This window comes from Enterobacter sp. DTU_2021_1002640_1_SI_PRY_ASU_LCPMC_013, from assembly GCF_032389435.1.
Classification (GTDB): Bacteria; Pseudomonadota; Gammaproteobacteria; order Enterobacterales; family Enterobacteriaceae; genus Enterobacter; species Enterobacter hormaechei_C.
On record NZ_CP135594.1, the window covers coordinates 630,350 to 745,692 of the forward strand.

Genomic DNA, 115,343 nt, shown 5'->3' on the forward strand with positions numbered 1-115,343 from the left:
CCTGCCGCTGAAAATCGGCGTCCGGCTGCCAACCGGCGTACATGGGAAATTTCCCCATTGGAACGGCCACCGGGGCGCTGGCGGGTTCGTCAAAAAACTGATTATCCAGCATGACATCGCTCGCCGGACGCGACAGCTTCGCTTCAATTTCCAGAAGCTGCGCCAGACGTTCCGGCGTGACCGCATAAAACGCCGGGGCGTTGTCGGCAAATACCGCGAGCGTGCCGCCTTCGGCGTGCGTCAACACACCGCGAGGATCGCGCATAAAGGCATCAATGCCAGCAATGCTGGTAGTCAGGATTCTGGAGGACATAACACTTTCTCAACTGATTACTACGGACGTGATTGAGGGTTATGGTAGCACAGAGAGAGGGGGAGGAAAGGAGAGGATTTCCCCGGCGGCGTTACGCTTACCGGGGCTAAAATCACAGGCGGCAGTTTACGCGATGATGTTCAGCGTCACGTCGATATTGCCGCGCGTCGCGTTAGAGTACGGACAGACGATATGCGCTGCATCCACCAGTTTTTTGGCTTCCGCTGCGTCCATCCCTTCAACGTGGATGTTCAGCTTCGCTTCGATACCAAAACCGGTTGGCAGCGGGCCAATCCCCACTTCGCCTTCAATAAAGGCGTCTTTTGGCAGAGCGAATTTGTCGCGTGCCGCAACGAACTTCATTGCGCCCAGGAAGCAGGCGGAGTAGCCCGCAGCGAACAGCTGTTCAGGGTTGGTTACTTCACCCCCCATGCCGCCCATCTCTTTTGGCACACCCAGTTTGACATCCAGAACGCCATCGGAAGACGTTGCGCGGCCATCACGGCCTCCGGTTGCTTTGGCTTTGGCAGTGTAGACAACTTTTTCTAAAGACATGGCAGGTTCCTCATCTTACGTTTATATGCACTATTAAATAGCGCGCGATGTATTAAGTTAGAATCAGACGCGTAAAGTATAGCCTTACGCGCGATGAAGCTGTTGGCGCAAAAGTTCGAGCTGTTGCTTGAGCGCCAGCATGGTGTCGGTATCACACTGCGCTGCACAGCCCACGGCGTGGGGTATCGTCACGGCCTGCTGTTGCAGCGCCCGACCCGCGTCGCTCAGGGTGACGGCGACCTGACGCTCATCCTGACGGGAACGCTGGCGGAAGATTAATCCTGCGCTTTCCAGGCGTTTCAGCAGGGGAGTCAGCGTGGCGGAATCCAGGAACAGCCGCTCGCCAATGTCTGACACCGTAATATCATCCTGCTCCCACAGCACCAGCATCACCAGGTATTGCGGGTAGGTCAGGTTAAGCGGCGCCAGCAGTTGCCGGTACAGCTTGTTAAGCGCCAGATTTGCCGAATAGAGGGCAAAACAGAGCTGGTTATCCAGCAGAAGCGCGTTGGTGGTGTCTTTCATTTTTGCGTCCATGAAATGAATATAGATAGCGTGCGATACAATTGCAAGCGATTTTATTATACGCGTGGACGTTTGCGGTAAAGCCATAAGCCGGGGATCGACAGGCCGATGGAGAGCGCGCCCACAATCGACGAGGCTTTAAGGAAGTTGCTCAGAAGCAGGATCATCTGCGGTTCGCTGTAGCCAAAGTGGCTGATTTTGACGGCGGAGATCATCGCCGTATAGGCTGAAATGCCCGGGAACATAGGAATGACTGCCGCCACGGTGAACACTTTCGGGTGCGCCAGATACCAGCGGGACCACTGAATACCGATGCTGCCGACCAGCATGGAGGCGATAAACGTCGACCATTCGATATTAAAGCCCGAGGTCATCATGATCATACGTGAGCCGTGGCCAATGGCACCCAGCAGCGCACACCAGGGTAATGCACGCTGTGGGACGTTAAACACCATCGCAAAGCCAACGGCGGGAAGGGCTGCCAGGAACATGTCCTGCGCCAGTGTGAGCAGAAAATCCATCACGCCCATCCGCGTAACCCCCAGAGTGTCATGGCCATTACCACCCCGATACAGGTCGCCAGCGTCAGCAGGCTGGCTATCGCCCAGCGCGCCAGACCGGTGTTGATGTGGCCTTTGAACATATCAGCGACGGCATTGATTAAGGGAAAACCCGGCACCAGCAGCAATACGCTGGCGGCCATCGCAACAGTAGGCGTGCTGGCGAAGTAAGGCTGGCGCAAAAGCAGGCCGGATACGGTTGTCGCCACGAACGCCGTGATGCAGAAGTTAATTTGCGGATGCAGTTGCCTGTGCGTCAACAACTGGCGGACATACATCGCGATGCTGCTGGCAAAGAAGGTCACGACAGCGCCGTCCCAGCCGCCCGCGTTGAGCTTGCAGAAGCAGGCGCAGGAGAGTCCCACCATCAGCACAACCAGCCAGCGTGGATACCGGAGAGGTTTGATCTGGTTGAAGCGTTTCTCTATCTCCCGCAGATCGAGCAGCTTGTGTTCAGCAAGGATCACGATGTGCTGCACTTCCGTCACGACGTGCATGTTAATGCCGCGGTCATGGTTTTTACGGGTGGAGGTCAGGCACTGACCGTCTTTAATGGTGGTCAGCACAATGGCATTTGACGAGATGGAGCTCTCAACGCTGTCCATCCCCAGCGCCAGCCCAAGGCGTGTGGAAAGTTCTTCCACGAGGGCGCTTTCTGCCCCGTGTTGTAATAGAAAAAGCCCGCACTGAATACATAGCCGCGTGGTAGCACGTTGCGTAGACCGATCTGCCTGCATGAAACGCCCTGAAGAGAAGAGAGATTGCTAACTTTTAACACAAAGGGCAGGGCCCTTTGCGCTGGGCCAGATCAACATTTGTGCAATCAGTCGCGTGAGCAGGGGGAGAAAACCGCACTTTCTATTTATTTAATGAATATAAAAATAGAGATTTATAAAGACAATATATTAAGTATTTCTAATTTCATATTTTCAATCTTTTCACGCAATCTTAATTAAAGTTTTGTGGTCTTTATGCGATATTAAGCCAGTATTGGGCGTTTCTTAACCCATGTGACATTTCTTCTGATTTGCGAGTATTAAGCCGTTTTGTACTGAGGGATGCAAGCGTGTTTAAACTCGTAGGGTTAGTTCGTTCTTAAATAATGAATTTATGACAGGGAGGGTCTATGTTGCCATTGAATGGTAAACACGGAGTGGTGATTAGTAGAGTGCCGGTCATGCAAAATGGGCTAGGTGGCGTCATGACGCGTCATTTTCCTGATTTTGAAATAACGTACTGCCGGTCGATGCAGGAGTTGACGCTACTACAATTGCGTCGCGCTGGGGTCGTTATTGCCGATATTTCAGGTGAGTATCGTAATCCTCGCGGCACGCTTGAGCAGTATTATGGATTAATGAATCAGTATCGGGACATTCACTGGATATTCCTTGTCTCGCGTCCCCTTTATCCACTTGCAGTAGAGCTTCTTATGCGTCCGGAAAGCACGCTGCTTTCGGATATGGAACCGATCGAAGGCGTTATTAACGCTATTCGCGCGGGCAGTGAACGTGCCGAGCGAATAAGCCAGACGTTATTAATACCGGAAACGTCCGATATTGAAGAAGAGAGTGAGCAAATGATTGCGCTCACCCACTCTGAACGCAAGGTGTTGCGTTTATTAGGTAAAGGTTGGGGAATCAACCAAATAGCCACGCTGCTGAATAAAAGTAATAAAACGATCAGTGCACAGAAAAACAGTGCAATGCGCCGCTTATCACTTCGCAGTAATGCCGATATGTACGCGTGGATAAGCAGTACCCAGGGAATGCGAGAACTCAGTTTAATGTCGGCTTATGGAGAGTTTGAGGAATGGAAAAGACCACTGCAACAAGACATATCGCCGTCATCGAAAGCTGCTCAATGAGCGCTGTAGGGCTGAAGCATCTCTTTGCGATGCCCGCCCTGAGCCATTACCAGGTGCACCTGTTTAGCAGATTCGCCAGCTTTAAAGCGGCGCTCTCGGATATCTCATTCTATGCGGTTATCTATTCACTGTCTGATGAGCGTGAAGAGCGGAGAAACTGTCTGGCCTGTTTACGGGATCTCACCTTCACCCACAGCGACGTCCAGCGTATCGTGCTGGCCTCTGACGAAATGGAGGCAAGGCTGGTCAGCCATCTTTCGCCTTCTCGCTTGCATGGGATAATCAGTAAATCGGTTCCGCTAAAGCAGCTAATGGAGGGGCTGGAGACATTACTCAGCGAAACGCATCAGGTGAATGACAACATGTACAATCACTGGTGTGTTAGCCAGAATCGTATGTTAAGCCCAACCGAAAGGGCAATACTGCGTTATATGCCATCGGGATTTTCAATCCCTGAAATTGCGGCGCAGCTTGAACGCAATATTAAAACCATCCGGGCGCATAAGTTTAACGCAATGGTAAAGCTGGGCGTCAATTCTGACGTGGGATTACTGGATGCGGCGGATATCCTGGCGCATCTCCCTGCCCGGGAAGTGCGTCGTTCAGCTCTCACCGTTCCTTCATTCTCTCAGCGTTAAGTGGTGCGCCAGAGTTCTTCTGGCGCAACGTTTAAATGCAGACATCGACCCATTTTGCTGCGGTCAGCTCCGCCATTCTGTCGGGCGATATACGCACCGCACTGTGGATGGCACCCGCTGCGGGTAACACTTCCGCGTACTGTTTTAATGTGATGTCACAGTAAACAGAGAGCGGATTTTCCAGTCCGAAAGGGCAGACGCCGCCAACAGGATGACCCGTCAGGGTGACTACCTCATCGCTGCTGAGCATGCGGGCTTTTGCGCCGAATGTCTCTTTAAGCTTTTTGTTATCCAGACGCGCATCACCTTTTGCAACCACCAGAATCACGTCATTTTTAATTTTCAGTGACAGCGTTTTGGCAATTTGGCCGGGTTCAACGTTGTGCGCGGCAGCAGCAAGGGCAACAGTCGCTGTGCTTTGGTTAAGCTCAATGATCTCTATATCCGGAGCGTGTTCGGCAAAAAACTGTTGTACAGACTGCAAACTCATTGATTCCTCCTGACAAATATCCTGCGTAATCTGTCATAAGAATTTAGTCGCTGTAAATATCCCTTAAGTAACAAATATCCGTCAGGGGCGATTTCTGGATCGCCTTCACATTCACAGAAACCGGTTACAGTAACCGGTTGCAGAGCGTGATGCAGAGATTAATACTAAGTGTGTAACTTCCCCTGTATCTAATAATAAGAGCTAATTATGAAACCATTCCGTTTGAGCAGTACCGCAGGTACACGATCCGGCAAGGTTGTGACGCTGATGTATGGAACAACGTGTGACGTGAGAGCGTCCAAAACGAACGTCTGACAGGAGATCTGCTATGTCTGCCAACCACGCTGCATTTAATCTGATTTTCCGCTTCGTTGAAAATTATGTCAGCCCTATTGCCGGGCGCATCTCTTCCCAGCGTCACGTTATGGCTATTCGTGACGGGTTTATCTCAGCGATGCCGTTTATGATTGTAGGCTCGTTTTTATTAGTGTTCGCTTACCCGCCTTTTTCGCCTGATACCACCTGGGGTTTTGCTCGCGCCTGGCTGGATATGGCGAAGCAGTTTGAAGGTCAAATTCTGACGCCGTTTGATATGACAATGGGGGTGATGTCCCTTTATATCTGTGCGGCTATTGCCTACAACCTGGGCAAACATTACGTTAAAACGCATCAGCTGGATCCGTTCATGTGCGCGATGCTGTCGCTGATGGCGTTCCTGCTGGTCGCCGCCCCTAAAACCAAAGGCGCTTTACCGGTGGATAGCCTGGGAGGGACCGGTATTTTCACCGCGATTCTGGTGGCGATCTATTGCGTTGAGATGATGCGTTTCCTGAAAGCACACAATATCGGGATCCGCCTGCCAGACCAGGTTCCACCGATGATCAAAAACTCGTTTGACTTGCTGATCCCGGTGCTGGTGGTGGTGCTCACGCTATACCCGCTGAGCCTGCTGATCCAGTCGCAGTTCGGTATGCTGATCCCACAGGCCATCATGTCGATATTCAAACCGCTGGTCTCTGCGGCTGACTCGCTCCCTGCGATCCTGCTGGCGGTGCTGATTGGCCACCTGCTGTGGTTTGCCGGGATCCACGGCGCGGCGATTGTCTCCGGGATGCTGCAAATGTTCTGGCTGACAAACCTGGGGGCGAACCAGACCGCGCTGGCGGCGAGCCAGCCTTTGCCACACATCTTTATGGAAGCCTTCTGGACGTTCTTTATCGTTATCGGCGGATCGGGGGCGACGATGGGGCTGGTGTTCTGCTATCTGCGTAGCCGCTCCGCGCACCTGCGCTCCATTGGACGTCTGAGCGTGGTACCAAGCATTTTCAATATCAATGAACCGGTGATTTTCGGTACGCCGATTGTGATGAACCCGGTGTTCTTTATTCCTTTCCTGCTGGCGCCGATGGTTAATGCCGTGCTGGCATGGGCAGCGATGAAGTTTGATCTGATTGGCCGCGTGATTTCCGTTGTGCCGTGGACGGCACCGGCTCCGGTTGGTGCCGCCTGGGCGCTGGGCTGGGATTTCCGTGCAGCCATTCTGGTGCTGGTTTTGGCCTGCGTTTCCGCCATTATCTATTTCCCGTTCTTCAAGGTGTACGAGAAACAGTTGCTTCAGCAGGAAGCGGAAGAAGCACAGCGTAATGGAGAAGAGGAAAATCAGCAGGTCGCTTAGGTAAAAGCAAAACGGCAACGCGAGTTGCCGTTTAATGACCACCAGAGCCGTATGTTCCCCCTCACCCCAGCCCTCTCCCTCAAGGGAGAGGGGGGCCGCCTGTGCAGGCATTAGCCCTGCGGGAGAGGGTAGGCCAGACTACTTAAGCGTGCAATCGCCGCACTGCTGGACATCCGGCAGACGGTAGCGCTGACAGCAGGTACGACGTACCAGAAGTCCCTCACGCGGAACCACGGTGCGGTAAAGAGGGTTGCCCCGTCCATCCGACAGCTGTCTGGCAAAGAAACAGCTCTGACGCAGTGCATCCACTTTCTCGTCGCCGAGCAGCGGCTTCATCTCCGTTAAATACCAGTGGATAAGATACCCGGTATTACTCCAGATCAGTTTGCCGTTAATCTCTCCCGTCGCTTCCAGCGCATCAATGACCGGAACCAGCGCTCTTGTAATCAGCCGTTCCATACGCACCTGCGCTGACAGGTGTCTCGCGCTCGGATCTTCGTGTACATCAATCCAGAAACAGGCAGCGCGCCCGGTTTCATGAAATTCAACGTGGAAATGCTCCGACGAGAGATCGAGCATCGTTTCCTGGGTCAACAGGGCCAGCATGACAGGCGGCACCATCAGCCCGATATACCACTGTGCCCAGAGGGATAACAGCGGTTTGTTTTCCCGCGTCAGGGTAGGTTGGTTACGATAAATATGGTCGGAATAGGTTGCCAGCAGTGACCGCAGCTCCGCAGGGCGTTGCCACTCAGTCAGCGTCAGAGCATGATGCGGCGGTGCTTCATCCAGTTTGATGAAATCCAGCAGATGGGCGCGCGTTACGGCAATTTTTTCCCGAATGGCATCCGCAAGCGTCGTTTCCCCGGCGGAGAGTGGAGCTCGCCAGAGCAGGGGCTCAACGATGTGTGCGGTACGAGTCGCCATAGTGTGGATTACAAATCTAAATGATAATGATTGCCAATCCTAACTATAGATAAAACCGAGCGCAAGCGTTTTATCCTGGCGCTGTGAAGGCGGTTTCAGGCGGTATGAAGCTCGTCGCTCAGCAGAATGCTGTTGCGTCCCATATGCTTGGCTTCATAGAGGGCTTTATCGGCTTTCGCCAGCGCGCCTTCAACGTCTTCACCCTCGAACATGGCGATGCCGATGCTGATGGTCACGTTAGTGGCGACGCTTTCGTTAAACATATGGGGGATTTTAAGATCGTAAACCTTCTGACGTATGCGTTCAGCCGTCTGTCGCGCTTGTTCCAGCGGGATGTTACTCAACAGCACCATAAATTCTTCCCCGCCAAACCGGGCGACAACATCGCGTGAGCGCACGGCGTCGCGTATCGCAGCCGAGACCCTGATCAAGGCCTGATCGCCCATCATATGGCCATAATGGTCGTTGTAGGCTTTGAAGTGGTCGATATCCATCAGCAGCACGAAGTGCTCGCCAGCGTCAGGCCTGGGAAGATTCTCCAGCCGGCTTTGCAGCCCGCGACGGTTATATAGGCCGGTGAGCGGGTCCATCATGCTGAGATCGGTCAGGGTTTCGCGCTCCTCCAGCAGTTCGGAAAGCAGCTCCTGGGCGAAACGGTCATTGCGCCGCTGAAGAACATGATGGATACCAATGGCGACCACCGGCAGCGCGAAAAAATAGGCCATTCTCAGCCAGTTTTCGGACGGACTAAGCCACAGGCAGGATATAAAAGCGGGAAATGAATGTAACGTAAAGGCTTTAATATTACTTGCGAACGCCAGAGACCCTATAAAAAGCACTGTTAATAGCGCCATCATTAAATAGGTCGCGTGATCGTGCGTGATTAACAGAAATTTAGAGACGATCTGCCAGGCCCATAAAAGACCAAAAATAGCTGAAACAACAGGGATATTTATTTTTCGCGTGCTGTTTTTCCAGTGCCAGATAAGTAAGCCTGTGCTGATAGTCAGTACGGCAAAGAGCGGGACTGATAACACACGCACGGAATAGAGAGGGTTTGTTACCGAGAACAATGCTGATGCGGCGTTCAGAAATAAAAACAAACGTAAAGATAGCTGATATTTCTTGTTGACTAAAGACAGCCAGGATTGTGATGTCATATGCGTGCGTTTTTATTAAAACTCAATTAAAACAATGAGCAAGGTGTTGTTGTGTAATATTGGGCGCTACAAAATTGAATTTTTATTATCAGAAAAACTTTATCGGAAGTTAACAGGTGGGCAATTTATCACCTTACACATTCTCTGTCATTATGGGAAAGCAATTGCTGGCGCAATTTCTTACGTCGCATGCTGACAAGTGATAATTACTATCATATGATACTGGTTATCATTATCAGTGCGAGAGGTGAAACCATGTTGAGCAAAGCGCTGGGAAGTGGGTGGGGAATATTACTGCCTGGTTCCATTATCGGTGGGCTAATGTTTGCCGATCTCCCCATTGATGTCTGGAAAGCAATGATTGTTTCAGGCTTGCTGGTGACATCCGCAATGATCTGGCACAAACAGTTACGGCATTACGTGCTGCTGCCATCATGCGTTGCGCTAATCAGTGGACTGCTGGTGATTCTGATGAGTTTGAAATAAAAGGGAAAAACAGGAGGCACTGCTGAGGGGATGTAAGATAATTGGTGCGAGGGGGGGGACTTGAACCCCCACGTCCGTAAGGACACTAACACCTGAAGCTAGCGCGTCTACCAATTCCGCCACCTTCGCACAGTCATCTTACTGGTTTGATATCGCCTCGTTGGTGCGAGGGGGGGGACTCGAACCCCCACATCCTAAGGACACTAACACCTGAAGCTAGCGCGTCTACCAATTCCGCCACCTTCGCCCAGTGCGAGCAATATCAACGTGATTTATGGTGCGAGGGGGGGGACTTGAACCCCCACGTCCGTAAGGACACTAACACCTGAAGCTAGCGCGTCTACCAATTCCGCCACCTTCGCATACCATCGACACTGTAAAAGTATCGTAACCACGGAGGCGCATTCTAGATGTTTTCAGCTTTACGTCAACAGAAAATTGCGCACGTTGTTTTGATTGCTGCAAAAATGGGCGATGGCAGCGTCAGCCATCGCCGGACCGGAGGGTTACTTTTTTGCCTGGCGCGTCATCACGGTGCGATAGACCTTAAAGCGGCCCGTCTGGGCGATCACTTCGTGGAAGCCAAAGGTTTCATCCAGCACTTTCGGGTACGCGAGGAAGGCGTTCGCTACGATACGCAGCTCACCGCCGCTGTTGAGGTGTCGGGTTGCGCCACGGATCAGCGTTTGCGCCGCTTCAAGGCTGGTCTCCATTCCGTCGTGGAACGGCGGGTTAGAGATGATCATGTCAAAGCGACCGGTCACGTCGGAGAAGACGTTGCTGGCAAACACGTCACCTTCTATGCCATTCGCAGCAAGCGTGGCGCGGCTGGCTTCTACTGCCGGGGCGCTCACGTCACACAGGGTTAAACGCACTTTTGGTGAGTGGCTGGCGAGAACCGTTGACAGCACGCCCGCGCCACAGCCGACGTCCAGCACCTTGCCCTTGGTGTGAGGCGTCAGGGTGGACAGCAGCAGCTTGCTGCCCGTATCGAGCGCATCACGGCTGAACACGCCCGGCAGGGTTTTAATGGTCAGGCCGTCAAGCTGGTACTCGTCCCAGAAGGCGTCGGCATCGAAGGTGGTCTGTTTTTCCAGACGACCATGGTACAGGCCGCAGCGACGGGCGCTGTCTATTTTCGTCAGCGGCGCCCAGGCTTCGAGCATCTGCTCTGCGCTACGCACCCCGCTGCGGTTCTCACCGACAACAAAAATATCGCAGCCGACCGGCAGCAGAGAAAGCAGGTTCATCAGCTGGAACTGGGCTTCCGGCTTGTTTTTCGGCCAGTAGTAAATGAGCGTATCGCAGTCAGCAATATCGCTCTGCTCCGCCGCCAGGCTAAAGCGCGCGCGCTCGCCCATCTGGCGGCTCAGCACCTGCCAGTGGTGATAGTACTGGGTGTGGGCACGGCTCTCAGCACAGTCGAAACGCGCGGGCAGGTCATCCTGCAAATCTCCGGCAAACAGAATACGGCTTTCTTCGAAATCATCACTGTGACGCAGCAAGACTTCACTTGCCGGGGTAAATGCAGACATGAATTGTTCCTCAATAAACTCAGGCGGGGATTATAGTAGGTAGATGGCGCAGTTTCGACACATTTGCTATATTTGCGCGCCTGAGAGACAGGAGTTTTCGCTATGACATCCCGACGAGACTGGCAGTTGCAGCAGCTGGGCATTACCCAGTGGGCTTTGCGTCGCCCGACGGCGTTGCGGGGCGAAATAGCCATCTCCATCCCTGCGCATGTCCGCCTGGTGATGGTGGCAGAAGCGCCGCCTGCCCTGAACGAGCCCCTGATTGAGGATGTCCTTCGCACCCTGAAGGTGACCCGCGATCAGGTATTACAACTGGCGCCTGAAAGCGTCGCGATGCTTCCCCCTGACAGCCGCTGTAACAGCTGGCGAATCGGGGCGGTGGACGAGCTACCTCTTGAAGGAAGCCAGATCAGTTCGCCAGCGCTGGACGAACTGAAAGCCAACCCAAAAGCGCGTAGCGCGCTATGGCAACAAATTTGCGAATATGAACACGATTTCTTCCCTCACGACGGATGACCTGACCACCGCGTTCGCGATTGAAAACCGCGCCCATGCCTTTCCGTGGAGCGAAAAGACGTTTGCCAGCAATCAGGGCGAACGCTATTTAAATCTCCGCCTGGACGTTGACGGTGCGATGGCTGCGTTCGCCATCACGCAGGTCGTTCTGGACGAGGCGACGCTGTTTAATATTGCGGTCGATCCCGCTTACCAGCGCCGCGGGCTGGGCAGGGAACTGCTTGAGCACCTCATTCGTGAGCTGGAAACCCGTGACGTTTTCACCCTGTGGCTGGAGGTGCGCGCGTCCAATGTCGCCGCCATCGCGCTCTATGAAAGCTTAGGCTTCAACGAGGCGACTATCCGCCGTAACTACTACCCCACCGCAGAGGGACGTGAAGACGCCATTATCATGGCTCTGCCGATTGGATAACGAAAATAAGGTTGTAACGATGAAATGGGACTGGATTTTCTTTGATGCCGACGAAACGCTGTTTACGTTTGACTCGTTCGGCGGCCTACAGCGAATGTTTCTCGACTATAGCGTGACGTTCACCTCGGAAGATTTTCAGGACTATCAGGCGGTGAACAAACCGCTGTGGGTGGATTACCAGAACGGAGCCATCACCGCGTTACAGCTTCAGCATCAGCGTTTTGACGTGTGGGCTGAACGGTTAAACGTCAGTCCTGGGGCGCTGAACGAGGCCTTCCTGAATGCGATGGCGGATATCTGCGCGCCGCTGCCCGGCGCCGTTTCTCTGCTGGATTCGCTGAAAGGGAAGGTGAAGCTTGGGATCATTACCAACGGCTTTACCGCGCTTCAGCAGATCCGCCTTGAACGCACCGGCCTGCGCGATCATTTCGACGCGCTGGTGATCTCCGAAGAGGTGGGCGTACCGAAGCCGGATCCGCGTATTTTCGATTATGCGCTGGCGCAAGCGGGCAATCCTGACCGCGATCGCGTGCTGATGGTGGGGGATACGGCAGAATCTGATATTCTGGGAGGTATGAGATCGGGCCTGTCGACCGTCTGGCTGAATGCGCATGGTCGCACGCTGCCGGAAGGCATCGAGCCGACCTGGACCGTTACGTCATTGAACGAACTGGAGCAGCTCCTGTGTAAACAATGATTGCCTGCCCCCTGTTGATGGGTAAAATAGCCGCATTTTTCGTATTCCATGATGCGCGGCCTGCTGCCGCGCTTACCTAAGAAGAATTGATTATGACGTTGTCTCCTTATCTGCAAGAGGTGGCCAAACGCCGCACTTTTGCCATTATCTCGCACCCGGATGCCGGTAAAACGACCATCACCGAGAAGGTGTTGCTGTTCGGACAGGCGATCCAGACCGCGGGTACCGTTAAAGGCCGTGGCTCCAGCCAGCATGCTAAATCCGACTGGATGGAGATGGAAAAGCAGCGTGGTATTTCGATTACCACCTCCGTGATGCAGTTCCCGTATCACGGCTGCCTGGTGAACCTGCTGGACACCCCGGGCCACGAAGACTTCTCCGAAGATACCTACCGTACCCTGACGGCGGTGGACTGCTGCCTGATGGTGATCGACGCCGCGAAAGGTGTTGAAGATCGTACCCGCAAGCTGATGGAAGTCACCCGTCTGCGCGATACGCCGATCCTCACCTTTATGAACAAACTCGACCGTGACATCCGTGATCCGATGGAGCTGATGGATGAAGTGGAAAACGAGCTGAAGATTGCCTGCGCGCCAATCACCTGGCCGATTGGCTGCGGCAAGCTGTTCAAAGGGGTTTACCACCTCTATAAAGACGAAACCTACCTGTACCAGACCGGTAAGGGCCACACCATTCAGGAAGTCCGCATTGTGAAAGGTCTGGACAATCCCGAGCTGGACGCCGCTGTCGGTGAAGAGCTGGCCGCCCAGCTGCGCGATGAGCTGGAGCTGGTTAAAGGCGCGTCGCATGAGTTCGACAGAGAGCTGTTCCTGAGCGGTGAAATTACCCCGGTCTTCTTCGGTACCGCACTCGGCAACTTCGGCGTTGACCATATGCTCGACGGTCTGGTTGAGTGGGCCCCGCAGCCGATGCCGCGTAAAACCGACACCCGCGAAGTAGAAGCGAAGGAAGAGAAGTTCTCCGGCTTCGTCTTTAAAATTCAGGCCAACATGGATCCGAAACACCGTGACCGCGTCGCCTTTATGCGCGTGGTTTCCGGTAAGTACGAAAAGGGCATGAAGCTGCGTCAGGTCCGTATCGGTAAAGACGTGGTGATCTCCGACGCGCTGACCTTCATGGCGGGCGACCGTTCGCATGTAGAAGAAGCCTATCCGGGTGACATCATTGGTTTACACAACCACGGTACCATTCAGATTGGCGATACCTTCACGCAGGGCGAAATGATGAAGTTCACCGGTATCCCGAACTTCGCGCCAGAACTGTTCCGCCGCATTCGCCTGCGCGATCCGCTGAAGCAGAAGCAGCTGCTGAAAGGCCTGGTCCAGCTTTCCGAAGAGGGCGCGGTACAGGTGTTCCGCCCAATCGCCAACAACGATCTGATCGTGGGCGCGGTGGGTGTGCTCCAGTTCGACGTGGTGGTTGCCCGTCTTAAGAGCGAGTACAACGTGGAAGCGATTTACGAATCGGTGAACGTGGCGACGGCGCGCTGGGTTGAGTGTTCTGACGTGAAGAAATTCGAAGAATTTAAACGTAAGAACGAAGTTCAGCTGGCGCTGGACGGTGGCGATAACCTGACCTATATCGCCCCAACCATGGTAAACCTGAACCTGACGCAGGAACGTTATCCTGATGTTCAGTTCCGCAAAACGCGCGAGCATTAATTTCCTCTCAGGGCACGGCAGCCGCCGTGCTCTTCTTTAATTCCTGTGTTATTAAACCCTTGCGGAATGTTCTTAATTCACCGCAATTTTTTGCTATTCGTTCGTTTTTTCCCCAATTCTGAATGCACCCCTCTGATTGTGATCTATATTTAACTCAGTGTTTAGCACCGGGCGTGGATGAATTAACTGTTCAATGCATGTCCATTGGTTCTCCATTTTGCCCCGGTGTTAATTCGCAATATATAAAACCAAGATTAGGGAAGTATGTCGCCCAAATAATGGGCAAAACACAGGAATAAATCGATGAATATGACAAGACTGAAGATTTCTAAAACTCTGCTGGCTGTAACATTGGGTAGTGTCCTGGTAAGCGGTTCTGCTCTGGCGGAAACCAGCACCATGGATAAAGCGCAAAATTCCGCCAATACCGCAGGGGAAAAAATCGATAGCTCTATGAATAAAGTCGGTAATTTCATGGATGACAGCTCAATCACAGCAAAAGTGAAAGCCGCACTGGTGGATCACGAATCCATCAAGAGCACCGATATTTCTGTTAAAACCGACAACAAGGTTGTCACCCTGAGCGGTTTCGTTGAAAGCCAGACCCAGGCTGAAGAAGCCGTTAAAGTGGCAAAAGGCGTTGAGGGCGTAAGCTCCGTCAGCGACAAACTGCACGTACGTGACAGCAAAGAATCGTCGGTGAAGGGCTATGCCGGAGATGCAGCAACTACCAGCGAAATCAAAGCTAAACTGTTAGCTGACGACATCGTGCCATCCCGTATGGTGAAAGTTGAAACCACCGATGGTGTGGTCCAGCTGTCCGGTACGGTTGAGAATCAGGCACAAAGCGATCGTGCCGAGTCAATTGCGAAAGCTATTGATGGTGTGAAAAGCGTCAAAAACGATCTGAAAACGAAGTAAAGCAGTACCATTCGCCCGTCAGGCTGAAAACCGCGGGCGAAATAAAAACGATTCTGGAAAAGCCGGTGAGTGACCTGAGCGCTCACGTTTAGCGGCCGACATTAACTATGGTAAAGGAGAGGCTTATGTTTCGTTGGGGCATTATATTTCTGGTTATCGCGTTAATTGCCGCCGCATTGGGCTTTGGTGGACTGGCGGGTACCGCGGCATGGGCAGCGAAAATTGTCTTCGTCGTCGGTATTATTCTGTTCCTGGTCAGCCTGTTTACGGGTCGACGTCGCCCGTAGCAAACGCAATATTTACTAAACAAACTCAAGCCAGTCCTCGTGACTGGCTTTTTCTCGTTTGAGAACCACCGGGGAAGTGCGTTACTGTGTCTCATCAAAATAATGAAAACAGGAAGGCAGAGGTGGGGCAACGAATTCCCGTTACGCTCGGCAATATTGCGCCGCTGACGTTAAAACCGTTTCATGCAGGCCAGCTTGCGCTGGTCTGTGAAGGGGGAGGGCAGCGCGGTATTTTCACCGCTGGCGTGCTCGACGAATTTATGCGCGCGCAATTCAACCCGTTCGATCTCTATTTCGGTACCTCTGCCGGGGCGCAGAACCTCTCCGCCTATGTCTGCAACCAGCCCGGCTATGCGCGCAAAGTGATTATGCGCTACACCACCTCCAAAGAATTCTTCAATCCGGTACGCTTCGTACGCGGCGGGAACCTGATCGATCTCGACTGGTTACTGGATGCCACCTCCAGCCAGATGCCGCTGGCCATGGATACCGCGTCACGACTGTTCGATTCCGGCAAAGAGTTCTGGATGTGCGCCAGCCGTGGCGATGACTATTCGCCGGGTTACTTTTCGCCGCAGAAAGAGAACTGGCTGGATATCATCCGCGCGTCCAGCGCGATCCCGGGATTCTACCGCACCGGCGCCCTGCTGGAGGGGATAAGCTATCTTGATGGCGGTATCAGCGACGCGGTGCCGGTACAGGAGGCGGCGCGGCGCGGGGCAAAAACCATTGTGGTGATCCGCACGGTGCCTTCGCAGATGTATTACACCCCACAGTGGTTTAAGCGGATGGAACGCTGGCTGGGCGACAGCAGCCTGCAACCGCTGGTGAATATCGCGAAGCAGCATGAAACCACCTACGGCGCGATGCAGCGTTTTATTGAAAAACCACCGGGCAAGCTGCGCATCTTTGAAATTTATCCGCCTAAGCCGCTGTTGAGCATGGCGCTGGGCAGTCGGCTGCCTGCGTTGCGTATGGATTACAAAACGGGGCGGCTGTGCGGGCGTTACTTCCTGGCGACCGTCGGGAAAATGCTGGCGGAGCAACCGCCTCTTCATCGGCATAAAAGCATCATTTTGCCGCCTGCCGTTGTGGCCAATGACGCGGTGGCGATGCCGCTGGTGGACGCGCCGCAGGCCAACGATGGCTTACTCGATAACGAGGATCTGGCGTGACGCACTGCTTTATCGATACCCATTGCCACTTTGATTTCCCGCCGTTTAGCGGGGAGGAAACATCAAGTATTGCGCGAGCGGCTGAGGCCGGTGTGAGAGCCATTATTGTGCCCGCTATTGAAGCGGCGAGATTCGACAAAGTTCTGGCGCTTGCCCGGGGGCACGATGCGCTGTATGCCGCGTTGGGTCTGCATCCGATCGTTATTGAGCACCATCTTGATGACCATCTCGACAGGCTGGATGCCACGCTGCAAAATGCGGATACGAAGCTGGTTGCCATCGGTGAGATCGGCCTCGATCTCTATCGTGAAGATCCGCAGTTTGAGCGCCAGCAGACGATCCTGGATGCGCAGCTCCGGCTCGCAAAGCGCCACGATCTGCCGGTGATCCTCCACTCCAGACGTACCCATGACAAACTGGCGATGCACCTGAAGCGTATCGACGTGCCGCGCAGGGGCGTGGTCCATGGTTTCGCTGGAAGCCTTCAGCAGGCGCAGCGTTTTATCGAGCTGGGCTATAAGATTGGCGTCGGTGGCACCATTACCTATCCGCGTGCCAGCAAAACCCGTGATGTGATGGCGCAGCTCCCGCTGACCTCGCTCCTGCTGGAAACGGATGCGCCTGACATGCCGCTGAATGGTTTTCAGGGCCAGCCCAACCGCCCGGAGCAGGCGGCGCGCGTTTTTGATGTGCTGTGTGAGCTGCGTCAGGAGCCTGAAGATGTGATTGCCAGCGCGCTGCTGGAAAACACCCGCGCGGTCTTCGGCATCACGCTATAAATAAAGGGCCGGGCGGATCACCGTGATCTGCTGCCGTTCCAGGGCCTGCGCCAGCGGCTCGATGTCCTCCGGCGTGGCGCTCCGCCATCGCGCCGCCTCCCCGTAAACCCCATGAGCATGAAACGCGTTGATCCGCACCGGAACGTTCCCCAACGCGTGGATAAAAGCGGTCAGCGATGGCAGATGGTGCAGATAATCACACCGATCGGGGATCACCAGCAGGCGTAGCTCCGTCAGGCGATGACGATCTGCCAGCCAGCGGATGCTCTGCTTGATCTGCGTGTTTTCGCGCCCGGTCAGAAAACGGTGATGTTCATTGCCCCAGGCTTTCAGATCCACCATCGCGCCGTCAAACACCGGCAACAGCTTTTGCCAGCCGGTTTCGCTTAACAGGCCGTTGCTGTCCACCAGGCACGTCAGATGGCGCAGGGACGGATCGGCTTTGATCGCGGTGAACAGCGCAACCAAAAACGGCAGCTGCGTGGTGGCCTCACCCCCGCTGACGGTCACGCCCTCAATAAACGGCGCGGACGTGCGAACCCGGGAGAGGATCTCCTCGACGCTATAGCGCTGCGCCATCGGCGTCGCCTGCTGCTGACACAGGTGCAGACAGGTGTCGCACTGCTGACAGTGACTCTCCTGCCACCAGACGCGCCCGGCCTGAATTGCCAGCGCATCATGAGGACAGTGGGGAACACAGTCGCCGCAGTCGTTGCAGCGCCCTATCGTCCACGGGTTGTGGCAGGTTTTGCAGCGCAGGTTACAGCCCTGGAGGAACAACGCCAGGCGGCTGCCCGGCCCGTCCACGCAGGAGAAGGGTATGACCTGACTAACTAAAGCGCATCTGCTGTTCATGGCTTATTACGCGCGGCTGACGTTCCAGAATACGGGTATTGCGCGCGGCCTCCTCGCCGAGCCAGGTGGTGTTGGTGCGCGAGCCGGCCTCCCGGTATTTCTCCAGATCGGAGAGCCGCACCATATAGCCAGTGACGCGCACCAGATCGTTTCCGGCTACATTCGCGGTGAACTCACGCATACCGGCGTTGAACGCCCCCAGGCACAGCTGCACCACAGCCTGAGGATTGCGTTTAACCGTTTCCTCCAGGGTGAGTATATCGCTGATCCCCGAATGATAGTGTTTATGGTGCGGCGCCACGGCCAGCAGGTGGCTGACTGGGTCCGGTTCGTCGCCGTACGGCAGACGCGCGCCCGGCGTGGTGCCAGAATCGGAACTGATCCCAGACTGGGCATGCAGCATCGCGCGGTGCTGCCAGCCGTGTTTCACCGGCGTGTTTTCAACAAACGCCGCAAGCTGTTCACTGATGCGGTAGCCCAGCGCATTGGCCTGTTCGTTCTTACCGTAACGTCCCGTAATGCCTGCTTTCTCGCACAGCACATTCACCGCTTCGGCCAGACCGTACATGCCAAACATCGGCACAAAGCGATCGGCATCAATCAGCCCCTCTTTCACCAGGAAGCTATTCTCAAAGAAGCCGGATTGTTCATATAAAAAATCGCAGCGCGCATTGATGATCGCGATTTGTTGCTGGCAGTAGTGGGGAAGGGTACGGGTGAAAAAGTCTTCCGGTGAGCGGCTGTGTTCCGCGATCGCTTTCAGGTTAAGGCGCACCAGCGTGCTGCCGCCGCCCGCCAGCGGCAGGGAGTTGTAACAGCTCACCACGCCATAGCGACCTTTTGTGAAAATTTTATCATTCACCGGGCCATTAGAAATATGCGGTTTACTACATTCACAAATGTTTTTCGCCACGCTCAGCAGCAGATCGCCGGGGGTTACATCCGGGTCGTAGATAAAGGTCAGGTTCGGCGCAACCTGCTTCAGTTCTGCATCCGCGCGAAGGATGGCTCGGGTGACAGGTGTATCCGCCGGGCCGATATTGGCATGCATAAACGCATCGGGCAGGGTTCTGTCCAGGTAACGCCAGAAACGTTTTATTCGGCTATCGATTTCATCCTGTGTTAGAATTTTAACATAGGGGCTGAGTATCTCATCGAGCTGGCCCAGATAGACCGGCATCGATGTGACGGACGGAACATGGTGATAAAGGATAGTGAGCAGCGAGAGGGCATCATCCAGATCTTTCGCCCCTTCCAGCTCCAGCCATTCTGAGCCGTTAGCCAGAAATCTAGCGTAGTCCGGCAGCACGTAGCGCGGTTTGTAAGGCGCATGGCCTTCGAACATGTCGCAGATGAATCCCTCGTCCAGCGCGGCGCGGGCCGCCTCTGGCAGAGCGGGATAGGGCAGATTGTTCTCCGCTTCCAGCGCCAGAAAATGACGTTTTTGTTCCGGGGTTAACACCGGACTGGTCACAATGTGCTGGCAACGTTGTTGCAGGGCGTCGGGCATGTTCACTTCCTTGGTTGTTCTGCGGATGGTGAACGAATTGTAGGAAGCCAGCCTGGTGGCGCTTTTGATCAGAACGGGGATATCGCCGATTTAGTCAGCAATTAACGCACTAAAATTTGAAGAAGATCTCATTACAGTAATGCAAATTTGCACACAGTTTTCATTAACTGTGATGAATGTCGAAGTGTGGATGCGGGTGAATGTTAGAATACTCACAGACCCGCAAGGTAAAATTTATACGGCACTGCCGTTGGAGAATGTTATGACCGATTTAACTGCAAGCAGCCTGCGCGCGTTGAAACTGATGGACCTGACCACCCTGAACGATGACGACACCAATGAAAAAGTCATCGCCCTGTGCCATCAGGCGAAAACGCCAGTGGGTAACACCGCCGCCGTCTGTATCTATCCGCGCTTCATCCCGATTGCCCGCAAAACGCTGAAAGAGCAGGGCACGCCGGACGTGCGCATTGCCACCGTAACTAACTTCCCGCACGGCAATGACGATATCGAGATCGCGCTGGCAGAAACCCGCGCGGCGATTGCGTACGGCGCAGACGAAGTTGACGTGGTATTCCCGTACCGCGCGCTGATCGCCGGCAACGAGCAGGTCGGTTTTGACCTGGTGAAAGCCTGTAAAGACGCGTGTGCGGCGGCAAACGTGCTGCTTAAAGTGATCATCGAAACCGGCGAGCTGAAAGAAGAGGCGTTGATTCGTAAGGCGTCTGAAATCTCCATCAAAGCGGGCGCGGATTTCATTAAAACCTCTACCGGTAAAGTGCCGGTCAACGCTACTCCGGAAAGCGCACGCATCATGATGGAAGTCATCCGTGATATGGGCGTGTCCAAAACCGTTGGCTTCAAACCGGCGGGCGGCGTGCGTACCGCGGAAGACGCGCAGCAGTTCCTGGCGATTGCCGACGAGCTGTTCGGCGCCGACTGGGCTGATTCCCGCCACTACCGCTTCGGCGCGTCCAGCCTGCTGGCCAGCTTGCTGAAAGCGCTGGGTCACGGTGACGGTAAGAGCGCAAGCAGCTACTAAGTTGAATTGCCGGGTGACGCTACGCTAACCCGGCCTACAGGATCGTAGGGCGGGTCAACATATCCGCCGCCATTCACCCGATTCCGCATGGAGGTTACCGTGTTTCTCGCACAAGAAATTATTCGTAAAAAACGTGATGGTCATGCATTAAGCGACGAAGAAATCCGCTTTTTTATCAACGGCATTCGTGATAACACCATCTCTGAAGGACAGATTGCGGCTCTGGCGATGACCATTTTCTTCCACGATATGTCGATGCCTGAGCGCGTGTCGCTGACCATGGCGATGCGAGATTCAGGAACCGTTCTGGACTGGAAAAGCCTCAACCTTAACGGCCCAATTGTGGACAAACACTCCACCGGCGGCGTGGGCGACGTGACCTCCCTGATGCTCGGCCCAATGGTGGCGGCCTGTGGCGGTTACATCCCGATGATTTCCGGGCGCGGCCTGGGTCATACCGGCGGTACGCTCGACAAACTGGAAGCCATTCCGGGCTTCGATATCTTCCCGGATGACAACCGCTTCCGCGACATTATTAAAGACGTTGGCGTGGCGATTATCGGCCAGACCAGCTCTCTTGCTCCGGCTGACAAGCGTTTCTACGCGACGCGTGACATTACCGCGACCGTAGACTCCATCCCGCTGATCACCGCCTCTATCCTTGCCAAAAAACTGGCGGAAGGTCTGGATGCGCTGGTGATGGATGTGAAAGTGGGCAGCGGCGCGTTTATGCCGACCTATGAACTCTCTGAGGCGCTGGCCGAAGCGATCGTTGGCGTCTCCAACGGCGCGGGCGTGCGCACCACTGCACTGCTGACGGACATGAACCAGGTGCTGGCCTCCAGCGCCGGTAACGCGGTTGAAGTCCGCGAGGCCGTGCAGTTCCTCACAGGCGAATACCGTAACCCGCGCCTGTTCGATGTCACCATGGCGCTGTGCGTTGAGATGTTAATCTCCGGCAAGCTGGCCAAAGACGACGCGGAAGCCCGCGCGAAGCTTCAGGCGGTGCTGGACAACGGCAAAGCGGCGGAGATCTTTGGTCGGATGGTGGCGGCGCAGAAAGGCCCGACCGACTTCGTGGAAAACTACGCGAAATACCTGCCCACCGCGATGCTCAGCAAGGCGGTCTATGCGGACAGCGAAGGCTTTGTCTCGGCTATGGATACCCGCGCGCTCGGCATGGCTGTCGTGTCTATGGGCGGCGGTCGTCGTCAGGCATCGGACACCATTGATTACAGCGTCGGCTTTACCGATATGGCCCGTCTGGGCGACAGCGTTGACGGCCAACGTCCGCTGGCGGTGATCCACGCGAAAGATGAAGCCAGCTGGCAGGACGCGGCGAAAGCGGTGAAGGCGGCAATATCTCTTGACGATAAAGCACCGGAAACCACACCGACGGTCTATCGTCGTATCACTGAATAGCGGTATACTGATCTGATCGCATTTTTATGAAGCACTAAGTACGGAGAACAATTATGAAACGTGCATTTATTATGGTGCTGGACTCATTCGGCATCGGCGCAACCGAAGATGCAGAACGATTTGGTGACGTGGGTTCCGATACCCTGGGTCACATCGCGGAAGCCTGTGCAAAAGGCGAAGCGGACAACGGTCGTAAGGGCCCTCTGAACCTGCCAAACCTGACCCGTCTGGGGCTGGTAAAAGCGCATGAAGGCTCTACCGGTAAGATCGCAGCCGGTATGGACGGTAACGCGGAAGTGGTGGGCGCCTACGCGTGGGCGCACGAGCTCTCTTCCGGGAAAGATACTCCGTCCGGTCACTGGGAAATCGCCGGCGTGCCGGTGCTGTTTGACTGGGGCTACTTCTCCGATCACGAGAACAGCTTCCCGCAGGAGCTGCTCGATAAGCTGGTGAAGCGCGCCAACCTGCCGGGCTACCTCGGCAACTGCCACTCTTCCGGTACCGTGATTCTGGATCAGCTCGGCGAAGAGCATATGAAAACCGGCAAGCCGATTTTCTATACCTCTGCTGACTCCGTGTTCCAGATCGCCTGCCATGAAGAGACGTTTGGCCTGGATAAACTGTACGAGCTGTGCGAGATCGCCCGTGAAGAGCTGACCGAAGGCGGCTACAACATTGGCCGCGTTATCGCGCGTCCGTTTATCGGCGACAAAGCGGGTAACTTCCAGCGTACCGGCAACCGTCACGATCTGGCCGTGGAGCCACCGGCGCCGACCGTGCTGCAAAAACTCGTCGACGAGAAAGACGGCCACGTGGTTTCCGTGGGTAAAATCGCGGACATTTACGCCAACTGCGGCATTACCAAAAAGGTCAAAGCGACCGGTCTGGATGCGCTGTTCGACGCCACCATCAAAGAGATGAAAGAAGCGGGCGATAAGACCATTGTCTTCACCAACTTCGTGGACTTCGACTCCTCCTGGGGCCACCGTCGCGACGTCGCCGGGTATGCTGCGGGTCTGGAGCTGTTTGACCGCCGTCTGCCAGAGCTGATGGAGCTGGTGGGGGAAGATGACATTCTGATCCTGACCGCTGACCATGGCTGTGACCCGACCTGGACCGGTACCGACCACACCCGTGAGCACATTCCGGTGCTGGTGTACGGCCCGAAAGTCAAACCGGGCTCGCTGGGTCACCGTGAGACCTTCGCGGACATCGGCCAGACGATTGCGAAATACTTTGGTACGTCTGACATGGAATATGGCAAGGCTATGTTCTAAACGGATTGGGTGCGGCCTGATGCCCTCACCCCGGCCCTCTCCCACCGGGAGAGGGAGAAACAGAATGTAGGCCGGGTAAGGCGTAGCCGCCACCCGGCAAAAACAACAATGTAAAAGGAACTGAAGATGGCAACTCCTCACATTAATGCAGAAATGGGTGATTTCGCTGACGTCGTATTGATGCCGGGCGACCCGCTGCGCGCGAAGCACATTGCAGAAACCTTCCTCGAAGACGTGCGTGAAGTGAACAACGTGCGCGGCATGCTGGGCTTCACCGGCACCTATAAAGGCCGCAAAATCTCCGTGATGGGTCACGGCATGGGTATCCCATCCTGCTCCATCTACACCAAAGAGCTGATCACCGATTTCGGCGTGAAGAAAATCATCCGTGTCGGCTCCTGCGGCGCAGTGCGCATGGACGTTAAGCTGCGTGACGTGGTGATCGGCATGGGCGCGTGCACCGACTCTAAAGTCAACCGCATTCGCTTTAAAGATCATGACTTTGCGGCCATCGCTGACTTTGACATGGTGCGTAACGCGGTTGACGCGGCAAAAGCGCTGGGCGTTGACGCGCGCGTGGGCAACCTGTTCTCTGCCGATCTGTTCTACTCGCCAGAAGGCGACATGTTCGACGTGATGGAAAAATACGGCATTCTGGGCGTGGAAATGGAAGCGGCCGGTATCTACGGCGTGGCGGCTGAATTCGGTGCGAAAGCGCTGACCATCTGCACCGTGTCTGACCACATCCGTACCCACGAGCAGACTACCGCTGCCGAGCGTCAGACCACCTTCAACGACATGATCAAAATCGCGCTGGAATCCGTTCTGCTCGGCGATAAAGAGTAATACCTGTTGTGCCGGGTGGCGGCTTCGCCTGACCCGGCCTGCGGTTTTCCAGGCCCGCTAAGCAGAGCGCCAGCGGGCTTTTTATTAGCGTACTGCCTGCGCAATCCACGCCGATAACTCCCGCAACTCTTGTTCCTGTTCCGGAAAATCAACACGTAACGCGTCACACTCCTGTTGCAGCATATCTGCCCGATAGAGACAGCCCTGCAAACGTGCAGCCAGCGCTTCTAACGGTGCCGGATTAAGACTATCCGTAAATACCTGGGTACGAGAGATATGGCCTTTCTCGACGTCAAAGTGCAGCTCAACGCCGCCCCAGGTAAATCGCTCATCCAGCAGGTGTGAAAACGCCGGTGCCTGACCGAAATTCCACTCCCAGCTGCTCTGGCGGGCGAAGGTTTCCGCGAAGTTTGGCAGATCCGGGGTTTTATCCGGAGAAATAACCTCGGCTTCTACGCGTTCACCGTAATGCCTGAAAAAGGCCTCGCGGATCGCATCGCAAATGCGTTCATGGGTAATCCCCGGCAGGAGCTCCACCAGATTCGCCACGCGACCGCGCACGGAGGTAATGCCTTTGGCCTGGAGCTTTTTCTTGTCCGGGTTCAGATAGTTTGCCAGACGGCTCAGATCGGCATTCAGCAATAATGTGCCGTGGTGGAATCCGCGATCCATCGTTTCGCGGTAGGCTGAGCCTGACACTTTCCGGTCGCCTTCAGGCGTTTTCACGACCAGATCGTTACGTCCCGAGGCTTCAGCCGTCACGCCGAGCGAATTGAGCGCGTTAAGCACAATGGAGGTCGAGATGGTTTTGTCGTACTCCGGCTTGCCCGCCATAAAGGTAAAGCAGGTGTTGCCCAGATCGTGAAACACCGCACCGCCGCCGCTGCTGCGGCGCGCCAGGCGGACGTTGTCCTCTTCCATACGGCGGGTGTTACACTCTTTCCACGGATTTTGCGCGCGACCAATAACGACCGTATCGGCGTTGCGCCAGAGAAACAGGACGCGCTGGGTGGCAGGCATCTGGCGGAAGATGCACTCTTCTACCGCCAGGTTAAACCAGGGATCGTAAGAGTCAGAGATTAGCAGGCGTAACGTCGACATGGCAGAGTTCCTTTTCCGAATCATCCGCCTACTTTATCACTATTCTTTCTTCTCGCTCTCTTCCTCTTCGGGAACCGACTTGCTGGCGGTTAACAGGAACGGCGACTGCTGCCAGCGGGTGCGCTTGCCCTGGAGCAACGTGCGCGCCAGTACCACGCCAATCGCCAGCGAGAGCAGCAGCATCAGGCGCAAAATATTGGTGGTGTTATCCACCTGTTTGGCTTCGGTTGGCAGGGTGTGGGTGTCGAGTGTCAGACGTAAATAGCCGAGCGGACCATTCTTGCCCTGAATGGGTTCGACGATTTGTTGGTTGAAATAACCACCGGCTTTTTTGCCATCCAGCGCCAGCCTGTCGCGCACGTCGACATGCTCACCCGCGCGGGCAATCAGGTCGCCCTGTTCATCGTACACGCCCGCATCCAGAATGCGGCTGTTTTCCGTAAGCTGGCGCAATACCTGGGCTATTCGCTTATCATCCGGCGTTTCGGTGCGCATAGACGGCGCAACGTTGAGCGTCACCTGGCGCGCCAGCGTCCGGGCCAGTTCCTCAAACTGCGGGTTACGCTGTCGTTGGTGATTCTGGCTAAACCAGGATGCCCCCTGCATCAGCGCCACTAATAGTGCGAGACAGATCAGGACAATCACGGCGCGATGAAGCCGGAATTTCAGTTTTGCGCGAGCCATATTCCACCTGCTTAAAATTTACGGCTTAATGTTGCCAGAAGTGATGGTTACAGGGTAGCCTCATGCGTTATTTTCCCTCTGGAACCTTCCGGCGCGAACGAAATTACAGGAGCTTCAATGCCGAACATTACCTGGTGCGACCTGCCAACGGATGTCTCTTTATGGCCAGGATTGCCGCTCTCTTTAAGTGGCGATGAGGTGATGCCTCTCGATTACCACGCTGGCCGTAGCGGCTGGCTGCTGTACGGACGCGGCCTGGATAAGCAACGCCTCACCCAGTATCAAACCAAACTGGGCGCAGCGATGGTCATCGTTGCGGCCTGGTGCGTGGAAGATTATCAGGTTATTCGCCTGGCGGGTTCCCTGACGCAGCGCGCCACGCGTCTGGCGCACGACGCCGGGCTGGACGTTGCCCCCCTCGGCAAAATTCCGCACCTGAAAACGCCCGGCCTGCTGGTAATGGACATGGACTCCACCGCCATTCAGATCGAATGTATTGACGAGATTGCTAAACTGGCGGGCAGCGGCGAGCTGGTGGCGGAAGTCACCGAGCGCGCGATGCGCGGCGAGCTGGATTTTACCGCCAGCCTGAGACAGCGCGTGGCGACCCTGAAGGGGGCCGATGCTAACATTTTGCGTCAGGTGCGCGACGAGCTGCCCCTGATGCCTGGGCTGACGCAGCTGGTGCTCAAGCTGGAGACGCTCGGCTGGAAAGTGGCGATTGCCTCCGGCGGGTTCACCTTCTTTGCCGACTACCTGCGTGACAAGCTGCGTCTGACCACCGTGGTGGCAAACGAGCTGGAGATCATGGACGGCAAACTCACCGGACAGGTCATCGGCGACATCGTGGATGCGCAGTACAAAGCCAATACGCTGACGCGTCTGGCGGAGAAATATGCCATTCCGGTCGAGCAGACCGTCGCCATCGGCGATGGCGCGAACGATCTGCCGATGATCAAAGTTGCCGGGCTGGGTATTGCCTACCATGCCAAGCCGAAAGTGAATGAAAAGACGGAAGTCACTATCCGTCATGCTGATCTGATGGGGGTGTTCTGTATTCTCTCCGGCAGCATTAATCAAAAATAGCGGCCTGCTTTTGTAGGCCGGGTAAGCGTCAGCGCCACCCGGCGCGCAGACCGCACAGAAATAACGAGGTAAACCGTGGCGAAAGCTCCAAAACGCGCATTTGTCTGTAATGAATGTGGTGCGGATTATCCGCGCTGGCAGGGGCAATGCAGCGCCTGTCATGCATGGAACACCATCACCGAAGTGCGTGGTGTGGCGGCTTCGCCGAGCGTGGCCCGCAATGAACGGCTGAGTGGCTATGCGGGCAATGCAGGCGTGTCGAAGGTACAAAAACTTTCGGATATCAGCCTGGAAGCACTGCCGCGCTTTTCCACCGGATTCAAAGAATTTGACCGCGTGCTCGGCGGTGGCGTAGTGCCGGGCAGCGCCATTCTGATCGGCGGTAACCCGGGCGCGGGTAAATCGACCCTGCTGCTGCAAACGCTCTGCAAGCTCGCCGAACAGATGAAAACCCTGTACGTCACGGGGGAAGAGTCACTCCAGCAGGTGGCGATGCGCGCGCACCGCCTCGGCCTGCCCACCGGCAATCTGAATATGCTGTCGGAAACCAGCATCGAGCAGATCTGCATGATCGCCGAAGAAGAGCAGCCGAAGCTGATGGTGATCGACTCCATTCAGGTGATGCATATGGCTGACATTCAGTCGTCACCGGGAAGCGTGGCGCAGGTGCGTGAAACCGCGGCCTACCTGACGCGCTTTGCCAAAACGCGCGGCGTGGCGATTGTGATGGTTGGTCATGTGACCAAAGACGGCTCGCTGGCGGGACCGAAAGTGCTTGAACACTGTATCGACTGCTCGGTGATGCTCGATGGCGATGCGGATTCCCGTTTTCGTACCCTGCGCAGCCATAAAAACCGCTTTGGCGCGGTGAATGAGCTGGGCGTGTTTGCCATGACCGAGCAGGGGCTGCGTGAAGTCAGCAACCCGTCGGCCATCTTTCTGAGCCGTGGCGACGAGATCACGTCCGGTAGTTCGGTGATGGTGCTGTGGGAAGGGACGCGTCCGCTGCTGGTTGAAATTCAGGCGCTGGTGGATCAATCGATGATGGGCAACCCGCGGCGCGTGGCGGTCGGTCTGGAACAGAACCGCCTGGCGATCCTGCTGGCGGTGCTGCACCGTCACGGCGGTCTGCAAATGGCGGATCAGGATGTGTTCGTCAACGTGGTTGGTGGGGTGAAGGTTACGGAAACCAGCGCGGACCTGGCGCTGCTGCTGGCAATGGTCTCCAGCCTGCGCGACAGACCGTTGCCGCAGGATCTGGTGGTATTTGGTGAGGTAGGGTTGGCCGGCGAGATCCGCCCGGTGCCGAGCGGTCAGGAGCGTATCTCCGAAGCGGCAAAACATGGCTTCCGCCGCGCGATTGTTCCGGCCGCCAACGTGCCGAAAAAAATTCCGGAAGGGATGCAGGTTTTTGGCGTTAAAAAACTTGCAGATGCGTTAAATGTCTTTGACGACTTATAATTACGTATTCGATTTTGCAGGAGGCACCGTAATTTATGTCATCATTTGACTACATCAAGACCGCAATCCGCCAGAAGGGCTGCACGCTGCAGCAGGTGGCGGACGCCAGCGGCATGACCAAAGGCTACCTGAGCCAGCTGCTGAACGCCAAAATCAAAAGCCCCAGCGCGCAGAAGCTCGAAGCACTGCACCGCTTTCTGGGGCTGGAATTCCCGCGTATGCAAAAGAACATCGGTGTGGTGTTCGGCAAGTTTTACCCGCTGCATACCGGGCATATCTATCTGATCCAGCGCGCCTGTAGCCAGGTGGACGAGCTGCACATCATCATGGGCTACGATGAAACCCGCGACCGTCAGCTGTTCGAAGACAGCGCCATGTCGCAGCAGCCCACTGTGTCAGACCGCCTGCGCTGGCTGCTTCAGACCTTTAAGTATCAGAAAAACATTCGTATTCATGCCTTTAACGAAGAGGGCATGGAGCCGTATCCGCACGGCTGGGACGTGTGGAGCAACGGCATCAAAGCGTTTATGGAAGAGAAGGGCATTGCGCCTAACTGGATCTACACTTCTGAAGAGTCCGACGCGCCGCAGTTCCGCGAGCATCTGGGCATCGAGACGGTGCTGATCGATCCTAAACGCACCTTCATGAACATCAGCGGGGCGCAGATCCGCGAGAACCCGTTCCGTTACTGGGACTACATCCCGACCGAGGTGAAGCCGTTCTTCGTGCGTACGGTGGCGATCCTCGGCGGCGAGTCGAGCGGGAAATCGACGCTGGTAAATAAGCTGGCTAACATCTTCAATACCACCAGTGCGTGGGAGTATGGTCGCGATTACGTCTTCTCACACCTTGGCGGCGACGAGATGGCGTTGCAGTATTCCGACTACGATAAAATCGCGCTCGGTCATGCCCAGTACATTGATTTTGCGGTGAAATACGCCAATAAAGTCGCCTTTATTGATACCGATTTCGTCACCACGCAGGCGTTCTGCAAAAAGTACGAAGGGCGCGAGCACCCGTTTGTGCAGGCGCTGATTGACGAATACCGCTTTGACCTGGTGATCCTGCTGGAAAACAACACCCCGTGGGTGGCCGACGGCATGCGCAGCCTGGGCAGCTCGGTGGACAGGCGGGAGTTCCAGACCATGCTGGTAGAGATGCTTAACGAGAACAACGTTGAGTTTGTCCATGTGGAAGAGTCGGACTACGACTCCCGCTTCCTGCGCTGCGTCGAGCTGGTGAAGGAGATGATGGGGGAGCAGGGGTAAAAAACTCACCCCTCACCCTAACCCTCTCCCTTTGGGAGAGGGCCGGGGTGAGGGAATCAGTCCACTCAATACTCAACCACCACCTTCCCACGCATATGCCCCTCCAGCACCTTGCGGTGCGCTTCGGTAATGCTTTCCACGCTTAGCCCGTGCAGCGTTTCGCTGAGCGAGCTTTCCACCATGCCGTTATCCACCAGCTTCGCCACCTCATCTAAAATCTCACCCTGACGCGCCATATCCGTGGTCTGGTACATGCTACGGGTGTACATAAATTCCCAGTGCAGGGCGGCAGATTTGGACTTCAGCTTGTCCTGGTTCAGCGGATGCGCGTTTTCAACGATGGAACAAATGTCTCCCTGAGGGGCAATCAGATCGCTGACCGCATCCCAGTGCCCGTCGGTATCGTTGAGGATAAAAATGTAATCCACAAAGGTGAGCCCCTGTTTCGCCAGTTCACCCTTCAGGTCGCGGTAATTTACGACAATGTCAGCCCCGCGATCGCGACACCACCGGGCGGAATCTTCTCGTGAAGCGGTTGCGACGATCTTCACCTTGCTGTTGTGCTTCGCAAACGGGATCGCCAGCGATCCGACTCCACCCGCGCCGCCAATTATCAGCAGCGTTTTATCTGCGTCGGCATCCTGAATCTTCAGCCGTTCAAACAGGCCTTCCCACGCGGTGAGCGCCGTCAGCGGCAATGCAGCCGCGGCGGCCCAGTCAAGGCTTGCAGGCTTGTGCCCGACAATGCGCGCATCGATCAGCTGGTGCGTGGTATTACTGCCCGGACGGGTGATATCCCCTGCGTACCACACTTCGTCACCCGGTTTGAATCCGGTGACGCCAGCCCCAACGGCTTGTACGATACCGCTGGCATCCCACCCGAGAATGCGCGGCTCCTTCAGTCCGCTTTTGGCAATGCCTGCATGTACCTTGGTGTCCACCGGGTTTACGGAGACGGCTTTTACCTCCACCAGCAGATCGTGTTCACCGGGCTGCGGCATCGGCGGAGTGATTTCAACGAAGGTGGACGGATTTTCCGGGTTAACGGCAATGGCTTTCACTGACATGGTGTGCTCCTCAATGGCATGCGTTTTGTTGAGGCTAGTTTATTAAGTGGTCAGCTGCATGATAAGATGGACAATCCAGAACTCAGCGTTCGTACAGGGTGAACAATCATGTTTAAACAGCTTCAGGATATGGCGCTGTTTGCGCTGGTGGCCGAGATGGGCAGCTTTACCGCGGCGGCGCAGAAGGCGGAACTGCCGAAATCCAGCGTCAGCCAGCGGATTAGCCAGCTGGAGCAGCAGGTGGGGATCCGTCTGTTGAATCGCACCACGCGCAGGATCAGCCTGACGTTTGCAGGCGAGCACTATCTGGTGCACTGTCGCGAGATGCTGGCGGCCAGCGAGCGCGCGGAGTATGCCATTCAGCGGCTGCGCGAAAACCCCAGCGGGCGGCTGCGGATCACCTGTCCGGCGGGAATTGGCGCAACGCTGCTGGCGCATATGAATGCCGAGTTCCAGCTTCGCTATCCGGACGTGTCGCTGGATGTGTCGATCTCAGACGACGTGGTGGATCTGGTCGAGTCTGGCTTTGACGTGGCGCTGCGCACCGGCAAACCGCAGGATTCTTCCCTGATTGGCCGGATGATTGGGCACTGCCCACGCTACATGCTGGCCTCGCCCCACTACCTGGCGCGTCGGGCGCCGTTAATCCATCCCCGACAGCTGGTGGAGCACCGCTGCATTACGCACCGGGCATGGTCGGAGTGGCTTCTGCGAAGCGAGAGTGAGGATTATCGGTATCTGCCGGATAACGCCCATATGACCGATAACCTGGTGTACGCCAGGGAATGCGCCATTGCCGGGGCAGGGATCACGCTGTTACCCGCATTCCTGCTGGAAGATAAGATCGAAAAGGGCGCGCTGGTGAAGGTGCTGCCGGCGTGGAGCGTTGAGGGAAACGATCTGTGGCTGGCCTACCCGAGCCGTAAGCTCAATTCGCCTGCGCTGATGAGCTATATCGACTTTGCGATGCAGTTTGATGAGGTGAAGCGGTATTACGTGGGCAAATAAAAAAGCCGGGTGGCGGCTTCGCCTTACCCGGCCTACACACTGTGCGGCCTGATGACCTCACCCTGGCCCTCTCCCACGGGGAGAGGGTACAAACATAAAAAACGGCAACCGAAGTTGCCGTTTTGCTTTTATTTCGCAATACGCTTGTACTTAATACGCTTCGGCTCCAGCGCGTCTGCGCCCAGCGTGCGTTTCTTGTACTCTTCGTATTCGGTGAAGTTACCTTCGAAGAACTCCACCTTACCTTCGTCCTGGTAGTCCAGGATGTGGGTTGCGATGCGGTCCAGGAACCAGCGGTCGTGCGAGATAACCATCGCGCAGCCCGGGAACTCCAGCAGGGCGTTTTCCAGCGCGCGCAGGGTTTCGATGTCCAGGTCGTTGGTAGGTTCATCAAGCAGCAGAACGTTGCCGCCAACCTGGAGCAGCTTCGCCAGGTGCAGACGACCGCGCTCACCGCCGGACAGCTCGCCCACGCGTTTGCCCTGGTCAGTGCCCTTAAAGTTAAAGCGGCCAACGTAAGCGCGGCTTGGCATCTCGGTGTTGCCGATACGCATGATATCCAGACCGCCGGAAACCTCTTCCCACACGGTTTTGCTGTTATCCATTGCGTCGCGGAATTGGTCCACGGAAGCCAGCTTCACGGTTTCACCCAGGGTGATAGAGCCGCTGTCAGGCTGTTCCTGACCGGACATCATGCGGAACAGGGTCGATTTACCTGCGCCGTTCGGACCGATGATGCCAACGATAGCGCCTTTCGGCACGGAGAAGGTCAGGTCGTCGATCAGCAGACGGTCGCCGTAGGACTTACGCAGGTTGGTCACTTCAACCACTTTATCCCCCAGACGTGCGCCAGGTGGAATAAACAGTTCGTTGGTTTCGTTACGTTTCTGGTATTCAGTGTTGTTCAGCTCTTCGAAGCGTGCCAGACGTGCTTTGCCCTTGGACTGACGGCCTTTCGCGCCCTGACGCACCCACTCCAGCTCTTTCTCGATAGACTTACGACGCGCCGCTTCCTGAGATGCTTCCTGCGCCAGACGCTGATCTTTCTGCTCCAGCCAGGAGGAGTAGTTGCCTTCCCACGGAATACCTTCGCCGCGGTCCAGCTCCAGGATCCAGCCCGCAACGTTGTCGAGGAAGTAACGGTCGTGGGTAATCGCCACCACGGTGCCTTCGAAGTCGTGCAGGAAGCGCTCCAGCCACGCCACGGATTCCGCATCCAGGTGGTTGGTAGGTTCGTCGAGCAGCAGCATGTCTGGTTTTTCCAGCAGCAGGCGGCACAGCGCCACGCGGCGGCGTTCACCACCGGACAGGTTAGCGATTTTCGCATCCCAGTCTGGCAGACGCAGGGCATCAGCCGCGCGCTCCAGCTGCACGTTCAGGTTGTGACCGTCGTGCGCCTGGATAATCTCTTCATATTTGCCCTGCTGAGCGGCCAGTTTGTCGAAGTCCGCATCCGGCTCGGCGTATTTGGCATACACTTCATCCAGACCTTTCAGGGCGTTAACCACCTCGGATACCGCTTCTTCAACGGATTCACGCACGGTGTGTTCCGGGTTCAGCTGGGGTTCCTGCGGCAGGTAGCCGATCTTAATGCCAGGCTGCGGACGGGCTTCACCTTCGATGTCTGTATCGATGCCGGCCATGATGCGCAGCAGGGTGGACTTACCGGCACCGTTGAGACCCAGAACACCGATTTTTGCGCCCGGGAAGAAGCTCAGCGAGATATTTTTAAGAATATGACGTTTCGGCGGGACAACTTTGCCGACACGATGCATGGTATAAACGAATTGAGCCACGTTGGACTTCGCCTCTTTTATCGTGATGAGAATGAATTTCAGCCTCGAAGTGTAGCCTTTTTCACGCCCTAATCCCAGCCAGGAACGTCGGGAGTGTTAAAACGCGCAAGAAAGGTAAAAAAGTGTCCATGACGTGGCGCGTTGTGGGATGCCTGGTTAGCATAAGTTGATGTAACTTTGACGTGGCAAGACGCTGCAACTGACGAAAAACAATGAGGAAGAGCTTGTGGAAAAAGCCAAACGGGTGGTCTGGCGTCTGCTGGCTGCCAGCGTATGCGTAATGGCGGTAAGCCAGGCGGTGCATGCCGATTCACTGGATGAACAACGTAACCGCTATGCCCAGATTAAACAGGCATGGGACAACAAGCAGATGGATACCGTGCAGGCGCTGATGCCGACGCTGAAGGATTATCCGCTGTATCCGTATCTTGAGTATCGTCAGATCACGGACGATCTCATGAATCAACCGACCGTCACCGTGAATAACTTCATTCAGGCGAACCCGACCCTGCCGCCTGCGCGCACCCTGAAGTCCCGGTTTGTGAACGAGCTGGCCCGTCGCGAAGACTGGCGCGGCCTGCTGGCTTTCAGCCCGGATAAACCGGGCGCGACGGAAGCGCAGTGTAATTACTATTATGCGAAATGGGCGACCGGTCAGCAGGAGGAAGCCTGGACCGGCGCGAAAGAGCTGTGGTTGACGGGCAAAAGCCAGCCAAACGCCTGTGACCCGCTGTTCAGCGCCTGGCGCGCCTCGGGCAAGCAGGATCCGCTCTCTTACCTGGAACGTATTCGCCTGGCGATGAAGGCCGGAAACACCCGGCTGGTCACCGTGCTGGCGGGCCAGATGCCCGCAGATTATCAGACCATTGCGTCTGCCGTTATCAGTCTGGCAAACGATCCCAATACCGTGCTGACGTTTGCGCGTACCACCGGCGCGACCGATTTTACCCGCCAGATGGCGGCGGTGGCCTTTGCCAGCGTGGCGCGTGATGATGTGGAAAACGCCCGGCTGATGATCCCGCAGCTGGTGCAGGCCCAGCAGCTTAATGACGATCAAACTCAGGAGCTGCGCGATATCGTGGCATGGCGACTGATGGGGACAGATGTCACCGACGAACAGGCGCGCTGGCGTGATGATGCGGTGATGCGTTCAAACTCTGTCTCGCTGGTGGAGCGTCGCGTGCGCATGGCGCTGGGAACGGGCGATCGTCGTGGCCTCAATACCTGGCTGGCGCGTCTGCCGATGGATGCCAAAGAGAAAGATGAATGGCGTTACTGGCAGGCGGACATGCTGCTGGAACGTGGTCGTGAAGATGAAGCCAAAGAGATCCTCCACTCCCTGATGCAGCAGCGTGGATTCTACCCGATGGCGGCGGCGCAGCGTCTGGGCGAGGAGTACACCCTGAAGATCGACAAAGCGCCAGCCAACGCGAACCCGGCGCTGACGCAGGGGCCGGAAATGGCGCGCGTGCGCGAGCTGATGTACTGGAATCTGGATAATACCGCGCGCAGCGAATGGGCGAATCTGGTCACCAGCCGTACCACCGATGAGAAAGCGCAGCTTGCCCGCTATGCATTTGATAATCGCTGGTGGGATCTGAGCGTGCAAGCGACGATCGCCGGCAAACTGTGGGATCATCTCGAAGAGCGTTTCCCGCTGGCTTATAAGGATCTGTTCGATCGCTACACCAGCGGCAAAGATATTCCGCAAAGCTACGCGATGGCCATTGCCCGTCAGGAGAGCGCCTGGAACCCGAAAGTGCGTTCTCCGGTGGGTGCCAGCGGCCTGATGCAGATTATGCCGGGTACCGCGACGCACACGGTGAAGATGTTTAATATTCCAGGCTACAGCAGCCCGTCCCAGCTGCTGGATCCGGAGACTAACATCAACATCGGTACCAGCTACTTGCAGTACGTCTATCAGCAGTTCGGTAATAACCGTATCTTCGCGTCAGCGGCGTACAACGCCGGGCCTGGCCGCGTGCGGACATGGCTTGGCAACAGCGCAGGGCGCATCGACGCCGTGGCGTTTGTCGAGAGCATTCCGTTCTCGGAAACGCGCGGCTATGTGAAGAATGTGCTGGCTTATGACGCCTACTATCGCTACTTCATGGGGCAGAAAGATACCCTGATGAGCGATGCCGAGTGGCAGAGACGTTACTGATCGGCGCGGGTTGTGTTATGCTGTACTCGCTAATGAGTACAAGAGGCAGCATAACATGACCCAGCATTCCCCGTATTCCTCGGCCATGGCCGAACAGCGTCATCAGGAGTGGCTTCGTTTTGTGGAGTTGCTCCGCCAGTCTTACGACAAAGATCTGCATTTACCGTTGCTACAGCTGATGCTGACGCCCGATGAACGCGAAGCGCTGGGCACGCGGGTACGCATTATTGAGGAACTGCTGCGCGGCGAAATGAGCCAGCGCGAGCTGAAAAACGAGCTGGGCGCGGGCATCGCGACCATCACCCGTGGTTCAAACAGCCTGAAGTCGGCGCCGGTTGAACTGCGTCAGTGGCTGGAAGCGGTATTGCTGAAAAACGCCGGATGACGGCTTCGCCTTATCCGGCCTGCAAACTTAACGATAAATCGCGTTATGGAACGGACTTAACGCCAGAATAACGGCCTGGTGGTAAACGCCTGAACGCGTAAGCTTGCCACCCGTAAAGACGCCAATCGCCCCCTCTTTACGACCAATTTCATCAATGCCGGTGTAGTGCGACATTACCGGCCCCAGCGCCTCACCCGCGCGGACTTTCTCCAGTATGACTTCCGGCAGCGGCAGCGTGGCTGAACGCGCTTCGCCGCGCTGCTCACGGCTTTCGATGACAACCCAGCTGAAGGTCGCCCCTTCGTCGATGCCTGCTTCAATCGCGACCCAGAAGTCAGCGTCTGGCGCGGCGGCTTTTGCATTCGCCACGCGATTTCGTGCGCCAGCGCGTGTTTCCTCGCTGCCAAACGGCTGTTCCGGCACACCGCTCTCGACGCCGACGGCGTCAATATGGCAGGATCCTTCGCCGAAGATCTCTTCAAATGCCCTTAGAATTGCCTGAATTTTGGCAGGATTGGTGGTAGCAGAGACAACATGGTGCATAATTAAGCTCGATTTAAAAAATTCATCGCAGTATAACGGAAAAAAAGCATGTTACAGGTATACCTTGTTCGCCACGGTGAAACGCAGTGGAACGCCGAGCGACGTATTCAAGGCCAGTCAGACAGTCCTCTCACCGACAAAGGTGTGCAGCAAGCGTGGCAGGTGGCGGAGCGCGCCAGAACGCTGGGTATCACTCACGTCATCTCCAGTGATTTAGGCCGCACGCAGCAGACGGCACGCATCATCGCCGATGCCTGTGGCTGCGATGTGACCCTCGAACCGCGTCTGCGCGAGCTGGATATGGGCGTGCTGGAAAAACGTCCTATCGATACGCTGACGGAAACCGAAGAAGGCTGGCGCCGCACGCTGGTGAACGGCACTGAAGATGGTCGCATCCCTGAAGGGGAATCCATGCAGGAGCTGAGCGTGCGCATGCATGCCGCGCTGGCCGAGTGCCTGAAACTCCCGGCAGGTAGCCGACCGCTGCTGGTAAGCCACGGTATCGCGCTGGGTTGCCTGGTGAGCACCATTCTGGGACTGCCGGCTTACGCCGAACGCCGTTTGCGTCTGCGCAACTGTTCCATTTCCCGTATCGACTATCAGGAAAGTGCCTGGCTGGCATCGGGGTGGGTAGTTGAGATGGCAGGGGACATTTCGCATCTTGATGCCCCTGCTCTGGACGAATTGCAGCGTTAACGACGTACCGGAATCAGGAATTCCATACGCAGATTGATAGGGCCTTCTTCCGGTTTAGCATCTTGCGCCGGATAGTAGCGCTCAATGTCCTGACCTTTACGGCGATTCAGATTCAGCATCGGCATGCAGGTCCCGTAAACGGTCAGGATGAACTCCTGAACGCCCGTTCCTAAACCTTCGTATGAGAACATCACATACTCGCCGCCTTCCACCACGACAGGCTTCGAGCCATGAATGTAACCGTTCGCCATGTCAGGCGTCAGCGCCGTGGTATAGAACACTTCCTGCTCGTCGTCTTTTTCCTGGCTGGGATGCGTTTCGTTCAGGCCATACAGAATCGGCGGGATCGCCGGAGCATAGCTTAAAAATTCGCGCCAGAACTGAACGCGCATCTGATGGCGGAACTCGGAGATCTGCTCCAGGGAACAGGAGTAGCTCTGCGTGGTGCCGACCAGGTGCGTTTCCGGCAGGGTGATAATTTCATATTTTGGCATCGCAAACTCGCCCAGACGCAGCGGCGGGCGCATACCAAAGGAGCTCCAGTCCGGCGAGCGGCGATAAAGCGCTGGCGTTAACGAGAACTGTTTTTTAAACGCGCGGGTAAAGGTTTGCTGTGAATCGAAGCGATATTGCAGGGCAATATCCAGGATTGGTCGCGCGGTCAGGCGCAACGCGACAGCAGACTTTGATAAACGACGTGCGCGAATATAGGCACCGATAGCATGACCGGTGACATCCTTGAACATCCTTTGCAGATGCCACTTGGAATAGCCTGCTTTTGCCGCCACATTATCCAGTGACAAAGGCTGGTCGAGATGACCTTCCAGCCAGGTGAGCAGGTCGCGAATAATTCCAGCCTGATCCATATACTATCCTCATCCTTAAAACTGCCGCAGGTGCCTGTTTACAGGTTAGCGGATAATAGCATTTTTTGACGTTTTAGCATTCAGTGTTTTTTTTGCGCATAAATGCTTTTTGTAGTGATTTATGTGCGGATATATTCTAATGCTGTGATCTTGCTACATTTTTATCTAACCTGTTGAATAATCGCTCAGCGTAATTTTTATGAATGGTAACAATATGAAATACAAGGTTTTAGTCTTTGCAGCACTGGCGCTGATGGCAGGGCGCGTGGCACAGGCGGAGCAAATTGGCTCCGTGGATACTGTGTTTAAAATGTTTGGGCCGGACCACAAAATTGTGGTGGAAGCCTTTGACGATCCGGACGTTAAAAACGTCACCTGCTATGTCAGCCGGGCAAAGACCGGCGGGATTAAAGGCGGCCTGGGGCTGGCTGAAGACACGTCTGACGCGGCCATCTCCTGCCAGCAGGTTGGCCCGGTGGAATTGAGTGACAAAATCAAAAACGGCAAAGCGCAGGGCGACGTCGTATTCCAGAAACGGACCTCGCTGGTGTTCAAAAAGCTACAGGTGGTCCGTTTTTATGACGCGAAGCGTAACACCCTGGCTTATCTGGCTTATTCCGACAAAGTCGTGGACGGCTCACCGAAAAACGCGATAAGCGCGGTACCGATTATGCCGTGGCATTGATAAAAAAAAACGGCGCAAATGCGCCGTTTTTTACTGCGTGACGGGAGAATTACTCCTGGAGGTCACCGCAGAAACGATAGCCTTCACCATGGATCGTGGCGATGATTTCCGGCGTATCCGGCGTAGATTCGAAGTGCTTACGAATACGACGGATGGTTACGTCAACGGTACGATCGTGTGGCTTCAACTCACGACCGGTCATTTTCTTCAGCAGTTCTGCACGGGACTGAATCTTGCCCGGGTTCTCGCAGAAGTGCAGCATCGCGCGGAATTCACTGCGCGGCAGTTTGTACTGCTCACCGTTCGGGCTAATCAGCGAACGGCTATTGATATCAAGTTCCCAGCCGTTGAATTTGTAGCTGTCGACGCTACGACGCTCTTCACTTACCGTACCCAGATTCATGGTGCGGGACAGCAGGTTGCGTGCACGAATGGTTAACTCGCGAGGGTTGAACGGCTTGGTGATGTAGTCATCCGCGCCGATTTCCAGACCAAGAATTTTATCAACCTCGTTGTCACGGCCCGTCAGGAACATCAACGCGACGTTCGCCTGTTCACGCAGTTCGCGCGCCAGAAGAAGCCCGTTTTTGCCCGGCAGGTTGATATCCATAATCACCAGGTTGATATCATTTTCAGAAAGGATCTGATGCATCTCTGCGCCATCGGTCGCTTCAAAGACATCGTAGCCTTCTGCTTCGAAAATGCTCTTTAACGTGTTGCGTGTTACCAACTCGTCTTCAACGATAAGAATGTGCGGGGTCTGCATGTTTGCTACCTAAATTGCCAACTAAATCGAAACAGGAAGTACAAAAGTCCCTGACCTGCCTGATGCATGTCGCAAATTAACATGATCGGCTTAACGTGACTAAAGTACGTAATTGCGTTCTTGATGCACTTTCCATCAACGTCAACAACATCATTAGCTTGGTCGTGGGTACTTTCCCTTTGGACCCGACAGTGTCAAAAACGGCTGTCATCCTAACCATTTTAACAGCAACATAACAGGCTAAGTGACACCGGACACCCAATAAAACTACGCTTCGTTGACATATATCAAGTTCAATTGTAGCACGTTAACAGTTTGATGAAATCATCGTAGCTGAATGCTAGCCTTTGTCACAATTTTTCAATAAACCAACTAGTTGCGGACATTGATTGATAAACGGTACGAATCCAATCAGAAAAGAGTATTCATATGGTCATTATCATTACAAAACATAAGGATAATGGACTTCTGTTAACATTCTAACTGATTGTTCAGCCACAAAATAGTTTAGCTTTTTTTAATTGTTATGAAACGCTATTTCGGTGATTTGTGTTGCAAAATTGTAAATTCGTGCTGCGTAATATGTTGAACTGAATCACATTTTTACCTGCTAACTGATTAAAAAGAGAGCGTAAATGCATCTGTCGATTGTGCTGGTGGCACCAGCAAGAGCTGAAAATATTGGCGCTGCGGCGCGTGCCATGAAGACTATGGGGTTTACCGATTTGCGTATTGTGGACAGCACGGCGCATCTGGAGCCTGCTGCGCGCTGGGTGGCGCACGGTTCGGGTGATATTCTCGATAATATAACCACTTACGCTACGCTCGCCGACGCACTCCACGATATTTCGTTTACCGTCGCGACGACCGCGCGCAGCCGGGCGAAGTTTCACTATTACGCCACGCCTGCTGAACTGGTGCCGATGCTGGAAGAGAAAAGCCAGTGGCTGGAGAAAGCCGCGCTGGTGTTTGGGCGAGAAGATTCCGGGCTGACTAACGAAGAGCTGGAGCTGGCTGACGTGCTGACGGGCGCGCCGATGGTGGCGGATTATCCGTCACTCAATCTGGGGCAGGCGGTGATGGTCTATTGCTATCAATTAGCATCCTTAATACAAATTTCTCAGCCACCGGTGACAGTTTCGGATGAAAACCAGCTGGCGGCACTGCGTGTTCGTGCAGATAACCTTCTTGAGCAATTGGGCGTCGCTGACGATCAAAAAATGGTGGACTGGTTACAGCAGCGCCTGGGGCGTCTTGAGCAGCGCGACACGGCAATGCTGCACCGATTGCTTCATGATATTGAAAAAAAATTAGCCGAGTAAAATAGTGTCATAGGTTTTTATTATGGCCGATCCTGCTGATGTCTGGGGTTGCATCTGGGGTATTCCGATGAAAATAAATCTGCCCGCAGCGGGACGTGAGAATATCCCGAATTGTGATCGAATTAAAAATTCATTGACTTAAGGGGCTCGATCCTTTAACCCTAAAAGAATAGAGCACAGACAGATAATAATGACAGAGTACACAACATCCATGAAACGCATCAGCATCACCACCATTACTACAACCATCATCATTACCACAGGTAACGATGCGGGCTGACGCGTACAGGAAAAACAGAAAAAAGCCCGCACCTGAACAGTGCGGGCTTTTTTTTCGGCTAAAGGAAATGAGGTAGAACCATGCGAGTGTTGAAGTTCGGCGGTACGTCAGTGGCAAATGCAGAACGTTTTCTGCGTGTTGCCGATATCCTGGAAAGCAACGCCAGGCAGGGGCAGGTTGCCACCGTGCTCTCTGCCCCGGCCAAAATCACGAACCACCTGGTGGCGATGATTGAAAAAACCATCGGTGGTCAGGATGCACTACCGAACATCAGCGACGCCGAGCGTATCTTTGCCGATCTGCTTCAGGGGCTGGCCGACGCCCAGCCTGGTTTCCCGCTGGCGCAGCTGAAAAGCACCGTTGAACTTGAATTTGCCCAGATTAAACACGTTCTTCACGGTATCAGCCTGCTTGGTCAGTGCCCGGACAGCATCAACGCGGCGCTGATTTGCCGGGGTGAAAAACTCTCTATCGCCATCATGGCAGGCGTGCTGGAAGCGCGCGGTCACCACGTGACGGTCATCGATCCGGTTGAAAAACTGCTGGCTGTGGGCCACTACCTTGAATCCACCGTCGACATTGCCGAGTCGACACGCCGTATTGCGGCGAGCAAAATCCCGTCTGACCATATGATCCTGATGGCAGGCTTTACCGCCGGTAACGAGAAGGGCGAACTGGTGGTGCTGGGGCGTAACGGCTCTGACTACTCCGCCGCCGTGCTGGCGGCCTGCTTACGCGCGGACTGCTGTGAGATCTGGACTGACGTCGACGGCGTTTATACCTGCGATCCGCGCCAGGTACCGGACGCCAGGCTGCTGAAGTCGATGTCGTACCAGGAAGCGATGGAGCTTTCCTACTTCGGCGCTAAAGTTCTTCACCCGCGTACCATCTCCCCGATTGCCCAGTTCCAAATCCCTTGCCTGATTAAGAATACCGGTAACCCTCAGGCGCCGGGCACGCTGATTGGCGCCAGCGCGGATGAAGATGACCTGCCGGTGAAAGGCATTTCTAACCTCAATAACATGGCGATGTTCAGCGTCTCCGGCCCGGGGATGAAGGGCATGGTCGGCATGGCGGCACGCGTCTTTGCCGCTATGTCCCGCAACGGGATCTCCGTGGTGCTGATCACGCAGTCTTCTTCCGAATACAGCATCAGCTTCTGCGTTCCGCAGGGTGATTGCCTGCGTGCCCGTCGCGCGCTGGAAGAAGAGTTCTATCTGGAGCTGAAAGAAGAGCTGCTGGAGCCGCTCTCGATTCAGGAGCGTCTGGCGATTATCTCTGTGGTCGGCGACGGCATGCGCACCCTGCGCGGTATCTCCGCCAAATTCTTTGCCGCGCTGGCGCGGGCCAATATCAATATCGTGGCGATTGCCCAGGGCTCATCAGAGCGTTCCATTTCCGTTGTCGTGGATAACGATGACGCCACTACCGGCGTGCGCGTGGTGCATCAGATGCTGTTCAACACCGACCAGGTGATTGAGCTGTTCCTGGTGGGCGTCGGTGGTGTCGGTGGCGCGCTGCTGGAGCAGGTGAAGCGCCAGCAGGAGTGGCTTAAGAAGAAGCATATCGATCTGCGCGTTTGCGGCATTGCGAACTCGAAAGCGTTGCTGACTAACGTCCACGGTCTGAATCTGGAAAACTGGCAGGCGGAGCTGGAAGAGGCGAAAGAGCCATTTAACCTGGGCCGCCTGATCCGCCTGGTGAAAGAATATCACCTGCTTAACCCGGTGATCGTTGACTGTACCTCCAGCCAGGCGGTGGCCGATCAGTACGCCGACTTCCTGCGCGAAGGGTTCCACGTGGTGACGCCAAACAAAAAGGCCAACACCTCGTCGATGGATTACTATCACCAGCTGCGGCTGGCGGCGAGTAAGTCGCGCCGTAAGTTTCTGTATGACACCAACGTGGGCGCGGGCCTGCCGGTCATCGAGAACCTGCAAAACCTGCTGAACGCGGGCGACGAACTACAGCGTTTCTCCGGCATCCTCTCCGGCTCCCTGTCATTTATCTTCGGCAAGCTGGACGAAGGGATGAGCTTGTCGGAAGCCACCCGCGCCGCGCGCGAGCTGGGCTACACCGAGCCGGATCCGCGCGACGACCTCTCCGGCATGGACGTGGCGCGTAAGCTGCTGATCCTGGCGCGCGAAACTGGCCGCGAGCTGGAGCTTTCGGATATCGTGATTGAGCCGGTGCTGCCAGCAGAATTTGATGACAGCGGTGACGTCAGCGCCTTTATGGCCAGGTTGCCGCAGCTTGACGACGCCTTTGCCGCACGCGTTGCGAAAGCCCGTGATGAAGGTAAGGTATTGCGCTATGTTGGCAACATTGAAGAAGACGGCGTCTGCCGGGTGAAGATTGCCGAAGTGGATGGCAACGATCCGCTGTACAAGGTGAAAAACGGCGAGAACGCCCTGGCGTTCTACAGCCATTATTATCAGCCACTGCCGCTGGTGCTTCGCGGCTATGGCGCAGGGAATGATGTGACGGCGGCAGGCGTGTTTGCCGATCTGCTGCGTACCCTGTCATGGAAGTTAGGAGTTTAAGATGATTAAAGTATATGCCCCGGCTTCCAGCGCCAATATGAGCGTCGGATTTGACGTGCTGGGCGCGGCGGTCACACCGGTGGACGGTTCGCTGCTGGGCGATACGGTTACGGTTGAGGCGGCAGAGCGCTTCAGCCTGAATAACATCGGCCGCTTCGCCAGTAAGCTGCCGTCTGAACCGCGCGAGAATATCGTTTATCAGTGCTGGGAACGCTTCTGTCAGGAGATCGGCAAAAACGTGCCGGTCGCCATGACGCTGGAAAAGAGCATGCCGATTGGTTCGGGGCTGGGCTCGAGCGCCTGCTCGGTGGTCGCCGCGCTGGTGGCGATGAATGAGCATTGCGGCAAGCCGCTGAACAACAGCCGTCTGCTGGCGCTGATGGGCGAGCTGGAAGGGCGCATCTCCGGCAGTATTCATTATGATAACGTGGCGCCGTGCTTCCTTGGCGGCATGCAGCTGATGATTGAAGAAAATGGCATCATCAGCCAGCAGGTGCCAGGGTTTGATGAGTGGCTGTGGGTGCTGGCCTATCCGGGCATTAAAGTGTCTACCGCCGAAGCGCGTGCGATCCTGCCAGCGCAGTATCGTCGTCAGGACTGTATCGCCCACGGGCGTCATCTGGCGGGCTTTATTCACGCCTGCTACACCCGTCAGCCGCAGCTGGCGGCGAAACTGATGAAAGACGTCATTGCCGAGCCGTATCGCACGAAGCTGCTGCCGGGCTTTAACGAAGCGCGACAGGCATCCATGGATATCGGCGCACAGGCGTGCGGCATCTCCGGCTCCGGCCCGACGCTGTTCGCCTTATGCGACAAGCCAGACACCGCGCAGCGCGTGGCGGACTGGCTCTCTAAACACTACCTGCAAAATCAGGAAGGCTTTGTTCATATTTGCCGTCTGGACACGGCTGGCGCACGAGTACTGGGATAACGAATGAAACTCTACAACCTTAAAGATCATAACGAGCAGGTCAGCTTCGCGCAGGCGGTAACGCAGGGGCTTGGCAAAAATCAGGGGCTGTTCTTCCCCCACGACCTGCCGGAATTTCAGCTGACCGAAATCGATGAGCTGCTGAAGCAGGACTTTGTCACCCGCAGCACCAAAATTCTGTCTGCCTTTATCGGCGACGAAATCCCGCAGGAGCTGCTCGAAGAACGCGTGCGTGCGGCGTTTGCTTTCCCGGCGCCGGTGAAGCAGGTGGAGCCTGACGTTGGTTGTCTGGAGCTGTTCCACGGTCCGACGCTGGCGTTCAAAGATTTCGGCGGTCGCTTTATGGCGCAGATGCTGACCCACATCAGCGGCGACAAACAGGTGACCATTCTTACCGCGACTTCAGGCGATACCGGAGCGGCGGTGGCCCATGCGTTCTACGGCCTGAAAAACGTCCGCGTGGTGATCCTTTATCCGAAAGGCAAAATCAGCCCGCTTCAGGAAAAACTGTTCTGCACCCTTGGGGGCAACATTGAAACCGTGGCGATCGACGGCGATTTCGATGCCTGTCAGGCGCTGGTGAAGCAGGCCTTCGATGACGAAGATCTGAAGGCGGCGCTGGGGCTGAACTCTGCCAACTCCATCAACATCAGCCGTCTGCTGGCGCAGATCTGCTACTACTTCGAAGCGGTGGCGCAGCTGCCGCAGGACGCGCGCAATCAGCTGGTGGTTTCCGTGCCAAGTGGGAACTTCGGCGACCTGACGGCAGGCCTGCTGGCGAAATCACTCGGCCTGCCGGTGAAGCGTTTTATCGCCGCCACCAACGCCAACGACACCGTACCGCGCTTCCTGAAGGACGGAAAATGGGCGCCGAACGCGACTCAGGCCACGCTCTCCAATGCGATGGATGTGTCACAGCCTAACAACTGGCCGCGTGTGGAAGAGCTGTTCCGCCGTAAGGTCTGGCGTCTGGGCGATCTGGGTTACGCAGCGGTGACGGACGAAACCACTAAAGCCACCATGCGCGAGCTGAAAGCGGTGGGCTATACCTCTGAGCCGCACGCGGCGATTGCCTATCGTGCCCTGCGCGATCAGCTTCAACCGGGTGAGTATGGCCTGTTCCTTGGCACCGCCCATCCGGCCAAGTTCAAAGAGAGCGTGGAAGCGATCCTGGGGGAAACGCTGCCGCTACCAAAAGAGCTGGCCGATCGCGCCGACCTGCCGCTGCTGTCTCATGAGCTGCCCGCAGACTTTGCCGCGCTGCGTAAGCTGATGATGACCCGAGCGTGATTGTGCTGCCCGGTGGCGGCTTCGCCTTACCGGGCCTACAACGGCGAACTCATCGTAGGCCGGGTAAGCGCAGCGCCACCCGGCTTTTTTGTGAAGAAATTAAGGAGAAAAACAGCAGGAAAAAAGCAGAAATTCCCAATAAATGCGGTCACTTAGCGTTTAGGATTGCAGAGAATAACATCCCCCGTCCCCATCACGTACTCTCCTTACATCGGCCCACGTTGGGCAAGAAGAATAAGGAGTCACCTATGTCTACACTGAAACCTGCACTTATCGCGCTTTCACTGATGCTGGTCGCTCCCATGGCGGTGCAGGCAGCTGAGATCACCCTCGTGCCAGCGGTAAAACTGCAAATTGGCGATCGGGATAATAACGGGCACTACTGGGATGGCGGCCGCTGGCGCGACCATGACTGGTGGAAAGCGCACTATGACTGGCGCGATAACCACTGGCGTCCGCACGATGAACATCGCGATCGTGACGATCATCACCGACATGACGATCGTCGCCCGGGCCCGGACCGGAAGCACCATTAACACAAACCCCGCCAGCTGGCGGGGTTGTCTTTTATTGCTCGTGACGCTTAAACACCAGCTCGTTTTTTCCTGACGATGCCTCGTCGAAGAAATACCCTTCACTGTTAAAGCCAGTGAGCTGCTCTGGCTTCGTCAGACGGTTTTGAATGATGAAGCGGCTCATCAGACCGCGCGCTTTTTTGGCGTAGAAGCTGATTACTTTAAATTTGCCGTTTTTCTCGTCGAGGAATACCGGCTTGATAATGTCCGCATCCAGCTTCTTCGGTTTCACCGATTTGAAGTACTCATCGGAGGCCAGGTTGATCACCACGTTGTCCCCCTGGGCTTGCAGCGCCGCGTTAAGCTTGTCGGTAATGACATCGCCCCAGAACTGGTACAGATCTTTACCTTTAGCGTTTTCCAGGCGGATACCCATCTCCAGACGATACGGCTGCATCAGATCCAGCGGTCGAAGCACCCCGTACAGGCCGGATAACATGCGCAGATGCTGCTGGGCAAAATCGAAATCGGCTTCGCTAAACGTTTCTGCTTGCAGGCCAGTGTAGACGTCACCTTTGAAGGCCAACAGCGCCTGGCGGGCGTTGGCGGGCGTGAAGTCAGGCTGCCACTCATGAAAACGGGTGGCGTTCAGGTCGGCGAGTTTATCGCTGATGCTCATCAGCGAGGCGATTTGCGGAGCCGAAAGCTTACGCGCCTCGTGGATCAGCTGTTGCGAGTAGTCCAGCAATTCCGGCTGGGTATAACGCTCAGTGGCGAGCGGGCTCTGGTAGTCGAGCGTTTTGGCAGGTGAAATCAGAATCAGCATATCCAGTCCTTGCAGGAAATTTAGAGCGACTTTAACAAAAAATCGCCCTGAATTGATCGATAGCTGTTATTGCCGCGGCAAATCATCCCAGGTGCCTGGGGCAATTTGTGACTCGATTTCGGGATAGCGTGAGGCGTCAAAGACGGGCTGTACGCCGAGCTTGCGCTGACGCAGATAATCGCGCGCGATCAGCGCCACAACCGGTGAAAGCAGCAAAATGGCCGTCAGGTTCGTGATGGCCATCAGCGCCATAATGACGTCCGCTATTTGCCAGATCATCGGCATGCTGAGCAGGCAACCTACAAACACCATCGCCAGCACGCCCGCGCGAAGGATGTTGCGGGCCAGACGCGAGTCAACTTTCAGGAAGATAAGGTTGTTTTCGGCATAGATATAGTTCACTGCAATGGAACTAAAGGCAAAAAGTCCCACGACAAGTGCGACAAGGTCCGCGCCCCAGCCGCCGACGAGGGAGACCAGCGCCTGTTGTACCCAATGAATGCCTGCCGTACTACCGGACGGTTGTTCAGCGGCACCGGCCAGCAGCATTATCATCGCGCTGGCGGAGCAGATAACAATGGTGTCTGTGAAGACGCCAATCATCTGTACAATGCCCTGCGCGGCGGGATGTGGGGGCCAGGATGCGGCCGCTGCGGCGGCATTCGGCGTGGAGCCCATTCCCGCTTCGTTGGAGAACATACCCCGCTGAAAACCCGCAGTGAGTGCCTGGCTAAGGGTGTAACCCAGCGCGCCGGAAGCCGCTTCGCGCCAGCCGAACGCGCTTTGGAAAATGGTGACGATGACGTTCGGCACCTCGTCGATATGTATCGCACATACCATCAGGCTGGTGGACACCCACAGCAGCGCCATCAGCGGAACCAGCCACTGCATCAGGCGGGCAACCCCTTTGAGCCCGGTCACAATGGTCAGCAGGGTGAGAAGGGCAAGCGCGCCGCCCGTCAGCCACTCGGGACAATTGAAGGCAAAGCGCAGCGCGTGGGCGACGGAATTTGCCTGAACGGTATTGAAAATAAGGCCATAGGCAATCAGCAAAAAGATTGAGAACAGAACGCCCATCCAGCGCATTCCCAGCCCGCGATCCATATACCAGGCGGGACCGCCGCGAAACTGACCTTTGCCGTCTTTTTCTTTGTAGAGTTGCGCAAGCGAGCATTCAGCAAAGGAGGTGGCCATACCGATAATCGCCGTCACCCACATCCAGAATACCGCGCCCGGACCGCCCGCGCCGATCGCCAGCGCGACACCGGCCAGGTTACCGCTGCCGACGCGTGCGGCCAGGCTGGTACAGAGCGCCTGAAACGAGGTCAGGCCGCCCGGCTGTGGGGTGACGCTGTTTTTCAGACTTCTGCCAAATTTGCGGATATAGCGAAACTGAATCAGACCGCTGCGCCACGTAAACCAGATACCTGCTCCTGAAAGCAGGTATATCATGATCGAACCCCAGAGGACTTCGTTGATAAAGAAAAAGAAATCAGGCACTAACGTCCCTCTTGTTGATGCCAAAGTGAATATGTAAGCGCTACCACTGATTGTGCATGCTGTTACTTAGCAGCCTGTTAATATTCTGAGTTTATCATACTCTGCCTAAGCGCACTGTCTGCGGTTGCGCTGCCTCTCACTCGTGTTATCATCAGGGCAGACCGGTTACATCCCCCTAACAAGTAAACCTGTCATTTTTCCGCTGCTGGCAAGCTGTCGGTAGTGTGAATTATCCAGGGCACGTTAAAAGAGAAACACTATCATGACGGATAAATTGACCTCCCTTCGTCAGTTCACCACTGTCGTCGCTGACACCGGAGATATCGCGGCAATGAAGCTGTACCAGCCGCAGGATGCCACAACCAACCCTTCTCTGATCCTTAACGCCGCGCAGATCCCTGAGTATCGCAAACTGATCGACGAGGCGGTGACCTGGGCAAAAGCACAGAGCAATGACCGCGCGCAGCAGGTTGTGGATGCCACTGACAAACTGGCAGTGAACATCGGTCTGGAAATCCTGAAGCTCGTTCCTGGCCGTATCTCTACCGAAGTTGATGCTCGCCTGTCCTACGACACCGACGCGTCTATCGCCAAAGCAAAACGCCTGATCAAACTGTACAACGATGCGGGCATCAGCAATGACCGTATCCTGATCAAACTGGCGTCTACCTGGCAGGGCATCCGCGCTGCTGAGCAGCTGGAAAAAGAAGGCATCAACTGTAACCTGACTCTGCTGTTCTCCTTCGCGCAGGCGCGTGCATGTGCCGAAGCTGGCGTATACCTGATTTCTCCGTTCGTGGGCCGTATTCTGGACTGGTACAAAGCCAACACCGACAAGAAAGAGTACGCGGCGTCTGAAGACCCAGGCGTGATTTCAGTGACTGAAATCTACGAATACTACAAACAGCACGGCTATGAGACCGTTGTTATGGGCGCAAGCTTCCGTAACGTCGGCGAAATCATCGAGCTGGCTGGCTGTGACCGCCTGACCATCGCTCCTGCGCTGCTGAAAGAGCTGGCAGAAAGCGAAGGTGCTATCGAGCGTAAACTGTCCTACACCGGCGAAGTGAAAGCACGCCCTGAGCGCATCACCGAGTCCGAGTTCCTGTGGCAGCACAACCAGGATCCAATGGCCGTAGATAAACTGGCGGACGGTATCCGTAAGTTTGCTATCGACCAGGAAAAACTGGAAAAAATGATCGGCGACCTGCTGTAATCATTCTGCGTGACCGGGTTCCCGGTCACGCGTCTTTCCCCCGCCTCTGTCTGAATTTTCTCTCTGCGTGTATCATTCCCTTTAATCAGTACTTTTTGAATGGAATGGATATGAATACCTTACGCATCGGCTTAGTGTCGATTTCTGACCGCGCCTCCAGCGGTGTTTATCAGGATAAAGGCATCCCTGCTCTGGAAGCGTGGCTGGGCAGCGCGCTCACTACCCCGTTTGAGATCCAGACTCGCCTGATCCCGGACGAGCAGCCGATCATCGAGCAAACCCTGTGTGAACTGGTGGATGAGATGAGCTGCCACCTGGTGCTGACGACGGGCGGAACCGGCCCCGCGCGCCGCGATGTAACGCCGGACGCGACGCTGGCTATCGCCGATCGTGAAATGCCGGGCTTCGGTGAGCAGATGCGCCAGATCAGTCTACACTTTGTCCCGACGGCCATTCTTTCCCGTCAGGTCGGGGTGATCCGCAAACAGGCGCTGATCCTGAACCTGCCGGGGCAGCCGAAGTCGATAAAAGAAACGCTGGAAGGGGTAAAAGCCGAGGACGGCAGCGTTATCGTCCACGGTATCTTTGCAAGTGTACCGTATTGTATACAACTGCTTGACGGTCCGTACGTGGAAACTGACGGCAATGTGGTAGCAGCATTTCGCCCTAAAAGCGCTCGCCGCGAAACAATCTCCTGAAATTCTTTAAAATGTGACATTAGCGCCAGCCGCGGTAGCGTGTAAATGGATTTACGATATAGTAATTTTTTCTTTACGATTGCTGTAAAAAATAATCCACAACACATGCACAATGGTTCGCTATGTCACATAACACCCGACCTCTGAATCGACAGGACTACAAAACCCTCACGCTCGCTGCCCTGGGCGGCGCGCTGGAGTTTTACGACTTCATCATCTTTGTCTTCTTCGCCGCCGTTGTGGGGGCGCTGTTTTTCCCGGCGGATATTCCGGAATGGCTGCGTCAGGTACAAACCTTCGGCATTTTCGCTGCCGGCTATCTGGCGCGCCCGCTGGGCGGCATTGTCATGGCGCACTTTGGCGATCTGGTTGGGCGCAAGAAGATGTTTACCCTCAGCATCCTGCTTATGGCCGTGCCGACGCTGGCGATTGGGCTTTTGCCTACCTATGAGTCGATGGGCATTATCGCCCCGTTATTGCTGCTGCTGATGCGTATTCTCCAGGGCGCGGCCATCGGCGGGGAAGTGCCGGGCGCCTGGGTGTTTGTCGCTGAGCACGTCCCGGTGCGCCGCGTCGGCATTGCGTGCGGAACGCTGACCGCAGGGCTGACGATCGGGATCCTGCTTGGCTCCGTGGTTGCAACCATCATCAATACCAGCATGACGCAACAGGCCGTTCACGACTGGGGCTGGCGTATACCGTTCCTGCTGGGCGGGGCGTTTGGGCTGGTGGCGATGTACCTGCGACGCTGGTTGCAGGAGACGCCAATATTTCTGGAAATGCAGCAGCGGAAGGCGCTGGCGCAAGAACTGCCGGTGAAAACCGTAGTAGTGCGACATAAAAAAGCGGTAGTGGTGTCGATGCTTCTGACCTGGCTGCTGTCTGCGGGGATCGTGGTGGTCATTTTGATGTCGCCGGTCTGGCTGCAAAAACAGTACGGTTTTGCGCCTGCCGTGACGTTACAGGCGAACAGTATCGCGACAATTATGCTCTGCTTTGGCTGTCTGGCCGCCGGGCTGGCGGCGGATCGTTTTGGCGCAAGCGCGACCTTTATTGTCGGCAGTCTGCTTCTGGCTGCGTCGAGTTGGGCATTTTATCATCTTGCGGGCACCCATCCTGAACAGCTGTTCCTGCTGTACGGTGTCGTCGGGCTGTGCGTGGGCGTCGTTGGCGCCGTACCGTACGTAATGGTCCGCGCCTTCCCGCCGGAGGTACGCTTCACTGGGATCTCTTTCTCTTATAATGTCTCGTATGCCATTTTCGGTGGGCTGACCCCGATTGTGGTGACGGTGTTGATGGGGGTGTCACCCCTTGCACCTGCGTGGTACGTGCTGGCGTTATCGCTGATGGGACTGGTTTTGGGGGTGTGGCTTCGCCAGTCAGAGGGACGTCGTGCCCGCGACGCGGGCACGACAGAGGGATCAGTGTTTTTCACCAATCGGTAGAATGGTGCGGTCGAACTGCTCGTTCAGCACTTCACCCATGGCCAGGTAGATTGCGCTTGCCCCGCAAACCAGACCTACCCAGCCGGCAACGTGAACGATGCCTTCGTTATCCGCCAGGTGACCGATGGCCAGCAGAGCGAACAGTACGGTCAGGCTCAGGAAGACGAATTGCAGTGCGCGGTTCGCCTTAAGGGTACCGAAGAACATGAACAGGGTGAACACGCCCCACAGTCCCAGGTACACGCCCAGGAAATGGGCGTTTGCCGCCTCTGCCAGGCCCATTTTAGGCATCAGCAGAATTGCGACCAGAGTCAGCCAGAAGGAACCGTAAGAGGTAAAGGCGGTTAAGCCGAAGGTGTTGCCTTTCTTATATTCCAGCAGGCCCGCAAAGATCTGTGCGATACCGCCGTAAAAAATGCCCATCGCCAGGATAATGCCGTCCATCGGGAACATCCCGATATTGTGCAGGTTCAGCAGAATGGTGGTCATGCCAAAACCCATCAGGCCCAGCGGAGCCGGATTAGCCAACTTAGTGTTGCCCATAAGTCCTCAAAAAAATCATCATTAATATGGTGAAATGGTTAAACCCGCGCCAGTTCTACCTGACGGGGCGCGGCATCATAATGGGCGGCATCGACGCCGTCTATGATCTCACCGGGGTGAAATTAAAAAATTTTTTATCCTTCCCCCTTGATGGATGCCGTTGTGACCCCATCTTGTAAGCAACCGCAGTGTGTGGACCTGAAAAAAATCAAATCTGGGCAGTTGAAAAAGCACGTTCTGCCCTTATTACAGGTACACAACCACATGTTGACTGAATTTTTAGTGGAGACGTTTAGATGGGTAAAATTATTGGTATCGACCTGGGTACTACCAACTCTTGTGTAGCGATTATGGATGGCACTACTGCACGTGTGCTGGAGAACGCCGAGGGCGATCGCACCACGCCTTCTATCATTGCTTATACCCAGGATGGTGAAACTCTGGTTGGTCAGCCGGCTAAACGTCAGGCCGTGACAAACCCGCAAAATACCCTGTTTGCGATCAAACGCCTGATTGGCCGCCGCTTCCAGGACGAAGAAGTTCAGCGTGACGTTTCCATCATGCCTTACAAAATCATCGCAGCCGATAACGGCGATGCATGGCTTGATGTGAAAGGCACCAAAACGGCACCTCCGCAGATCTCTGCTGAAGTGCTGAAGAAAATGAAGAAAACCGCGGAAGATTACCTGGGTGAACCGGTAACTGAAGCTGTTATCACCGTACCTGCTTACTTCAACGATGCTCAGCGTCAGGCAACCAAAGATGCTGGCCGTATCGCAGGTCTGGAAGTAAAACGTATCATCAACGAACCAACCGCAGCAGCACTGGCTTACGGTCTGGATAAAGAAGTTGGCAACCGTACTATCGCGGTTTACGACCTGGGTGGTGGTACCTTCGATATCTCTATTATCGAAATCGACGACGTTGACGGCGAAAAAACCTTCGAAGTTCTGGCAACCAATGGTGATACCCACCTGGGTGGTGAAGACTTCGATACCCGTCTGATCAACTACCTCGTTGACGAGTTCAAGAAAGATCAGGGCATTGACCTGCGTAACGACCCGCTGGCCATGCAGCGCCTGAAAGAAGCCGCTGAGAAAGCGAAGATCGAGCTGTCTTCCGCTCAGCAGACCGACGTGAACCTGCCGTACATCACCGCAGACGCGACCGGTCCAAAACACATGAACATCAAAGTGACCCGTGCGAAACTGGAAAGCCTGGTAGAAGACCTGGTGAACCGTTCTATCGAGCCACTGAAAGTTGCATTGCAGGACGCTGGCCTGTCCGTGTCTGATATTCAGGACGTTATCCTGGTAGGTGGTCAGACTCGTATGCCAATGGTTCAGAAGAAAGTGGCTGAATTCTTTGGTAAAGAGCCACGTAAAGACGTGAACCCGGACGAAGCGGTTGCTATCGGTGCTGCGGTTCAGGGTGGTGTTCTGACGGGTGAAGTAAAAGACGTACTGCTGCTGGACGTTACTCCGCTGTCTCTGGGTATCGAAACCATGGGTGGCGTGATGACTCCGCTCATCAACAAAAACACCACTATCCCGACGAAACACAGCCAGGTGTTCTCTACCGCTGAAGACAACCAGTCTGCGGTAACCATCCATGTGATTCAGGGTGAGCGTAAGCGCGCGGCGGATAACAAATCTCTGGGTCAGTTCAACCTGGACGGTATTAACCCGGCACCACGCGGCATGCCACAGATCGAAGTCACCTTCGACATCGATGCTGACGGTATCCTGCATGTGTCTGCGAAAGACAAAAATAGCGGTAAAGAGCAGAAGATTACCATCAAGGCATCTTCTGGCCTGAACGAAGCGGAAATCGAAAAAATGGTTCGTGATGCCGAAGCTAACGCGGAATCCGACCGTAAGTTCGAAGAGCTGGTTCAGACCCGTAACCAGGGTGACCATCTGCTGCACAGCACCCGTAAGCAGGTTGAAGAAGCGGGCGATAAACTGCCAGCGGAAGACAAAACTGCGATCGAAACTGCACTGAGCGCGCTGGAAACGTCTCTGAAAGGCGAAGACAAAGCGGACATCGAAGCGAAGATGCAGGAGCTGGCACAGGTTTCTCAGAAGCTGATGGAAATCGCTCAGCAGCAGCACGCACAGCAGCAGGCGGGCGCTGATGCTTCCCAGAACAACGCGAAAGACGACGATGTTGTCGACGCTGAGTTCGAAGAAGTGAAAGACAAAAAATAATCGCCCTGATGCAGGGTAAGTAATCGGCACGGGCGTAGGAGAATTCTCCACGCCCGTGCTCGCATGTTAAGGGGCTTAAAAAAACCAATGGCAAAGCAAGACTATTACGAGATTTTAGGCGTTCCGAAAACTGCGGAAGAGCGTGAAATCAAAAAGGCGTATAAGCGCCTGGCCATGAAATTCCACCCTGACCGTAATCAGGGTGACAAAGAGGCTGAAGCCAAATTTAAAGAGATTAAAGAAGCCTACGAAGTCCTGACCGATGCACAAAAACGTGCGGCCTATGATCAGTACGGTCACGCGGCCTTTGAACAGGGCGGCATGGGCGGCGGTGGATTTGGTGGCGGCGGCTTCGGCGGCGGCGCTGATTTCAGCGATATCTTTGGTGATGTATTTGGCGATATCTTCGGCGGCGGACGTGGTCGTCAGCGCGCGGCGCGCGGCGCAGACCTGCGCTACAACATGGAGCTGACGCTTGAAGAAGCGGTTCGCGGCGTCACCAAAGAGATCCGTATTCCGACGCTGGAAGAGTGTGACGTTTGCCACGGCAGCGGCGCGAAAGCGGGGACTCAGCCACAGACCTGCCCAACCTGTCACGGTTCCGGTCAGGTGCAGATGCGCCAGGGCTTCTTCGCGGTGCAGCAGGCCTGTCCGCACTGTCATGGTCGCGGTACGCTGATTAAAGATCCCTGCACCAAATGCCACGGTCACGGTCGCGTGGAGAAAACCAAAACGCTGTCCGTTAAGATTCCGGCAGGCGTGGATACGGGCGACCGCATCCGTCTGGCAGGTGAGGGTGAAGCCGGCGAGCACGGCGCACCGGCAGGCGATCTGTACGTTCAGGTTCAGGTGAAGCAGCACGCCATCTTCGAGCGTGAAGGTAACAACCTGTACTGTGAAGTGCCGATCAACTTTGCGATGGCGGCGCTGGGTGGCGAAATCGAAGTGCCGACGCTGGACGGTCGCGTTAACCTGAAAATCCCTGGCGAAACCCAGACCGGGAAGCTGTTCCGCATGCGCGGCAAAGGCGTTAAATCCGTTCGCGGTGGCGCGCAGGGTGACCTGTTATGCCGCGTGGTCGTGGAAACGCCGGTCGGCCTGAACGACAAGCAGAAACAGCTGCTGAAAGAGCTTCAGGAGAGTTTTGGTGGCCCGACGGGCGAGAAAAACAGTCCGCGCTCCAAAAGCTTCTTCGATGGCGTCAAAAAATTCTTCGACGATTTAACCCGCTAACCCGCCAGCTGGTTACTATCTTTTAAAGCCCGGAAGCGATTCCGGGCTTTTTGTTTATAGCGTTATTCCTCGGTTAAACTGAATCTATTACCAATATTAATCTGTTTTTACCGATCTGTTTGCGCTAATATTATGGTTTTACCGAGGTATTGTTGTAAAAGAGAGTTTAAACGTGAAATTACTACACCGTTTCTTTAGCAGTGAGGCATCCGGCGGCGTCATCCTGATTATGGCTGCTGCGGCCGCCATGCTGCTCGCCAATATGGGCATGACGCGCGATCTCTATCACGCATTTCTGGAAACGCCCGTCGAGCTGAAAGTCGGGGCGCTGGAAATTAACAAGAACATGCTGCTGTGGATCAACGATGCGCTGATGGCGGTGTTCTTCCTGCTGGTGGGTCTGGAGGTTAAACGTGAGCTGGTGATCGGTTCGCTTGCCAGCCGTCAGCGCGCGGCGTTTCCGGTGATCGCGGCGATTGGCGGGATGATCGTTCCGGCGTTGCTCTTTCTCGCGTTTGCGTGGCAGGATCCGGTTGCGCGTGACGGCTGGGCGATCCCGGCCGCAACGGATATCGCGTTTGCGCTCGGGGTCTTAGCCTTGCTCGGTAGCCGCGTCCCGGTAGCACTGAAAATTTTCCTGATGGCGCTGGCGATTATCGATGATCTGGGCGCTATCGTGATTATCGCGCTGTTCTACACCAGCGATCTGTCGGTTCTGTCGCTGAGCGTGGCGGCCGTGGCTATTGTGGTGCTGGCCTTGCTGAACGTCTTCAACGTCCGACGTACGGGTATTTATATTCTGGTGGGCATGGTGCTGTGGACGGCGGTGCTGAAGTCTGGCGTGCATGCCACGCTGGCGGGCGTCATCGTTGGCTTCTTTATTCCGCTGAAGGAGCAGGACGGCAAATCGCCAGCCAGACAGCTGGAGCATGTGCTTCATCCGTGGGTGGGCTTTATGATCCTGCCGCTGTTTGCGTTTGCCAACGCGGGAGTTTCCCTGGCCGGGGTTACCCTGGACGGACTCACCTCCGTGCTGCCGCTGGGTATCATCGCCGGTCTGTTTATCGGTAAGCCGCTGGGTATCAGCCTGTTCTGCTGGCTGGCGCTGAAGCTGAAGCTGGCGTCATTGCCAAACGGGACCACCTTTAGCCAGATTATGGCCGTCGGCGTGCTGTGCGGTATTGGATTCACCATGTCGATCTTTATCTCGACGCTGGCGTTTGGCGCAAACGCGCCTGAGCTTATCGTCTGGGCAAAACTCGGCATTCTCATCGGGTCATTACTGGCCGCAGTCATTGGTTATACCTTGTTGAAGGTGAAATTGTCCGGACAGGCTGTCCAGGCATAACGGAAAACCGGGAGGAGGGGGCTCCTTCTCCCGATACACACTCAGGGAGAGAACACGCGATGTCTCATTTGAATTACAACCATCTTTATTACTTCTGGCACGTTTATAAACAGGGCTCGGTCGTGGGGGCGGCAGAAGCGCTTTACCTGACGCCACAAACCATTACCGGGCAAATCAAAGCCCTGGAAGAGCGGTTACAGGGCAAGTTGTTCAAGCGCAAGGGCCGTGGGATTGAGCCCAGTGAGCTGGGCGAGCTGGTGTTCCGCTATGCGGATAAAATGTTCACCCTGAGCCAGGAGATGCTGGATATCGTCAACTACCGCAAAGAGTCTAACCTGCTTTTTGACGTGGGGGTGGCGGATGCGCTGTCCAAACGGCTGGTGAGTGGCGTGCTGGATGCGGCGGTGGTGGAAGATGAACAGATCCATTTACGCTGCTTTGAGTCCACTCACGAGATGCTGCTGGAACAGCTGAGCCAGCATAAGCTGGATATGATTATCTCGGACTGCCCAATCGACTCCACGCAGCAGGAAGGCTTGTTCTCGGTGAAAATTGGCGAATGCGGCGTCAGTTTCTGGTGCATCAATCCGCCGCCGGAAAAACCGTTTCCGGCCTGCCTGGAAGAGCGCCGCTTGCTGGTGCCGGGTCGGCGGTCCATGCTCGGACGTAAGCTGCTGAACTGGTTTAACTCGCAGGGGCTGAACGTAGAAATTCTCGGTGAGTTCGACGATGCGGCGCTGATGAAAGCCTTTGGCGAAGCGCATAACGCTATCTTCGTTGCTCCGACGCTGTACGCGCACGATCTCTATTCAGACGACAAAATAACCGAGATCGGCAGGGTGGATAACGTGATGGAAGAGTATCACGCCATATTCGCCGAAAGGATGATTCAGCACCCGGCGGTGCAGCGAATCTGCAATCGCGACTATTCGGCGCTTTTTACGCCGCCGGCAATCTGAAGACATAAAAAAACCCGCGTTAAGCGGGTTCTTTCAAACAAGCAACAACAAGTGGCGATTAAGCCAGTTTGTTGATCTGCGCGGTCAGGTTTGCTTTATGACGCGCTGCTTTGTTTTTGTGGATCAGACCTTTAGCAGCCTGACGATCCACGATTGGTTGCATTTCGTTAAATGCGTTCTGCGCTGCAGCTTTGTCGCCAGCTTCGATAGCTGCGTATACTTTCTTGATGAAAGTACGCATCATAGAGCGACGGCTTGCATTGTGCTTACGAGCCTTTTCAGACTGAACGGCACGTTTCTTAGCTGATTTGATATTAGCCAAGGTCCAACTCCCAAATATGATCTATGTGGACAATTCAAAGGCCGAGGAATATGCCCTCTATACCTTCTTTTGTCAATGGATTTGTGCAAATAAGCGCCGTTAATGTGGCGACGCTACGTTACGTAGTGATGGCGCAGGATTCTACCAGCTTGTCGTTCGTGAATACAGCTTTTCGGCGTAAAAATCGCAGTTCGCGGACAGATTTTTTTGCTGTGAAAGGTCAGCGTGATGAAATCATACGGCTTTCTGTTTAGCGTGAACAATCGCCGGTTAACCTTAACCGCTGTACAAGGTATACTTTGGCGATTTTCACTGTTTTGAGCCAGTCATGAAGCTGATACGCGGCATACATAATCTCAGTCAAGCCCCGCACGGGTGCGTGCTGACCATTGGTAATTTCGACGGCGTGCATCGTGGGCATCAGGCGCTGTTGCAGGGATTGCGTAAAGAAGGCGAGGCGCGAGGCCTGCCCGTCGTGGTGATGATTTTCGAGCCTCAGCCGCTGGAGCTGTTTGCAGGCGAGAAATCCCCCGCGCGGCTGACGCGTCTGCGTGAGAAGTTACGCTACCTGGCGGAGTCAGGGGTGGACTACGTCCTGTGCGTACGGTTCGACCGTCGTTTTGCCGCGCTGACCGCACAAAATTTTGTCAGCGACCTGTTGGTCAGGCAGCTTGGCGTGCAGTTTCTCGCCGTGGGCGATGATTTCCGCTTTGGCGCTGGTCGTCAGGGCGATTTCTTGTTATTACAGAAGGCTGGCCTGGAGTACGGGTTTGACGTCACCAGCACGATGACCTTCTGTGAGGGCGGCGTGCGCGTCAGCAGCACGGCGGTACGTCAGGCGCTGGCGAATGATGAACTGGACACGGCAGAAACGCTGCTGGGTCACCCGTTCACGATTTCAGGTCGCGTGGTCCATGGCGATGCGCTGGGCCGCACGATAGGTTTCCCGACGGCGAATATACCGCTGCGTCGTCAGGTCTCCCCGGTTAAAGGGGTCTATGCGGTGGAAGTGGCAGGACTGGGCGAGAAGCCTTTCTACGGCGTCGCCAACATTGGCACACGTCCAACGGTTGCCGGTGTGCGTCAACAGTTAGAAGTACACCTGCTGGACGTTGTAATGGACCTGTATGGTCGCCATATAGATGTAATACTGCGTAAAAAAATACGCAATGAACAGCGATTCGCTTCGCTGGATGAACTTAAGGCGCAAATCGCGCGAGATGAATTAACGGCCCGCGAGTTTTTTGGGCTTTAGAACCGGCTTAACTGCCTACGTGATAAATACGGAACCGAGAATCTGATGAGTGACTATAAATCAACCCTGAATTTGCCGGAAACAGGGTTCCCGATGCGCGGCGATCTCGCCAAGCGTGAACCGGGAATGCTGGCGCGTTGGACCGATGATGACCTGTACGGCATCATTCGTGCAGCCAAAAAAGGCAAAAAAACCTTCATTCTGCATGATGGCCCTCCATATGCGAATGGCAGCATTCATATTGGTCACTCTGTAAACAAGATTCTGAAAGACATTATCGTGAAGTCCAAAGGACTCGCGGGATATGACTCGCCTTACGTTCCGGGCTGGGACTGCCATGGTCTGCCGATCGAGCTGAAAGTTGAGCAAGAGTACGGTAAGCCGGGTGAGAAGTTCACCGCCGCAGAATTCCGCGCGAAATGCCGCGAATACGCTGCCACCCAGGTTGACGGTCAGCGCGCTGACTTCATCCGTCTGGGCGTGCTGGGTGACTGGTCGCATCCGTACCTGACCATGGACTTCAAAACCGAAGCCAACATCATCCGAGCGCTGGGTAAAATCATCGGCAACGGTCACCTGCACAAAGGCGCGAAGCCGGTGCACTGGTGCGTCGACTGCCGCTCTGCGCTGGCAGAAGCGGAAGTGGAGTATTACGACAAAACCTCGCCTTCTATCGACGTGGCCTTCGAAGCGGTCGATCAGGATGCGATCAAAGCTAAATTTGGTCTGCCTGGCGTAAGCGGCCCGATCTCTCTGGTGATCTGGACCACCACCCCGTGGACGCTGCCTGCTAACCGCGCGATCTCCCTCTCTGGCGAGTTTGAGTATGCGCTGGTGCAGATTGATGGCCGTGCGGTTATCCTGGCGAAAGACCTGGTCGAAAGCGTGCTGAAACGCGCGCACATCGCCGACTACACCGTGCTCGGTACCGTGAAAGGTGACGCGCTGGAGCTGATGCGCTTTAAACACCCGTTCCTGGACTTCGACGTTCCGGCGATCCTGGGCGATCACGTGACGCTGGAAGCGGGTACCGGTGCGGTGCATACCGCCGGTGGCCACGGTCCTGACGACTACAACATCAGCCTGAAATATGGTCTGGAAATCGCTAACCCGGTTGGTCCGGACGGCTCTTACCTGCCAGGCACGTACCCGGCGCTGGACGGCATCAACGTCTTTAAAGCTAACGACATCATCGTTGACATGCTGCGCACCAGCGGCGCGCTGCTGCACGTTGAGAAAATGCAGCACAGCTATCCGTGCTGCTGGCGTCACAAGACCCCGATCATCTTCCGTGCGACCCCGCAGTGGTTCATCAGCATGGATCAGAAAGGCCTGCGCGCCCAGTCTCTGAAAGAGATCAAAGGCGTGCAGTGGATCCCTGACTGGGGCCAGGCGCGTATCGAATCCATGGTGGCTAACCGTCCTGACTGGTGTATCTCCCGTCAGCGCACCTGGGGCGTGCCGATGTCTCTGTTCGTACATAAAGAGACGCAGGAGCTGCACCCGAACACGCTGGAACTTATGGAAGAAGTGGCGAAGCGCGTCGAAGTTGACGGCATTCAGGCGTGGTGGGATCTCGACGCCCGCGACATCCTGGGCGCTGACGCAGACAGCTACGAGAAAGTGCCGGATACCCTGGACGTGTGGTTCGACTCCGGGTCTACCCACTCCTCCGTGGTTGACGTGCGTCCGGAGTTTGCTGGTCACGCTGCCGATATGTATCTGGAAGGGTCTGACCAACACCGCGGCTGGTTCATGTCATCGCTGATGATCTCCACCGCCATGAAGGGTAAAGCACCTTACCGCCAGGTATTGACCCACGGCTTCACCGTGGATGGTCAGGGCCGTAAGATGTCCAAATCTATCGGTAACACCGTTTCTCCGCAGGACGTGATGAACAAACTGGGCGCGGACATTCTGCGTCTGTGGGTGGCCTCTACCGACTACACCGGCGAAATGGCGGTCTCTGATGAGATCCTGAAACGTGCTGCTGACAGCTATCGTCGTATTCGTAACACCGCGCGCTTCCTGCTGGCGAACCTGAACGGGTTCGATCCGGTGAAAGACATGGTGAAGCCGGAAGAGATGGTTGTGCTCGATCGCTGGGCGGTAGGCTGCGCGAAAGCGGCGCAGGAAGATATTCTTAAAGCCTATGAGTCTTACGACTTCCACGAAGTGGTGCAGCGCCTGATGCGCTTCTGCTCCATCGAGATGGGCTCGTTCTACCTCGACATCATCAAAGACCGCCAGTACACCGCGAAAGCGGACAGCGTGGCGCGTCGTAGCTGCCAGACTGCGCTGTTCCACATCGCAGAGGCGCTGGTACGCTGGATGGCGCCGATCATGTCCTTCACCGCGGATGAAATCTGGGGTTACCTGCCGGGCGAACGCAAGAAGTATGTCTTCACCGGCGAGTGGTACGAAGGTCTGTTCGACCTCTCCAGCACTGAAGCAATGAACGATGCCTACTGGGACGAGCTGCTGAAAGTGCGTGGCGAAGTGAATAAGGTTATCGAGCAGGCGCGCGCTGACAAGAAAGTCGGTGGTTCGCTGGAAGCGACCGTGACCCTGTACGCCGAACCGGAGCTGGCGGCCAAACTGACCGCGCTGGGCGATGAATTACGATTTGTCCTGTTGACCTCCGGTGCGAAAGTTGCGGATTATGCCGAAGCTACTGCTGATGCTCAGCAGAGTGAACTGCTCAAAGGACTGAAGGTCGCACTGAGCAAAGCCGACGGTGAAAAATGCCCGCGTTGCTGGCATTACACCACTGATGTCGGTCAGGTGGCGGAACACGCAGACATCTGCGGACGCTGTGTAAGCAACGTCGCCGGTGACGGCGAAAAACGTAAGTTTGCCTGATGAGTAAAACTCTCTGTTCAACAGGACTGCGCTGGCTGTGGCTGGTGGTGGTGGTGCTGATTATTGATTTGGGCAGCAAGTTCCTGATCCTCCAGAATTTCGCTCTGGGGGATACGGTCCCGCTGTTTCCGTCGCTTAACCTGCACTATGCCCGCAACTATGGTGCGGCGTTTAGTTTCCTTGCCGACAGCGGTGGCTGGCAGCGCTGGTTCTTCGCGGGTATCGCTATCGGTATCTGCGTCGTGCTGGCGGTGCTGATGTACCGCTCAAAGGCCACGCAAAAGCTGAATAACATCGCCTACGCGCTGATCATTGGCGGCGCGCTGGGTAACCTGTTTGACCGCCTGTGGCACGGCTTTGTGGTCGATATGATCGATTTCTACGTCGGCGACTGGCACTTCGCGACCTTTAACCTCGCCGATAGCGCAATATGCGTTGGTGCGGCGTTAATCGTGCTGGAAGGCTTCTTGCCTAAACCGGCCGCGAAAGAGCAGGTGTAACAAAACCAGCCGGGTGACGCGTAGCGATCCCGGCCTACCGAATATGCCGACACTTGTAGGCCGGGTAAGCGCAGCGCCACCCGGCGCACAGGCGAGACAACATTAAAGAGCAATGTGTATGTCTAAATCCGTACAGAGCAACAGCGCGGTTCTCGTTCATTTCACGCTGAAGCTGGATGACGGCTCCACGGCCGAATCCACCCGCAACAATGGCAAACCGGCGCTGTTTCGTCTGGGTGACACCTCCCTGTCTGAAGGCCTTGAGCAGCAGCTTCTGGGTCTGAAAGAGGGCGAGAAAAAAGCGTTTTCGCTGGAGCCGGATGCGGCATTTGGCGTGCCAAGCCCGGACCTGATCCAGTATTTCTCGCGTCGTGAGTTTATGGATGCGGGTGAACCAGAAATCGGGGCGATTATGCTCTTTACCGCTATGGACGGCAGCGAAATGCCTGGCGTGATCCGAGAAATCAACGGCGATTCTATCACCGTCGATTTCAACCATCCGCTTGCCGGGCGTACCGTTCATTTTGATGTCGAAGTGCTGGAGATCGATCCGGCACTGGAGGAGTAAAATGCAGATCCTGTTGGCTAACCCGCGCGGATTCTGCGCCGGTGTAGACCGCGCTATCAGCATTGTTGAAAACGCGCTGGAGATTTACGGCGCGCCGATTTACGTGCGTCACGAAGTGGTGCACAACCGTTACGTGGTCGACAGCCTGCGCGAGCGCGGTGCGATTTTTATCGAGCAGATCAGCGAAGTGCCGGACGGCGCAATCCTCATCTTCTCCGCGCACGGCGTCTCTCAGGCGGTACGCAACGAGGCGAAAAGCCGCGATCTGACCGTATTCGATGCCACCTGTCCGTTAGTGACAAAAGTGCATATGGAAGTGGCGCGCGCCAGCCGTCGTGGTGAAGAGTCAATTCTGATTGGTCACGCTGGTCACCCGGAAGTTGAAGGCACCATGGGCCAGTACAGCAACCCGGAAGGGGGCATGTATCTGGTTGAGTCACCGGAAGATGTCTTTACGCTGGACGTGAAAAACGAAGCCCGTCTGTCATTTATGACCCAGACGACGCTTTCCGTAGACGACACCTCAGACGTGATTGACGCCCTGCGCCAGCGCTTCCCGAAAATCGTCGGGCCGCGCAAAGATGATATCTGCTATGCAACCACCAACCGTCAGGAAGCCGTACGCGCCCTGGCTGAACAGGCGGATGTGGTGCTGGTGGTCGGCTCGAAAAACTCCTCTAACTCCAACCGACTGGCCGAACTGGCGCAGCGTATGGGGAAAGCAGCTTTTCTGATCGACGACGCAACGGACATTCAGGAAGCGTGGGTGAAAAACGCGGCCTGCGTCGGTGTTACCGCAGGCGCTTCAGCGCCGGATATCCTGGTGCAAAACGTCATTGCCCGCCTGCAAGAGCTGGGCGGTGGCGAAGCGGTGCCGCTGGAAGGCCGTGAAGAGAACATTGTCTTCGAAGTGCCGAAAGAGCTGCGAATCGACGCCCGCGAAGTGGAATAATGTCCTCTCAATCTTCAAAATGCCGGTGGCGAAAGCCTCCGGCATTTTTGTTTCTGGTTAACTGTGATTCACCATCAATATTGACGCTTTTATCACTAGGTTAATCGTTTAATCTGCCATCATGATATTGCTGTTCTCCTCGGGCCGGAGAGCGATATGAATTCAGACATCTTTTTGCCACCTCAGTTGACGTGGGCTACCGGCGCGCTAGCCGGCGGGCCGCTTATCCGCAAAACGACTCGTCTTGCGGATCTTCCTGGGATCTTCGCAGACGGCGAGGCGTGGAAGTGCGGCAATCCTCAAAAAAGTGTGTATGACGTAGACGTACTGGGCTCGCCCGTAGGGGAAGGGGCACTCTTCGTTGGGGTAACTCACCTGCGTGCGGGTAACGTGGGCGATGAGTTCTTTATGACTCGCGGTCATTTTCATCAGCGCCGCGAACAGGGGGAGGTCTATTTTGGCCTGCGCGGATGTGGCTTGTTGCTGCTGCAAACGGAGGCGGGCGACGCGCGGCTTGAGCAGGTGACGGCTGGCTCCGTGCATATTATTCCTCCTTTTACAGCGCATCGTTTGATTAACACTGGCAACGAGACGCTATCCTCCCTTGCCGTCTGGCCGAGCATTGCGGGACACGACTATGCGGCGCTGGCAGAGGGCTTCACCCTGCGGATCTTTGCCTCTGGGGAAGGTTACGAGGTGCGCCATGGCTAACTATGGCCTTGATATGACCATCACCCGTCAGCCGCTCGGTTTTTGCTACGGAGAGGATGTTACCGGGCCGATGCCGGAGATCAGAACGCTGGATCAGATCCGCCCGTCGCTGCGCAATCCGGACTGCGAAGGGCCTGAACAGGTGTATGCCATCGCGATGGACGTGGCGCGTCTGGCGGACAGGCCGGAGCTCGAAAAACGCATGCTGCTTTTTGGTGTGGTCACCTACGCGGCAGGCACGCTTGGCGATGAGCCGGTCCGCAGCCAGGGACATGTTCACCGTATTAGCCAGCACAGCGGATGGTCGCCCCCTGAGCTGTACGAAATCTGGCAGGGTAAAGCGATTATCTACATGCAGGAGTATGTGGACGACGATCCGGGACGTTGTTTTGCGGTACTCGCGGGGCCGGGTGAAAAGGTACTGGTCCCTCCCGGATGGGGCCATGCGACGATTTCGGCCTCGCCCAATGAGCCGCTGACGTTTGGTGCGTGGTGCGATCGGGAATATGGCTTTGAGTATGAGGCCGTTCGTGCGCGAAAAGGTCTGGCCTGGTATCCCTTAGTTCAGGGTAATCATATTGTCTGGCAGCATAACAGTCACTACAGACCAGGGCGCTTGCAGATGATTACGCCGAGAAGTTATCCGGAATTTGGCATTACTGATGCGCCTGTTTATCAGCAGTTTATTGATGACCCCGCACGGTTCCAGTTTATTTCGCGTCCGGATAAAGTCGCAGAACTGTGGAATAACTTCCATCCATAAAGAAGCCGGGGCATTGCCCCGGTTTTCTTATCCTGCAAACAAACCGGACGCCACGCCAAGCGCTGCCAGTATAAGCAGCAATATCATGGCTTTTACCGGCGACACGCCGCGTTTTGCCATCAGATACCAGGTCCCCAGCACCACCGCCAGCGGAAGCAGCTGCGGGAAAATACCGTCCAGCATCTGCTGAACGTGAATGTTAACCCCGTCCCGGGTGATGAACTCCAGCCCGGTGCCGAGCTTCACGTAGCTGGCCGCCACGCCGCCCATGACAAATACGCCCAGTAGCGAGAGCGCTTCCCGTAGCCGGGTAGATTTGCTGCTGACCAGCATCTCCACGGAGCCTGATCCCATCTGGTAGCCTTTCAGAAACAGGAACCAGGAGCCAGGGATAATGATGGCCAGCCAGGCAACGGTATAAAACAGTGGACCGAGGATATTTCCGCCTGCCGCCAGCGCCATCCCAATGCTAAGCAGGATCGGGATCAGCATGCCCGGGATCATCGAATCGCCGATCCCGGCAATTGGCCCCATCAGGCCTACCTTCAGGGTATTTATGGTTTCACCGTCAATCGGCTCGCCGTTGGCTTTTTTCTCCTCCAGCCCCAGCGCCATACCGTTAACGATCGCGCCAATCTGTGGCTCCGTGTTGTAGAACGACGCGTGACGGCGCAGCATCTCGGTACGTTGTACCGGGTCGGGATAGAGCTTTTTTGCGACCGGCAGCATGCTCAGGCAAAAGCCGAAGGATTCAAGGCGTTCAAAGCTCATTGAGGAGAGGTTGTGCATCATCCACGCTCGCCAGCAGCGGCGCAGATCCTTGCGGGTGAGTTTACGTTCTTCCATCAGAATTCATCCTCGTCGTCAGGGACAGGTGCTGAAGCCACGGCCTGCGGTGCCTCGGGTTTATAGTTGTAATGAATCAGTGCCAGCAGGGCGCCCACGATCACCAGCGCGACCATATTGAGATTCAGGAAAACGATGCAAACGAAGCCCACCAGAAAGTAGATGAGCATGGTATAGCTTTTGATGATCTGCTTAAGCAGGATGGCAATACCGACGGCGGGCAAGATGCCGCCCAGCACGTTCATGGTGGAGAGGACGATATGCGGCAGGCTGTCCATAAACCCGCTAATGTACTGTGCGCCAAAAAAGACGGCGATAAAGGTAGGCACAAAGCGCAGCACAAAGTTCATCGCCTGCGGCCAGATGGCGCTGTTAAGGTAGATCCCGCGCTCGTCGCCGTTCTCCAGCGCCACATCCGCACGATGGTTCCAGAAGGAGTTCAGCACCATCATCGCATTGAAGAGAATGGTTCCGGCGATCCCAATAGTCGCCGCCAGCGCGACGGCAACCTCAGGTCCTTTGCCGGAAAGTATTCCCAGCGCAATGGCCGGATAAGCCACAAAGTTTAAATCTGCTGGCATCGAGCCGCCGGGTGTCACCATTGCGATATACACCGCCTGCACCGCTACGCCAATCATAATCCCGGTTTTGATATCGCCCAGGATCAGGCCAACCAGCATCCCGGAAATGAGCGGTCGGGAGATGAGATACCAGCCGCCCGTCAACCCTAAAAGCCACGGACTACTGAGTGCGCCCAGATAACACAGCAGGCCAATTAAAGCCGCTTCGATAATCATGATCTGCTCCTTATTTCAGCTTTTGTCTGGCATCCTGCCAGGTATAAAAACTGGCATCAGGAACCAGGCGGAATTCAATCGCGTGTCCCTGCCCGGTCAGCCACTCGAACGCCGCCGCTTCATCCTGGGTTACCGATTGATTCGGGCCGATGGTGATCGTGTTAGCCCGGGCGCTCATCGGGCCGACGTTAATTTTTCCGTTGCTGTTTTTCAGGCTAATGCCCGCCTGCTCAATGCGCTGTAGCGTGAGTGGAGATTTGCCAATCACGAAATAGCGCTTTTCGCTGGCAATCACTTTTGGCAGTTTTTCGATCGCGGTTGCCGTATCGAACAGCCACACTTTAGTATCTGATACGGCTCCTTTCATGACCGACGATAACAGCGGATCGGCCGCAACGGCATCGTCAATGGCAACGATGCCGTCGCAGGGCAGCTCCCTGGCCCAGCGTGTAATGAGCTGCCCGTGGATCACGCGATCGTCAATGCGTACAAAAGAAATACTCATATGCGGCTCCTTAAAAATCGTCTGTCTGTGCAGTATCTGCCGGTTTCGCCTGTACCAGCGTCGGCAGAGTAATTTCGATAAGCTGCCCGGCAGCCTGATGAACATCGCGAGCCATCATCACCTCATCGGTTTGCAGCAGCATCGGGAAGTTGACTCCAGCCACCACGGCGACCGGCGGCTGCGTATGTGGGTTAAACGCGGCCTCACAGGCCACGTTCCACGGCGTGCCGCTTTGCATGTCGCACAGCACCAGCACGCCGTCAGCGTTGGCGCTTGCCGCTTCCAGCGTGGCGATGAAATCCTGCCGGAAGCCTTCTATTCCCGCCTGTTCGGTCAGACAAACGGTGTGTACGCCGGGGAGCTCGCCGTATACCATCCGGCCGCTCTCCAGCAGCGCGGCGGCTAACGGCCCATGAGTGGCGACAATAAAATGAATCATCGTTAGCTCCTTACCCAGGCTTTGATCGTCGCGAGGGGGTGTCCGGAAGCACGGGCTGACGGTGAAATGCGATAATCACCTACGCTTGCCGGAATGATGAAGGTTTCGGCGTAATGGACGGTAAACGGCTCAAATGCACCGGTTGGGCTGTCGACAATTGCTTCGTCGCCCTCTACCAGATTCAGCACGTTCACGCCGCCGCCGGTGTGGTGCAAAACGGGTTCGCTAAACCAGTGGCGGCGGGTTTCGATAAATTCACGCTCGTGCAGGCCAGTACGCTCTTCACGCCAGCCGTTTCCTTCCGCGACAGGTTCGAACTGATTCACCAGATGCTGATGAACCCACTGCGCGTCACGCTGCCAGTCGATCACCTTTTCACCGTGCTCCAGGTGTACCGGGCGCGGCAGCCCGTCCAGGCCCAGGCGGCCCCAGTCCCACAGTTTGAAGGTGAAAATATACGGCGTAGCGCTGATCTCCAGCACCATGGTTCCCGCGCCGGAGCAGTGCACCGTCCCAGCCGGGATCAGGAAATGATCGTGCTTTTTTGCCGGGATCTGATTAACGAAGCGGTCGTCATCAAACGGTTTTTCACCGCGACCCGCGCGCCTGAGATCGTCCATCATGGCCTCAGGGTCTGTGCCGGTTTTGGTCCCCAGATAGACGACGGCACCCGGCTCCGCTTCCAGAATGTAATAACTCTCATCCTGGGTATAGTGCATCCCAAACTGCTGCTGGATGTACTCGGTAATGGGGTGGACCTGGAAGCTCAGATTCTGGCCACCCATGGTGTCGAGGAAGTCAAAACGGATCGGGAATTCCGCGCCGAAACGTGCGTGAACTTTCTCGCCCAGCAGAGCACGGGGCTCAAGCAAAACCAGATCCTGAGAGGGGATCTCGATCCGCACTGCGCCAAAACGCAGTAACAGGCTGTTCTCCTCGGGCACGCAGTCAAAACACCACGCGTAATTGGGTGCAGAGGGATCGAGATCGAATTGCTGTTTCATCCACTGGCCGCCCCAGACGCCAGGATCGAAAAAGGGCGCCACGCGGAAAGGCTGGGTGGTAGTTTGCTTCAGCCCGGCTCGCAGGGCCTCGCCGCTGACCATCGCGGGCTGGTTCGTCTGGGTTGTATCCAGTAAAAAATCGGTGCGCCTGAGCAGCGGTGTTTTGTGGCGATCGAAGACGCGCCATTCGACAAAAAAGGCGCGCTTGTAGCGACGAAGCATATCTTCCTGCTGATTATCTGCGCCCCAGTTCCCAGTCTCACCCCGGCGCATACGCTGCTGGATCTCCCAGCGCGGCAGATCGGCATACACCAGCACATCACCCGGATGGACAAGCGTCGCACCGGGTCCGTAGATCACAATCAGCCCCCCGGAACACTGGCTCACCCGAACCTGCAACGCCTCCAGACGCGCGGGATCGAAAAACTCTCCAAGCTGGTGGCAGGAGAGAACGCCAAAGACGCGATCGTCTGTGAGGTTGCGTGCCAGCATCTCATGAATGGCACACTCATCCCGTCGCGCCTGTTCAGCATTGATCGCCAGCGTCGGGCGTAGACGCGGCAGCACGTTCTCTTCAAGCTCGGTCATGCGCACGCCCGGATAGCAGTCAATCACCAGCACCGTGCGGCTGCGCTGTTGGGTTTTTGACTCAAGAACGCGGGTTATTGCTTCCCAGCCTTGCCAGGCGCTGTCATCAAAACCCTGTATCGCCACCGTGGGGAATTTGTCGTAGGTTGTCATTGTATCCTCCGTAATCGTTATTTAAGGTTATTCGATTAACCGTATTTGAGAAGAGTGGTTAACGCGATTAACCCGCCATAAATGCGAATCGAATCCAGAACAACAGCGGTAATGTGAAGAGTCTCACAGGGAAAAATGCAAAAAACAGGTTATTCGATTAACCTGTAGTGATGATGAAGGAGACAACATGACGGGAATTACACTGGCCGATGTCGCGAAACGCGCCGGCGTGTCAACGGCGACGGTCTCGATGGTGCTCTGCAACAAAGGCCGCATTTCGCAAAGCACGCGCGGACGTGTGCTTAAGGCGCTGGATGAATCCGGCTATGTCTATAACCAGACGGCAGCCAATTTACGTAACCGCAGCAGTAACCAGGTCGGGCTGCTCTTGCACGATATCACCAACCCTTTTTACAGCGAGATGACGGCAGGGCTAAGTCATGAAATGGAGCGCCACGAGCTGATGCTTTTTCTGGCGAATAGCGAGGAATCGGCAGAGCGACAGCAAAAATTTGTTGATTCACTGATGCGTAATAACGTCGGCGGTATGGTGCTGTGTGCGGCTCGGGAAACGCCCCAGGCCTTTTTTGAGGGTCTGAAGCGGCGCAATATTCCGGCTATCATGGTTGTGCGACCGCTGAACGATCCGGATTTTGATTTTGTCGGAACGGATAACTTCTTAGGCACGCAGATGGCGACGGAGCATCTGCTCAGAATGGGCCATCGGCACATTGCGTTCATTGGAGGGAGCCAGAATTCGGGCTCTCGGGCGCAGCGTATCGGGGGCTTTACCAGCAAGCTGCTGGAGTACGGCGTGACGCCGAATCCTGCCTGGATCAGAACCTCTCACGCCAGCCAAAGCGACGGCGCGCGCGTGGCAGAGGCGTTACTTCTCGAGCATCCACACATCAGTGCGGCAATTTGCTATCAGGATGTTGTGGCGCTGGGGGTGATGCAAAGCTTACGCAAGATGGGCCGTGAGCCGGGACGTGATTTTGCGCTGGTCGGTTTCGATGATATTACCGAAGCGGCTCTGGTGCAGCCCGCATTGACCACCGTATCGGTGGCGGCGAAAGAGATTGGTCGTAAGGCAGGGGAGTTACTTTACAGCCGCATACAGGGCAACGACGAACCCGCCAAACGAATCATTCTGCCGCCTGCGCTGGTGGTGCGGGAATCATGCGGTTTTCGCTGACGATCATGTCTTTCACTGATATCTCACCCTGTTTATCATTAAATTCTAATTATCGGCGTTTTCTGTGGCAGCCTGTGCAAAGGCTGGTTAATCTGAAAACGATTTACATCATTTTAACGTAAGAGAATAACTATGCATGATGCACAGATCCGCGTCGCCATTGCGGGCGCGGGTGGACGTATGGGCCGTCAGCTGATTCAGGCGGCACTACAGATGGATGGCGTGGCGCTTGGCGCGGCGCTGGAGCGTGAAGGTTCATCGCTTTTGGGAGCCGATGCAGGCGAGCTGGCAGGCGCAGGTCAGACGGGCGTTACCGTGCAGAGCAGCCTTGAGGCGGTGAAAGAAGACTTTGACGTGTTTATCGATTTTACCCGCCCTGAAGGCACGTTGGCTCACCTGGCGTTTTGCCGTCAGCACGGTAAAGGGATGGTGATTGGCACCACCGGTTTTGACGAGGCCGGTAAGCAAGCCATTCAGGATGCGTCCACCGAGATTGCGATTGTCTTTGCGGCAAACTTTAGCGTGGGGGTAAACGTCATGCTGAAACTGCTGGAGAAGGCGGCGAAGGTGATGGGCGACTACACCGACATTGAAATCGTCGAAGCGCACCATCGCCACAAAGTCGATGCTCCGTCAGGCACGGCGCTGGCGATGGGCGAAGCGATTGCGTGTGCAATGGATAAAGATTTGAAAGACATCGCGGTCTATTCTCGCGAAGGCCACACTGGCGAGCGCGTGCCTGGCACCATTGGGTTTGCCACCGTTCGCGCAGGTGATATCGTCGGTGAACATACCGCTATGTTCGCCGATATTGGCGAAAGGATCGAAATCACTCATAAAGCATCCAGCCGCATGACATTTGCAAACGGGGCGGTACGTTCGGCATTGTGGCTGAAAGGTAAGCGTAATGGTCTTTTTGATATGCGAGATGTCCTCGAACTCAACAATTTGTAAGCATTATTACCCATCGTGATGTGGTTATTGCAGTCGTAATTACTTGATTGCATAGGGCAATATTTTATTGCCCTTTTATTTTGTCTGTTTGGGGTATTTATTGTGTCTAATTGATTTAAAGTAAGTGTTTTCTCGATAATTTCTGTTGCTGAACTGTAAATTTTGACCATTTGGTCCACTTTTTATTCCTGCAAGACGTTCCTTTCTATTAAACTGCATGCGCAAGCGGTTTCCACAGTGATTTAGTTGATCTTTTTGCCGCTTAATCTGATTTCAGGCCGCCAGGCTTGCAAAAGAATATACAAAACTCCCGTTTTAAGTTGACTTTTACATGGCAAATCCCCAGAATGCCGCCGTTTGCCAAAAATCCGCTGGCAACACATTTGCATTGATCCATGACATGGTTATGAATTAATATGCAAATAAAGTGAGTGAATATTCTCTGGAGGGTGTTTTGATTAAGTCAGCGCTATTGGTTCTGGAAGACGGAACCCAGTTTATCGGTCGGGCCATAGGGGCAACGGGTTCGGCGGTTGGGGAAGTCGTTTTCAATACTTCAATGACCGGTTATCAAGAAATCCTCACTGATCCTTCCTATTCTCGCCAAATCGTTACTCTTACTTATCCTCATATCGGCAATGTCGGCACCAATGCGGCTGACGAAGAATCCTCTCAGGTACATGCGCAAGGCCTGGTCATTCGCGACCTGCCGCTGATTGCCAGCAACTTCCGCAACACCGAAGACCTCTCTTCTTACCTGAAGCGCCACAACATTGTGGCGATTGCCGATATCGATACCCGTAAGCTGACGCGTCTGCTGCGCGAGAAGGGTGCACAAAACGGTTGTATCATCGCAGGGGATAACCTCGATGCGACGCTGGCGCTGGAAAAAGCGAAAGCCTTCCCGGGACTGAACGGTATGGACCTGGCGAAAGAAGTGACCACCGCTGAAGCCTACAGCTGGACGCAGGGAAGCTGGACGCTGGAAGGCGACCTGCCGGAAGCGAAACCGGAAAGCGAACTGCCGTTCCACGTGGTGGCCTATGATTTTGGCGCCAAGCGCAACATCCTGCGTATGCTGGTTGACCGTGGCTGCCGCCTGACGGTCGTCCCGGCACAAACGTCTGCGGAAGATGTTCTGAAGATGAACCCGGACGGCATCTTCCTCTCTAACGGTCCTGGCGACCCGGCGCCGTGCGACTACGCTATCGACGCCATCAAGTCCTTCCTTGAAACCGATATCCCGGTATTCGGCATCTGTCTCGGCCATCAGTTGCTGGCGCTGGCGAGCGGAGCGAACACCGTCAAGATGAAGTTTGGCCACCACGGTGGTAACCACCCGGTGAAAGATATCGACAACAACACGGTGATGATCACCGCGCAGAACCACGGCTTCGCTGTGGATGAAGCGACGATGCCGTCTAACCTGCGCGTGACGCATAAGTCACTGTTCGATGGTACCTTGCAGGGTATCCATCGCACCGATAAGCCTGCGTTCAGCTTCCAGGGCCACCCTGAAGCCAGCCCGGGCCCTCACGATGCCGCGCCGCTGTTCGATCACTTCATCGAACTTATCGAGCAATACCGTAAGACCGCTAAATAATCAGGAGCTGAGAAGACCATGCCAAAACGTACAGACATAAAAAGCATCCTGATCCTTGGCGCTGGCCCGATTGTCATCGGCCAGGCCTGCGAATTCGACTACTCCGGTGCGCAGGCGTGTAAAGCCCTGCGTGAAGAGGGTTACCGTGTCATCCTGGTAAACTCTAACCCGGCCACCATCATGACCGACCCGGAAATGGCGGATGCGACCTACATCGAGCCGATTCACTGGGAAGTGGTACGCAAAATTATCGAGAAAGAGCGTCCGGACGCGGTGCTGCCGACCATGGGCGGCCAGACGGCGCTGAACTGTGCGCTGGAGCTGGAGCGTCAGGGCGTGCTGGAAGAGTTCGGCGTGACCATGATCGGTGCGACCGCCGACGCGATTGATAAAGCAGAAGACCGTCGCCGCTTCGACGTGGCAATGAAAAAAATTGGCCTTGATACCGCACGTTCCGGTATCGCGCATAATATGGAAGAAGCGCTGGCCGTTGCGGCCGAAGTGGGTTATCCGTGCATCATCCGTCCTTCCTTCACCATGGGTGGCACCGGCGGCGGCATTGCCTACAACCGCGAAGAGTTTGAAGAAATTTGCGAGCGCGGCCTGGATCTCTCCCCAACCAAAGAGCTGCTGATTGATGAATCGCTGATTGGCTGGAAAGAGTATGAGATGGAAGTGGTGCGTGATAAAAATGACAACTGCATCATCGTCTGCTCCATCGAAAACTTCGACGCGATGGGGATCCACACCGGCGACTCCATCACCGTTGCGCCAGCTCAGACGCTGACCGACAAAGAGTACCAAATCATGCGTAACGCCTCGATGGCGGTACTGCGTGAAATCGGCGTAGAAACCGGCGGCTCTAACGTGCAGTTCTCGGTGAACCCGAAAACCGGCCGTCTGATTGTTATCGAAATGAACCCGCGCGTGTCCCGTTCCTCCGCACTGGCCTCCAAAGCCACCGGCTTCCCGATTGCGAAAGTGGCGGCGAAACTGGCGGTGGGTTACACCCTTGACGAGCTGATGAACGACATCACCGGTGGCCGCACGCCAGCGTCCTTCGAACCGTCCATCGACTACGTTGTGACTAAAATTCCACGCTTTAACTTCGAGAAATTCGTCGGTGCCAACGACCGTCTGACTACCCAGATGAAATCTGTTGGTGAAGTCATGGCGATTGGCCGCACGCAGCAGGAATCCCTGCAAAAAGCGCTGCGTGGCCTGGAAGTGGGCGCGACCGGCTTTGACCCGAAAGTCAGCCTGGACGATCCGGAAGCACTGACCAAAATCCGCCGCGAGCTGAAAGACGCGGGCGCAGAGCGTATCTGGTACATCGCCGATGCCTTCCGCGCGGGCCTGTCCGTCGACGGCGTATTTAACCTGACTAACATCGACCGTTGGTTCCTGGTGCAGATTGAAGAGCTGGTGCGTCTGGAAGAGCAGGTCGCTGAGCTGGGCATCACCGGACTGGACGCAGACTTCCTGCGCGTGCTGAAGCGTAAAGGCTTCGCCGATGCGCGTCTGGCCAAGCTGGCGGGCGTGCGTGAAGCGGAAATCCGCAAACTGCGCGACCAGTACGACCTGCACCCGGTCTACAAGCGCGTGGACACCTGTGCGGCTGAATTCTCGACCGATACCGCATACATGTACTCCACCTATGAAGAGGAGTGCGAAGCGAACCCGTCCGTCGACCGCGACAAGATTATGGTGCTGGGCGGCGGTCCAAACCGTATCGGCCAGGGCATCGAGTTTGACTACTGCTGCGTACACGCCTCACTGGCGCTGCGCGAAGACGGTTACGAGACCATTATGGTCAACTGTAACCCGGAAACCGTCTCGACCGACTACGACACCTCCGACCGCCTCTACTTCGAGCCGGTTACCCTGGAAGACGTGCTGGAAATCGTGCGCATCGAGAAGCCAAAAGGCGTGATCGTGCAGTACGGCGGCCAGACTCCGCTGAAGCTGGCGCGCGCGCTGGAAGCAGCAGGCGTGCCGGTTATCGGCACCAGCCCGGATGCGATTGACCGTGCGGAAGACCGCGAGCGTTTCCAGCAGGCGGTTGACCGTCTCAAGCTGAAACAGCCGGCGAACGCCACCGTGACCGCCATTGAGATGGCCGTTGAGAAAGCGAAAGAGATCGGCTACCCGCTGGTGGTGCGTCCATCCTACGTACTGGGCGGCCGCGCGATGGAAATCGTCTACGACGAAGCGGACCTGCGTCGCTACTTCCAGACGGCGGTGAGCGTTTCCAACGATGCGCCAGTGCTGCTCGACCGCTTCCTCGACGACGCGGTTGAAGTCGACGTGGATGCCGTCTGCGACGGCGAAAGGGTGCTGATTGGCGGCATCATGGAGCACATCGAGCAGGCGGGCGTGCACTCCGGTGACTCCGCCTGTTCTCTGCCAGCGTACACCCTGAGTCAGGAGATTCAGGACGTGATGCGCCAGCAGGTGCAGAAACTGGCCTTCGAGCTTCAGGTTCGCGGCCTGATGAACGTTCAGTTCGCGGTAAAAGACAACGAAGTCTATCTGATTGAAGTCAACCCGCGTGCGGCGCGTACCGTACCGTTCGTCTCCAAAGCGACCGGTATTCCGCTGGCGAAAGTGGCGGCGCGCGTGATGGCCGGCCAGACGCTGGCTCAGCAGGGCGTCACGAAAGAAATTATCCCGCCTTACTACTCGGTGAAAGAGGTGGTGCTGCCGTTCAACAAATTCCCGGGCGTTGACCCGCTGTTAGGGCCAGAGATGCGCTCTACCGGGGAAGTGATGGGCGTTGGCCGTACCTTCGCAGAAGCGTTTGCGAAAGCGCAGCTGGGCAGTAGCTCCACCATGAGAAAATCTGGCCGTGCGCTGCTCTCCGTTCGCGAAGGCGATAAAGAGCGCGTGGTTGACCTGGCCGCCAAGCTGCTGAAACAGGGCTTCGAGCTGGACGCCACTCACGGTACGGCGATTGTGTTGGGTGAAGCGGGTATCAACCCGCGTCTGGTGAACAAAGTGCATGAAGGTCGTCCGCACATTCAGGACCGCATTAAGAATGGCGAGTACACCTACATCATTAACACCACCGCAGGTCGCCAGGCGATTGAAGACTCCAAACTGATTCGCCGCAGCGCGCTCCAGTACAAAGTGCATTACGACACCACCCTGAACGGCGGTTTCGCGACGGCCATGGCGCTGAATGCGGATGCCACCGAGAAGGTGATTTCGGTGCAGGAAATGCACGCTCAGATTAGCAAGTAACACACATTGCCCGGTGCCATCCGGTTACCGGGCAATTTTCCCATCTTAAGAACCTTCTGGTTTTTCATCCGCTTTCAGTCAGTTAGCCTAAAATAGTTAGGTCGATAACGAAAATTCAACTGAGAGCAGGGGAATACACCATGCAAAATAAACTACTGATCGCTTCCGTTCTGGCTGCCACCGCAATGTTCACCGTGGCGGGCTGTTCGTCCAATCAGGCCGTAAAAACCACCGATGGCAAAACGATTGTTACTGACGGGAAACCGCAGGTGGATGACGATACCGGTCTGGTATCGTACAAAAACGCCGAAACCGGTCAAACTGAACAGATTAACCGTGACCAGGTTAAATCAATGGGCGAGCTGGATAACTAATTCAGATTTCTGACGTTAGCCCGTCAATAATATTCACTATTAGCCTGTTGAATTACTGTCTACACTCTTCTGGTAAAAGAAGGCGGTAAAACAACAGGCTACTCAATGATTCTGATAATTTATGCGCACCCCTATCCGCAGCACTCGCATGCGAATAAGCGGATGCTTGAGCAGGCAGGGACGCTCGAAAACGTAGAGATACGTTCCCTCTATCAACTCTATCCTGATTTTAATATCGATGTCGCCGCCGAACAGGAGGCGCTCTCCCGTGCCGATCTGATCGTCTGGCAGCATCCGATGCAGTGGTACAGCACGCCTCCGCTGCTGAAATTGTGGATCGACAAAGTTTTCTCCCACGGTTGGGCATATGGACACAACGGCAACGCGCTTCAGGGCAAAAGCCTGATGTGGGCTGTTACCACCGGAGGGGGGGAAAGCCACTTTGAGATTGGCGCCTTCCCCGGATTTGACGTGCTGGCGCAGCCGCTCCAGGCTACTGCCCTTTACTGCGGTCTGAACTGGCTTCCGCCTTTTGCGATGCACTGTACCTTTGTCTGCGACGATGAAACCTTGCAGGCGCAGGCTCGTCACTACAAACAACGTTTACTTGAGTGGCAGGAGACGCACAATGGATAGCCATACGCTGATACAGGCGCTGATTTACCTCGGCGCGGCGGCATTAATTGTGCCCGTGGCGGTTCGTCTGGGGCTGGGCTCGGTGCTCGGCTATCTGATTGCCGGGTGTGTGATTGGCCCCTGGGGCTTTCGGCTGGTGACGGATGCCGAGTCGATCCTGCATTTTGCGGAGATCGGCGTGGTGCTGATGCTGTTTGTGATTGGTCTGGAGCTGGATCCGCAGCGGCTGTGGAAACTGCGCGCCTCGGTGTTTGGCGGAGGCGCCCTGCAAATGCTGGCCTGCGGTCTGCTGTTGGGCGGGTTCTGCATTCTGCTGGGGATGGAGTGGAAAGTCGCAGAGCTGATCGGCATGACGCTGGCGCTCTCCTCGACGGCGATTGCCATGCAGGCAATGAACGAGCGTAACCTGACGGTGTCGCAAATGGGGCGCAGCACCTTCTCCGTACTGTTGTTCCAGGATATTGCCGCCATCCCGCTGGTGGCGATGATCCCGCTGCTGGCAGCCAGCGGCGCATCAACGACGCTGGGAGCATTTGCCTTATCAGCGCTGAAGGTTGCCGGTGCGCTGGCGCTGGTTGTTCTGCTTGGTCGCTACGTAACGCGTCCGCTGCTGCGCTTTGTTGCTCGCTCTGGCCTGCGCGAAGTATTCAGCGCCGTTGCGTTATTCCTGGTGTTTGGTTTTGGATTGCTGCTGGAAGAGGCCGGGCTGTCGATGGCAATGGGCGCCTTCCTCGCAGGGGTCTTACTGGCAAGCTCCGAATACCGTCACGCGCTGGAAAGCGATATCGAGCCGTTTAAAGGACTGCTGCTGGGGCTGTTTTTCATCGGCGTCGGGATGTCTATCGACTTCGGGACGCTGGTAACCCATCCGCTGCGCATCATCATTCTGCTGGTGGGTTTCCTGGTCATTAAAATGGCGATGCTGTGGCTGATTGCCCGCCCGTTAAATGTGCCAAAACCGCAGCGCCGCTGGTTTGCCGTGCTGCTGGGGCAGGGGAGTGAGTTTGCTTTCGTGGTCTTTGGCGCAGCGCAGATGGCAAATGTACTCGATCCTGAATGGGCAAAAGCGCTGACGCTGGCGGTCGCGCTGTCGATGGCCGCAACGCCAATCCTTCTGGTGCTGCTGACGCGTCTGGAGAAAACGGGAAGCGAACAGGAGCGAGAAGCCGATGAGATCGACGAGGAACAGCCGCGGGTCATCATCGCCGGATTTGGCCGCTTCGGGCAGATCGCCGGCCGTTTACTGCTCTCCAGCGGTGTCAAAATGGTCATTCTCGATCACGATCCTGATCATGTGGATACCCTGCGTAAATTCGATATGAAGGTCTTCTACGGCGATGCGACCCGCGTCGATCTGCTGGAATCCGCCGGGGCGGCGAAAGCCGAGGTGTTGATTAATGCCATTGACGATCCAGAGACCAGTATGCAGATGGTTGAGCTGGTTAAAGAGCATTTTCCGCATCTGACCATTATCTCCCGTGCGCGCGATGTGGATCATTACATCCAGCTGCGTCAGGCGGGTGTGGCAGCCCCTGAACGTGAAACCTTCGAAGGGGCGCTCAAATCTGGCCGCATGGCGCTGGAAAGTCTGGGGCTTGGCGCGTATGAGGCACGTGAGCGTGCAGATCTGTTCCGCCGTTTTAATCATGAGATGGTGGAAGAGATGGTGGCGATGGCGAGCAGTACGGCAACCGAACGCGCTGCGGTGTTTAAACGCACCAGCACCATGCTGACGGAGATCATCAACGAGGATCGTAATCATCTGTCGCTGGTTCAGCGCCACGGCTGGCAAGGAACGGAAGAGGGCAAGCATACTGGTGATCCTGCGGATGAACCGGAGAGTAAACCCTCTGCGTGAAGTGGAGTTGCCAGCAATATTAAAAAATTTCTAATTCTTTACCCTGCCGCCAGTCGACGAAAGATTAAGCTTTCCGTATAGTGGCGGCAATTTTTTGCATCCGGGAAATTTTCAATGATCAGTCTGATTGCAGCGCTGGCGGTAGACCGCGTTATCGGCATGGAAAACGCCATGCCGTGGAACCTGCCTGCCGATCTCGCATGGTTTAAACGTACTACGTTAAACAAGCCGGTAGTGATGGGCCGCCTGACCTGGGAGTCGATTGGTCGTCCACTGCCGGGTCGTAAGAATATTGTGATCAGTAGCCAGCCGGGCACTGACGATCGCGTTCAGTGGGTTAAGTCCGTTGATGAAGCAATTGCCGCCTGCGGCGATGCCGAAGAGATCATGGTGATCGGCGGGGGGCGTGTGTATGAGCAGTTCCTGCCTAAAGCGCAGAAACTGTATCTGACGCACATTGATGCGGAAGTGGAAGGGGATACCCATTTCCCGGATTACGATCCGGACGAGTGGGAGTCCGTATTCAGTGAGTTTCACGATGCGGATGCGCAGAACTCACACAGCTACTGCTTCGAAATTCTGGAACGTCGTTAACGGTTTTATCCTCTCCCCGAAGGGAGAGGATAAACATCTTCAGGAGGCGACTGCCTCACCCTCGCCTAAGTCCAGCTGTCGGTTGGATGGCTGCACAAAGTAGGTTTTATCTTCCCAGCGTAAGCAGGTTAAATCCCCGCCCCAGCAGCATCCGGTATCCAGCGCATAGATATTTTCCGGGGTGCCTTTTCCTTCCAGCGATGCCCAGTGCCCAAATACCACGCTGTATTCGTTTGTCACGGGGCCCGGAATCGCAAACCATGGCTTAAGCGGCGCAGGGGCATTTTCAGGCGTATCTTTGCAATACATATCCAGTTGCCCGTTCGGGAAGCAGTAGCGCATCCGCGTAAAAGCATTGGTGATAAAACGCAGTCGTGCCAGGCCGCTGAGGTCATCACTCCAGTTATTTGGCATGTCGCCGTACATCGCATCAAGGAAGAACGGGTAGGAGTCGCTCGCCAGCACCGCTTCGGCGTCGCGCGCGCAGGTTTTTGCCGTCTCAAGATCCCACTGAGGCGTGATGCCGGCATGCGCCATCACCAGTTTTTTCTCTTCGTCAATCTGTAGCAGCGGCTGGCGACGCAGCCAGTTGAGCAACTCATCGGCATCCGGTGCTTCCAGCAGGGGGGTAATGCGATCTTTCGGCTTATTACGGCTGATCCCGGCATATACGGCCAGCAGATGCAGATCGTGGTTGCCCAGCACCATGCGCACGCTGTCACCCAGCGATTTGACATAGCGGAGGACGTCCAGGGAACCGGGACCGCGCGCCACTAAGTCGCCCGTCAGCCAGAGCGTGTCCTGCCCGGGGGTGAAGTCGACCTGTTTTAATAATGCGATCAGTTCATCGTAGCAACCGTGAACGTCGCCAATCAGATATGTAGACATTAGATTAATGAATAAGTGTAGGTACGGCGAGACGGAATACGGGAATAGCAATGCGGAAAGCATTGCCGTCGGCATCGACCATTTCATAATGGCCTTGCATGGTACCCAGCGGCGTTTCAATGACCGCGCCGCTGGTGTACTGATACTCTTCGCCAGGGGCGATATGGGGTTGTTCACCGACCACGCCTTCGCCCTGGACTTCAATTTCACGGCCATTGCCGTTGGTGATAAGCCAGTAGCGCCCGAGCAGTTGCACAGGCATCCGCCCCAGATTGCGAATGGTTACGGTATAAGCAAAGACAAAACGTTCTTCATCCGGTGTGGATTGGGACTCAATGTAGACGCTTTGAACCTGAACACAGACGCGGGGCGAATCAATCATGGCTTAGCTCTCCTTCGGCGGCGCATTGTCGCTGATGTAATTAGCCAGCTTGCAGTACTGCTCTACGGAAATATTTTCCGCACGCATTGCCGGGTCGATGCCCAAATCAGCTAACACGTCAACGGTAAACAGATTGCCAAGGCTGTTACGAATCGTTTTACGGCGCTGGTTAAAGGCTTCTGTCGTGATACGGCTCAGCACGCGCAGGTCTTTGACCGGGTACGGCATCGTTTTATGTGGCACCAGGCGCACAACCGCAGAATCTACCTTTGGCGGTGGCGTGAATGCGGAAGGCGGTACTTCTAATACCGGGATCACGTTGCAGTAATATTGTGCCATCACGCTTAAACGACCATACGCTTTACTGTTCGGCCCTGCAACCAGACGGTTAACGACCTCTTTTTGCAACATGAAGTGCATGTCGGCAATGGCATCAGTATAGCTAAACAGATGGAACATCAGCGGGGTGGAGATGTTGTACGGCAGGTTACCGAACACGCGCAGCGGCTGTCCCATTTTTTCTGACAGTTCGCCAAAGTTCATGGTCATCGCATCCTGCTGATAAATCGTCAGCTTAGGCCCGAGGAACGGGTGCGTTTGCAGACGCGCGGCCAGATCGCGGTCGAGTTCGATTACGGTCAGTTCGTCGAGGCGTTCGCCTACCGGCTCGGTCAGCGCGGCAAGACCCGGGCCGATTTCGACCATGGCCTGACCTTTCTGCGGATTAATGGCAGAAACGATACTGTCGATCACAAACTGATCGTTGAGGAAGTTTTGCCCGAAGCGTTTACGGGCTAAGTGGCCCTGATGGACTCGATTAGTCATTGAGTATTAACAATCATTTTGATGGCGAGATTAAGCGCCGTAATAAAACTGCCGACATCCGCTTTTCCCTGGCCTGCCAGATCCAGCGCAGTACCGTGGTCAACGGACGTTCGAATAAAGGGTAAACCGAGGGTGATATTCACCCCGCGGCCAAAGCCCTGGTATTTTAGCACGGGCAGACCCTGATCGTGGTACATCGCGAGTACGGCGTCGGCATTATCCAGGTATTTGGGCTGGAAAAGGGTGTCGGCAGGCAGAGGCCCGCTGAGGTTCATCCCCTTCGCCCGCATCTCCTCAAGCACCGGAATGATGGTGTCGATCTCTTCGGTGCCCATATGTCCGCCCTCACCCGCGTGCGGATTCAGGCCGCAAACCAGCACATGCGGCTGCGGAATGCCGAATTTGGTTTGCAGATCGTGATGCAAAATGCCGATGATCTCACGCAGGAGTTCAGGCGTAATGGCATCCGGAATGGCTTTGATCGGCAGGTGCGTTGTTACCAGCGCAACGCGCATTGCTTCGGTTGCCAGCATCATCACCACTTTCGGGCTGTGCGAACGCTCTTCGAAAAATTCGGTATGCCCGGTAAACGGAATGCCCGCGTCATTGATCACGCCTTTATGCACCGGACCGGTGATCAGGGCGGCAAATTCGCCCTGAAGGCAACCGTCACAGGCGCGCGCCAGCGTCTCGACAACGTAGTGGCCGTTTTCGGTGTGTAACTCACCGGGGACAACAGGCGCACGGAGCGGAACAGAAAGCAGGGTGAGAGTACCAGCCTGCTGCGGTGCGGGCTGTTGGCCTTCAACGTAAGGGAGGAGCGTTAAAGGCAGACCGAGCAAAGCTGCCCGGTCTTGTAACAGTGTTGCATCTGCGCAGACAACCAACTCTACCGGCCAGCTGCGCTGGGCGAGCTGAACCACAAGGTCAGGCCCAATCCCGGCGGGTTCGCCGGGGGTGATCACAACACGATGCGGTTTCATCAGTTGCTCAACACTTTCACGTAAGCGCTGGCGCGTTGTTCCTGCATCCAGGTTGCGGCTTCTTCAGAGAACTTACGGTTAAACAGCATGCGATACGCGCGATCTTTCTGCGCCGCGTCGGTTTTATCCACGTTGCGCGTGTCCATCAGTTGGATCAGATGCCAGCCGAAGGAGGAGTGCACCGGCGCGCTCATCTGGCCTTTATTCAGCTTCATTAACGCATCGCGGAAAGCCGGATCGTAAATATCCGCTGCCGCCCAACCCAGGTCACCGCCCTGGTTTGCAGAGCCAGGATCCTGAGAGAACTCTTTTGCCGCTTTATCGAAGGTGGTTTTACCGCTCTTGATGTCTGCGGCGATCTGTTCCAGCTTCGCACGGGCCTGATCGTCAGTCATGATCGGAGACGGCTTAAGCAGGATATGACGCGCATGTACTTCGGTAACCGAAATGTTCTGGCTCTGGCCGCGCAGGTCGTTCACTTTCAGAATGTGGAAGCCCACACCGGAACGGATTGGACCGACGATGTCGCCTTTCTTCGCCGTGCTCAGCGCCTGGGCAAACAGGGATGGCAGCTCCTGAATACGGCCCCAGCCCATCTGGCCGCCTTTCAGCGCCTGCTGGTCAGCAGAGTACGTGATCGCCAGCTTGCCGAAGTCATCACCATTACGCGCCTGCTCAACGATAGCGCGCGCCTGGCTTTCCGCCTCAGCCGCCTGATCGGAAGTTGGGTTTTCCGGCAGTGGGATCAGGATGTGGCTCAGGTTAAGCTCAGTGCTGGCATCATTCTGATTCCCCACCTGTTTTGCCAGGGCATCCACTTCCTGAGGCAGGATGGTGACGCGGCGACGGACTTCATTGTTACGCACTTCTGAAATCAGCATCTCTTTACGGATCTGATTACGGTAGGTGGCATAGCTGATGCCGTCATAGGCCAGGCGGCTACGCATCTGATCCGGGGTAATGTTGTTCTGCTTTGCAATGTTGGCGATCGCCTGATCGAGCTGCTCGTCAGAGATCGTCACGCCCATTTTCTGGCCCATCTGAAGAACAATCTGATCCATGATCAGACGCTCCAGGATCTGGTGGCGCAGCGTAGCGTCATCCGGAAGCTGTTGACCTGCTTCGCCCGAGTTGAGCTTTACAGATTTCATCAAACCGTCAACGTCACTTTCAAGCACGACGCCGTTGTTAACCACAGCCGCGACTTTATCGACAACCTGTGGGGCCGCGAAGCTGGTATTCGCAACCATAGCGACACCGAGTAGCAGCGTTTTCCAGTTCTTCATACTTTTTCCATTTCAATTAACCGCAAAGCGGATTACGTTGTAAATCAAGCACATTACAATGAACTACGATACGGCAGAATGTTCGAGCGCAGCATCTGCTGCGTGCCCAGACCGTAGTTAGAACTCAGGCCGCGCAACTCGATATTAAAGCCGATCACGTTATCATATTTGCCCTGACTGTTTTGCGTATCCCAGCCGTTAAGTTTGCGTTCGTAACCGACACGTATTGCGTAACAGCAGGAGTTATATTGCAGACCCAGCATCTGGTCAGCAGGTTTTTGGGCATTCGTGTCATAGTAGTAGGCCCCGACGACTGACCAACGATCGGCGATCGGCCAGCTCGCGGCGGTACCCACCTGTGAAATACCGTCTTTGTATTGGTCTGTATTCGCATAGTTTGGCAGCGTCGCCTGGATATACTCCGGGCTGGCGTAACGGTACGTCAACTGCAACATGCGGTCTTCATCACGACGGTATTCGATGGCTGCGCTGCCCGTCGCGATATTGTCCAGTCGTGTATCGTACTGAACACCACCGCGCAGACCCCAACGATCCGTCATGCGCCAGTAGGTGTCGCCCGCCCATACCAGTGAGCCCGTTTTGTTGTCTTTCTCCCAGTTAATGTCGTCATCACCGGTACGAGACTCGGTGAAATAGTAGATTTGACCAACAGAAACGTTAAAACGTTCAACGGCAGCATCATCATATACGCGCGTTGTGACGCCAGTCGTTAACTGGTTAGCAGACGCAATACGGTCAAGCCCGCCGTAGGTACGGTCACGGAACAGGCCGCTGTAGTCTGATTGCAGGAAGGACGAGTCGTAGTTTTGAATTTTGCTCTGATCGCGATAAGGCACATACAGATACTGCATACGCGGCTCAAGCGTCTGGGTGTATCCATCGGCGAGAAGGCCCATATCACGTTCGAAGATCAGCTTCCCGTCCATTTTGAATTGCGGAAGCGTACGGTTTACCGACTCTTCAAGATCGGTGCCATAGCGTTTGTTATACCAGTCCAGATTTTTCTGCTGGTAGTGGGTGGCCATCAGCTTAGCTTCGGTATTCAGGCTCGCCCAGTCGTTTGACCACGGCAGATTGATCGTCGGCTCGATATGCAGACGCGTTGATTCCGGCATATCCGAGTTCGTATTGACGAAATGGACCGCCTGAGCGTAAACGCGCGTGTCGAAAGGACCCACATCGTTCTGGTACCAGTTCACGTCCAGCTGCGGCTCGGCACCATAGGTACTACGCGATTGCGTATCAAATACCTGGAACTGTTTGGTCGACACCGTCGCGTCAAAGTTCTCAATGGCGTAGCCCACGCTGAATTTCTGCGTGGCGTAACCGTCGGTACTGGAGCCGTATTTAGAATCAAAGTCGTTGAAGTAATACGGATCGCTGACTTTGGTGTAGTCGATGTTGAAGCGCCACACCTGATCCAATACCCCGGCGTGCTTCCAGTAGTACATCCAGCGGTGCTTATCACCTTCGCTCGGATGCTCGTCCTGGAACACCTTATCTGATGGCAGATAATCAAATTCCATCAGACCCGCGCCCGCCTTGGTCAGATAGCGGAATTCGTTCTCCCACATGATGTTACCGCGCTTATGGATATAGTGCGGCGTGATCGTGGCGTCCATGTTGGGCGCAATGTTCCAGTAGTACGGCAGGTAGAACTCAAAGTAGTTCGACGTGCTGTACTTGGCGTTCGGGATCAGGAAACCTGAACGACGTTTGTCACCCACAGGCAGTTGCAGGTAAGGGCTATAGAAAATGGGCACCGGGCCGAGTTTAAAACGGGCGTTCCAGATCTCTGCAACCTGTTCTTCACGGTCGTGGATCACTTCACTGCCCACAACGCTCCAGGTATTTGACCCTGGCAAACAGGAGGTAAACGTGCCGTTTTCGAGAATGGTGTAGCGGTTTTCGCCGCGCTGCTTCATCAGGTCCGCGGTACCGCGCCCCTGACGACCGACCATCTGGTAATCACCTTCCCAGACGTTGGTGTCTTTGGTATTCAGATTCGACCAGGCTTTCGGACCTTTCAGGATGACCTGATTGTCGTCATAGTGCACATTACCCAGCGCATCCACCGTACGGACAGGCGCCTGAGCACCTTCCGGTTGCTTCTGGTGCAATTGCACTTCGTCAGCAAGCAGGCGACTGTTTCCCTGGTTAATATCGACATTGCCCGTAAAGGTCGCATTGTCAGGATAATTACCTTTTGCGCTGTCGGCATTAATGGTGACGGGTAAGTCATTCGTATCGCCTTTCACCAGTGGGCGATTGTAACTTGGGACGCCAAGCATACACTGCGAGGCGAGATCGGCTGCGAGCCCCTGTTGGCTATACAGGGCGGTGCCAATCATTGTGGCCAGAAGGGTGGGGATACGTTTTTTCATACGTTGTATTTTATTGTTCCGTCATCAGTGGCTACGGCTTACAAACGCTCAGAGACTATCTTACTCATCAGCGCAGTACCAGCGTTAATCCTGCCCGTTTGCGCGCCAGAGTGTTAGGCTCGCTATCGAATGACGAGTATGATAATGCAAATTATAGGCGATGTCCCTCAATTGACCGTGGCGCGACCACTGTAATGATGGCGTTGCGTCGGCCAGGAACATGACCATTCGGGGAGTATATGCAGTATTGGGGTAAAATAATCGGCGTTGCGTTCGCAATTATTATGGGTGCCGGATTCTGGGGTGTCGTTCTTGGCCTCATTATCGGCCATATGTTTGATAAAGCACGCAGCCGCAAAATGGCCTGGTTTGCCAACCAGCGCGAGCGCCAGTCACTCTTTTTCTCCACCACCTTCGAGGTGATGGGGCACTTAACCAAATCAAAAGGACGCGTAACGGAAGCCGATATTCAGGTGGCCAGCGTCTTTATGGATCGCATGAATCTGCACGGCGAATCCCGCATCGCGGCGCAGAATGCGTTCCGGATTGGTAAATCAGATCACTACCCGCTGCGTGAAAAAATGCGGCAGTTCCGTAGCATCTGTTTCGGGCGTTTTGATTTAATTCGGATGTTTCTGGAAATTCAAATCCAGGCCGCCTTCGCGGATGGCTCTCTGCATCCGAATGAACGGGACGTCCTGTATGTGATTGCTGAAGAGTTGGGCATTTCCCGCATGCAGTTCGATCAGTTCCTGCGCATGATGCAGGGCGGCGCGCACTTTGGCGGCGGTTATCAGCAGCAATCGTCCGGCGGCGGCTGGCAGCAGGCGCAGCGTGGCCCTACGCTTGAAGATGCCTGTAACGTCCTCGGCGTGAAGCCGTCTGACGATGTCACGACCATCAAACGCGCCTATCGTAAGCTGATGAGCGAGCACCATCCGGATAAGCTGGTGGCGAAAGGCCTGCCGCCAGAGATGATAGAGATGGCGAAACAGAAAGCGCAGGAAATCCAGAAAGCCTACGAGCTAATTAAAGAGCAGAAAGGCTTTAAATAAAAAAATGGCCCGACAGTGTCGGGCCATTTTTTCAGAAGTCCACCGGGGCTTTGAACGTCATGGCGTTGCCGAAAGCAGGGTGGGTGATGGTGAGCGTCTGCGCATGCAGTTGCAGGCGCGGCGCTAACGCCAGCGCTTCCGGCGGCGCATAGAACCTGTCCCCCAGAATGGGGTGACCCATCGCAAGCATATGCACACGCAGCTGGTGGGAGCGCCCGGTAATCGGCTTTAGCAGGACGCGCGCGGTGTTATCCGGCGCGTACTCCAGCACTTCATACTCGGTTTGCGCGGCCTTGCCGGTTTCATAACACACCTTCTGCTTTGGCCGGTTCGGCCAGTCGCAAATCAGCGGTAAATCCACCAGCCCTTCCGCCTGCGCCGGATGGCCCCAGACGCGCGCGACATACTGTTTCTTCGGCTCGCGCTCGCGGAACTGACGCTTCAGCTCGCGTTCTGCCGCTTTGTTCAGAGCCACCACAATCACGCCGCTGGTCGCCATATCCAGACGATGGACAGACTCGGCCTGGGGATAATCACGCTGGATACGCGTCATCACGCTGTCTTTATGCTCTTCCAGGCGCCCCGGCACGGATAACAAGCCGCTCGGCTTGTTAACCACCATAATGTGCTCGTCCTGATACAGAATGACCAGCCACGGATCCATCGGGGGATTGTAGGGCTCCATTACCATCTTGCGCTCCGCTTACTGATGCGTCACAACGATAAGACGCAGGGCGTCGAGACGCCATCCCGCCTGATTCAGGCTTTCCAGCACCTGCTGGCGGTTGCTCTCAATGGCGGCCAGCTCATCGTCACGAATGTTAGGGTTCACTGCTTTCAACGCTTCCAGACGCGACAGCTCGGCAGAAAGCTTCTCATCGGCTTCGCTACGCGCCGCATCGATCAGCACTCTGGCCGCTTTTTCGGCCTGGGCTTCACCCAGTTGCAGAATGGCATGCACGTCCTGCTGCACCGCATTCACCAGCTTGCTGCCGGTATGGCGGTTCACCGCGCTCAGCTGACGGTTGAAGCTTTCAAACTCCACCTGGCCGGCCAGGTTCGTACCGTTTTTATCCAGCAGCAGACGCACCGGAGTTGGCGGCAGGAAGCGGTTAAGCTGAAGCTGTTTCGGCGCCTGCGCTTCCACAACGTAGATCAGCTCCACCAGCAGCGTGCCCACAGGCAAGGCTTTGTTCTTCAACAGGGAGATGGTGCTGCTGCCGGTATCGCCGGAGAGGATCAGATCCAGACCGTTGCGGATCAGCGGGTGCTCCCAGGTGATGAACTGTGCATCTTCGCGGGAAAGCGCCACATCACGCTCAAAGGTGATGGTGCAGCCGTCTTCCGGCAGGCCCGGGAAATCCGGCACCAGCATATGATCGGACGGGGTCAGCACGATCATGTTCTCGCCGCGATCGTCCTGGTTAATGCCGACGATGTCGAACAGGTTCATGGAGAAGCTGATCAGGCTGGTGTCATCGTCCTGTTCTTCGATACTTTCGGCCAGCTGCTGCGCTTTTTCACCGCCGTTGGAGTGGATCTCCAGCAGGCGATCGCGACCCTGCTCCAGCTGAGCTTTCAGCGCATCGTGCTTCTCTCGACAGGATTTGATCAGCTCATCAAAGCCCTCGGTGTTTTCCGGCGCCGCAAGGTAACCGATCAGATCGCTATGCACCTGGTCATAAATGGTGCGGCCGGTCGGGCAGGTATGTTCAAACGCATCCAGGCCTTCGTGGTACCAGCGAACCAGAACGGACTGGGCGGTTTTCTCCAGATACGGAACGTGGATCTGAATATCGTGCGCCTGACCGATACGATCCAGACGGCCGATACGCTGCTCCAGCAGATCCGGGTTAAACGGCAGATCGAACATCACCAGATTGCTGGCGAACTGGAAGTTACGGCCTTCAGAACCGATTTCGGAGCACAGCAGAACTTGCGCGCCGCTGTCCTCTTCACTAAACCACGCCGCAGCGCGGTCGCGCTCGATAATAGACATGCCTTCATGGAACACGGCGGCGCGAATACCTTCGCGCTCGCGCAGCACTTGTTCAAGTTGCAGGGCGGTGGCTGCCTTGGCGCAGATCACCAGCACCTTCCGGGAACGGTGCGCGGTCAGATAACCCATTAACCACTCCACGCGCGGATCGAAGTTCCACCAGGTGCCAGTGTCGCCTTCAAATTCCTGATAAATTTGCTCCGGGTAGAGCATATCGCGCGCGCGATCTTCCGCTGATTTACGGGTGCCCATAATGCCGGAGACTTTAATCGCCGTCTGGTACTGGGTCGGCAGCGGCAGTTTGATGGTGTGCAGCTCGCGTTTCGGGAAGCCTTTCACGCCGTTACGGGTGTTGCGGAACAGCACGCGGCTGGTGCCGTGACGGTCCATCAGCATGTCGATCAGCTCTTTACGCGCAGATCCCGCATTATCGCTGTCGCTGTTCGCGGCCTGAAGCAGCGGCTCAATATCCTGCTCGCCGATCAGATCGCTGAGAGTGTTAAGTTCATCATTAGAGAGACGATTACCGGCCAGCAGCAGCGCGACGGCGTCCGCCACCGGACGGTAGTTTTTCTGCTCTTCAACAAACTGCTCAAAATCGTGGAAACGGTTCGGATCGAGCAGGCGCAGACGGGCGAAGTGGCTCTCAAGACCCAGCTGCTCCGGGGTGGCGGTCAGAAGCAGAACGCCCGGTACGCGCTCGGCAAGCTGCTCAATCGCCATGTATTCACGGCTTGGCGCATCTTCGCTCCAGACGAGGTGGTGTGCTTCGTCGACGACCATCAGATCCCATTCAGCGTCGCACAGGTGCTCCAGGCGCTGCTTGCTGCGGCGTACGAAGTCCAGGGAGCAGATCACCAGCTGTTCGGTTTCAAACGGGTTGTCCGCGTCGTGCTGGGCTTCGGCATAGCGCTCGTCGTCGAACAGGGAGAAGCGCAGGTTAAAGCGGCGCAGCATCTCGACCAGCCACTGGTGTTGCAGCGTTTCCGGCACCACAATCAGCACGCGCTCGGCAGCGCCAGAGAGCAGCTGCTGGTGCAGGATCATGCCTGCTTCGATGGTTTTACCCAGGCCCACTTCGTCAGCCAGCAGCACGCGAGGCGCATGGCGACGGCCCACGTCATGGGCGATATTCAGCTGATGGGGAATAAGGCTGGTACGCTGGCCGCGCAGGCCGCTCCACGGCATGCGGTACTGTTCACTCTGGAACTTACGCGCGCGGTAGCGCAGGGAGAAGCGATCCATTCGGTCGATTTGCCCGGCAAACAGACGGTCCTGCGGCTTGCTGAAAACCAGTTTGCTGTCGAGCAGCACTTCACGCAGGATAACATTCGTCTCGTCGGTATCAAGACGCGTTCCAATGTAGGCGAGCAGTCCATTCTCTTCTTTTACGTCTTCAACCTTCAGCTGCCAGCCTTCGTGGCTGGTCACGGTGTCGCCCGGATTGAACATTACGCGGGTAACAGGGGAGTCATTGCGAGCGTACAGGCGGTTTTCACCGGTAGCAGGGAAAAGGAGGGTAACCATGCGCGCATCGACGGCAACGACGGTTCCTAATCCAAGTTCGCTTTCTGTATCGCTGATCCAGCGTTGACCAAGTGTAAAAGGCATAGTTGTTCGGCTCTAATCTTTAATTGCAGGCAATAGTTCGACCCCGTCAAAAAAGACGGTCATCGAAAAATGGGTCCGGGAATGGAAAGGGCGCTATGGTACTGGATGGCAACGGTTTCGTCACGCGTCAAAATAGCCCAAGTTGTCCTGTCACTAGTGTAGCAAAGTCGTCATTGATGAACGGTAAAATTCCCTCCGCAACCGGCTGAAGCTGGCGGGTCAGGTAGTGATCGTAATCAAGCGGAGACTGCTGGTAATCAACGGGTTCCGGGCCGTTAGTTGTCCAGACGTATTTGATCGTACCCCGGTTCTGATACTGCGGCGCACGGCCCCGGCGAACATTCTCTTCATCCGCCAGCCGCGCGGCGCGTACGTGGGGAGGAACGTTACGTTGATATTCGGCCAGCGGGCGGCGCAGGCGCTTGCGATACACCAGCTGGTCATCCAGTTCACCCGCCATCAGGCTGGCGATGGTGTCGCGTACGTAGTCCTGATAGGGCTCGTTGCGAAACACCCGCAGGTAGAGGGTTTGCTGGAACTGCTGCGCCAGCGGCGTCCAGTCGGTGCGCACCGTCTCCAGCCCTTTAAAGACCATCCGCTGCGTGTCACCTTCCTGAATCAGCCCGGCGTAGCGCTTCTTGCTGCCCTGGTCGGTTCCGCGAATGGTCGGCATTAAAAAGCGGGCAAAATGGGTTTCAAACTCCAGCTCTAACGCGCTGGTTAACCGCTCTTTTTGCAAATTTTCGCGCCACCAGTCGTTCACGTAGGCGACCAGTTCTTTGCCGATTTGCGCGGCGTCGTCTTCTGAATGGGCCGCTTTCAGCCAGACAAAGGTGGAGTCGGTATCGCCATAAATAACGTCATAGCCCCGGGATTCAATCAGCGCTTTGGTCTGGCGCATAATGTCGTGCCCGCGCATGGTGATGGAAGACGCCAGCCGGGGATCAAAGAAGCGGCAGGCGCTGGTACCCAGCACGCCGTAAAAGGCGTTCATAATGATTTTCAGCGCCTGTGAGAGCGGCTTGTTGCCGTGGCGTTTCGCCTCGTCGCGGCCGTGCCAGATGTTTCCCACAATTTCGGGCAGGCAGTGTTTTTTCCGCGAGAAGCGAGCTCCAAGATACCCTTCGGTGCTGTGCGCATCGTCTGGCTGGGCCATCCCCTCCACCAGCCCCACCGGATCAATCAGAAACGTGCGGATAATTGACGGGTACAGGCTTTTATAATCCAGCACCAGCACCGAGTCATACAGTCCGGGCCGTGAATCCATCACGTAACCGCCAGGGCTGGCCTGCGGCGGCACGTCGCCGAGATTAGGGGCGACATAGCCCGCCCGGTGCATCCGCGGGAAATAGAGGTGGCTGAAGGCCGCTACCGAGCCGCCGTGCCTGTCGACCGCGAGACCGTTCACCGTTGCGCGTTCCAGCAGGAACGGCATGATCTCGGTTTTGTGGAAAATCTGCGTCACCAGCTCGCAATCCTTCAGGTTATAGGTAGCGAGCGCCGGTTTATCCTCGTTAAAGCGCCGGTCGATCTCGTCCATTCGGTCCCAGGGATTGTCGATGGATTTACCTTCGCCGAGCAGTTCCTGGGCGACCGCTTCCAGCGAGAAGGAAGAGAAGTTCCAGAAGGCGGATTTCAGCGCCTCGATGCCGTCGATAATCAGGCGACCATTGGCCTGTGCAAAGAATACGCCGTTCTTAAAACCGTGCTCACGCCACTCCAGCTCACTGTTGCCGCGCCCCAGAATCAGCGGGATACGGTAACGCTCGGCATGTTTTTGCAGCACGCGCAGGTCAAACTGCACTACGTTCCAGCCGATCAGAACATCCGGATCGTGCTCGGCAAACCAGTGGTTAAGCTTCTCCAGCAGTTGCGGGCGGCTGTTGACGTACTCCAGATTAAAATCCAGCGCGGACGCATCGCCGTTCGGCGGCCCGAGCATATAGACAACCCGCTGCCCACAGCCTTCCAGGCCAATGCAGTACAGTTCGCCGTGGCGGGTGGTTTCGATATCCAGCGACACCCACTTTAGCGGCGGGCGATAGTGCGGATTAGGCTTCAGGCGCGCGTTAACGATCCTGCCGTTTTGCGCGGCGCCATCTACCCAGACGGGGGCGGTGATAAACCGCTCCATCAGAAAGCGTTCAGACGGGCGAATGTCGGCCTCGTAAAGCGTCACGCCCGCTTCACGGAGCAGTTTTTCATAGCGCATTAACTGGCGATGGGCGCGGCAGTAGAGGCCGTAAACCGGCTGGCGGTGGAAATCTTTCAGCTGAAGCGGCGTAAGGCGCCAGTTGTTTTCGCCGCGTAGCAGTTGTTTCACTTTCTCGACGTGAGCTTCAGGAATAAAGGCCACGGACTCCTGCGGCGGGAGCGTAACGTTTAGTGGGCCGTTGTCCGTTGCCAGCCAGAATTCAACCTCAGTACCCTGAGGGGTATCCCGCCAGTGTCTGGTCAGTAAAAAGCCTTCTTGCGCCTGCGTCACGGCGTTATCCCATAAAACAAAACCAGGCCTGATTATAGCCTGGTTTTGTTAGGTTTACTGATTTTTTATACAGTGTTTTTTCTATCAAGTTTCAAAAAATTCTAATTCCAACGTTTTTTCTTTCTGGAAAATGCAGTATCGCTGGTAGTTGTCAGAGAAGTCATTTTTATCATTATATAACCATGAGCAGTCATACTTATTTAAACCCTCAAGCATTTCAAGAAAAGCAATAAGGTCTTGTTTCTTTTCGAGGGTATTATTAATATCAGTCCAGGTAATGATAACTCTTGTTTGTTGGTTATCAGGGTTGTAATCATAGCTGTAAACGCTATTATTCGAAATAAAGGGTAATTTTTTTAAAGTTGCAGGAGTGTATAGCCAAAAAGAGAAGGTATTATCTTGGGTGTAATTATGATGGCCTGTGGTCAGAATAAACCATGCGTAACTTACGAAAGCAGGGAATAACAATGCGAGCAGTAATAAAAAGAGTTGTTTTTTCACAGGTTCTATCCTGAATAAGGCTGATGCGGGTTTAACAGGAAGAATATTGGACGCTCAAATGGGTCATCTGAGTAATTAAATTCACTTACAGAGGAGAATGAGCTATATAACTCATGATTTATACGTGTAGATTCCTTAAAGAAGTTTTTAACAGGTTGGTCTTTGAAATTGTTTATAAAGAAATTATGATATTCCTGAGTAAGCGGCTTAATATAGCTTAGCCATGAAGGGAATTCTTTTTTTATCGGATAACCATATTTCATTGGTGGTTCTGTTGGGAACAACAAAGGTGAAAATTGGGTATTTTTGTAGTGTCCGAGGGGAGCATACGAATCCCATACCTGAAGCGCTGTTTCATAAGAAACTGGTTCGGCTAACCATAAAGGATCGGGACCCTTTCCAAATACACGGTAGAATCCTACTAAATCTGAAATTAGATCCTCCGCACTATATCCACTATCTGTATACCAGTTGAAGAGAATCGAATTCTGCCATGCTTCGAATCTTTTAGCAGTACTGTACATAATTGTGAGTGCTACTCGTGCTTTTACCCGTGGCGATAAACATGCTTTTACCATAACTTGTGTGCTTACGCCTGTTCGTAAAGAAATTTTCCTATCTAAAATCTTCACGTTTTTTCCCATTTCTTGGTGATATGAAACGGGATAGTACCATTCATCAAATTCTTCGAAGTATTCAGCGAATGTTTCATTGTCTAATTTAGTTTTCAAAGCTCTGGCGTCATTCCCCTGAGCGTGACCCAGATCAATCCAGCCTAATTTTTTTGTGTATATTAGTCCATGTTTACTGGTTGTTGCAAAAAGACCATCGGTAATATCATTTCTAGTGCTCATGCTCACCTCCATTTGTATGTTTTTTATAACAAAGAGAGGTGTGTAAAACAAATATGTTATTTTTATTCGTTAGGATAACGTATTCTTTATATATATAAAGGCATCTGCGTAGCAGATGCCTTTGAATCTTTACTGCCCGTAGTAGGCTTTCGCACCATGCTTACGCAGGTAATGCTTATCCAGCAGGGTTTGCTGCATATCCGGCAGCTGCGGTGCCAGCTGGCGGCAGAAGATCCCCATATAGGCGACTTCCTCCAGCACGATCGCGTTGTGCACCGCGTCCTCCGCGTTTTTACCCCAGGCAAACGGGCCGTGGGAGTGCACCAGCACGCCGGGCATTTGCGCCGCGTCGATTCCCTGTTTTTCGAAGGTTTCGACAATCACGTTCCCCGTTTCCCATTCGTACTCACCGCCGATCTCCGCATCGGTCATCAGACGCGTGCAGGGAATGGTGCCGTAAAAGTAGTCCGCGTGGGTGGTGCCGGTGGCCGGAATAGGCTGGCCCGCCTGCGCCCAGATGGTCGCGTGACGCGAATGGGTATGCACAATCCCGCCGATGGTCGGGAAGGCCTGATACAGCAGGCGATGAGTGGGCGTATCGGAGGAGGGCTTTTTATTGCCTTGAACCACTACACCCGTTTCGATGCTGACCACCACCATATCTTCTGCGGTCATCACCGTGTAATCCACGCCGGAAGGCTTGATCACGAACACGCCTTTTTCCCGGTCAACGGCGCTGACGTTGCCCCATGTCAGGGTCACGAGGTTATGTTTTGGCAGCGCCAGGTTGGCTTCGAGTACCTGACGTTTGAGATCTTCTAACATTGTCGTCTCCTGCCGGATGGCGCTGCGCTTATCCGGCCTACAGAACCGTAGGCCCGGTAAACGAAGTGCCACCGGGCATTCAGGGCTTAACGTTTTGAACCGTAATAGACTTCGTTCCAGCGCAGCGCGTCTTTAAAGGCTGGCAGACGGGTGTCGTTATCAATCACGGTCAGTTCGATGTCGTGCAGCTCGGCAAACTGACGCATATCGTTCAGGTCAAGCGCGTGGCTGAATACGGTGTGGTGCGCGCCGCCGGCCAGGATCCAGGCTTCCGACGCGGTAGGCAGGTCAGGCTGTGCTTTCCACAGGGCGTTGGCGACCGGCAGTTTCGGCAGAGAGTGTGGCGTTTCAACCGCATCGACGCAGTTCACCAGCAGGCGGAAACGATCGCCCAGATCGATCAGGCTGGCGTTGATGGCCGGGCCGGTACGGGTGTTGAAGATCAGACGAGCCGGATCGGCTTTACCGCCAATGCCGAGGTACTGCACGTCCAGGATCGGCTTCTCTTCCACCGCGATAGAAGGGCACACTTCCAGCATGTGCGAGCCGAGCACCAGGTCGTTGCCGTTCTCGAAGTGGTAGGTGTAGTCCTCCATAAAGGAGGTGCCGCCCTGTAGACCGGTCGACATCACCTTCATGATGCGAAGCAGAGCGGCAGTTTTCCAGTCGCCTTCGCCCGCAAAGCCGTAGCCCTGCTGCATCAGACGTTGTACCGCCAGACCCGGGAGCTGTTTCAGGCCGTGGAGATCTTCAAAGGTGGTGGTGAAGGCATGGAAGCCGCCCTGTTCCAGAAAACGCTTCATGCCCAGCTCAATACGTGCGGCATCCAGCACGTTCTGGCGCTTGTCACCGTTGACCTGTGCCGCAGGCGTCAGGCGATAGCTGCTTTCGTACTCGTCCACCAGCGCGTTAACGTCGCCATCGCTGATGTCATTCACCACCTGCACCAGGTCGCCCACCGCCCAGGTGTTGACGGAGAAGCCAAATTTAATCTGCGCGGCCACTTTATCACCGTCGGTGACCGCCACTTCGCGCATGTTGTCGCCGAAACGCACCACTTTCAGGTGGCGGGTATCCTGCTTAGATACCGCCTGACGCATCCAGGAGCCAATGCGTTTTTGTGCCTGACCGTCCTGCCAGTGCCCGGTCACTACGGCATGCTGTTGACGCATGCGCGCGCCGATGAAGCCGAACTCGCGGCCGCCGTGCGCGGTCTGGTTCAGGTTCATGAAGTCCATGTCGATGCTGTCCCACGGCAGGGAGGCGTTGAACTGCGTGTGGAATTGCAGCAGCGGTTTGTTGAGGATAGTCAGGCCGTTGATCCACATTTTGGCTGGCGAGAAGGTGTGCAGCCACACCACCAGGCCAGCGCATTTGTCATCGTAATTGGCATCGCGGCAAATGTTGGTGATTTCGTCCGGGGTGGTACCCAGCGGCTTCAGCACCAGTTTGCACGGCAGTTTGGCTTCCGCGTTCAGCGCATTCACAACGTGCTCCGCGTGTTTCGTCACCTGCTGCAACGCTTCCGGTCCGTACAAATGCTGGCTGCCAATCACAAACCACACTTCATAATTATTAAAAATGGTCATTATCGTGTCCTTAATGTGTCAGGGTTGCCGTAGTATCCGCGGTGCTTTTGGCCGGGGCGGCGACAGGGAGATAGTGAAGTTCGGCGCTTTTTGCCCATTGCTGGTAGCGCTGATAAAGCTGTTCAAAGCGTTGTGCCTGCTGAGTCTGCGGCTGGAGCGTACTTTCGACGGCGCTCGCCATATGCTGTTGCGCGGTCGGGATATCCGCATGTACGCCTGCGGCCACGGCAGCGAAAATCGCGGCGCCCAGCGCACAGCACTGATCGGAGGCCACAATTTGCAGCGGCCGGTTCAGCACGTCGCAGCAGGCCTGCATAATCACCGGGTTTTTACGGGCGATGCCGCCCAGCGCCATCACGTTGTTCACGTCAATGCCCTGCCCGGTGAAGCACTCCATAATGGCGCGCGCGCCGAACGCGGTGGCGGCGATCAGGCCGCCAAACAGCGCGGGCGCGTCGGTCGCGAGGTTGAGATCGGTAATCACTCCTTTCAGACGCTGGTTGGCAAACGGCGTACGACGGCCGTTGAACCAGTCCAGCACCACCGGCAGGTGGTCGAGGGACGGATTTTTTGCCCAGGCTTCGGTGAGCTGCGGCAGGAGCTGTTTTTTGCTGTCGGCAATCTGCGTTTTCAGTTCAGGATGCGCGGCTGCCAACCGATCCAGCGGCCAGCCGAGCACGCGACCAAACCAGGCGTAGATGTCACCGAAGGCGGACTGGCCCGCTTCAAGGCCGATAAAATCGGGTACCACGCTGCCGTCAACCTGACCGCAGATGCCTTTCACCGCGCGGTCGCCGACGCTGGCTTTATCTGCCGTCAGAATGTCACAGGTGGAGGTGCCGATAACTTTCACCAGCGTGTTGGGCTGCGCACCCGCGCCCACGGCACCCATATGGCAGTCAAACGCGCCGCCGGAAATGGTCACGTTTTGCGGCAGACCGAGGCGTTTCGCCCACTCTTCGCAGAGCGTGCCGACCGGAATATCGGCGGTGAAGGTGTCGGTAAACAGCGGGTATGTCAGGTTTTTGTTGATGATCGGGTCGAGTTCATCGAAGAACGCTGCCGGAGGCAGCCCCCCCCAGCTTTCATGCCACAGCGATTTATGCCCGGCGCTGCAACGGCCGCGGCGGATATCCTGCGGGCGAGTGGTGCCGGAGAGCAGGGCGGGAACCCAGTCGCATAGCTCAATCCATGATGCCGCTGCCTGTGCGACCGACGCGTCCGCGCGGGTAACGTGCAGGATCTTGGCCCAGAACCACTCGCTGGAGTAAATTCCGCCGATATACCGTGAGTAGTCAGTTTTGCCCGGCTGATGGCATAAGCGGGTGATGGCTTCCGCCTCTTCCACGGCGGTATGGTCTTTCCACAGCACAAACATGGCGTTCGGGTTGTCAGCAAACTCCGGTCGCAGCGCCAGTACGCGGCCTTCGGCATCGACAGGGGCAGGCGTTGAGCCGGTGCTGTCGACGCCAATCCCCACGACATCGGCCCGCTGGGCGTCCGTCAACTCCGCCAGCACGGTTTTGATCGCCGCTTCCATTGATTCAATGTAATCACGCGGGTGGTGGCGGAACTGGTTGTTCGGCGCGTCGCAGTAGCGCCCCTCTTGCCAGCGCGGATACCACTCAACGCTGGTTGCTATCTCCAGGCCAGTCGTACAGTCCACTGCCAGCGCGCGAACTGAGTCGCTGCCAAAATCGAGGCCAATTGCAATTGCCATGGTGTTGCTCCATCCAAAAAACAGGTATGGAAGAACATTAGAGACTGGGGACAAAAATCGTCAGGCAGGATCCGCTAATCTTATGGACTAAATTGCTGTAGCCACGCAAAGTGTGACGCCGTGCAAATATTCGATGTGGACATTTCTGCCGCACTTATAGACACTTTTGTTACTGCTTATCTGCCCGTACTGGCGGAGAAATCAGGGGAAAAGGCTGAAACATGGCGGACGTAAAAGAGGCGTGATGCTTTTTGGATCTTTTCGCGGGCCATTTTATACTGCTTTTATCGATATGGACAATTGGTTTCCTTCAGGACCCTTGGGAGAACTGAATCTATGGCCGAACCGCAAAACGATCCCTTACTGCCGGGCTACTCATTTAACGCCCATCTGGTGGCGGGGCTGACGCCAATTGAGGCCGAGGGATATCTCGATTTTTACGTCGATCGCCCTCTTGGCATGAAGGGATATATCCTCAACCTGACCGTACGCGGAGAAGGGGTCGTCAAAAACGGGGATCAGCAGTTTATCTGCCGCCCCGGTGATATGCTGCTGTTCCCGCCGGGGGAGATCCACCACTACGGGCGCCATCCGGATGCCAAAGAGTGGTATCACCAGTGGGTCTATTTCCGTCCGCGCGCCTACTGGCAGGAGTGGCTCTCGTGGCCGGCCATTTTCGCCCATACCGGTTTATATCGCCCGGATGAGGCGCATCTGTCGCAGTTCCGTGAGCTGTTCGCACAGATTATTGAGGCAGGGCAGGCGGGAGGGCGCTACGCCGAACTGCTGGCCATCAACCTGCTTGAACAGGTGCTGCTGCGCCGCATGGAGGCCATCAACGAGTCGCTTAATCCGCCGCTGGACAACCGCGTCCGCGACGCCTGCCAGTACATCAGCGACCACCTTGCCGACAGCCAGTTTGATATTGCCAGCGTCGCCCAGCATGTGTGTCTGTCGCCGTCACGGCTCTCTCATCTGTTCCGCCAGCAGCTTGGCGTGAGTGTACTCAGCTGGCGTGAGGATCAGCGCATCAGCCAGGCGAAACTGCTGCTCAGCACCACCCGAATGCCTATCGCCACCGTCGGGCGTAATGTCGGCTTTGAAGATCAGCTCTATTTCTCTCGCGTGTTTAAGAAGTGCACCGGTGCCAGCCCGAGCGAATTCCGTGCGGGATGTGAATAATCGGTAAACATTCAGGTGAACTTCAGGCGCATCTTGTAAACTATTCAGACAATTGATGCCTTGACGCGGTGCAGGGCGCTAAGCAGAATCGCTGATTCGTTTTCTGACCGGAATAGTTATGCAGGCATTGCTGGAACATTTTATTACCCAGTCCGTTATGTATTCGCTCATCGCCGTGGCGCTGGTGGCGTTTCTGGAGTCGCTGGCGCTGGTCGGGCTGATCCTGCCCGGCACCGTGATGATGGCGGGGCTTGGGGCGCTTATCGGCAGCGGCGAGGTCAATTTCTGGCAGGCGTGGATGGCCGGTATCATCGGTTGTTTGCTGGGGGACTGGATCTCCTTCTGGCTGGGCTGGCGCTTTAAGAAGCCGCTGCACCGCTGGTCGTTCATGAAAAAAAACAAAACGCTGCTGGATAAAACCGAGCACGCGCTGCACCAGCACAGCATGTTCACCATCCTCGTGGGGCGCTTCGTTGGCCCAACGCGCCCGCTGGTGCCGATGGTGGCCGGGATGCTGGATCTGCCCGTCGCGAAGTTTGTGGTGCCGAACATCATCGGCTGCGTCTTCTGGCCGCCGTTCTACTTCCTGCCGGGGATCCTGGCGGGTGCGGCCATCGATATTCCTGATGGTATGCAAAGCGGTGAGTTCAAGTGGCTGCTGCTGGGAACGGCGGTCCTGCTGTGGCTGGCGGTCTGGCTCTGCTGGCGCCTGTGGCGCAGCGCGAAAGCCAGTGTTGATCGCCTGACGCGCTATCTTCCGTGCTCTCGTCTTTTGTGGCTGGCCCCGCTGACGCTGGGAGTGGCCGTGGTGGCGCTGATCGCGCTGATCCGCCACCCGCTGATGCCGGTGTACGGCGAGATCCTGTTGAAGGTGGTGAGCCGTTAAGGTGTTTTCCCTCTGCCTGTGGGCTAAGGGTTCCCCACAAAATAATGCCTGCACAGACGGCCCCCTCTCCCTTGAGGGAGAGGGCCGGGGTGAGGGGGAACATACAGCTCTGGTGGTCATTCCGTTCACTTTATGTTCCTTGCTACTCTGTCACGACATGGTAGGTGAACGTGCCAGGGTGGCTCAGTCGCCGCCACCCTGGCGACCCGGGCTTCCGGCGGGAAATCGCCGCTTCGCGGTGCCTTCGGCTTATTCCTTCCGGCTTATCGGGGACGGGCGGAGGTAACATCCCTGTAAAGCCCGCCCTCTCGGCGCATCCCTGCGCCTCGCCCCGGCCTACAGGAAACGCCTCAGCGATTTACAGCCGGACCAAGGCATCGCTGAAAGCCCTCAGTTATTCTGAAGGCAACGTTATCGCTTTTGCTTTCAAATTACTGGGGATCCCTCTCCCTGTGGGAGAGGACCAGGGTGAGGGCATCAGACCTCACGAATACCTAAAAGTGAAGACGCCCCCGCCTTACCACTCAGAAGTTCTTCTGTTTCCCCATCCCACAAAATACGTCCCTCCGCGATCACTACCGATCGCGGCGCGATGCGTGCGGCATCTTCGATGCTATGCGAAACCATCAGCATCGTCAGTTGCTCGCGCTCGCAAACCTCCTCAACCAGCGAGAGCATCTCCTGACGCAGGGCCGGGTCGAGCGCCGAAAAGGGTTCGTCGAGCAGCAGCAGCGGCTGCTTGCGCACCAGACAGCGTGCCAGCGCCACGCGCTGGCGCTGGCCGCCGGAAAGCTCACCCGGTAGTCTGTTGATAAACGCAGCCAGGCCCATTTGTTCGGCGATCGCCTCCAGCGTCTGACGCTGCGCAACACTGAGTTTTAACCCCGGATCCATACCCAGCGCGATGTTCTGCCACACCGTAAGATGATTGAACAGATTGTTTTCCTGGAACAGCATCGACACCGGGCGCTTAGCCGGCGGAGCGTAGGTATACTCGCCATTATCAATGACGATCGACCCGCTGGCAGGCTGCAAAAAACCGGCAATCAGATTGAGCAGGGTACTTTTTCCGGCCCCGCTGGGGCCAAGTACTGCGATTCGCTCTCCCTGACGAACGGAGAGGGTAAAACGCATTGGCAGGTGCTCATAAAGCCAGGTTACATCAGTCAGTTTTAACATCACGCCCCGGAAGTTTTTCGATAACGGTAAATAACGCAAAGCACAGCAGCAACAGGAGCAGCGCCGTGACGGCGCCGTCCTGGCTACGATAGGAGCCAATTTGCTGATAAAGCCAGAACGGCAGCGTGCGGAAATCCTCGTTGCCAAAGAGGGCCACAACGCCAAAATCGCCAATCGACAGCACGCAGGCAAACGCCAGCGCCTGAGCCAGCGGACGCTTTAGCGCGCGCAGTTCGACCACCTTCAGACGCTGCCAGCCCTGCATGCCCAGCGACTGACACAGCAAACTGTAGCGGCTGTTGACGTCGCGCATCGGGTTTTCCAGCACCTTGAGCGCGTAAGGGATAGCCATCAGCGCGTTGGTAAAAATGACGATGCCGTCGGCGCTTTCCGGCAGGCCGATGGTGCTGTTGAACAGTAAAAAGAATCCGGTCGCCAGCACAATGCCCGGCATCGCCAGGATCAGCATACCCGTCAGCTCCAGCGCGTGTCCGGCTTTACGGGCATGACGCGCGTACAGCTCGCGGCTGCTCCAGAGCAGCATCATGGTCAGGATCACGCACAGCAGCCCGGCTGCCAGCGCAATGCGCAATGAGGTCCACGTCGCCTGCCACAGGACAGGCTGTTGCAGTACCGACAACACATTGCGATTCAGACCATCAACGATAACGGCCAGCAGCGGGGGCAGCAGAAGCAGGAGTGCCAGCGCGATCAGCATAAAATCCGCGACGCGGCTGTGCAGGCTGTCCTGCGGATCGCGCCAGCCTGTCAAGTGATTGCTGCCTGTGGGGATCGCTTTACTCAGCCGCTGGCTGAGTAACACCAGCGCCAGGCAGCAGACCATCTGCACCATCGCCAGCAGTGCGGCGCGGCCCGGATCGTAGTCGTAACTTAAGGCCTGATAGATCGCCAGCTCAATGGTGGTGGCCTGCGGCCCGCCGCCGAGAGAAAGCACGGTCGCGAAGCTGGCGAAGCAGAGCATAAAGATTAGCGCGGCCACCGGGGCAATCTGGCGTCGCAGCCACGGCCATTCGACAAAGCGGAAGAACGACCAGCCACGCATGCCAAGCTGGGCGGCAATCTGGCGCTGCTCACCGGGAATGTTTTCCAGCGCCTGTAAAAAGAGGCGCGTCGCCATCGGCATATTGAAGAAGATATGCGCCAGCAGAATGCCTTTCAGGCCGTAAGGGGAAAAGGTCCATTCCAGACCAAGCAGGTTGAAGAGGGATGCCAGCCAGCCCTGCCGACCGTAGACGCTCAGAATACCGAACACCGCCACCAGCACGGGCAGGATCAGCGTCATCGCGCACAGCCGCAGCAGGGCAAGCCTGCCGGGGAAACGTCTGCGATAGAGGGCGCGTGCAAGGAAAATGGCCGGGATCGTCGACAGCAGCGCGGAGAGAAACGCCTGCCAGAAGGAGAAACGGATGACGTGCCAGAGATAGCTGTCGTGCCAGAGGGCGAGCAGATCGCTCTCTGGCGCGTTAAACCACAGCGCAAGGAATGCACCCAGGCTGACGACCACCATCAGTATGGCGGCGAGCAGCCCGGGAACTAACCAGCCGGGGATCAGCGGCTGACGGCGCGTTGCCATTCACTAATCCATGCGGCGCGCTGGGCGGCAACCTGCTGCGGCGTAAATTCCAGTGAGGTTTGCGGCTTGTTTAGCTGCTCAAAGCCTGCCGGCAGCGCAACGTCAGTGACCGGGTACATCCAGTTTCCTGTCGGAATAGCATTCTGGAATGCCGGGGAGACCATAAATTTCAGGAATTTTTCGGCAAGCTCGGGCTGTTTGCTCGCGGCGGTGCGGGCGGCCACTTCCACCTGCAAATAATGCCCTTCAGCAAAGTTCGCGGCGGCGTAGTTATCCTTCTTCTCGGCGATAATGTGGTAGGCCGGAGAGGTAGTGTAGCTCAGCACCAGATCGCTTTCGCCTTTCAGGAATAGGCCGTAGGCTTCGCTCCAGCCTTTGGTGACGGTAACGGTTTTCGCGGCCAGCTTCTGCCACGCTTCCGGCGTTTTATCCCCGTAGACTTTCTGCATCCACAATAGCAGCCCCAGACCCGGCGTGCTGGTACGCGGATCTTCATAAATTACGCGCCATTTCTGGTCACTTTCGACCAGCTCTTTCAGGCTTTTGGGCGGATTCTTCAGCTTGTTTTTATCGTAGACAAACGCAAAGTAGCCGTAATCAAAGGGAACGAAGGTGTCGTTTTTCCAGCCGCCCGGTACGTTGACGGCATCTGACGCCACACCGCTTTTGGCGAACAGTCTGGTTTGGGTGGCGGCTTCCAGCAGGTTGTTATCCAGCCCGAGCACCACGTCGGCTTTGCTGTTTTTGCCTTCCATGCGCAGCCGGTTAAGCAGAGAGACACCATCTTCCAGCGCCACGAATTTCAGCTCGCAGTTGCAGTCGGCTTCAAAGGCTTTTTTAACCACCGGGCCGGGGCCCCAGTCGGCGGAGAAGGAGTCGTAGGTGTAGACCGTCAGAACAGGCTTTGCAAAAACAGGCAGCGCAAACAGCGCCAGCAGAGGAAGAACGTTTTTTAACACTTTGCACCTCAGGGTTGAGTGGCAAAGGATTTTGAGAGACAGCCTCAAATCCCTTCGCCGGCGTTATCCGGATCAGGTTCGACGGGTATTATCTCAGCGCACATCTGTGATGCAGCACCCCGTTGAGAACGGCGCTATTGTAATGATTTGGTGAATATTACGAAAGCGTTATGGCTCCGGCGGCGCAAACCAGGCGGATTTAAAATCAAACCAGCCCAGGGTATTCATCCGAAGGCCGCGCATGCTGCGCTGTCCCTGGATCATCAGCCAGTGGTGGATCAGCGGCACGATCGCCTGTTCGGCAAGTAAAGCCTGGCACCACGTGGCTAAATTCATCTCGCCCGCGCGCCACAAGGCGGCGTCCTGCTGCCAGTCTCGATCGATGCAGTGCTGGATCAGCGGGACTTCATACAGGTGCGAGAAGAGCGAGAAATCGAGCGGCAGGGTGAAATTGGCGCTGTTCAGCCAGATATCGCTGGTGATATCTCCCTGGTGCCATTCGTCATAGTCAACTTCTTTGACCTCCAGCGTTACCCCTTCGGCCGCCAGCAGTCGGGTCATGATTCTGGCAATAAAGCGATGCTCCACATGCTCGCGATAGTAGGTCAGGGTGATGGACTCCAGCCCTGCGGGCTTTTCGCTACGCGCTGGACGCGCGTGGTGCCAGCGTGGAAGCAGGCCGTACGCCGGGAACCACCATGCCTGGTACTGAACGTCGGCATGATAAATCAGATTCGCAGGGGCCAGAATGTGGCTGATCCACTCACGCACCTCGTGATTTGCGCCGCGATGGGTGCGGCGGTCAAACAGCAGATAATAACAGCCCTCTTCAAGGCGGCTTTCGACGGCCTTTTCACCCGTTGTCGGCCCTTCCAGCGTCAGCCCGGCGCTCAGCTCTTCATTGAGGTCCGGCAACACCCAGACGTTCACTTCGTCGATAAGCGCCCGGTAGCCAAAATAGTCATCAAACGCGCGGATCTTCAGTTGGTTATTGTTATTACGCGAGACAGAGTAGGGGCCCGTACCAATCGGCTGGCTGGAAAAATTGTTCAGTGATCGCCACTCGGCAGGCAGGATCATTGATGGCACGTAGCCCAGAAGCCACGGAAGCCATTTGTCCGGCTGCGAAAGCTCAATATCCAGCGTCCAGGCCGTTGGGGAGTGGATCCGCGTGATATGCGAATAGAGCGGCAGCGTGCGGGCGCGCTCTAAAGAGGCGATAACGTCGCGCATCTCCAGCTCGCGTCCATGGTGGAAATGAATGCCGGGGCGTAGAAAGAAGCGCCAGTGCAGCGGAGACACCTGTTGCCAGTGATGGGCAATATCCGCTTCCAGTTCCCCGTTTTCCTCATTTATCCGCGTCAGACCGCTGAATATCTGCCGGGCCATGTGGGTTTCAGAGCGACGTAACGCCGTACCGGGCAACAGATTTTTCATTGGGCGGTAGTAAAGTACCCGCAGAATGTGGCGTCCCTGACGAAAGCTGCGTCCCAGATGCGAGACCAGCATCTGGCGCACGGCGGCTTTGTCGCCCACCAGCTGGACCAGCTGATCGATGCGGTCCTGCTCCAGCAGATCCTCCGCTCGCTGTTGCTGTAACGCCAGGCCGGTATAAAGGAAAGTCAGGCGCGAACGCTTGCCGCGTCCGGCTTCGGCCTCCCAGTTTAGCCAGCCCTGCTGCTGCATGGTATTAAGGAGCGTGCGCATATGACGCCGGGAGCAGTTGAGGAGCTCGGCCAGCTCGTTCAGCGTGGTCTCCTGCGATTGCCCCTCGCAGCACTGCCAGAGGCGGATAAATTGTTGTTGCAGACGACCGGAAGGCATAAAAGGGGAACTCCTGACAAAAAATCAGCAATTTATTAATCCCTATATTAAGCCAATAATCCTTTTCGATGAAGCGAGGAGGTAAATTATGAAGAGGTCTACCGCACGTCAGTTTTATCAGCACTATTTTTCAGCGACAAAGGGAGTGTCCTGGCTGGCCCGCCAGTGCGCAGAGCAGCGGCTGAGAATACTGGAAGATCTGATGCAGTGGGACGTTACGAAACCGACCTCTTCTCGCTAACTCGCCTCGATCATGTGTGACTGAGTATTGGTGCTAATCACCCGCCAGCAAAATGTTTTTTGCTGGCTTTTTTCGTTTACTATTTCACCCAATTTCGATTCGCTTTCATAAGGACTTCCGCATGCTCTGGTTGATGACGATGGGGCGACGCCTGAATGGCGTGTACGCCGCTTTTATGCTGGTGGCCTTCATGATGGGCGTGGCCGGCGCGCTACAGGCGCCGACGTTGAGCCTGTTTCTCAGCCGCGAGGTGGGGGCGCAGCCGTTTTGGGTGGGCCTGTTCTACACCGTCAACGCCATTGCCGGGATCCTCGTCAGCCTGTGGCTGGCGAAACGATCCGACAGCCAGGGCGATCGCCGTAAGCTGATCCTCTTTTGTTGCGCCATGGCCGTGGGCAACGCGCTGCTGTTTGCCTTCAACCGCCATTACCTGACGCTCATTACCTGCGGCGTGCTGCTGGCCTCTCTGGCGAACACCGCCATGCCGCAACTGTTCGCCCTGGCCCGGGAGTACGCCGACAGCTCGGCGAGGGAAGTGGTGATGTTCAGCTCGGTGATGCGTGCGCAGCTCTCTCTCGCGTGGGTCATCGGTCCGCCGCTGGCGTTTATGCTGGCGCTGAACTACGGCTTCACCACCATGTTTTCCATCGCGGCGGGGATTTTTGTCATTAGCCTGGCGCTGATAGCCTTTGCGCTGCCATCGGTGGCGCGCGTAGAGCAGGTGACGGACAAGCCCATCACGCAGGTGAGCGGCTGGCAGGATAAAAACGTCCGCATGTTGTTTATCGCCTCCACGCTGATGTGGACATGCAACACCATGTACATTATTGATATGCCGCTGTGGATCAGCAGCGATCTGGGACTGCCCGACAAGCTGGCGGGTATTCTGATGGGCACCGCTGCCGGGCTGGAGATCCCGGCGATGATTCTGGCGGGTTACTACGTCAAACGTTTCGGAAAGCGTCGGATGATGGTCGTCGCCGTGGCGGCCGGGGTACTGTTCTACGCGGGGCTGATCCTGTTCCATTCGCGTGAAGCCTTGCTGGCGTTACAGCTGTTTAACGCGGTGTTTATCGGAATCGTTGCCGGGATAGGCATGCTCTGGTTCCAGGATTTAATGCCGGGGCGCGCAGGCTCCGCGACCACGCTGTTTACCAACAGTATCTCTACCGGCGTGATTCTGGCTGGGGTGATTCAGGGGGCACTGTCGCAAAGCTATGGGCATGCATCCGTGTACTGGGTGATCGCAGCGATTTCGATTGTCACGCTGGTGTTGACGTGTCGGGTAAAAGACGTTTGATTCTGGAAGGCGGCTTCACGAAATGAAACGATTTTCTGACAGGCGCCGAGAAGGCGCATAGAGTGCGTGGCGGGTGCTTGAGGCTGTTTGCCTCAGGCTTTCGCAAGAGGCAAACAGTGGAGAGTCCCACATCAAAAAACTGATGGGGAGACAAACTTCACAACGATCATTGCGAGGTTAGTCTCTTCATTGCCGAAAAGCAATAAGGAGGCTGGAATGCCAAAACGTACTCTGCTGTTAGGTTTGTTTCTGATCTGTACGACGCTGTTGATCTTCACCTGGATGGTGCGCGACTCGCTGTGTGAGCTGCACTTCAGACAGGAGAAAACAGAGCTGGCGGCAGTGTTGGCTTACGAAGCAAAACGTTAGCGGTATTGGCGGGGGAAGGTTCCCCGCCTCTCCAGAGTGGTTGAGCCTCAACGCACCCTTATCAATGGCCCGCGCACCGCGGGCCATTGCCTTTAGCCCATAAACGCGGGCTGTTTTTTCTCGTATGCGGAGATAGCATCTTCGTGCTGCAACGTCAGGCCAATGCTGTCCAGCCCGTTCAGCATGCAGTGGCGACGGAAGGCGTCAATGCTGAAGCTGTAGGTTTTGTCACCCGCTTTGACCACTTCCGCTTCCAGATCAACCTCAAACGACATTCCCGGATTTGCCTGCACCAGCGTAAACAGCTCATCAACCTCTTCATCGCTCAGCGTCACCGGCAGCAGCTGGTTATTGAAGCTGTTGCCGTAGAAGATATCCGCGAAGCTCGGGGCGATAACCACCTTAAAGCCGTAGTCGGTCAATGCCCATGGCGCATGTTCACGCGACGATCCGCAGCCGAAGTTTTCCCGCGCCAGCAGAATGGATGCCCCTTTGTATTCCGGAAAGTTCAGGACGAACTCCGGGTTGGGCACTTCGCCTTTATCGTCGAGGAAACGCCAGTCGTTGAACAGATGCGCACCAAAACCCGTGCGCGTCACTTTCTGCAAAAACTGCTTAGGAATGATCGCGTCGGTATCGACGTTAGCGGCGTCCAGAGGGACAACCCGGCCCGTATGTTGGGTAAATTTCTCTGCCATGATTGTCTCCTTATTTCAGGCTGCGAATATCGGCGAAATGGCCGGTGACTGCCGCAGCGGCGGCCATTGCCGGGCTGACCAGGTGGGTGCGCCCACCGCGGCCCTGACGGCCTTCAAAGTTACGGTTGCTGGTGGAGGCACAGCGCTCGCCCGGGTTCAGGCGGTCGTTATTCATCGCCAGACACATGGAGCAGCCCGGCAAACGCCACTCAAAGCCCGCGTCGATAAAGATCTTATCCAGGCCTTCGGCTTCCGCCTGCGCTTTAACCGGACCGGAGCCTGGCACCACCAGCGCCTGCACGCCCGGCGCCACTTTGCGGCCTTTCGCAATCTCGGCGGCGGCGCGTAAATCTTCAATACGGGAGTTAGTGCAGGAGCCGATGAAGACTTTATCAATCGCCACGTCTGTCAGCGGCACGCCGGGCTTGAGCCCCATATAGGCCAGCGCTTTTTCCGCGCTCGCACGTTCCACCGGATCGGCAAAGGAGGCAGGGTCTGGAATGCTGTCGTTGACGGAAATCACCTGGCCCGGGTTGGTGCCCCAGGTGACCTGCGGGGCGATCTCTTCCGCCTGTAACGTCACAACGGTATCAAAAATTGCCCCCTCGTCCGTTTTCAGGGTTTTCCAGTACGCTACCGCGTCGTCAAAATTCTGACCTTTCGGCGCATGCAGACGCCCCTTCACATAGTTGAAGGTGATTTCGTCTGGGGCCACCAGGCCTGCTTTGGCGCCCATCTCAATGGCCATGTTGCACAGGGTCATACGACCTTCCATGCTCAGCGCCTGGATAGCGTCGCCGCAGAATTCCACGACGTGACCGGTGCCGCCTGCGCTGCCGGTTTTGCCGATAATCGCCAGCACGATATCTTTCGCGGTGATACCCGGCGCGGCTTTCCCCTTCACTTCAATCTTCATGGTTTTGGCGCGGCCCTGCTTCAGGGTCTGCGTCGCCAGAACGTGTTCAACTTCAGAGGTCCCAATCCCGAACGCCAGGGCGCCAAATGCGCCGTGCGTCGCGGTGTGGGAGTCGCCGCAGACGATGGTCATGCCCGGCAGAGTAATACCCTGCTCAGGCCCCATTACGTGGACGATGCCCTGATAGGGGTGGTTCAGATCGTACAGCTCCACGCCAAACTCGTTACAGTTCTTAATCAGCTCCTGCATCTGGATACGCGCCATCTCGCCAGATGCATTGATGTCTTTGGTCTGGGTGGAAACGTTGTGATCCATCGTGGCGAAGGTTTTACCCGGCTGACGTACCGGGCGCTTATGCGCGCGCAGGCCGTCAAATGCCTGAGGAGAGGTCACTTCGTGTACCAGATGACGGTCGATGTACAACAGTGGGGTTTCGTTTGGTGCTTCGTAAACAACGTGCGCATCAAACAACTTCTCATATAACGTCTTAGCCATGATTACACCCCTTCAGCGACATAGCGGGCAATGATGTCGCCCATTTCATCGGTACTGACTGCCGCCGTGCCGCGTGCTAAATCACCGGTACGGACGCCTTCTTCTAATGCCCGGTTAATGGCGTTTTCAATTGCGGTTGCTGCATCGCCTGCATCCAGGCTGTAGCGCAGCAGCAGAGCCAGGGAGAGGATCTGCGCAATCGGGTTGGCGATGTTTTTACCTGCGATATCCGGCGCGGAGCCGCCCGCCGGTTCGTACAGGCCAAAGCCTTCTTCGTTCAGGCTGGCCGAGGGCAGCATGCCCATGGAGCCGGTGATCATGGCGCACTCATCCGAGAGAATATCGCCGAACAGGTTGGAGCACAGCAGCACGTCAAACTGGGACGGATCTTTGATCAGCTGCATCGTTGCGTTGTCGATATACATATGTGACAGCTCAACGTCCGGGTACTGCCTGGCAACTTCACTGACGATTTCGCGCCACAAAATAGACGACTGGAGCACGTTCGCTTTATCAATAGAGGTCACTTTACGGCGGCGTTTGCGCGCTGACTCAAACGCGATATGAGCGATACGTTCAATTTCAAAACGGTGATAGACCTCGGTATCGAACGCTTTCTCATGCTGACCGCTGCCTTCGCGGCCTTTTGGCTGACCGAAGTAGATGCCGCCGGTCAGCTCACGCACGCACAGGATGTCGAAACCGTTGGCCGCAATATCCGCGCGCAGCGGGCAGAACTCTTCCAGCCCCGGGTACAGCTTCGCCGGACGCAGGTTGCTGAACAGTTTGAAGTGTTTACGCAGCGGCAGCAGCGCGCCGCGCTCTGGCTGCTCTGCTGGAGGCAAATGTTCCCACTTAGGGCCACCCACGGATCCAAACAGAACGGCATCGGCATTCTCGCAGCCTTCTACAGTCCCTTTCGGCAGGGGAGTACCGTGGTTATCAATGGCAATACCGCCCACGTCGTAGTGGCTGGTGGTAATTTTCATCGCAAAACGCGAACGAACGGCTTCCAGTACTTTCAGCGCCTGTGCCATCACTTCCGGGCCAATACCGTCACCCGGCAACACAGCAATATGGTAATTCTTCGACATCACACGGTTTCCTTGTTGTTCTCTTTATTCTGAGCTTTGCGTTGCAGCTCTTTTTCGACTTCGGCGGCGCGCCAGATGTTGTTCAGGACATGCACCATCGCTTTCGCGGAGGATTCGACGATATCTGTCGCCAGACCCACACCGTGGAAGCGGCGGCCGTTATAGTTGACGACGATATCAACCTGGCCCAGGGCGTCTTTACCGTGCCCTTTTGCCGTCAGATCGTATTTCACCAGCTCTACGTCGTACTCAGTGACGCGGTTAATCGCCTGGTAAATGGCATCAACAGGGCCGTTACCGTTGGCGGCTTCCGCTTTAATTTCATCGCCGCAGGCCAGCTTGATGGAGGCGGTAGCGATATCACTTGAGCCTGACTGAACGGTGAAGTAGTCCAGACGGAAGTGTTCTGGCTCTTCCTGCTGTTTGTTGATAAATGCCAGCGCTTCCAGGTCGTAATCGAAGACCTGGCCTTTCTTGTCAGCCAGCTTCAGGAATGCGTCGTACAGCTGATCCATGTTGTAATCGCTGTCCTGATACCCCATCTCTTCCATACGGTGTTTCACCGCCGCGCGGCCAGAGCGTGAGGTCAGGTTCAGCTGAACCTGGTTCAGACCGATGGATTCCGGAGTCATGATTTCGTAGTTTTCACGGTTCTTCAGCACGCCATCCTGGTGAATACCGGAGGAGTGAGCGAACGCGCCAGTACCAACAATCGCCTTGTTCGCCGGGATCGGCATATTGCAAATCTGGCTCACGGTCTGGCTGGTGCGCCAGATTTCGTTGTGATTGATGCGAGTGTGTACGTTCATAATGTCTTTGCGCACCTTGATCGCCATGATCACTTCTTCCAGCGAGCAGTTGCCGGCGCGTTCACCAATGCCGTTCATTGCCCCTTCTACCTGACGCGCGCCGGCGTGGACGGCAGCGATGGCATTGCCCACAGCCAGACCCAAATCGTCATGGGTATGCACGGAGATGATAGCTTTATCAATATTTGGCACGCGATCGTACAGGCCGGTGATGATGTTGGAGAACTCGAACGGCATGGTGTAGCCGACGGTATCCGGAATGTTGATGGTTCTGGCTCCGGCATTAATCGCGGCTTCTACTACACGGGCCAAATCGTCAATCGGCGTGCGGCCTGCATCTTCACAGGAGAATTCGACGTCATCAGTGTAGTTACGCGCGCGTTTAACCATATACACCGCTCGTTCGATCACTTCATCCAGCGTGCTGCGCAACTTTGTCGCAATGTGCATGGGGGAGGTGGCAATGAATGTATGGATACGGAAGGCTTCTGCAACTTTCAGGGATTCCGCGGCCACATCAATATCTTTCTCAACGCAGCGAGCCAGACCGCACACGCGGCTGTTTTTGATGGTGCGGGCAATGGTCTGTACTGATTCGAAATCACCCGGCGAGGAGACGGGAAAGCCGACTTCCATTACGTCTACACCCATGCGTTCGAGGGCCAGCGCAATTTGCAGTTTTTCTTTAACACTCAGGCTCGCCTGTAATGCCTGTTCACCGTCACGTAAAGTAGTATCGAAAATAACGACTTGCTGGCTCATGGGTTAGGTCCTTGTCAGTCTTAGGGCGCCTTGCTACGAGCATAAAAAAACCCGCGCAGTGGCGCGGGTTTTTAGTTTTACTGAAGACGATTCAACGCTGAATTTCGCCCGCCAGCCTACCGCGCACAGTGGATGCGTTTAGTAGTAGTAGACCGGTGAAACGAAGGGTGCGAATCATGAATCGTGCTCCAGATGAATGCGATATGCTTTTAGTGGTACTGGATACGCCGACTCATGTCAACCCCTCTCAGGTAAAACGGCCACTCAACGCAGGATAAACACATTAGCTAATTGTGCTGGTTTTTACGTGGCTAACCGACT

The 115,343-nt window shown here is 55.8% G+C and carries 109 protein-coding genes, 3 tRNA genes, 1 pseudogene, 1 riboswitch and 1 other annotated feature (1 of these 115 cut by a window edge); of the genes and pseudogenes, 60 read left to right on the forward strand and 53 right to left on the reverse strand.

Translation table 11 applies throughout. The features are described from left to right. From dnaT to RS584_RS03060, 5 genes are all read right to left on the reverse strand, one after another. A protein-coding gene (dnaT, locus tag RS584_RS03040; protein ID WP_003856579.1) for a primosomal protein DnaT crosses the window boundary here: on the reverse strand, positions 1–313 show its 5' portion. 233 nt of this gene lie to the left of the window's left edge; the window shows 313 of its 546 coding nt (coding positions 1–313); it begins with the start codon at positions 311–313; its stop codon lies beyond the left edge, outside the window. A 126-nt stretch (positions 314–439) separates the two neighbouring features. Beyond that, the gene (locus RS584_RS03045; protein ID WP_003856578.1) at positions 440–868 is read right to left on the reverse strand and encodes an organic hydroperoxide resistance protein; all 429 of its coding nucleotides are present in this window, start codon (positions 866–868) and stop codon (positions 440–442) included. A gap of 84 nt (positions 869–952) precedes the next feature. Beyond that, positions 953–1,405, reverse strand: a complete 453-nt coding sequence (locus tag RS584_RS03050; RefSeq protein ID WP_315748918.1) for a MarR family winged helix-turn-helix transcriptional regulator — start codon at positions 1,403–1,405, stop codon at positions 953–955. 44 nt (positions 1,406–1,449) lie between these two features. Then, positions 1,450–1,923, reverse strand: a complete 474-nt coding sequence (locus RS584_RS03055) for a threonine/serine exporter (protein WP_315748920.1) — start codon at positions 1,921–1,923, stop codon at positions 1,450–1,452. Next, positions 1,914–2,690, reverse strand: coding sequence for a threonine/serine exporter ThrE family protein (locus RS584_RS03060; protein WP_017383842.1), 777 nt, complete (start codon positions 2,688–2,690; stop codon positions 1,914–1,916). Before RS584_RS03060 ends, RS584_RS03055 begins: the two co-directional genes overlap by 10 nt. Positions 2,691–3,079: 389 nt before the next feature. Between RS584_RS03060 and RS584_RS03065 the strand changes: the two genes are divergently transcribed. Beyond that, entirely contained in the window at positions 3,080–3,817 is a 738-nt protein-coding gene (locus RS584_RS03065; protein WP_017383841.1) for a helix-turn-helix transcriptional regulator, read from the forward strand. Beyond that, positions 3,814–4,455 carry a DNA-binding transcriptional activator BglJ gene (gene bglJ / locus RS584_RS03070; RefSeq protein WP_315749913.1) on the forward strand — a complete coding sequence of 214 codons (642 nt, stop codon included), beginning with the start codon at positions 3,814–3,816 and terminating at the stop codon, positions 4,453–4,455. The genes RS584_RS03065 and bglJ overlap by 4 nt, the downstream gene beginning before the upstream one ends. Before the next feature lie 31 nt (positions 4,456–4,486). On the opposite strand, the gene RS584_RS03075 is transcribed toward bglJ, so the two are convergent. Next, entirely contained in the window at positions 4,487–4,945 is a 459-nt protein-coding gene (locus tag RS584_RS03075) for a YbaK/EbsC family protein (protein WP_003856572.1), read from the reverse strand. Between the two features lie 328 nt (positions 4,946–5,273). On the opposite strand from RS584_RS03075, the gene RS584_RS03080 reads away from it, so the two are divergent. After that, positions 5,274–6,620, forward strand: coding sequence for a PTS cellobiose transporter subunit IIC (locus RS584_RS03080; RefSeq protein ID WP_003856571.1), 1,347 nt, complete (start codon positions 5,274–5,276; stop codon positions 6,618–6,620). 138 nt (positions 6,621–6,758) lie between these two features. On the opposite strand, the gene fhuF is transcribed toward RS584_RS03080, so the two are convergent. Then, entirely contained in the window at positions 6,759–7,547 is a 789-nt protein-coding gene (gene fhuF / locus RS584_RS03085) for a siderophore-iron reductase FhuF (RefSeq protein ID WP_315748921.1), read from the reverse strand. A gap of 95 nt (positions 7,548–7,642) precedes the next feature. Continuing rightward, complete coding sequence (locus tag RS584_RS03090) at positions 7,643–8,707, reverse strand: GGDEF domain-containing protein (protein ID WP_033486722.1); 1,065 nt, start codon at positions 8,705–8,707, stop codon at positions 7,643–7,645. Positions 8,708–8,923: 216 nt separating this feature from the next. Between RS584_RS03090 and RS584_RS03095 the strand changes: the two genes are divergently transcribed. Then, complete coding sequence (locus RS584_RS03095; protein WP_026080652.1) at positions 8,924–9,193, forward strand: DUF1435 domain-containing protein; 270 nt, start codon at positions 8,924–8,926, stop codon at positions 9,191–9,193. Between the two features lie 42 nt (positions 9,194–9,235). Here the strand turns inward: RS584_RS03095 and RS584_RS03100 are convergent. The 4 genes from RS584_RS03100 to rsmC all read right to left on the reverse strand — a co-directional run bounded on the left by RS584_RS03100 (position 9,236) and on the right by rsmC (position 10,728). After that, positions 9,236–9,322 (reverse strand) — tRNA-Leu (locus RS584_RS03100). A 32-nt stretch (positions 9,323–9,354) separates the two neighbouring features. Then, positions 9,355–9,440, reverse strand: a tRNA-Leu gene (locus RS584_RS03105). Between the two features lie 28 nt (positions 9,441–9,468). Beyond that, positions 9,469–9,555 (reverse strand) — tRNA-Leu (locus RS584_RS03110). A gap of 144 nt (positions 9,556–9,699) precedes the next feature. Next, positions 9,700–10,728, reverse strand: coding sequence for a 16S rRNA (guanine(1207)-N(2))-methyltransferase RsmC (rsmC, locus tag RS584_RS03115; RefSeq protein ID WP_047741012.1), 1,029 nt, complete (start codon positions 10,726–10,728; stop codon positions 9,700–9,702). 102 nt (positions 10,729–10,830) lie between these two features. Here rsmC and RS584_RS03120 point away from each other — a divergent pair, with 102 nt between their 5' ends. The 8 genes from RS584_RS03120 to RS584_RS03155 all read left to right on the forward strand — a co-directional run bounded on the left by RS584_RS03120 (position 10,831) and on the right by RS584_RS03155 (position 17,197). After that, on the forward strand, positions 10,831–11,244 hold the full coding sequence (locus tag RS584_RS03120) for a DNA polymerase III subunit psi (RefSeq protein ID WP_023295888.1): 414 nt from the start codon (positions 10,831–10,833) through the stop codon (positions 11,242–11,244). Then, entirely contained in the window at positions 11,213–11,656 is a 444-nt protein-coding gene (rimI, locus tag RS584_RS03125) for a ribosomal protein S18-alanine N-acetyltransferase (RefSeq protein WP_315748923.1), read from the forward strand. Before RS584_RS03120 ends, rimI begins: the two co-directional genes overlap by 32 nt. A gap of 19 nt (positions 11,657–11,675) precedes the next feature. Then, positions 11,676–12,353: a pyrimidine 5'-nucleotidase gene (yjjG, locus tag RS584_RS03130; RefSeq protein WP_315748924.1), complete on the forward strand. Its 678-nt coding sequence runs from the start codon at positions 11,676–11,678 to the stop codon at positions 12,351–12,353. 92 nt (positions 12,354–12,445) lie between these two features. Beyond that, complete coding sequence (gene prfC / locus RS584_RS03135; protein WP_315748925.1) at positions 12,446–14,035, forward strand: peptide chain release factor 3; 1,590 nt, start codon at positions 12,446–12,448, stop codon at positions 14,033–14,035. A gap of 303 nt (positions 14,036–14,338) precedes the next feature. Then, positions 14,339–14,956: a molecular chaperone OsmY gene (gene osmY, locus RS584_RS03140; RefSeq protein ID WP_015572610.1), complete on the forward strand. Its 618-nt coding sequence runs from the start codon at positions 14,339–14,341 to the stop codon at positions 14,954–14,956. Between the two features lie 125 nt (positions 14,957–15,081). Continuing rightward, positions 15,082–15,243: a DUF1328 domain-containing protein gene (locus RS584_RS03145; RefSeq protein WP_003856556.1), complete on the forward strand. Its 162-nt coding sequence runs from the start codon at positions 15,082–15,084 to the stop codon at positions 15,241–15,243. A 122-nt stretch (positions 15,244–15,365) separates the two neighbouring features. Beyond that, positions 15,366–16,418 (forward strand): patatin family protein, encoded by a 1,053-nt coding sequence (locus RS584_RS03150; RefSeq protein ID WP_315748927.1) that lies wholly within the window; start codon positions 15,366–15,368, stop codon positions 16,416–16,418. Next, complete coding sequence (locus tag RS584_RS03155; protein ID WP_047737191.1) at positions 16,415–17,197, forward strand: TatD family hydrolase; 783 nt, start codon at positions 16,415–16,417, stop codon at positions 17,195–17,197. The genes RS584_RS03150 and RS584_RS03155 overlap by 4 nt, the downstream gene beginning before the upstream one ends. Here the strand turns inward: RS584_RS03155 and RS584_RS03160 are convergent. Continuing rightward, positions 17,192–18,052, reverse strand: a complete 861-nt coding sequence (locus RS584_RS03160; RefSeq protein WP_315748928.1) for a YjjW family glycine radical enzyme activase — start codon at positions 18,050–18,052, stop codon at positions 17,192–17,194. The two genes, RS584_RS03155 and RS584_RS03160, sit on opposite strands and share 6 nt — an antisense overlap. Next, positions 18,027–19,562, reverse strand: coding sequence for a YjjI family glycine radical enzyme (locus RS584_RS03165; protein ID WP_315748929.1), 1,536 nt, complete (start codon positions 19,560–19,562; stop codon positions 18,027–18,029). The genes RS584_RS03160 and RS584_RS03165 overlap by 26 nt, the downstream gene beginning before the upstream one ends. A 262-nt stretch (positions 19,563–19,824) precedes the next feature. On the opposite strand from RS584_RS03165, the gene deoC reads away from it, so the two are divergent. From deoC to deoD, 4 genes are all read left to right on the forward strand, one after another. After that, positions 19,825–20,604 (forward strand): deoxyribose-phosphate aldolase, encoded by a 780-nt coding sequence (gene deoC / locus RS584_RS03170; protein WP_003856543.1) that lies wholly within the window; start codon positions 19,825–19,827, stop codon positions 20,602–20,604. A 99-nt stretch (positions 20,605–20,703) separates the two neighbouring features. Beyond that, positions 20,704–22,026, forward strand: a complete 1,323-nt coding sequence (gene deoA / locus RS584_RS03175; protein ID WP_017383831.1) for a thymidine phosphorylase — start codon at positions 20,704–20,706, stop codon at positions 22,024–22,026. Positions 22,027–22,079: 53 nt separating this feature from the next. Beyond that, positions 22,080–23,303 (forward strand): phosphopentomutase, encoded by a 1,224-nt coding sequence (gene deoB / locus RS584_RS03180; RefSeq protein ID WP_003856540.1) that lies wholly within the window; start codon positions 22,080–22,082, stop codon positions 23,301–23,303. A gap of 126 nt (positions 23,304–23,429) precedes the next feature. Continuing rightward, positions 23,430–24,149: a purine-nucleoside phosphorylase gene (deoD, locus tag RS584_RS03185; protein WP_003856538.1), complete on the forward strand. Its 720-nt coding sequence runs from the start codon at positions 23,430–23,432 to the stop codon at positions 24,147–24,149. Positions 24,150–24,233: 84 nt separating this feature from the next. On the opposite strand, the gene lplA is transcribed toward deoD, so the two are convergent. Continuing rightward, positions 24,234–25,250 (reverse strand): lipoate--protein ligase LplA, encoded by a 1,017-nt coding sequence (gene lplA / locus RS584_RS03190; protein ID WP_015572614.1) that lies wholly within the window; start codon positions 25,248–25,250, stop codon positions 24,234–24,236. A 39-nt stretch (positions 25,251–25,289) separates the two neighbouring features. Further along, a complete protein-coding gene (locus tag RS584_RS03195; RefSeq protein ID WP_015572615.1) occupies positions 25,290–25,934 on the reverse strand; it encodes a YtjB family periplasmic protein in 645 nt (214 codons plus the stop codon). A 117-nt stretch (positions 25,935–26,051) separates the two neighbouring features. Here RS584_RS03195 and serB point away from each other — a divergent pair, with 117 nt between their 5' ends. The 3 genes from serB to nadR all read left to right on the forward strand — a co-directional run bounded on the left by serB (position 26,052) and on the right by nadR (position 29,749). Continuing rightward, positions 26,052–27,020: a phosphoserine phosphatase gene (gene serB / locus RS584_RS03200; protein WP_003856524.1), complete on the forward strand. Its 969-nt coding sequence runs from the start codon at positions 26,052–26,054 to the stop codon at positions 27,018–27,020. Between the two features lie 75 nt (positions 27,021–27,095). Continuing rightward, positions 27,096–28,481 (forward strand): DNA repair protein RadA, encoded by a 1,386-nt coding sequence (gene radA / locus RS584_RS03205; RefSeq protein WP_017383829.1) that lies wholly within the window; start codon positions 27,096–27,098, stop codon positions 28,479–28,481. Between the two features lie 35 nt (positions 28,482–28,516). Next, complete coding sequence (gene nadR, locus RS584_RS03210) at positions 28,517–29,749, forward strand: multifunctional transcriptional regulator/nicotinamide-nucleotide adenylyltransferase/ribosylnicotinamide kinase NadR (protein WP_193940856.1); 1,233 nt, start codon at positions 28,517–28,519, stop codon at positions 29,747–29,749. Between the two features lie 65 nt (positions 29,750–29,814). Here nadR and RS584_RS03215 read toward each other — a convergent pair whose 3' ends face one another. After that, entirely contained in the window at positions 29,815–30,816 is a 1,002-nt protein-coding gene (locus RS584_RS03215) for a zinc-binding alcohol dehydrogenase family protein (protein ID WP_315748930.1), read from the reverse strand. Between the two features lie 108 nt (positions 30,817–30,924). Here RS584_RS03215 and RS584_RS03220 point away from each other — a divergent pair, with 108 nt between their 5' ends. Then, positions 30,925–31,824 (forward strand): LysR family transcriptional regulator, encoded by a 900-nt coding sequence (locus RS584_RS03220; RefSeq protein WP_015572618.1) that lies wholly within the window; start codon positions 30,925–30,927, stop codon positions 31,822–31,824. Between the two features lie 128 nt (positions 31,825–31,952). Here RS584_RS03220 and ettA read toward each other — a convergent pair whose 3' ends face one another. Beyond that, positions 31,953–33,620, reverse strand: a complete 1,668-nt coding sequence (gene ettA / locus RS584_RS03225; RefSeq protein ID WP_006810191.1) for an energy-dependent translational throttle protein EttA — start codon at positions 33,618–33,620, stop codon at positions 31,953–31,955. A 226-nt stretch (positions 33,621–33,846) separates the two neighbouring features. Here ettA and sltY point away from each other — a divergent pair, with 226 nt between their 5' ends. Together sltY and trpR are read left to right on the forward strand one after the other, a co-directional pair. After that, a complete protein-coding gene (sltY, locus tag RS584_RS03230; protein WP_017694548.1) occupies positions 33,847–35,784 on the forward strand; it encodes a murein transglycosylase in 1,938 nt (645 codons plus the stop codon). A gap of 55 nt (positions 35,785–35,839) precedes the next feature. Next, entirely contained in the window at positions 35,840–36,169 is a 330-nt protein-coding gene (trpR, locus tag RS584_RS03235) for a trp operon repressor (protein ID WP_003856511.1), read from the forward strand. A gap of 27 nt (positions 36,170–36,196) precedes the next feature. Here trpR and yjjX read toward each other — a convergent pair whose 3' ends face one another. Further along, positions 36,197–36,712, reverse strand: coding sequence for an inosine/xanthosine triphosphatase (yjjX, locus tag RS584_RS03240; protein ID WP_015572619.1), 516 nt, complete (start codon positions 36,710–36,712; stop codon positions 36,197–36,199). A 48-nt stretch (positions 36,713–36,760) separates the two neighbouring features. Here yjjX and gpmB point away from each other — a divergent pair, with 48 nt between their 5' ends. Then, a complete protein-coding gene (gene gpmB, locus RS584_RS03245; RefSeq protein ID WP_006810187.1) occupies positions 36,761–37,408 on the forward strand; it encodes a 2,3-diphosphoglycerate-dependent phosphoglycerate mutase GpmB in 648 nt (215 codons plus the stop codon). Here the strand turns inward: gpmB and robA are convergent. Further along, positions 37,405–38,274, reverse strand: coding sequence for an MDR efflux pump AcrAB transcriptional activator RobA (robA, locus tag RS584_RS03250; RefSeq protein ID WP_315748931.1), 870 nt, complete (start codon positions 38,272–38,274; stop codon positions 37,405–37,407). The genes gpmB and robA overlap by 4 nt on opposite strands. Before the next feature lie 214 nt (positions 38,275–38,488). On the opposite strand from robA, the gene creA reads away from it, so the two are divergent. Beyond that, the gene (gene creA, locus RS584_RS03255) at positions 38,489–38,959 is read left to right on the forward strand and encodes a protein CreA (RefSeq protein ID WP_017383825.1); all 471 of its coding nucleotides are present in this window, start codon (positions 38,489–38,491) and stop codon (positions 38,957–38,959) included. Between the two features lie 49 nt (positions 38,960–39,008). Here creA and arcA read toward each other — a convergent pair whose 3' ends face one another. Continuing rightward, entirely contained in the window at positions 39,009–39,725 is a 717-nt protein-coding gene (gene arcA / locus RS584_RS03260) for a two-component system response regulator ArcA (RefSeq protein WP_003856501.1), read from the reverse strand. Between the two features lie 95 nt (positions 39,726–39,820). On the opposite strand from arcA, the gene yjjY reads away from it, so the two are divergent. The 7 genes from yjjY to RS584_RS03295 all read left to right on the forward strand — a co-directional run bounded on the left by yjjY (position 39,821) and on the right by RS584_RS03295 (position 46,627). Beyond that, positions 39,821–39,961, forward strand: a complete 141-nt coding sequence (yjjY, locus tag RS584_RS03265; protein WP_001541509.1) for a protein YjjY — start codon at positions 39,821–39,823, stop codon at positions 39,959–39,961. A gap of 399 nt (positions 39,962–40,360) precedes the next feature. Beyond that, the gene (locus RS584_RS03270) at positions 40,361–41,047 is read left to right on the forward strand and encodes a tRNA/rRNA methyltransferase (protein WP_017383824.1); all 687 of its coding nucleotides are present in this window, start codon (positions 40,361–40,363) and stop codon (positions 41,045–41,047) included. Positions 41,048–41,258: 211 nt separating this feature from the next. Continuing rightward, positions 41,259–41,327: a thr operon leader peptide gene (thrL, locus tag RS584_RS03275; protein ID WP_015572623.1), complete on the forward strand. Its 69-nt coding sequence runs from the start codon at positions 41,259–41,261 to the stop codon at positions 41,325–41,327. Continuing rightward, positions 41,266–41,383 (forward strand) — a sequence feature (Thr leader region). It overlaps the preceding gene by 62 nt. A 24-nt stretch (positions 41,384–41,407) precedes the next feature. Then, positions 41,408–43,870 (forward strand): bifunctional aspartate kinase/homoserine dehydrogenase I, encoded by a 2,463-nt coding sequence (thrA, locus tag RS584_RS03280; protein WP_023295899.1) that lies wholly within the window; start codon positions 41,408–41,410, stop codon positions 43,868–43,870. A gap of 1 nt (position 43,871) precedes the next feature. After that, positions 43,872–44,801 carry a homoserine kinase gene (thrB, locus tag RS584_RS03285; protein WP_315748932.1) on the forward strand — a complete coding sequence of 310 codons (930 nt, stop codon included), beginning with the start codon at positions 43,872–43,874 and terminating at the stop codon, positions 44,799–44,801. Positions 44,802–44,804: 3 nt separating this feature from the next. Beyond that, positions 44,805–46,091 carry a threonine synthase gene (gene thrC, locus RS584_RS03290; protein WP_315748933.1) on the forward strand — a complete coding sequence of 429 codons (1,287 nt, stop codon included), beginning with the start codon at positions 44,805–44,807 and terminating at the stop codon, positions 46,089–46,091. A 248-nt stretch (positions 46,092–46,339) separates the two neighbouring features. Then, positions 46,340–46,627: a DUF2502 domain-containing protein gene (locus RS584_RS03295; protein WP_015572627.1), complete on the forward strand. Its 288-nt coding sequence runs from the start codon at positions 46,340–46,342 to the stop codon at positions 46,625–46,627. A 31-nt stretch (positions 46,628–46,658) separates the two neighbouring features. Here RS584_RS03295 and yaaA read toward each other — a convergent pair whose 3' ends face one another. Both yaaA and RS584_RS03305 read right to left on the reverse strand, forming a co-directional pair. Beyond that, on the reverse strand, positions 46,659–47,432 hold the full coding sequence (gene yaaA / locus RS584_RS03300; RefSeq protein ID WP_022650381.1) for a peroxide stress protein YaaA: 774 nt from the start codon (positions 47,430–47,432) through the stop codon (positions 46,659–46,661). A 66-nt stretch (positions 47,433–47,498) separates the two neighbouring features. Beyond that, on the reverse strand, positions 47,499–48,932 hold the full coding sequence (locus RS584_RS03305; RefSeq protein ID WP_315748934.1) for a sodium:alanine symporter family protein: 1,434 nt from the start codon (positions 48,930–48,932) through the stop codon (positions 47,499–47,501). A 262-nt stretch (positions 48,933–49,194) separates the two neighbouring features. On the opposite strand from RS584_RS03305, the gene tal reads away from it, so the two are divergent. The 3 genes from tal to RS584_RS03320 all read left to right on the forward strand — a co-directional run bounded on the left by tal (position 49,195) and on the right by RS584_RS03320 (position 52,291). Next, entirely contained in the window at positions 49,195–50,148 is a 954-nt protein-coding gene (tal, locus tag RS584_RS03310; protein WP_047052507.1) for a transaldolase, read from the forward strand. A gap of 110 nt (positions 50,149–50,258) precedes the next feature. After that, positions 50,259–50,846 carry a molybdopterin adenylyltransferase gene (mog, locus tag RS584_RS03315; RefSeq protein WP_003856479.1) on the forward strand — a complete coding sequence of 196 codons (588 nt, stop codon included), beginning with the start codon at positions 50,259–50,261 and terminating at the stop codon, positions 50,844–50,846. 122 nt (positions 50,847–50,968) lie between these two features. After that, positions 50,969–52,291 (forward strand): MFS transporter, encoded by a 1,323-nt coding sequence (locus tag RS584_RS03320; RefSeq protein ID WP_058692028.1) that lies wholly within the window; start codon positions 50,969–50,971, stop codon positions 52,289–52,291. Here RS584_RS03320 and satP read toward each other — a convergent pair. Next, positions 52,268–52,834 carry an acetate uptake transporter gene (gene satP, locus RS584_RS03325; RefSeq protein WP_003856474.1) on the reverse strand — a complete coding sequence of 189 codons (567 nt, stop codon included), beginning with the start codon at positions 52,832–52,834 and terminating at the stop codon, positions 52,268–52,270. The genes RS584_RS03320 and satP overlap by 24 nt on opposite strands. Positions 52,835–53,130: 296 nt before the next feature. Between satP and dnaK the strand changes: the two genes are divergently transcribed. The 4 genes from dnaK to nhaR all read left to right on the forward strand — a co-directional run bounded on the left by dnaK (position 53,131) and on the right by nhaR (position 58,584). Further along, positions 53,131–55,044 (forward strand): molecular chaperone DnaK, encoded by a 1,914-nt coding sequence (gene dnaK / locus RS584_RS03330; RefSeq protein WP_006810169.1) that lies wholly within the window; start codon positions 53,131–53,133, stop codon positions 55,042–55,044. 87 nt (positions 55,045–55,131) lie between these two features. Beyond that, a complete protein-coding gene (dnaJ, locus tag RS584_RS03335; RefSeq protein ID WP_014830600.1) occupies positions 55,132–56,277 on the forward strand; it encodes a molecular chaperone DnaJ in 1,146 nt (381 codons plus the stop codon). A gap of 172 nt (positions 56,278–56,449) precedes the next feature. Next, positions 56,450–57,625 (forward strand): Na+/H+ antiporter NhaA, encoded by a 1,176-nt coding sequence (gene nhaA, locus RS584_RS03340; protein ID WP_126498705.1) that lies wholly within the window; start codon positions 56,450–56,452, stop codon positions 57,623–57,625. Between the two features lie 59 nt (positions 57,626–57,684). After that, complete coding sequence (gene nhaR, locus RS584_RS03345; protein ID WP_003856462.1) at positions 57,685–58,584, forward strand: transcriptional activator NhaR; 900 nt, start codon at positions 57,685–57,687, stop codon at positions 58,582–58,584. A gap of 58 nt (positions 58,585–58,642) precedes the next feature. On the opposite strand, the gene rpsT is transcribed toward nhaR, so the two are convergent. After that, the gene (gene rpsT, locus RS584_RS03350; RefSeq protein WP_003856458.1) at positions 58,643–58,906 is read right to left on the reverse strand and encodes a 30S ribosomal protein S20; all 264 of its coding nucleotides are present in this window, start codon (positions 58,904–58,906) and stop codon (positions 58,643–58,645) included. 115 nt (positions 58,907–59,021) lie between these two features. Here rpsT and RS584_RS03355 point away from each other — a divergent pair. From RS584_RS03355 to RS584_RS03390, 8 genes and pseudogenes are all read left to right on the forward strand, one after another. Beyond that, positions 59,022–59,227, forward strand: a pseudogene (locus RS584_RS03355) (DUF2575 domain-containing protein); the annotation flags it as partial. A gap of 7 nt (positions 59,228–59,234) precedes the next feature. After that, positions 59,235–60,161, forward strand: a complete 927-nt coding sequence (gene ribF, locus RS584_RS03360) for a bifunctional riboflavin kinase/FAD synthetase (RefSeq protein WP_003856456.1) — start codon at positions 59,235–59,237, stop codon at positions 60,159–60,161. A 45-nt stretch (positions 60,162–60,206) separates the two neighbouring features. Next, positions 60,207–63,023, forward strand: coding sequence for an isoleucine--tRNA ligase (gene ileS, locus RS584_RS03365; protein WP_315748935.1), 2,817 nt, complete (start codon positions 60,207–60,209; stop codon positions 63,021–63,023). After that, entirely contained in the window at positions 63,023–63,523 is a 501-nt protein-coding gene (gene lspA / locus RS584_RS03370) for a signal peptidase II (protein WP_006810164.1), read from the forward strand. Before ileS ends, lspA begins: the two co-directional genes overlap by 1 nt. 118 nt (positions 63,524–63,641) lie before the next feature. Then, positions 63,642–64,091: an FKBP-type peptidyl-prolyl cis-trans isomerase gene (gene fkpB, locus RS584_RS03375; protein ID WP_015572634.1), complete on the forward strand. Its 450-nt coding sequence runs from the start codon at positions 63,642–63,644 to the stop codon at positions 64,089–64,091. 1 nt (position 64,092) lies between these two features. Further along, a complete protein-coding gene (gene ispH, locus RS584_RS03380) occupies positions 64,093–65,043 on the forward strand; it encodes a 4-hydroxy-3-methylbut-2-enyl diphosphate reductase (RefSeq protein ID WP_017383814.1) in 951 nt (316 codons plus the stop codon). Positions 65,044–65,199: 156 nt separating this feature from the next. Further along, positions 65,200–65,754, forward strand: a complete 555-nt coding sequence (locus RS584_RS03385) for a glucose-6-phosphate isomerase family protein (protein WP_017383813.1) — start codon at positions 65,200–65,202, stop codon at positions 65,752–65,754. Next, positions 65,747–66,517 carry a glucose-6-phosphate isomerase family protein gene (locus tag RS584_RS03390; protein ID WP_015572636.1) on the forward strand — a complete coding sequence of 257 codons (771 nt, stop codon included), beginning with the start codon at positions 65,747–65,749 and terminating at the stop codon, positions 66,515–66,517. The genes RS584_RS03385 and RS584_RS03390 overlap by 8 nt, the downstream gene beginning before the upstream one ends. Before the next feature lie 27 nt (positions 66,518–66,544). On the opposite strand, the gene RS584_RS03395 is transcribed toward RS584_RS03390, so the two are convergent. From RS584_RS03395 to RS584_RS03415, 5 genes are read right to left on the reverse strand one after another with little or no spacing between them, the layout of a single operon-like run. Then, positions 66,545–67,363: a PTS system mannose/fructose/sorbose family transporter subunit IID gene (locus RS584_RS03395; RefSeq protein ID WP_015572637.1), complete on the reverse strand. Its 819-nt coding sequence runs from the start codon at positions 67,361–67,363 to the stop codon at positions 66,545–66,547. After that, positions 67,363–68,160: a PTS mannose/fructose/sorbose/N-acetylgalactosamine transporter subunit IIC gene (locus tag RS584_RS03400; protein ID WP_193042043.1), complete on the reverse strand. Its 798-nt coding sequence runs from the start codon at positions 68,158–68,160 to the stop codon at positions 67,363–67,365. Before RS584_RS03400 ends, RS584_RS03395 begins: the two co-directional genes overlap by 1 nt. Positions 68,161–68,170: 10 nt before the next feature. Continuing rightward, positions 68,171–68,665: a PTS system mannose/fructose/N-acetylgalactosamine-transporter subunit IIB gene (locus RS584_RS03405; RefSeq protein ID WP_015572639.1), complete on the reverse strand. Its 495-nt coding sequence runs from the start codon at positions 68,663–68,665 to the stop codon at positions 68,171–68,173. A gap of 10 nt (positions 68,666–68,675) precedes the next feature. Continuing rightward, positions 68,676–69,104, reverse strand: a complete 429-nt coding sequence (locus RS584_RS03410; RefSeq protein ID WP_193042044.1) for a PTS sugar transporter subunit IIA — start codon at positions 69,102–69,104, stop codon at positions 68,676–68,678. 2 nt (positions 69,105–69,106) lie between these two features. Then, positions 69,107–70,849 carry a class I mannose-6-phosphate isomerase gene (locus tag RS584_RS03415; RefSeq protein WP_017694537.1) on the reverse strand — a complete coding sequence of 581 codons (1,743 nt, stop codon included), beginning with the start codon at positions 70,847–70,849 and terminating at the stop codon, positions 69,107–69,109. Between the two features lie 187 nt (positions 70,850–71,036). Between RS584_RS03415 and RS584_RS03420 the strand changes: the two genes are divergently transcribed. The 8 genes from RS584_RS03420 (at position 71,037) to folA (ending at position 81,306) form a co-directional block, all read left to right on the forward strand. Beyond that, positions 71,037–72,044: a LacI family DNA-binding transcriptional regulator gene (locus RS584_RS03420; RefSeq protein WP_315748936.1), complete on the forward strand. Its 1,008-nt coding sequence runs from the start codon at positions 71,037–71,039 to the stop codon at positions 72,042–72,044. A gap of 132 nt (positions 72,045–72,176) precedes the next feature. Further along, positions 72,177–72,998, forward strand: coding sequence for a 4-hydroxy-tetrahydrodipicolinate reductase (dapB, locus tag RS584_RS03425; protein WP_032671442.1), 822 nt, complete (start codon positions 72,177–72,179; stop codon positions 72,996–72,998). A gap of 454 nt (positions 72,999–73,452) precedes the next feature. After that, positions 73,453–74,601: a glutamine-hydrolyzing carbamoyl-phosphate synthase small subunit gene (gene carA / locus RS584_RS03430; RefSeq protein ID WP_017383809.1), complete on the forward strand. Its 1,149-nt coding sequence runs from the start codon at positions 73,453–73,455 to the stop codon at positions 74,599–74,601. An 18-nt stretch (positions 74,602–74,619) separates the two neighbouring features. Continuing rightward, positions 74,620–77,844, forward strand: a complete 3,225-nt coding sequence (carB, locus tag RS584_RS03435; protein ID WP_315748937.1) for a carbamoyl-phosphate synthase large subunit — start codon at positions 74,620–74,622, stop codon at positions 77,842–77,844. Between the two features lie 140 nt (positions 77,845–77,984). Continuing rightward, positions 77,985–78,218, forward strand: a complete 234-nt coding sequence (locus tag RS584_RS03440) for a YgdI/YgdR family lipoprotein (RefSeq protein WP_003856439.1) — start codon at positions 77,985–77,987, stop codon at positions 78,216–78,218. A 105-nt stretch (positions 78,219–78,323) separates the two neighbouring features. Next, the gene (kefF, locus tag RS584_RS03445) at positions 78,324–78,854 is read left to right on the forward strand and encodes a glutathione-regulated potassium-efflux system oxidoreductase KefF (protein WP_193042047.1); all 531 of its coding nucleotides are present in this window, start codon (positions 78,324–78,326) and stop codon (positions 78,852–78,854) included. After that, entirely contained in the window at positions 78,847–80,712 is a 1,866-nt protein-coding gene (gene kefC, locus RS584_RS03450) for a glutathione-regulated potassium-efflux system protein KefC (protein ID WP_315748938.1), read from the forward strand. The genes kefF and kefC overlap by 8 nt, the downstream gene beginning before the upstream one ends. A 114-nt stretch (positions 80,713–80,826) precedes the next feature. Beyond that, positions 80,827–81,306 (forward strand): type 3 dihydrofolate reductase, encoded by a 480-nt coding sequence (gene folA / locus RS584_RS03455; protein ID WP_003856431.1) that lies wholly within the window; start codon positions 80,827–80,829, stop codon positions 81,304–81,306. Between the two features lie 39 nt (positions 81,307–81,345). Here folA and apaH read toward each other — a convergent pair whose 3' ends face one another. The 6 genes from apaH to lptD are packed head-to-tail and all read right to left on the reverse strand — an operon-like array spanning position 81,346 to position 88,075. Continuing rightward, positions 81,346–82,194: a bis(5'-nucleosyl)-tetraphosphatase (symmetrical) ApaH gene (gene apaH, locus RS584_RS03460; RefSeq protein WP_015572649.1), complete on the reverse strand. Its 849-nt coding sequence runs from the start codon at positions 82,192–82,194 to the stop codon at positions 81,346–81,348. Positions 82,195–82,198: 4 nt separating this feature from the next. Then, positions 82,199–82,576 (reverse strand): Co2+/Mg2+ efflux protein ApaG, encoded by a 378-nt coding sequence (gene apaG, locus RS584_RS03465; RefSeq protein ID WP_003856425.1) that lies wholly within the window; start codon positions 82,574–82,576, stop codon positions 82,199–82,201. 3 nt (positions 82,577–82,579) lie between these two features. Further along, positions 82,580–83,401 (reverse strand): 16S rRNA (adenine(1518)-N(6)/adenine(1519)-N(6))-dimethyltransferase RsmA, encoded by an 822-nt coding sequence (rsmA, locus tag RS584_RS03470; protein ID WP_136128844.1) that lies wholly within the window; start codon positions 83,399–83,401, stop codon positions 82,580–82,582. Continuing rightward, positions 83,398–84,384, reverse strand: coding sequence for a 4-hydroxythreonine-4-phosphate dehydrogenase PdxA (pdxA, locus tag RS584_RS03475; RefSeq protein WP_015572650.1), 987 nt, complete (start codon positions 84,382–84,384; stop codon positions 83,398–83,400). The genes rsmA and pdxA overlap by 4 nt, the downstream gene beginning before the upstream one ends. Continuing rightward, positions 84,384–85,670 (reverse strand): peptidylprolyl isomerase SurA, encoded by a 1,287-nt coding sequence (gene surA, locus RS584_RS03480; RefSeq protein WP_017383803.1) that lies wholly within the window; start codon positions 85,668–85,670, stop codon positions 84,384–84,386. Before surA ends, pdxA begins: the two co-directional genes overlap by 1 nt. A 53-nt stretch (positions 85,671–85,723) precedes the next feature. Then, positions 85,724–88,075 carry an LPS assembly protein LptD gene (gene lptD, locus RS584_RS03485; protein WP_017383802.1) on the reverse strand — a complete coding sequence of 784 codons (2,352 nt, stop codon included), beginning with the start codon at positions 88,073–88,075 and terminating at the stop codon, positions 85,724–85,726. Positions 88,076–88,314: 239 nt separating this feature from the next. Here lptD and djlA point away from each other — a divergent pair, with 239 nt between their 5' ends. Beyond that, complete coding sequence (gene djlA / locus RS584_RS03490; protein WP_315748939.1) at positions 88,315–89,130, forward strand: co-chaperone DjlA; 816 nt, start codon at positions 88,315–88,317, stop codon at positions 89,128–89,130. Between the two features lie 31 nt (positions 89,131–89,161). Here djlA and rluA read toward each other — a convergent pair whose 3' ends face one another. The 8 genes from rluA to araB all read right to left on the reverse strand — a co-directional run bounded on the left by rluA (position 89,162) and on the right by araB (position 100,714). Next, positions 89,162–89,821 carry a bifunctional tRNA pseudouridine(32) synthase/23S rRNA pseudouridine(746) synthase RluA gene (rluA, locus tag RS584_RS03495; protein WP_003856412.1) on the reverse strand — a complete coding sequence of 220 codons (660 nt, stop codon included), beginning with the start codon at positions 89,819–89,821 and terminating at the stop codon, positions 89,162–89,164. A 12-nt stretch (positions 89,822–89,833) separates the two neighbouring features. Next, the gene (gene rapA, locus RS584_RS03500; protein WP_015572654.1) at positions 89,834–92,740 is read right to left on the reverse strand and encodes an RNA polymerase-associated protein RapA; all 2,907 of its coding nucleotides are present in this window, start codon (positions 92,738–92,740) and stop codon (positions 89,834–89,836) included. A gap of 127 nt (positions 92,741–92,867) precedes the next feature. Further along, positions 92,868–95,225, reverse strand: a complete 2,358-nt coding sequence (polB, locus tag RS584_RS03505; RefSeq protein WP_315748940.1) for a DNA polymerase II — start codon at positions 95,223–95,225, stop codon at positions 92,868–92,870. Positions 95,226–95,309: 84 nt separating this feature from the next. Continuing rightward, positions 95,310–95,726 (reverse strand): hypothetical protein, encoded by a 417-nt coding sequence (locus RS584_RS03510; RefSeq protein ID WP_315748941.1) that lies wholly within the window; start codon positions 95,724–95,726, stop codon positions 95,310–95,312. Positions 95,727–95,731: 5 nt separating this feature from the next. Next, complete coding sequence (locus tag RS584_RS03515; RefSeq protein ID WP_315748942.1) at positions 95,732–96,580, reverse strand: hypothetical protein; 849 nt, start codon at positions 96,578–96,580, stop codon at positions 95,732–95,734. A 129-nt stretch (positions 96,581–96,709) separates the two neighbouring features. Then, complete coding sequence (gene araD / locus RS584_RS03520) at positions 96,710–97,405, reverse strand: L-ribulose-5-phosphate 4-epimerase (RefSeq protein WP_315748943.1); 696 nt, start codon at positions 97,403–97,405, stop codon at positions 96,710–96,712. Positions 97,406–97,491: 86 nt separating this feature from the next. Next, on the reverse strand, positions 97,492–98,994 hold the full coding sequence (gene araA, locus RS584_RS03525) for an L-arabinose isomerase (protein ID WP_315748944.1): 1,503 nt from the start codon (positions 98,992–98,994) through the stop codon (positions 97,492–97,494). 10 nt (positions 98,995–99,004) lie between these two features. Further along, positions 99,005–100,714, reverse strand: a complete 1,710-nt coding sequence (gene araB, locus RS584_RS03530; RefSeq protein ID WP_126498699.1) for a ribulokinase — start codon at positions 100,712–100,714, stop codon at positions 99,005–99,007. Positions 100,715–101,050: 336 nt separating this feature from the next. Between araB and araC the strand changes: the two genes are divergently transcribed. Together araC and RS584_RS03540 are read left to right on the forward strand one after the other, a co-directional pair. After that, positions 101,051–101,896, forward strand: coding sequence for an arabinose operon transcriptional regulator AraC (araC, locus tag RS584_RS03535; protein WP_315748945.1), 846 nt, complete (start codon positions 101,051–101,053; stop codon positions 101,894–101,896). Positions 101,897–102,014: 118 nt separating this feature from the next. After that, positions 102,015–102,782, forward strand: coding sequence for a DedA family protein (locus RS584_RS03540; protein WP_315748946.1), 768 nt, complete (start codon positions 102,015–102,017; stop codon positions 102,780–102,782). Between the two features lie 477 nt (positions 102,783–103,259). Here RS584_RS03540 and thiQ read toward each other — a convergent pair whose 3' ends face one another. From thiQ to sgrR, 4 genes are all read right to left on the reverse strand, one after another. After that, positions 103,260–103,961 (reverse strand): thiamine ABC transporter ATP-binding protein ThiQ, encoded by a 702-nt coding sequence (thiQ, locus tag RS584_RS03545; RefSeq protein ID WP_017383795.1) that lies wholly within the window; start codon positions 103,959–103,961, stop codon positions 103,260–103,262. Beyond that, complete coding sequence (gene thiP / locus RS584_RS03550; protein WP_058700284.1) at positions 103,945–105,555, reverse strand: thiamine/thiamine pyrophosphate ABC transporter permease ThiP; 1,611 nt, start codon at positions 105,553–105,555, stop codon at positions 103,945–103,947. Before thiP ends, thiQ begins: the two co-directional genes overlap by 17 nt. After that, positions 105,531–106,514 (reverse strand): thiamine ABC transporter substrate binding subunit, encoded by a 984-nt coding sequence (gene thiB / locus RS584_RS03555; RefSeq protein ID WP_032647227.1) that lies wholly within the window; start codon positions 106,512–106,514, stop codon positions 105,531–105,533. The genes thiP and thiB overlap by 25 nt, the downstream gene beginning before the upstream one ends. 31 nt (positions 106,515–106,545) lie before the next feature. Then, a riboswitch (TPP riboswitch) is annotated at positions 106,546–106,646 on the reverse strand. Between the two features lie 36 nt (positions 106,647–106,682). Next, on the reverse strand, positions 106,683–108,338 hold the full coding sequence (gene sgrR, locus RS584_RS03560; RefSeq protein WP_315748947.1) for an HTH-type transcriptional regulator SgrR: 1,656 nt from the start codon (positions 108,336–108,338) through the stop codon (positions 106,683–106,685). Positions 108,339–108,426: 88 nt separating this feature from the next. Here sgrR and sgrT point away from each other — a divergent pair, with 88 nt between their 5' ends. From sgrT to RS584_RS03575, 3 genes are all read left to right on the forward strand, one after another. Further along, positions 108,427–108,579: a glucose uptake inhibitor SgrT gene (gene sgrT / locus RS584_RS03565; protein WP_003856388.1), complete on the forward strand. Its 153-nt coding sequence runs from the start codon at positions 108,427–108,429 to the stop codon at positions 108,577–108,579. A gap of 121 nt (positions 108,580–108,700) precedes the next feature. Then, complete coding sequence (locus RS584_RS03570; RefSeq protein ID WP_315748948.1) at positions 108,701–109,879, forward strand: sugar efflux transporter; 1,179 nt, start codon at positions 108,701–108,703, stop codon at positions 109,877–109,879. Positions 109,880–110,095: 216 nt separating this feature from the next. Continuing rightward, positions 110,096–110,248: a Hok/Gef family protein gene (locus RS584_RS03575; RefSeq protein WP_010427008.1), complete on the forward strand. Its 153-nt coding sequence runs from the start codon at positions 110,096–110,098 to the stop codon at positions 110,246–110,248. A gap of 92 nt (positions 110,249–110,340) precedes the next feature. Here RS584_RS03575 and leuD read toward each other — a convergent pair whose 3' ends face one another. The 5 genes from leuD to leuL all read right to left on the reverse strand — a co-directional run bounded on the left by leuD (position 110,341) and on the right by leuL (position 115,200). Beyond that, a complete protein-coding gene (gene leuD / locus RS584_RS03580) occupies positions 110,341–110,946 on the reverse strand; it encodes a 3-isopropylmalate dehydratase small subunit (RefSeq protein ID WP_315748949.1) in 606 nt (201 codons plus the stop codon). Between the two features lie 10 nt (positions 110,947–110,956). Then, a complete protein-coding gene (leuC, locus tag RS584_RS03585; protein WP_315748950.1) occupies positions 110,957–112,357 on the reverse strand; it encodes a 3-isopropylmalate dehydratase large subunit in 1,401 nt (466 codons plus the stop codon). A 2-nt stretch (positions 112,358–112,359) separates the two neighbouring features. Continuing rightward, a complete protein-coding gene (leuB, locus tag RS584_RS03590) occupies positions 112,360–113,451 on the reverse strand; it encodes a 3-isopropylmalate dehydrogenase (protein ID WP_033486442.1) in 1,092 nt (363 codons plus the stop codon). Then, positions 113,451–115,022 carry a 2-isopropylmalate synthase gene (leuA, locus tag RS584_RS03595; protein ID WP_193354472.1) on the reverse strand — a complete coding sequence of 524 codons (1,572 nt, stop codon included), beginning with the start codon at positions 115,020–115,022 and terminating at the stop codon, positions 113,451–113,453. Before leuA ends, leuB begins: the two co-directional genes overlap by 1 nt. Before the next feature lie 91 nt (positions 115,023–115,113). After that, positions 115,114–115,200, reverse strand: a complete 87-nt coding sequence (gene leuL, locus RS584_RS23375) for a leu operon leader peptide (RefSeq protein WP_057979999.1) — start codon at positions 115,198–115,200, stop codon at positions 115,114–115,116. Positions 115,201–115,343: the final 143 nt, after the last annotated feature.

Coding starts and splice junctions, on each gene's coding strand:
- RS584_RS03045 (WP_003856578.1), bottom strand. CDS start 868: ATGTCTTTAGAAAAAGTTGTCTACACTGCCAAAGCCAAAGCAACCGGA.
- RS584_RS03050 (WP_315748918.1), bottom strand. CDS start 1,405: ATGGACGCAAAAATGAAAGACACCACCAACGCGCTTCTGCTGGATAAC.
- RS584_RS03055 (WP_315748920.1), bottom strand. CDS start 1,923: ATGGGCGTGATGGATTTTCTGCTCACACTGGCGCAGGACATGTTCCTG.
- RS584_RS03060 (WP_017383842.1), bottom strand. CDS start 2,690: ATGCAGGCAGATCGGTCTACGCAACGTGCTACCACGCGGCTATGTATT.
- RS584_RS03065 (WP_017383841.1), top strand. CDS start 3,080: ATGTTGCCATTGAATGGTAAACACGGAGTGGTGATTAGTAGAGTGCCG.
- bglJ (WP_315749913.1), top strand. CDS start 3,814: ATGAGCGCTGTAGGGCTGAAGCATCTCTTTGCGATGCCCGCCCTGAGC.
- RS584_RS03075 (WP_003856572.1), bottom strand. CDS start 4,945: ATGAGTTTGCAGTCTGTACAACAGTTTTTTGCCGAACACGCTCCGGAT.
- RS584_RS03080 (WP_003856571.1), top strand. CDS start 5,274: ATGTCTGCCAACCACGCTGCATTTAATCTGATTTTCCGCTTCGTTGAA.
- fhuF (WP_315748921.1), bottom strand. CDS start 7,547: ATGGCGACTCGTACCGCACACATCGTTGAGCCCCTGCTCTGGCGAGCT.
- RS584_RS03090 (WP_033486722.1), bottom strand. CDS start 8,707: ATGACATCACAATCCTGGCTGTCTTTAGTCAACAAGAAATATCAGCTA.
- RS584_RS03095 (WP_026080652.1), top strand. CDS start 8,924: ATGATACTGGTTATCATTATCAGTGCGAGAGGTGAAACCATGTTGAGC.
- rsmC (WP_047741012.1), bottom strand. CDS start 10,728: ATGTCTGCATTTACCCCGGCAAGTGAAGTCTTGCTGCGTCACAGTGAT.
- RS584_RS03120 (WP_023295888.1), top strand. CDS start 10,831: ATGACATCCCGACGAGACTGGCAGTTGCAGCAGCTGGGCATTACCCAG.
- rimI (WP_315748923.1), top strand. CDS start 11,213: ATGAACACGATTTCTTCCCTCACGACGGATGACCTGACCACCGCGTTC.
- yjjG (WP_315748924.1), top strand. CDS start 11,676: ATGAAATGGGACTGGATTTTCTTTGATGCCGACGAAACGCTGTTTACG.
- prfC (WP_315748925.1), top strand. CDS start 12,446: ATGACGTTGTCTCCTTATCTGCAAGAGGTGGCCAAACGCCGCACTTTT.
- osmY (WP_015572610.1), top strand. CDS start 14,339: ATGAATATGACAAGACTGAAGATTTCTAAAACTCTGCTGGCTGTAACA.
- RS584_RS03145 (WP_003856556.1), top strand. CDS start 15,082: ATGTTTCGTTGGGGCATTATATTTCTGGTTATCGCGTTAATTGCCGCC.
- RS584_RS03160 (WP_315748928.1), bottom strand. CDS start 18,052: ATGAACAGCAGATGCGCTTTAGTTAGTCAGGTCATACCCTTCTCCTGC.
- RS584_RS03165 (WP_315748929.1), bottom strand. CDS start 19,562: ATGCCCGACGCCCTGCAACAACGTTGCCAGCACATTGTGACCAGTCCG.
- deoC (WP_003856543.1), top strand. CDS start 19,825: ATGACCGATTTAACTGCAAGCAGCCTGCGCGCGTTGAAACTGATGGAC.
- deoB (WP_003856540.1), top strand. CDS start 22,080: ATGAAACGTGCATTTATTATGGTGCTGGACTCATTCGGCATCGGCGCA.
- deoD (WP_003856538.1), top strand. CDS start 23,430: ATGGCAACTCCTCACATTAATGCAGAAATGGGTGATTTCGCTGACGTC.
- lplA (WP_015572614.1), bottom strand. CDS start 25,250: ATGTCGACGTTACGCCTGCTAATCTCTGACTCTTACGATCCCTGGTTT.
- RS584_RS03195 (WP_015572615.1), bottom strand. CDS start 25,934: ATGGCTCGCGCAAAACTGAAATTCCGGCTTCATCGCGCCGTGATTGTC.
- serB (WP_003856524.1), top strand. CDS start 26,052: ATGCCGAACATTACCTGGTGCGACCTGCCAACGGATGTCTCTTTATGG.
- nadR (WP_193940856.1), top strand. CDS start 28,517: ATGTCATCATTTGACTACATCAAGACCGCAATCCGCCAGAAGGGCTGC.
- RS584_RS03215 (WP_315748930.1), bottom strand. CDS start 30,816: ATGTCAGTGAAAGCCATTGCCGTTAACCCGGAAAATCCGTCCACCTTC.
- RS584_RS03220 (WP_015572618.1), top strand. CDS start 30,925: ATGTTTAAACAGCTTCAGGATATGGCGCTGTTTGCGCTGGTGGCCGAG.
- trpR (WP_003856511.1), top strand. CDS start 35,840: ATGACCCAGCATTCCCCGTATTCCTCGGCCATGGCCGAACAGCGTCAT.
- yjjX (WP_015572619.1), bottom strand. CDS start 36,712: ATGCACCATGTTGTCTCTGCTACCACCAATCCTGCCAAAATTCAGGCA.
- gpmB (WP_006810187.1), top strand. CDS start 36,761: ATGTTACAGGTATACCTTGTTCGCCACGGTGAAACGCAGTGGAACGCC.
- robA (WP_315748931.1), bottom strand. CDS start 38,274: ATGGATCAGGCTGGAATTATTCGCGACCTGCTCACCTGGCTGGAAGGT.
- creA (WP_017383825.1), top strand. CDS start 38,489: ATGAAATACAAGGTTTTAGTCTTTGCAGCACTGGCGCTGATGGCAGGG.
- arcA (WP_003856501.1), bottom strand. CDS start 39,725: ATGCAGACCCCGCACATTCTTATCGTTGAAGACGAGTTGGTAACACGC.
- RS584_RS03270 (WP_017383824.1), top strand. CDS start 40,361: ATGCATCTGTCGATTGTGCTGGTGGCACCAGCAAGAGCTGAAAATATT.
- thrA (WP_023295899.1), top strand. CDS start 41,408: ATGCGAGTGTTGAAGTTCGGCGGTACGTCAGTGGCAAATGCAGAACGT.
- thrB (WP_315748932.1), top strand. CDS start 43,872: ATGATTAAAGTATATGCCCCGGCTTCCAGCGCCAATATGAGCGTCGGA.
- thrC (WP_315748933.1), top strand. CDS start 44,805: ATGAAACTCTACAACCTTAAAGATCATAACGAGCAGGTCAGCTTCGCG.
- RS584_RS03295 (WP_015572627.1), top strand. CDS start 46,340: ATGTCTACACTGAAACCTGCACTTATCGCGCTTTCACTGATGCTGGTC.
- yaaA (WP_022650381.1), bottom strand. CDS start 47,432: ATGCTGATTCTGATTTCACCTGCCAAAACGCTCGACTACCAGAGCCCG.
- tal (WP_047052507.1), top strand. CDS start 49,195: ATGACGGATAAATTGACCTCCCTTCGTCAGTTCACCACTGTCGTCGCT.
- mog (WP_003856479.1), top strand. CDS start 50,259: ATGAATACCTTACGCATCGGCTTAGTGTCGATTTCTGACCGCGCCTCC.
- RS584_RS03320 (WP_058692028.1), top strand. CDS start 50,969: ATGTCACATAACACCCGACCTCTGAATCGACAGGACTACAAAACCCTC.
- satP (WP_003856474.1), bottom strand. CDS start 52,834: ATGGGCAACACTAAGTTGGCTAATCCGGCTCCGCTGGGCCTGATGGGT.
- dnaK (WP_006810169.1), top strand. CDS start 53,131: ATGGGTAAAATTATTGGTATCGACCTGGGTACTACCAACTCTTGTGTA.
- dnaJ (WP_014830600.1), top strand. CDS start 55,132: ATGGCAAAGCAAGACTATTACGAGATTTTAGGCGTTCCGAAAACTGCG.
- nhaR (WP_003856462.1), top strand. CDS start 57,685: ATGTCTCATTTGAATTACAACCATCTTTATTACTTCTGGCACGTTTAT.
- ribF (WP_003856456.1), top strand. CDS start 59,235: ATGAAGCTGATACGCGGCATACATAATCTCAGTCAAGCCCCGCACGGG.
- ileS (WP_315748935.1), top strand. CDS start 60,207: ATGAGTGACTATAAATCAACCCTGAATTTGCCGGAAACAGGGTTCCCG.
- lspA (WP_006810164.1), top strand. CDS start 63,023: ATGAGTAAAACTCTCTGTTCAACAGGACTGCGCTGGCTGTGGCTGGTG.
- fkpB (WP_015572634.1), top strand. CDS start 63,642: ATGTCTAAATCCGTACAGAGCAACAGCGCGGTTCTCGTTCATTTCACG.
- ispH (WP_017383814.1), top strand. CDS start 64,093: ATGCAGATCCTGTTGGCTAACCCGCGCGGATTCTGCGCCGGTGTAGAC.
- RS584_RS03385 (WP_017383813.1), top strand. CDS start 65,200: ATGAATTCAGACATCTTTTTGCCACCTCAGTTGACGTGGGCTACCGGC.
- RS584_RS03390 (WP_015572636.1), top strand. CDS start 65,747: ATGGCTAACTATGGCCTTGATATGACCATCACCCGTCAGCCGCTCGGT.
- RS584_RS03395 (WP_015572637.1), bottom strand. CDS start 67,363: ATGGAAGAACGTAAACTCACCCGCAAGGATCTGCGCCGCTGCTGGCGA.
- RS584_RS03400 (WP_193042043.1), bottom strand. CDS start 68,160: ATGATTATCGAAGCGGCTTTAATTGGCCTGCTGTGTTATCTGGGCGCA.
- RS584_RS03405 (WP_015572639.1), bottom strand. CDS start 68,665: ATGAGTATTTCTTTTGTACGCATTGACGATCGCGTGATCCACGGGCAG.
- RS584_RS03410 (WP_193042044.1), bottom strand. CDS start 69,104: ATGATTCATTTTATTGTCGCCACTCATGGGCCGTTAGCCGCCGCGCTG.
- RS584_RS03415 (WP_017694537.1), bottom strand. CDS start 70,849: ATGACAACCTACGACAAATTCCCCACGGTGGCGATACAGGGTTTTGAT.
- RS584_RS03420 (WP_315748936.1), top strand. CDS start 71,037: ATGACGGGAATTACACTGGCCGATGTCGCGAAACGCGCCGGCGTGTCA.
- dapB (WP_032671442.1), top strand. CDS start 72,177: ATGCATGATGCACAGATCCGCGTCGCCATTGCGGGCGCGGGTGGACGT.
- carB (WP_315748937.1), top strand. CDS start 74,620: ATGCCAAAACGTACAGACATAAAAAGCATCCTGATCCTTGGCGCTGGC.
- RS584_RS03440 (WP_003856439.1), top strand. CDS start 77,985: ATGCAAAATAAACTACTGATCGCTTCCGTTCTGGCTGCCACCGCAATG.
- kefF (WP_193042047.1), top strand. CDS start 78,324: ATGATTCTGATAATTTATGCGCACCCCTATCCGCAGCACTCGCATGCG.
- kefC (WP_315748938.1), top strand. CDS start 78,847: ATGGATAGCCATACGCTGATACAGGCGCTGATTTACCTCGGCGCGGCG.
- folA (WP_003856431.1), top strand. CDS start 80,827: ATGATCAGTCTGATTGCAGCGCTGGCGGTAGACCGCGTTATCGGCATG.
- apaH (WP_015572649.1), bottom strand. CDS start 82,194: ATGTCTACATATCTGATTGGCGACGTTCACGGTTGCTACGATGAACTG.
- apaG (WP_003856425.1), bottom strand. CDS start 82,576: ATGATTGATTCGCCCCGCGTCTGTGTTCAGGTTCAAAGCGTCTACATT.
- rsmA (WP_136128844.1), bottom strand. CDS start 83,401: ATGACTAATCGAGTCCATCAGGGCCACTTAGCCCGTAAACGCTTCGGG.
- pdxA (WP_015572650.1), bottom strand. CDS start 84,384: ATGAAACCGCATCGTGTTGTGATCACCCCCGGCGAACCCGCCGGGATT.
- surA (WP_017383803.1), bottom strand. CDS start 85,670: ATGAAGAACTGGAAAACGCTGCTACTCGGTGTCGCTATGGTTGCGAAT.
- lptD (WP_017383802.1), bottom strand. CDS start 88,075: ATGAAAAAACGTATCCCCACCCTTCTGGCCACAATGATTGGCACCGCC.
- djlA (WP_315748939.1), top strand. CDS start 88,315: ATGCAGTATTGGGGTAAAATAATCGGCGTTGCGTTCGCAATTATTATG.
- rluA (WP_003856412.1), bottom strand. CDS start 89,821: ATGGTAATGGAGCCCTACAATCCCCCGATGGATCCGTGGCTGGTCATT.
- rapA (WP_015572654.1), bottom strand. CDS start 92,740: ATGCCTTTTACACTTGGTCAACGCTGGATCAGCGATACAGAAAGCGAA.
- RS584_RS03515 (WP_315748942.1), bottom strand. CDS start 96,580: ATGAGCACTAGAAATGATATTACCGATGGTCTTTTTGCAACAACCAGT.
- araD (WP_315748943.1), bottom strand. CDS start 97,405: ATGTTAGAAGATCTCAAACGTCAGGTACTCGAAGCCAACCTGGCGCTG.
- araA (WP_315748944.1), bottom strand. CDS start 98,994: ATGACCATTTTTAATAATTATGAAGTGTGGTTTGTGATTGGCAGCCAG.
- araB (WP_126498699.1), bottom strand. CDS start 100,714: ATGGCAATTGCAATTGGCCTCGATTTTGGCAGCGACTCAGTTCGCGCG.
- araC (WP_315748945.1), top strand. CDS start 101,051: ATGGCCGAACCGCAAAACGATCCCTTACTGCCGGGCTACTCATTTAAC.
- RS584_RS03540 (WP_315748946.1), top strand. CDS start 102,015: ATGCAGGCATTGCTGGAACATTTTATTACCCAGTCCGTTATGTATTCG.
- thiQ (WP_017383795.1), bottom strand. CDS start 103,961: ATGTTAAAACTGACTGATGTAACCTGGCTTTATGAGCACCTGCCAATG.
- thiP (WP_058700284.1), bottom strand. CDS start 105,555: ATGGCAACGCGCCGTCAGCCGCTGATCCCCGGCTGGTTAGTTCCCGGG.
- sgrR (WP_315748947.1), bottom strand. CDS start 108,338: ATGCCTTCCGGTCGTCTGCAACAACAATTTATCCGCCTCTGGCAGTGC.
- sgrT (WP_003856388.1), top strand. CDS start 108,427: ATGAAGAGGTCTACCGCACGTCAGTTTTATCAGCACTATTTTTCAGCG.
- RS584_RS03570 (WP_315748948.1), top strand. CDS start 108,701: ATGCTCTGGTTGATGACGATGGGGCGACGCCTGAATGGCGTGTACGCC.
- RS584_RS03575 (WP_010427008.1), top strand. CDS start 110,096: ATGCCAAAACGTACTCTGCTGTTAGGTTTGTTTCTGATCTGTACGACG.
- leuD (WP_315748949.1), bottom strand. CDS start 110,946: ATGGCAGAGAAATTTACCCAACATACGGGCCGGGTTGTCCCTCTGGAC.
- leuC (WP_315748950.1), bottom strand. CDS start 112,357: ATGGCTAAGACGTTATATGAGAAGTTGTTTGATGCGCACGTTGTTTAC.
- leuB (WP_033486442.1), bottom strand. CDS start 113,451: ATGTCGAAGAATTACCATATTGCTGTGTTGCCGGGTGACGGTATTGGC.
- leuA (WP_193354472.1), bottom strand. CDS start 115,022: ATGAGCCAGCAAGTCGTTATTTTCGATACTACTTTACGTGACGGTGAA.
- leuL (WP_057979999.1), bottom strand. CDS start 115,200: ATGATTCGCACCCTTCGTTTCACCGGTCTACTACTACTAAACGCATCC.